102 protein-coding genes, 4 pseudogenes and 2 riboswitches (2 of these 108 cut by a window edge) are annotated in these 112549 nt (G+C 68.4%); of the genes and pseudogenes, 73 read left to right on the forward strand and 33 right to left on the reverse strand.

All coding sequences use genetic code 11. The annotated features are described in order from the left end of the window. The 4 genes from ACYVKI_RS01445 to ACYVKI_RS01460 form a co-directional block, all read left to right on the forward strand. A protein-coding gene (locus tag ACYVKI_RS01445; protein ID WP_460688570.1) for a carbohydrate ABC transporter permease crosses the window boundary here: on the forward strand, positions 1 to 684 show its 3' portion. The gene continues 153 nt to the left of window position 1, outside the view; the window shows 684 of its 837 coding nt (coding positions 154–837); the start codon falls outside the window, past its left edge; the stop codon is at positions 682 to 684. A gap of 179 nt (positions 685 to 863) precedes the next feature. After that, positions 864 to 1526 (forward strand): GntR family transcriptional regulator, encoded by a 663-nt coding sequence (locus tag ACYVKI_RS01450; RefSeq protein ID WP_460688571.1) that lies wholly within the window; start codon positions 864 to 866, stop codon positions 1524 to 1526. 203 nt (positions 1527 to 1729) lie between these two features. Then, on the forward strand, positions 1730 to 2818 hold the full coding sequence (locus tag ACYVKI_RS01455) for a lactonase family protein (protein WP_460689375.1): 1089 nt from the start codon (positions 1730 to 1732) through the stop codon (positions 2816 to 2818). 96 nt (positions 2819 to 2914) lie between these two features. After that, the gene (locus ACYVKI_RS01460) at positions 2915 to 4297 is read left to right on the forward strand and encodes an MmgE/PrpD family protein (RefSeq protein ID WP_460688572.1); all 1383 of its coding nucleotides are present in this window, start codon (positions 2915 to 2917) and stop codon (positions 4295 to 4297) included. 559 nt (positions 4298 to 4856) lie between these two features. Here ACYVKI_RS01460 and ACYVKI_RS01465 read toward each other — a convergent pair. The 3 pseudogenes from ACYVKI_RS01465 to ACYVKI_RS01475 form a co-directional block, all read right to left on the reverse strand. After that, a pseudogene (locus tag ACYVKI_RS01465) lies at positions 4857 to 5201 on the reverse strand (integrase core domain-containing protein); the annotation flags it as partial. A 5-nt stretch (positions 5202 to 5206) separates the two neighbouring features. Then, a pseudogene (locus tag ACYVKI_RS01470) lies at positions 5207 to 6517 on the reverse strand (ISL3 family transposase). 120 nt (positions 6518 to 6637) lie between these two features. Continuing rightward, a pseudogene (locus ACYVKI_RS01475) lies at positions 6638 to 7396 on the reverse strand (helix-turn-helix domain-containing protein); the annotation flags it as partial. A gap of 1347 nt (positions 7397 to 8743) precedes the next feature. On the opposite strand from ACYVKI_RS01475, the gene ACYVKI_RS01480 reads away from it, so the two are divergent. The 13 genes and pseudogenes from ACYVKI_RS01480 (at position 8744) to ACYVKI_RS01540 (ending at position 21622) form a co-directional block, all read left to right on the forward strand. Continuing rightward, a complete protein-coding gene (locus tag ACYVKI_RS01480; protein ID WP_460688573.1) occupies positions 8744 to 9559 on the forward strand; it encodes an enoyl-CoA hydratase/isomerase family protein in 816 nt (271 codons plus the stop codon). Then, positions 9556 to 10944 (forward strand): MmgE/PrpD family protein, encoded by a 1389-nt coding sequence (locus ACYVKI_RS01485; protein ID WP_460688574.1) that lies wholly within the window; start codon positions 9556 to 9558, stop codon positions 10942 to 10944. The genes ACYVKI_RS01480 and ACYVKI_RS01485 overlap by 4 nt, the downstream gene beginning before the upstream one ends. Beyond that, on the forward strand, positions 10941 to 11894 hold the full coding sequence (locus ACYVKI_RS01490) for a CoA transferase (protein ID WP_460688575.1): 954 nt from the start codon (positions 10941 to 10943) through the stop codon (positions 11892 to 11894). The genes ACYVKI_RS01485 and ACYVKI_RS01490 overlap by 4 nt, the downstream gene beginning before the upstream one ends. After that, a complete protein-coding gene (locus ACYVKI_RS01495; RefSeq protein ID WP_460688576.1) occupies positions 11891 to 13144 on the forward strand; it encodes a CaiB/BaiF CoA transferase family protein in 1254 nt (417 codons plus the stop codon). Before ACYVKI_RS01490 ends, ACYVKI_RS01495 begins: the two co-directional genes overlap by 4 nt. 30 nt (positions 13145 to 13174) lie before the next feature. Continuing rightward, a complete protein-coding gene (locus tag ACYVKI_RS01500) occupies positions 13175 to 14332 on the forward strand; it encodes a thiolase family protein (RefSeq protein WP_460688577.1) in 1158 nt (385 codons plus the stop codon). A 19-nt stretch (positions 14333 to 14351) separates the two neighbouring features. Beyond that, positions 14352 to 14498: pseudogene (locus ACYVKI_RS01505) on the forward strand (zinc ribbon domain-containing protein); the annotation flags it as partial. Positions 14499 to 14504: 6 nt separating this feature from the next. Next, a complete protein-coding gene (locus ACYVKI_RS01510) occupies positions 14505 to 14756 on the forward strand; it encodes a Zn-ribbon domain-containing OB-fold protein (RefSeq protein ID WP_460689376.1) in 252 nt (83 codons plus the stop codon). A gap of 163 nt (positions 14757 to 14919) precedes the next feature. After that, entirely contained in the window at positions 14920 to 16356 is a 1437-nt protein-coding gene (locus ACYVKI_RS01515; RefSeq protein ID WP_460688578.1) for an aldehyde dehydrogenase family protein, read from the forward strand. 393 nt (positions 16357 to 16749) lie between these two features. Further along, positions 16750 to 18114, forward strand: a complete 1365-nt coding sequence (locus tag ACYVKI_RS01520) for an MFS transporter (protein WP_460688579.1) — start codon at positions 16750 to 16752, stop codon at positions 18112 to 18114. A 108-nt stretch (positions 18115 to 18222) separates the two neighbouring features. Then, positions 18223 to 19320, forward strand: a complete 1098-nt coding sequence (locus ACYVKI_RS01525) for an ABC transporter substrate-binding protein (RefSeq protein WP_460688580.1) — start codon at positions 18223 to 18225, stop codon at positions 19318 to 19320. A 156-nt stretch (positions 19321 to 19476) separates the two neighbouring features. Then, a complete protein-coding gene (locus tag ACYVKI_RS01530; RefSeq protein WP_460688581.1) occupies positions 19477 to 20421 on the forward strand; it encodes an ABC transporter permease in 945 nt (314 codons plus the stop codon). A gap of 1 nt (position 20422) precedes the next feature. Continuing rightward, positions 20423 to 21214, forward strand: a complete 792-nt coding sequence (locus ACYVKI_RS01535; protein ID WP_460688582.1) for an ABC transporter ATP-binding protein — start codon at positions 20423 to 20425, stop codon at positions 21212 to 21214. 114 nt (positions 21215 to 21328) lie between these two features. Beyond that, on the forward strand, positions 21329 to 21622 hold the full coding sequence (locus tag ACYVKI_RS01540; protein ID WP_460688583.1) for a hypothetical protein: 294 nt from the start codon (positions 21329 to 21331) through the stop codon (positions 21620 to 21622). Between the two features lie 79 nt (positions 21623 to 21701). Here ACYVKI_RS01540 and ACYVKI_RS01545 read toward each other — a convergent pair whose 3' ends face one another. Then, the gene (locus ACYVKI_RS01545; protein ID WP_460689377.1) at positions 21702 to 23018 is read right to left on the reverse strand and encodes a short-chain fatty acid transporter; all 1317 of its coding nucleotides are present in this window, start codon (positions 23016 to 23018) and stop codon (positions 21702 to 21704) included. A 319-nt stretch (positions 23019 to 23337) separates the two neighbouring features. Here ACYVKI_RS01545 and ACYVKI_RS01550 point away from each other — a divergent pair, with 319 nt between their 5' ends. The 4 genes from ACYVKI_RS01550 (at position 23338) to ACYVKI_RS01565 (ending at position 27135) form a co-directional block, all read left to right on the forward strand. Beyond that, positions 23338 to 24540, forward strand: coding sequence for a thiolase family protein (locus tag ACYVKI_RS01550; protein ID WP_460688584.1), 1203 nt, complete (start codon positions 23338 to 23340; stop codon positions 24538 to 24540). A 2-nt stretch (positions 24541 to 24542) separates the two neighbouring features. Next, the gene (locus ACYVKI_RS01555; RefSeq protein ID WP_460688585.1) at positions 24543 to 25427 is read left to right on the forward strand and encodes an enoyl-CoA hydratase/isomerase family protein; all 885 of its coding nucleotides are present in this window, start codon (positions 24543 to 24545) and stop codon (positions 25425 to 25427) included. Continuing rightward, complete coding sequence (locus ACYVKI_RS01560; protein WP_460688586.1) at positions 25424 to 26317, forward strand: 3-hydroxyacyl-CoA dehydrogenase family protein; 894 nt, start codon at positions 25424 to 25426, stop codon at positions 26315 to 26317. Before ACYVKI_RS01555 ends, ACYVKI_RS01560 begins: the two co-directional genes overlap by 4 nt. A 74-nt stretch (positions 26318 to 26391) precedes the next feature. After that, complete coding sequence (locus tag ACYVKI_RS01565; protein WP_460688587.1) at positions 26392 to 27135, forward strand: Pr6Pr family membrane protein; 744 nt, start codon at positions 26392 to 26394, stop codon at positions 27133 to 27135. 320 nt (positions 27136 to 27455) lie between these two features. Here ACYVKI_RS01565 and ACYVKI_RS01570 read toward each other — a convergent pair whose 3' ends face one another. Genes ACYVKI_RS01570 through pdhA form a run of 3 tightly spaced genes read right to left on the reverse strand, consistent with a single transcriptional unit; the run spans position 27456 to position 31505 of the window. Beyond that, the gene (locus tag ACYVKI_RS01570; RefSeq protein WP_460688588.1) at positions 27456 to 29003 is read right to left on the reverse strand and encodes a dihydrolipoamide acetyltransferase family protein; all 1548 of its coding nucleotides are present in this window, start codon (positions 29001 to 29003) and stop codon (positions 27456 to 27458) included. 1 nt (position 29004) lies between these two features. Further along, positions 29005 to 30177, reverse strand: coding sequence for an alpha-ketoacid dehydrogenase subunit beta (locus ACYVKI_RS01575; protein WP_460688589.1), 1173 nt, complete (start codon positions 30175 to 30177; stop codon positions 29005 to 29007). 2 nt (positions 30178 to 30179) lie between these two features. Continuing rightward, entirely contained in the window at positions 30180 to 31505 is a 1326-nt protein-coding gene (pdhA, locus tag ACYVKI_RS01580; protein ID WP_460688590.1) for a pyruvate dehydrogenase (acetyl-transferring) E1 component subunit alpha, read from the reverse strand. Positions 31506 to 31704: 199 nt separating this feature from the next. Here pdhA and ACYVKI_RS01585 point away from each other — a divergent pair, with 199 nt between their 5' ends. From ACYVKI_RS01585 to ACYVKI_RS01600, 4 genes are all read left to right on the forward strand, one after another. Then, positions 31705 to 32196 carry an Lrp/AsnC family transcriptional regulator gene (locus ACYVKI_RS01585; protein WP_460688591.1) on the forward strand — a complete coding sequence of 164 codons (492 nt, stop codon included), beginning with the start codon at positions 31705 to 31707 and terminating at the stop codon, positions 32194 to 32196. A gap of 103 nt (positions 32197 to 32299) precedes the next feature. Beyond that, on the forward strand, positions 32300 to 34417 hold the full coding sequence (gene paaZ, locus ACYVKI_RS01590; RefSeq protein WP_460688592.1) for a phenylacetic acid degradation bifunctional protein PaaZ: 2118 nt from the start codon (positions 32300 to 32302) through the stop codon (positions 34415 to 34417). Positions 34418 to 34702: 285 nt separating this feature from the next. Then, positions 34703 to 34999 (forward strand): hypothetical protein, encoded by a 297-nt coding sequence (locus ACYVKI_RS01595; RefSeq protein WP_460688593.1) that lies wholly within the window; start codon positions 34703 to 34705, stop codon positions 34997 to 34999. Positions 35000 to 35005: 6 nt separating this feature from the next. Next, positions 35006 to 36610 (forward strand): OmpA family protein, encoded by a 1605-nt coding sequence (locus ACYVKI_RS01600; RefSeq protein ID WP_460688594.1) that lies wholly within the window; start codon positions 35006 to 35008, stop codon positions 36608 to 36610. A gap of 10 nt (positions 36611 to 36620) precedes the next feature. Here the strand turns inward: ACYVKI_RS01600 and ACYVKI_RS01605 are convergent, their stop codons facing one another. The 11 genes from ACYVKI_RS01605 to ACYVKI_RS01655 form a co-directional block, all read right to left on the reverse strand. Further along, positions 36621 to 37391, reverse strand: a complete 771-nt coding sequence (locus ACYVKI_RS01605; protein WP_460688595.1) for an enoyl-CoA hydratase/isomerase family protein — start codon at positions 37389 to 37391, stop codon at positions 36621 to 36623. Between the two features lie 30 nt (positions 37392 to 37421). Then, positions 37422 to 38579 carry a 1,2-phenylacetyl-CoA epoxidase subunit PaaE gene (gene paaE / locus ACYVKI_RS01610; RefSeq protein WP_460688596.1) on the reverse strand — a complete coding sequence of 386 codons (1158 nt, stop codon included), beginning with the start codon at positions 38577 to 38579 and terminating at the stop codon, positions 37422 to 37424. Then, positions 38579 to 39181: a 1,2-phenylacetyl-CoA epoxidase subunit PaaD gene (gene paaD, locus ACYVKI_RS01615; protein WP_460688597.1), complete on the reverse strand. Its 603-nt coding sequence runs from the start codon at positions 39179 to 39181 to the stop codon at positions 38579 to 38581. The genes paaE and paaD overlap by 1 nt, the downstream gene beginning before the upstream one ends. 41 nt (positions 39182 to 39222) lie before the next feature. Beyond that, entirely contained in the window at positions 39223 to 40050 is an 828-nt protein-coding gene (gene paaC / locus ACYVKI_RS01620; protein ID WP_460688598.1) for a 1,2-phenylacetyl-CoA epoxidase subunit PaaC, read from the reverse strand. Then, positions 40047 to 40367 (reverse strand): 1,2-phenylacetyl-CoA epoxidase subunit PaaB, encoded by a 321-nt coding sequence (gene paaB, locus ACYVKI_RS01625; RefSeq protein WP_460688599.1) that lies wholly within the window; start codon positions 40365 to 40367, stop codon positions 40047 to 40049. Before paaB ends, paaC begins: the two co-directional genes overlap by 4 nt. 76 nt (positions 40368 to 40443) lie before the next feature. Then, positions 40444 to 41475 (reverse strand): 1,2-phenylacetyl-CoA epoxidase subunit PaaA, encoded by a 1032-nt coding sequence (gene paaA, locus ACYVKI_RS01630; protein WP_460688600.1) that lies wholly within the window; start codon positions 41473 to 41475, stop codon positions 40444 to 40446. A 324-nt stretch (positions 41476 to 41799) separates the two neighbouring features. Then, positions 41800 to 42423, reverse strand: coding sequence for a TetR/AcrR family transcriptional regulator (locus tag ACYVKI_RS01635; RefSeq protein ID WP_460688601.1), 624 nt, complete (start codon positions 42421 to 42423; stop codon positions 41800 to 41802). A gap of 5 nt (positions 42424 to 42428) precedes the next feature. Further along, positions 42429 to 43775, reverse strand: a complete 1347-nt coding sequence (locus tag ACYVKI_RS01640; protein WP_460688602.1) for an AMP-binding protein — start codon at positions 43773 to 43775, stop codon at positions 42429 to 42431. Positions 43776 to 43778: 3 nt separating this feature from the next. Then, positions 43779 to 44237: a hydroxyphenylacetyl-CoA thioesterase PaaI gene (gene paaI / locus ACYVKI_RS01645; protein ID WP_460688603.1), complete on the reverse strand. Its 459-nt coding sequence runs from the start codon at positions 44235 to 44237 to the stop codon at positions 43779 to 43781. A 125-nt stretch (positions 44238 to 44362) separates the two neighbouring features. Continuing rightward, positions 44363 to 45379: an NAD-dependent epimerase/dehydratase family protein gene (locus tag ACYVKI_RS01650; protein WP_460688604.1), complete on the reverse strand. Its 1017-nt coding sequence runs from the start codon at positions 45377 to 45379 to the stop codon at positions 44363 to 44365. Between the two features lie 116 nt (positions 45380 to 45495). After that, a complete protein-coding gene (locus tag ACYVKI_RS01655) occupies positions 45496 to 46245 on the reverse strand; it encodes a M50 family metallopeptidase (protein WP_460688605.1) in 750 nt (249 codons plus the stop codon). A gap of 197 nt (positions 46246 to 46442) precedes the next feature. Between ACYVKI_RS01655 and ACYVKI_RS01660 the strand changes: the two genes are divergently transcribed. Then, complete coding sequence (locus ACYVKI_RS01660; RefSeq protein ID WP_460688606.1) at positions 46443 to 47624, forward strand: acetyl-CoA C-acyltransferase; 1182 nt, start codon at positions 46443 to 46445, stop codon at positions 47622 to 47624. 169 nt (positions 47625 to 47793) lie between these two features. On the opposite strand, the gene ACYVKI_RS01665 is transcribed toward ACYVKI_RS01660, so the two are convergent. Beyond that, entirely contained in the window at positions 47794 to 48669 is an 876-nt protein-coding gene (locus ACYVKI_RS01665; RefSeq protein ID WP_460689378.1) for an alpha/beta fold hydrolase, read from the reverse strand. Positions 48670 to 48878: 209 nt separating this feature from the next. Further along, positions 48879 to 48995: riboswitch (SAM riboswitch) on the forward strand. 139 nt (positions 48996 to 49134) lie between these two features. Between ACYVKI_RS01665 and ACYVKI_RS01670 the strand changes: the two genes are divergently transcribed. Further along, entirely contained in the window at positions 49135 to 50523 is a 1389-nt protein-coding gene (locus tag ACYVKI_RS01670; RefSeq protein ID WP_460688607.1) for an O-acetylhomoserine aminocarboxypropyltransferase/cysteine synthase family protein, read from the forward strand. A 103-nt stretch (positions 50524 to 50626) separates the two neighbouring features. After that, a complete protein-coding gene (gene metX / locus ACYVKI_RS01675; RefSeq protein WP_460688608.1) occupies positions 50627 to 51742 on the forward strand; it encodes a homoserine O-acetyltransferase MetX in 1116 nt (371 codons plus the stop codon). 63 nt (positions 51743 to 51805) lie between these two features. On the opposite strand, the gene ACYVKI_RS01680 is transcribed toward metX, so the two are convergent. Further along, positions 51806 to 52687 carry an SGNH/GDSL hydrolase family protein gene (locus ACYVKI_RS01680; RefSeq protein WP_460688609.1) on the reverse strand — a complete coding sequence of 294 codons (882 nt, stop codon included), beginning with the start codon at positions 52685 to 52687 and terminating at the stop codon, positions 51806 to 51808. Positions 52688 to 52868: 181 nt separating this feature from the next. Between ACYVKI_RS01680 and ACYVKI_RS01685 the strand changes: the two genes are divergently transcribed. Next, positions 52869 to 53540 (forward strand): alpha/beta hydrolase, encoded by a 672-nt coding sequence (locus ACYVKI_RS01685; protein WP_460688610.1) that lies wholly within the window; start codon positions 52869 to 52871, stop codon positions 53538 to 53540. Here the strand turns inward: ACYVKI_RS01685 and ACYVKI_RS01690 are convergent. Then, positions 53524 to 54486, reverse strand: coding sequence for a LacI family DNA-binding transcriptional regulator (locus ACYVKI_RS01690; protein ID WP_460688611.1), 963 nt, complete (start codon positions 54484 to 54486; stop codon positions 53524 to 53526). The two genes, ACYVKI_RS01685 and ACYVKI_RS01690, sit on opposite strands and share 17 nt — an antisense overlap. 167 nt (positions 54487 to 54653) lie before the next feature. On the opposite strand from ACYVKI_RS01690, the gene ACYVKI_RS01695 reads away from it, so the two are divergent. The 5 genes from ACYVKI_RS01695 to ACYVKI_RS01715 all read left to right on the forward strand — a co-directional run bounded on the left by ACYVKI_RS01695 (position 54654) and on the right by ACYVKI_RS01715 (position 59734). Next, a complete protein-coding gene (locus ACYVKI_RS01695) occupies positions 54654 to 55478 on the forward strand; it encodes an ABC transporter permease (RefSeq protein ID WP_460688612.1) in 825 nt (274 codons plus the stop codon). Further along, positions 55475 to 56272, forward strand: coding sequence for an ABC transporter permease (locus ACYVKI_RS01700; protein WP_460688613.1), 798 nt, complete (start codon positions 55475 to 55477; stop codon positions 56270 to 56272). The genes ACYVKI_RS01695 and ACYVKI_RS01700 overlap by 4 nt, the downstream gene beginning before the upstream one ends. A gap of 47 nt (positions 56273 to 56319) precedes the next feature. Beyond that, positions 56320 to 57318: an ABC transporter ATP-binding protein gene (locus tag ACYVKI_RS01705; protein WP_460688614.1), complete on the forward strand. Its 999-nt coding sequence runs from the start codon at positions 56320 to 56322 to the stop codon at positions 57316 to 57318. Between the two features lie 194 nt (positions 57319 to 57512). After that, positions 57513 to 58472, forward strand: coding sequence for an extracellular solute-binding protein (locus ACYVKI_RS01710; RefSeq protein WP_460688615.1), 960 nt, complete (start codon positions 57513 to 57515; stop codon positions 58470 to 58472). Next, a complete protein-coding gene (locus tag ACYVKI_RS01715) occupies positions 58469 to 59734 on the forward strand; it encodes an adenosine deaminase family protein (RefSeq protein WP_460688616.1) in 1266 nt (421 codons plus the stop codon). The genes ACYVKI_RS01710 and ACYVKI_RS01715 overlap by 4 nt, the downstream gene beginning before the upstream one ends. Here the strand turns inward: ACYVKI_RS01715 and ACYVKI_RS01720 are convergent. Next, the gene (locus tag ACYVKI_RS01720) at positions 59665 to 59913 is read right to left on the reverse strand and encodes an RNA-binding S4 domain-containing protein (RefSeq protein ID WP_460688617.1); all 249 of its coding nucleotides are present in this window, start codon (positions 59911 to 59913) and stop codon (positions 59665 to 59667) included. The genes ACYVKI_RS01715 and ACYVKI_RS01720 overlap by 70 nt on opposite strands. 86 nt (positions 59914 to 59999) lie before the next feature. On the opposite strand from ACYVKI_RS01720, the gene ACYVKI_RS01725 reads away from it, so the two are divergent. The 5 genes from ACYVKI_RS01725 (at position 60000) to dusB (ending at position 65768) form a co-directional block, all read left to right on the forward strand. After that, on the forward strand, positions 60000 to 60974 hold the full coding sequence (locus ACYVKI_RS01725; protein WP_460688618.1) for a DMT family transporter: 975 nt from the start codon (positions 60000 to 60002) through the stop codon (positions 60972 to 60974). Positions 60975 to 61513: 539 nt separating this feature from the next. Continuing rightward, on the forward strand, positions 61514 to 61945 hold the full coding sequence (locus ACYVKI_RS01730) for a VOC family protein (RefSeq protein ID WP_460688619.1): 432 nt from the start codon (positions 61514 to 61516) through the stop codon (positions 61943 to 61945). A gap of 139 nt (positions 61946 to 62084) precedes the next feature. Continuing rightward, positions 62085 to 63467 carry a glycine--tRNA ligase gene (locus ACYVKI_RS01735; RefSeq protein ID WP_460688620.1) on the forward strand — a complete coding sequence of 461 codons (1383 nt, stop codon included), beginning with the start codon at positions 62085 to 62087 and terminating at the stop codon, positions 63465 to 63467. A gap of 97 nt (positions 63468 to 63564) precedes the next feature. After that, positions 63565 to 64500: a GNAT family N-acetyltransferase gene (locus ACYVKI_RS01740; protein ID WP_460688621.1), complete on the forward strand. Its 936-nt coding sequence runs from the start codon at positions 63565 to 63567 to the stop codon at positions 64498 to 64500. A 77-nt stretch (positions 64501 to 64577) separates the two neighbouring features. Further along, positions 64578 to 65768, forward strand: coding sequence for a tRNA dihydrouridine synthase DusB (gene dusB, locus ACYVKI_RS01745; protein WP_460689379.1), 1191 nt, complete (start codon positions 64578 to 64580; stop codon positions 65766 to 65768). 35 nt (positions 65769 to 65803) lie between these two features. Here dusB and bioB read toward each other — a convergent pair whose 3' ends face one another. Next, complete coding sequence (gene bioB, locus ACYVKI_RS01750; RefSeq protein ID WP_460689380.1) at positions 65804 to 66856, reverse strand: biotin synthase BioB; 1053 nt, start codon at positions 66854 to 66856, stop codon at positions 65804 to 65806. Positions 66857 to 67079: 223 nt separating this feature from the next. Here bioB and ACYVKI_RS01755 point away from each other — a divergent pair, with 223 nt between their 5' ends. Beyond that, a complete protein-coding gene (locus tag ACYVKI_RS01755) occupies positions 67080 to 68402 on the forward strand; it encodes a deoxyguanosinetriphosphate triphosphohydrolase (protein ID WP_460688622.1) in 1323 nt (440 codons plus the stop codon). Between the two features lie 106 nt (positions 68403 to 68508). Next, the gene (locus ACYVKI_RS01760; RefSeq protein WP_460688623.1) at positions 68509 to 69105 is read left to right on the forward strand and encodes a rhodanese-like domain-containing protein; all 597 of its coding nucleotides are present in this window, start codon (positions 68509 to 68511) and stop codon (positions 69103 to 69105) included. A 103-nt stretch (positions 69106 to 69208) separates the two neighbouring features. On the opposite strand, the gene ACYVKI_RS01765 is transcribed toward ACYVKI_RS01760, so the two are convergent. Both ACYVKI_RS01765 and ACYVKI_RS01770 read right to left on the reverse strand, forming a co-directional pair. Beyond that, positions 69209 to 69856: an aminoacyl-tRNA deacylase gene (locus ACYVKI_RS01765; RefSeq protein ID WP_460688624.1), complete on the reverse strand. Its 648-nt coding sequence runs from the start codon at positions 69854 to 69856 to the stop codon at positions 69209 to 69211. 43 nt (positions 69857 to 69899) lie between these two features. Further along, positions 69900 to 70721 carry an SAM-dependent methyltransferase gene (locus ACYVKI_RS01770; RefSeq protein WP_460688625.1) on the reverse strand — a complete coding sequence of 274 codons (822 nt, stop codon included), beginning with the start codon at positions 70719 to 70721 and terminating at the stop codon, positions 69900 to 69902. A 123-nt stretch (positions 70722 to 70844) separates the two neighbouring features. Here ACYVKI_RS01770 and dnaG point away from each other — a divergent pair, with 123 nt between their 5' ends. The 7 genes from dnaG (at position 70845) to ACYVKI_RS01805 (ending at position 81063) form a co-directional block, all read left to right on the forward strand. Further along, the gene (dnaG, locus tag ACYVKI_RS01775) at positions 70845 to 72902 is read left to right on the forward strand and encodes a DNA primase (RefSeq protein ID WP_460688626.1); all 2058 of its coding nucleotides are present in this window, start codon (positions 70845 to 70847) and stop codon (positions 72900 to 72902) included. 221 nt (positions 72903 to 73123) lie between these two features. Beyond that, positions 73124 to 75802, forward strand: coding sequence for a phosphoenolpyruvate carboxylase (locus ACYVKI_RS01780; RefSeq protein WP_460688627.1), 2679 nt, complete (start codon positions 73124 to 73126; stop codon positions 75800 to 75802). A gap of 151 nt (positions 75803 to 75953) precedes the next feature. After that, positions 75954 to 76214, forward strand: coding sequence for a hypothetical protein (locus tag ACYVKI_RS01785; protein ID WP_460688628.1), 261 nt, complete (start codon positions 75954 to 75956; stop codon positions 76212 to 76214). Between the two features lie 24 nt (positions 76215 to 76238). Beyond that, on the forward strand, positions 76239 to 76805 hold the full coding sequence (locus ACYVKI_RS01790; RefSeq protein ID WP_460688629.1) for a hypothetical protein: 567 nt from the start codon (positions 76239 to 76241) through the stop codon (positions 76803 to 76805). Positions 76806 to 76894: 89 nt separating this feature from the next. Continuing rightward, positions 76895 to 79012, forward strand: a complete 2118-nt coding sequence (locus ACYVKI_RS01795; protein ID WP_460688630.1) for a prolyl oligopeptidase family serine peptidase — start codon at positions 76895 to 76897, stop codon at positions 79010 to 79012. Between the two features lie 132 nt (positions 79013 to 79144). Further along, the gene (locus tag ACYVKI_RS01800; RefSeq protein ID WP_460688631.1) at positions 79145 to 80200 is read left to right on the forward strand and encodes an ATP-binding cassette domain-containing protein; all 1056 of its coding nucleotides are present in this window, start codon (positions 79145 to 79147) and stop codon (positions 80198 to 80200) included. After that, complete coding sequence (locus ACYVKI_RS01805) at positions 80197 to 81063, forward strand: ABC transporter permease (protein ID WP_460688632.1); 867 nt, start codon at positions 80197 to 80199, stop codon at positions 81061 to 81063. The genes ACYVKI_RS01800 and ACYVKI_RS01805 overlap by 4 nt, the downstream gene beginning before the upstream one ends. Positions 81064 to 81089: 26 nt before the next feature. On the opposite strand, the gene ACYVKI_RS01810 is transcribed toward ACYVKI_RS01805, so the two are convergent. After that, entirely contained in the window at positions 81090 to 81539 is a 450-nt protein-coding gene (locus tag ACYVKI_RS01810; protein WP_460688633.1) for a DUF4870 domain-containing protein, read from the reverse strand. Between the two features lie 79 nt (positions 81540 to 81618). Between ACYVKI_RS01810 and ACYVKI_RS01815 the strand changes: the two genes are divergently transcribed. The 4 genes from ACYVKI_RS01815 (at position 81619) to ACYVKI_RS01830 (ending at position 83973) form a co-directional block, all read left to right on the forward strand. Next, the gene (locus ACYVKI_RS01815; RefSeq protein WP_460688634.1) at positions 81619 to 82431 is read left to right on the forward strand and encodes an SIR2 family NAD-dependent protein deacylase; all 813 of its coding nucleotides are present in this window, start codon (positions 81619 to 81621) and stop codon (positions 82429 to 82431) included. Positions 82432 to 82435: 4 nt separating this feature from the next. Further along, the gene (locus tag ACYVKI_RS01820) at positions 82436 to 83383 is read left to right on the forward strand and encodes an undecaprenyl-diphosphate phosphatase (RefSeq protein WP_460688635.1); all 948 of its coding nucleotides are present in this window, start codon (positions 82436 to 82438) and stop codon (positions 83381 to 83383) included. Further along, on the forward strand, positions 83380 to 83724 hold the full coding sequence (locus ACYVKI_RS01825) for a DivIVA domain-containing protein (protein WP_460688636.1): 345 nt from the start codon (positions 83380 to 83382) through the stop codon (positions 83722 to 83724). Before ACYVKI_RS01820 ends, ACYVKI_RS01825 begins: the two co-directional genes overlap by 4 nt. Positions 83725 to 83802: 78 nt before the next feature. Further along, on the forward strand, positions 83803 to 83973 hold the full coding sequence (locus ACYVKI_RS01830; RefSeq protein WP_460688637.1) for a DUF3117 domain-containing protein: 171 nt from the start codon (positions 83803 to 83805) through the stop codon (positions 83971 to 83973). A gap of 23 nt (positions 83974 to 83996) precedes the next feature. Here ACYVKI_RS01830 and ACYVKI_RS01835 read toward each other — a convergent pair whose 3' ends face one another. Then, a complete protein-coding gene (locus ACYVKI_RS01835; RefSeq protein ID WP_460688638.1) occupies positions 83997 to 84647 on the reverse strand; it encodes an O-methyltransferase in 651 nt (216 codons plus the stop codon). A gap of 144 nt (positions 84648 to 84791) precedes the next feature. Between ACYVKI_RS01835 and ACYVKI_RS01840 the strand changes: the two genes are divergently transcribed. The 3 genes from ACYVKI_RS01840 (at position 84792) to ACYVKI_RS01850 (ending at position 87911) form a co-directional block, all read left to right on the forward strand. Further along, entirely contained in the window at positions 84792 to 85628 is an 837-nt protein-coding gene (locus tag ACYVKI_RS01840; protein WP_460688639.1) for a hypothetical protein, read from the forward strand. A 20-nt stretch (positions 85629 to 85648) separates the two neighbouring features. Further along, positions 85649 to 86287 (forward strand): Sec-independent protein translocase family protein, encoded by a 639-nt coding sequence (locus tag ACYVKI_RS01845; RefSeq protein WP_460688640.1) that lies wholly within the window; start codon positions 85649 to 85651, stop codon positions 86285 to 86287. Positions 86288 to 86462: 175 nt separating this feature from the next. After that, positions 86463 to 87911 carry an APC family permease gene (locus tag ACYVKI_RS01850; RefSeq protein WP_460688641.1) on the forward strand — a complete coding sequence of 483 codons (1449 nt, stop codon included), beginning with the start codon at positions 86463 to 86465 and terminating at the stop codon, positions 87909 to 87911. Between the two features lie 9 nt (positions 87912 to 87920). Here the strand turns inward: ACYVKI_RS01850 and ACYVKI_RS01855 are convergent, their stop codons facing one another. From ACYVKI_RS01855 to ACYVKI_RS01870, 4 genes are all read right to left on the reverse strand, one after another. Beyond that, positions 87921 to 90047 (reverse strand): TRAP transporter permease, encoded by a 2127-nt coding sequence (locus ACYVKI_RS01855; protein ID WP_460688642.1) that lies wholly within the window; start codon positions 90045 to 90047, stop codon positions 87921 to 87923. Then, positions 90044 to 90547 (reverse strand): DUF1850 domain-containing protein, encoded by a 504-nt coding sequence (locus ACYVKI_RS01860; protein WP_460688643.1) that lies wholly within the window; start codon positions 90545 to 90547, stop codon positions 90044 to 90046. Before ACYVKI_RS01860 ends, ACYVKI_RS01855 begins: the two co-directional genes overlap by 4 nt. Continuing rightward, on the reverse strand, positions 90528 to 91595 hold the full coding sequence (locus tag ACYVKI_RS01865) for a TAXI family TRAP transporter solute-binding subunit (protein ID WP_460688644.1): 1068 nt from the start codon (positions 91593 to 91595) through the stop codon (positions 90528 to 90530). Before ACYVKI_RS01865 ends, ACYVKI_RS01860 begins: the two co-directional genes overlap by 20 nt. 121 nt (positions 91596 to 91716) lie before the next feature. Beyond that, positions 91717 to 92847: an Mrp/NBP35 family ATP-binding protein gene (locus ACYVKI_RS01870; protein WP_460688645.1), complete on the reverse strand. Its 1131-nt coding sequence runs from the start codon at positions 92845 to 92847 to the stop codon at positions 91717 to 91719. 111 nt (positions 92848 to 92958) lie between these two features. Here ACYVKI_RS01870 and ACYVKI_RS01875 point away from each other — a divergent pair, with 111 nt between their 5' ends. Then, positions 92959 to 93930 (forward strand): YflT domain-containing protein, encoded by a 972-nt coding sequence (locus tag ACYVKI_RS01875; RefSeq protein WP_460688646.1) that lies wholly within the window; start codon positions 92959 to 92961, stop codon positions 93928 to 93930. A 109-nt stretch (positions 93931 to 94039) separates the two neighbouring features. On the opposite strand, the gene ACYVKI_RS01880 is transcribed toward ACYVKI_RS01875, so the two are convergent. Then, on the reverse strand, positions 94040 to 94312 hold the full coding sequence (locus ACYVKI_RS01880) for a GlsB/YeaQ/YmgE family stress response membrane protein (protein ID WP_460688647.1): 273 nt from the start codon (positions 94310 to 94312) through the stop codon (positions 94040 to 94042). Positions 94313 to 94625: 313 nt separating this feature from the next. Continuing rightward, positions 94626 to 96233 (reverse strand): aminopeptidase P family protein, encoded by a 1608-nt coding sequence (locus tag ACYVKI_RS01885; protein WP_460688648.1) that lies wholly within the window; start codon positions 96231 to 96233, stop codon positions 94626 to 94628. 60 nt (positions 96234 to 96293) lie between these two features. On the opposite strand from ACYVKI_RS01885, the gene ACYVKI_RS01890 reads away from it, so the two are divergent. The 17 genes from ACYVKI_RS01890 to cobA all read left to right on the forward strand — a co-directional run. Beyond that, positions 96294 to 97154: a PHP domain-containing protein gene (locus ACYVKI_RS01890; RefSeq protein WP_460688649.1), complete on the forward strand. Its 861-nt coding sequence runs from the start codon at positions 96294 to 96296 to the stop codon at positions 97152 to 97154. A gap of 76 nt (positions 97155 to 97230) precedes the next feature. Beyond that, positions 97231 to 97887: a TetR/AcrR family transcriptional regulator gene (locus ACYVKI_RS01895; protein ID WP_460688650.1), complete on the forward strand. Its 657-nt coding sequence runs from the start codon at positions 97231 to 97233 to the stop codon at positions 97885 to 97887. 44 nt (positions 97888 to 97931) lie between these two features. Next, entirely contained in the window at positions 97932 to 98165 is a 234-nt protein-coding gene (locus ACYVKI_RS01900; RefSeq protein ID WP_070160761.1) for a DUF3107 domain-containing protein, read from the forward strand. A gap of 8 nt (positions 98166 to 98173) precedes the next feature. Further along, positions 98174 to 99778, forward strand: a complete 1605-nt coding sequence (locus ACYVKI_RS01905; protein ID WP_460688651.1) for a DEAD/DEAH box helicase — start codon at positions 98174 to 98176, stop codon at positions 99776 to 99778. 29 nt (positions 99779 to 99807) lie between these two features. Next, positions 99808 to 100728, forward strand: a complete 921-nt coding sequence (locus ACYVKI_RS01910) for a DNA-methyltransferase (RefSeq protein ID WP_460688652.1) — start codon at positions 99808 to 99810, stop codon at positions 100726 to 100728. After that, the gene (locus tag ACYVKI_RS01915) at positions 100725 to 101582 is read left to right on the forward strand and encodes an ABC transporter ATP-binding protein (RefSeq protein ID WP_460688653.1); all 858 of its coding nucleotides are present in this window, start codon (positions 100725 to 100727) and stop codon (positions 101580 to 101582) included. Before ACYVKI_RS01910 ends, ACYVKI_RS01915 begins: the two co-directional genes overlap by 4 nt. Further along, positions 101582 to 102232, forward strand: coding sequence for an ABC transporter permease (locus ACYVKI_RS01920; RefSeq protein WP_460688654.1), 651 nt, complete (start codon positions 101582 to 101584; stop codon positions 102230 to 102232). The genes ACYVKI_RS01915 and ACYVKI_RS01920 overlap by 1 nt, the downstream gene beginning before the upstream one ends. Further along, on the forward strand, positions 102229 to 102891 hold the full coding sequence (locus ACYVKI_RS01925) for an ABC transporter permease (protein WP_460688655.1): 663 nt from the start codon (positions 102229 to 102231) through the stop codon (positions 102889 to 102891). Before ACYVKI_RS01920 ends, ACYVKI_RS01925 begins: the two co-directional genes overlap by 4 nt. A 24-nt stretch (positions 102892 to 102915) precedes the next feature. Continuing rightward, a complete protein-coding gene (locus tag ACYVKI_RS01930; RefSeq protein ID WP_460688656.1) occupies positions 102916 to 103872 on the forward strand; it encodes an ABC transporter substrate-binding protein in 957 nt (318 codons plus the stop codon). A 114-nt stretch (positions 103873 to 103986) separates the two neighbouring features. Further along, positions 103987 to 104073: riboswitch (SAM riboswitch) on the forward strand. Positions 104074 to 104076: 3 nt separating this feature from the next. Next, entirely contained in the window at positions 104077 to 105801 is a 1725-nt protein-coding gene (locus tag ACYVKI_RS01935; protein ID WP_460688657.1) for a nitrite/sulfite reductase, read from the forward strand. Continuing rightward, on the forward strand, positions 105798 to 106532 hold the full coding sequence (locus ACYVKI_RS01940) for a phosphoadenylyl-sulfate reductase (RefSeq protein WP_460688658.1): 735 nt from the start codon (positions 105798 to 105800) through the stop codon (positions 106530 to 106532). The genes ACYVKI_RS01935 and ACYVKI_RS01940 overlap by 4 nt, the downstream gene beginning before the upstream one ends. 1 nt (position 106533) lies before the next feature. Next, positions 106534 to 107490, forward strand: coding sequence for a sulfate adenylyltransferase subunit CysD (cysD, locus tag ACYVKI_RS01945; protein ID WP_460688659.1), 957 nt, complete (start codon positions 106534 to 106536; stop codon positions 107488 to 107490). Then, positions 107490 to 108884, forward strand: coding sequence for a sulfate adenylyltransferase subunit 1 (locus ACYVKI_RS01950; protein WP_460688660.1), 1395 nt, complete (start codon positions 107490 to 107492; stop codon positions 108882 to 108884). The genes cysD and ACYVKI_RS01950 overlap by 1 nt, the downstream gene beginning before the upstream one ends. Before the next feature lie 3 nt (positions 108885 to 108887). Further along, a complete protein-coding gene (locus tag ACYVKI_RS01955; protein ID WP_460688661.1) occupies positions 108888 to 110093 on the forward strand; it encodes an ABC transporter substrate-binding protein in 1206 nt (401 codons plus the stop codon). After that, positions 110093 to 110845 carry an ABC transporter ATP-binding protein gene (locus tag ACYVKI_RS01960; protein WP_460688662.1) on the forward strand — a complete coding sequence of 251 codons (753 nt, stop codon included), beginning with the start codon at positions 110093 to 110095 and terminating at the stop codon, positions 110843 to 110845. Before ACYVKI_RS01955 ends, ACYVKI_RS01960 begins: the two co-directional genes overlap by 1 nt. Next, a complete protein-coding gene (locus tag ACYVKI_RS01965) occupies positions 110826 to 111800 on the forward strand; it encodes an ABC transporter permease (RefSeq protein ID WP_460688663.1) in 975 nt (324 codons plus the stop codon). The genes ACYVKI_RS01960 and ACYVKI_RS01965 overlap by 20 nt, the downstream gene beginning before the upstream one ends. Beyond that, on the forward strand, positions 111797 to 112549 hold the 5' portion of the coding sequence (gene cobA, locus ACYVKI_RS01970) for a uroporphyrinogen-III C-methyltransferase (RefSeq protein WP_460688664.1). It continues 72 nt past the right edge of the window; the window shows 753 of its 825 coding nt (coding positions 1–753); its start codon is at positions 111797 to 111799; its stop codon lies off the right edge, out of view. Before ACYVKI_RS01965 ends, cobA begins: the two co-directional genes overlap by 4 nt.

Below are 112549 nucleotides of genomic sequence, written 5' to 3' on the forward strand. Positions count from 1 at the left end.
CCGACGCTTGATGGCTTCGTCGACGCCCTGGGCCGGGAAGCAAACTCGAACATTCTGGTGGGGCTGCTGAACAGTGTCCTGTTGACCGGCGGGGCCATCGTTGCACTGGTCCTCCTAGGGTCTTTGACCGGATACGTCATCTCACGCTCTACCCGTCGCTGGTCAAGCCATCTGTACTACATGTTCCTCGTCGCCATCGTGCTCCCTACGCAGCTGGGCACAGTGCCGTTGTACGTGGGAGCGCGAGCGATCGGACTGACCGGTTCGATATGGGGTCTGATCGTCCTCTACACGGGGATGTTGTTACCACTGTCCGTTTTCTTGTATGCAGGATTCTTTCGGCAGCTCACAACAGAGTACGAAGAGGCCGCGACCATCGATGGTGCGTCGAGGACGCAGATATTCTTTCGGATCGTATTTCCGCTGATCGCGCCGGCCACGGGTACAGTAGTAATTCTCGCCGGCCTCCTAGTCTGGAACGATTTCTTCACATCGCTGATCTTCCTGGGTGGATCAGATCATCAGACACTACCCGTTACAATGTACTTCTTGGTCGGATCTCTCGTGTCGAAGTGGAATACAATCTTTGCAATTGTCATCATATCGATGATCCCGATCTTGCTCCTCTACGTGTTTGCCCAGAAAAAGTTTATTCAGGGGTTCGCTGGAGGGCTCAAAGGTTGATGGCGTGATGCGCAGTGGGAGGCGCCGGCGCTTGTGCAGTGCGATTCGCGCTTCATGAAGTGGTGAATGAGAGCCCTGGCAGGACGCGGTGAGTCAGTAATGGAGGATTGACCTGCCATACTGTATGACAGTAGCCTGGTAGGACGTAATTTTTTCGGTGGACGACACAGGAACTAGGTGTGACAGAGTTGGAACGCATCACTGTTCAGCGACCGGAAGTGACGCTGCGGGATCGGGTGATCGATGGCATTCGTGACGCGATCACATCGGGTGCCTTGCGGCCGGGTCAACGATTGACAGAGCGAGAGCTCATTGAACAGACGGGTGTGAGCCGAACGTCTGTTCGGGAGGCTCTCACTCACCTGCACGCCATCGGACTTGTCGAGTCGACGCCAGGGCGCGGGTTCAGAGTCCCGACGCTCGACGAGGCGACTGTCAATGAGGTCTATGAGGTTCGAGCCGCGCTCGAGCCAGCCGTTGCGTATCACTTCGTCAACCGGGCCACCGACGAGGAGTTTGCGCGGCTGCTCGAATTCCGAGACAGCAATCTGGATCTGGCAGAGCGTCTGGATGATGCCCGCCTCATGGATGATCTTCTCATCGCCGGGGCGCGGAACAGCATTATGGCGGACATGCTTGATCCGCTTCGCGCACGGATTCAGCTGCTCCGGCACGTCTCGATGGCTGTGCCAGGGAGAAGCGCCGCGGCCGCAGAGGAGATGGACCGCATCTGCGAGGCCGTGGCGCGCAGAGATGCCGAAGGGGCCTGGAAGGCTGTTTACGACCATGTCGAGGCAGCGAGGAAAGTTGCTCTGACGGTTCTTTCTGAGACCGAGGCATAGAGCGTCCGGCTCGACGTCGGACGGGAATCAGCCTCTTGACTTTTCGGCCGGCACGGTTGGTGCGTCGTTGTGCAACGCACATCGACCGCCGGGTTCCGGCCTGACGGCCACGCCCTGCCCTCAACCCTGCCCATACGAAGATCCGCCCATTGGTGGCCTTGGATTCTTGCCATGCCCTATCAGACGAGGAGCAGATTGTCATGATGAGTCGAGATTCGGAGAGTCAATATCTATGTGTTGGGAGCAGGAATACAATCAATCGCGACGCACATGGTAAAGGAATCTCTGTGTTCGTCCGCAATGATCGTGGGAGCTGGGCTCTGGTGCACGAGATGAGGGATCTCGTCAATCCTTCGTATCTTGTGGTCAGCGAGGCGCAGAATATCCTCTACACGGTTCACGGGGATTCACAGGAAGTCTCAGCACTCGAGATCTCCTCCGACGGGTCGTTGGCCGTCATGAATACGGTGTCATCGAACGGATTGAATCCTGTTCATTTGGCCCTTTCGCCAGATGAGAGATATCTATGTGTTGTCAACTATGCTTCGGGTAATGTCGCTTCAATCGCCATCGCGCAGGACGGGTCTTTGGGAGATGTGGTCTGCGTGCGGGAGCTTCGTGGATCCCCCGGTCCCCATCGGGCGGAGCAGCCGTCCTCCAGGCCGCATCAGGTGGTATTCGATGCCTCCGGCGCGTTCGTGCTCGTCCCTGATAAGGGGTTGGATCGCACGTGGGTATTCAGGTTCGACAAGATCACCGGGCAGCTCCTCCCGAATTCGTTCGCGTGGTCAGGGGCGCGGTCAGGTGCGGGCCCCAGGCACTTGGTGGAGCACGATGAGCTCGGCGTGATCTACATCGTCAACGAGCTGGACTGCACCATTTCCGTGTGTGACTGGGACAGCACTGGAGGCCGGCTGGAGGCGCGGCAGATTGTGACGCTGCTTCCGGATGACTATACGGGGAACGGCTCGGCGGCCGGCGTCGTACTGGATGTCGAGCGCCAACGTGTCTACGCGTCCATTCGTCACATGAATGGTGTATGCGCCTATGAAATTATACCTTCATCTGGCCTATTGGCCAACCCTTCTTGGGTAGATTCATGTGGAGTTCAGCCCCGATTCATATCCTTGGACAATTTTACTGGCGAACTGCTTGTTGCCAACGAACTGAGCGGGGAAGTCAGGGCTGTTTCGCTGGCTTCATCTGGCACGCACCCGGCATTCGATCCCTCGGGTGGTGTGGTTCGTGCGCATGTATCGAATCCCGTATGTATCGAAGAGCTGTCCCGTTAGGGATCCGGCGGAGCCGGGCGCACTCAGAGATCATGGGTGGGTGGGGGGCAGGTCCTGGCAGAGCGCGGCGAAGAGTTTTATATCAATGGAGATATTATGGATGAAGTTCTTGAGAGTATCGTGGAGTTTTCGGTCGATCATCGTGTTGAAGACATGCCTGATGATGTGGTCAACCGCGCGCGCGAGATCTGGATCGACAGTTTGGCATGCGCCGCCGGTGGCAGGAAGGCGCGCGGTGCTGCTGTGGCAGAACGATACGCGGTCGGTGCGCCTGAGCGAGATCAAGGGTTCCTGATTGGTCACTCCGAACTGGTCTGCGCCGAGGCTGCTGCCTTCGGAAACACGTCAATGATTCGTGACCTTGATATGAATGATGGACTTGCGGGCGGGCACCCTAGTGACATGATCGGCGCGTTGATGTCGGTGGGGGCCGAGCGAAGCGTGTCGGTCGGTGATCTGTTGGCCTCCATCGCCGTCGCCTATGAGGTCTATGCTCGTATCAGCGATTATGTGTATGGCGAAGGGTTCTTTCCTGAGAACCGACGAGTTCAGCCGTTGTCGGTCGACCAGGGACTGTATGTGTGCGTCGGCGCGACAGCCGGCCTGTGCCGGCTCCTTGGGCTGACGCGTGGCCAGGCAGCCCATGCGTTGTCATTGTCGGTCTCCGCCGGTTTCCCGCTGCGAACCAGCCGTGCTGGAGAGCTCTCTGACCTGAAGGGGATGGCGACGGCGATCAGCAGCCGCAACGCCATGTTCTTCTGTCATCTGGCGAGGGAGGGAATCACTGCGCCGGGGCGACCATTCGAGGGTCGGCACGGTCTTGTCGAGCTGCTGACAGGATCGGAGGGGCCGATGGAGTTGGAACCTCTCGGCGGAGAGTGGGCGATTCGTCGGACTGCACTGAAGTACTTCCAGACCACATCCAACTGTCAGGTGGCGGTGTGGGCTGCATTGCGGCTGCGGGATCAGGTGAATGTCGAGCAGGTGTCGTCGATCGAGGTGTTCGCCCCTCGGTTCCTGGCTCACGAATCGGGCAGTGAGGGCAGCAAGTGGAACCCGGCGACTCGTGAGACGGCTGATCACAGCCTGCCATATGTCTTTTGCAAAGCTCTGCGCGATGGTGTTCTCACGTTTGATGAGTTCGATGCTGACGGCCGAGCGGACGAGGCGGTTGTGGAACTGGCCAGTCGCCTGAGCGTGGAAGTAGATCATGACATCGATGCGTCCTGGCCTGAGACGTTTGCCGTTCGGGTGCGCATCACCGAAGAGGATGGGTCAGTGCGTGAGCACTATGAGCAGGACCCTCGCGGTGTGCCTCAGAATCCCCTGACTCGCTCGGACCTTCGTGACAAGTTCGTCGCGCTGGTTGGTGATTCGCTGGTGGACAACTCGGGATCGAGCCTGTTTGACAGTCTGTGGGGAGCGAGCCAGGGCGTCGCAGTGTCTGATCTGATGGCTGGATTCACGTTCCGTCCTTGATATCCAGGTGGTGTCTCCGGTGGGAGGGTCGCCGACGTCGGGGAGGGACGGTAGGCGCTGACGCCGCTTGTCACCCGTGGAGGTGCGGGGCGCTGCCGACCGCGGGGGATGGACGGAGTGCGGTGGCCAGCAGATTGCCAGTGATGCGACGTCAAAGCCCTGGCATACCTGCCGGAGGAGCAGCCCCGCCGTGCAGCCGCCCCGAGTCTGCAGGTGGGAGGGCGACGCGCGAGTGGGCCCCGGGGCTCGTTCTGCCAGGGCCGCGCGGGCACGGGGCGGTGGGGACACTGACGTCAACGATCGCCGGCGGGGCATCCCTCGTCAGTGCGAGTGCCGCCTGGGTCCGCTCCTGCAGATCGTCCGGTCCGCGTTGTCGGAGCCCAGCTGAAGGAGGCTGAAGGTAGCGATCGAGACTCCGTGCAGCTCGAGAGCACGAGCGTGGTCGAGGTTGAGAAGCACCGCTGTTGCCGTAGCGGCCGTGCCGACCTCCACGTGGCTGTGGTCATCGATGTGACCCCGTCAGTGGTGCCCGAGGTGCTTCTCGGCTGCTGGACGGGGCCTAGATGTAGGAGGGCATGACGTTGTTGATAGTCGCCGGGGCAAGCGCAGCCGGGGGCTGATCGCCGCAGGAAGTATGCGGCCGATGATAGTTGTAATGGTTGACCCAGACCTGCAGCGCCTGTCGGCGAGCCTGTTCGGAGTCGTAGGCCCGGGTGTAGAGGACTTCGTCGACCATCAGCCGGTTGTAGCCTTCTACTTTGCCGTTGTGCTTCGGCGTGTAAGGCCTGATCCGTTGATGTCGATGACCCAGCCCGGTCACCGACTGATGGAACACCGCGGAGCGGTAGTTGTTGCCGTTGTCAGTGATGACCCGATCGATGCTGATGCCGTGGGCGGCGTAAAAGGGGCTCATCGCAGATGAAGGTGTAGCAAGGGTCTGAAGCCTCCAGTGTCCAGCAGCGCTCGGGTGATGTAGTTGCCCAGGTTTCGGAACCCCAGGGCAGTTCCGCGCAGGTGCTCGAGGCGTCCGTTGATGGCCTCGGTGGGGCCGTTGGATGTGCCGGGCCGGTCGAAGTAGGCCAGGACGTCAGCAGCCCTCTTGTTCAGGGTCCGGCCCAGCTTCTTCAGCTCTGCCAGCTTGGCGGGGACGCCGCGGCGCAGCGAAGCAATCACCTCTTGAAGCAGGTACTTGCCGTCCTTCTTCGATGGGTGCCGGTAGGCGGCGACGATCTTCTGATACACACTCTAGGTGGCCTCGACCTCGACATGCTCATCAACGGCGAAGACCTTCCGGAGCTTGCGGTCTTGGGGTTCGGTAAGCAGATCAGCCCCGGTGCGCAGGGTCTTCCGCGCCCCATAGAGGGGGTCCCCTGAACGGCCGCGGTGCCCGGTGGTCTCACGCTGGACCCGTTGCCGGGCCTGATCCAAGGCATCCCCCGCCAAAGCGACCACGTGGAAGGGGTCCATCACCGCCACAGCCTCGGGCAGTTCCTCGGTGGTAACGGTCTTGAACCCGGCGAACCCATCCATGGCCACCACCTCGATCCCCTCCCGGAAGTCCTGTGTCTGGGCATCGAGCCAGGTCTTGAACACCGCCTTAGATCGGCCCGGGACCATGTCCAGCAGCCTCGCCGGGCCAGTTCCCTCGCGCACGGGGGTGAGGTCGATGACCACGGTGACGTAGTGGGAGCCGGGGCCGGAGTGGCGCCAGCAGTGCTCATCGACCCCGATGACCTTCACACCCTCGAACCGGTGAGGATCCTCAATCAGCAGGTCCCGGCCGGCGGCCAACACGGCGTCGTTGACGGTATGCCAGGAAGCCGCCAAGGCTGCGGCGATCCTGGCGATGCTCATCCTGTCGATGACCACTGATTTCAGGGCCCACAGCACCGCATGCCGACTCAGTTTCGCCCGGGGTGCGGCCGCGGCAGAAGTGTCCTGCCGCCACACCCGCTGGCAGTCCGGGCACCGGTAGCGACGGACCCGCACCCACAGGGTGGTGGGCCACCAGCCCAGGGGAAGGTGGGCAAGTTTCCGGACCACCGTGCCGCGGGGGATGCCCTCAGCGCCACAGTTGCGGCACCATGGATCGTCCTGGGCGAGACGGCATTCCAGGATTGCTCGGTCGCGGCGGATCTGCTGACCAGTGACCCTCAGGCCGAGGTCATCGAGCAGGCAGAAGCTATTGAGGTCAGGGGTCGTGAAAGTAGGCTGGGGCATCGTCGAGGTCTTCTGGATGGATTAGGTGTAGGAACCTCCATCATCGGAAGGCCTCGACTTCTATCCATCCACCGCCACGCCGACTCCGCTACTCGTCCCAGCTTCTATCGCCCCTGCTTCTACACCCTCAAACGCGAAGAGCCGTAAAGCCCTGGCCCGGTGGAAGAATCCCGCGGTGGTCGTCTGCCGCTCGTCGGCCAGCGCCTCGGTGTAGGCCAGGCGGGTGTACCCATAGACGGCCGAGTGCAGATACGTATAGCCGACTCTGGCCCCGGTGCCGCGCTTGGAGGCCTTGGCCTTGCTGCTGCCCCGGCCGTGGACCTTGTGTCCGCCTCCGTCGGGGATGGTGCCGACCTTCTTCACATCCAGATGCACCATGGCCCCAGGATGCTCGGCCTCGATCACCGACGGTGTGGTGCGCAGATTCTCCCCGTTCGGGGTGAGGTCCCGGAGCCGGGAGATCCCCAGCCGCGCCAGCCACCGGCCCACGGCGCGCAGGCTGATCCGCACCGGCGGGTGGATCTCGCCGGTGGCCAGCCCATGCTGCTCGGGCAGCGGGTCGATCCCGCCGGTGATCAGGTGCAGATGGATCCGACGAGCCGACCACTTCAGTTCCCGGCGCAGCGCCTCGATGCGCTCGACCACCGATTCCCGGGTCGCAGCCGGCGAGTGGCGCGGAGTGCTGGGGTGATCGACGAGTCCGGCTTCACCGTGGTCGCGGTAGCGAGTGACCCATTTGCTCACCGTGTCCCAGCTGACGCGGAACTCGGCGGCGACATGAGCGATGGGCAGCCCGTCGTTGATGTGGCGCTCGACCATCTTCAGTCGGCCGGTCGGAGTCAGTGTGGAGTTCGGGTGCACCGCGGTAGCGTGGGACATGAACGGGCTCTCCTTCTGCAGCAGACGGTTCTTTGGCGATTACCATCCTGCGGGCGGGAGCCCGTTCGTTCTCTCATCGCCCCGCCGGCTCCGACAACCTCATGCCCCACAACACCTAGAGCCGTTCGAGGCAGGCCGGCAAGGTCTGCGTCGACGCATGGGCTGCGTCCATGGAGCTCTGGTGCATTGGACAGGGTGCCCTTAGATGCTGCCGGAGGCAGTCCACAGTGGGCTGGGCATGCGAGTGCCGGTGAAGTCGCGCCGATGGCCTCCGCTGTGCGGCCCGGAGTACGCTCCGTTCGATCGCTGAGCTGTCTCACCGCGCGTCAGGAGTGACAGTCTCAGGGGGATCTCGGCCTTGGCGCCGGGGACGAGGCTGCCGTGCCCTGGCGGATGTGCCAGACGCTCGTCGCTGCCTGCTGGTGGTCCGCCACGTCTGACGGCGACCTGGCGGTGCGGGGCGCAGCTGCCGGCTTGGGGTCGGGCGAGCCTGACTGCACTGGTGCGAGGGAGACGGCGGAGTCCGATCTGAGCCCCCTGGGTCGCCACGTTCCTGGCCCATGTCCACCGGCCTTGGGCCTCCTGCTTTCCGACTCTGGCGATCTCTGGAGAAGGGGACGGCCGCGCGGCACGGGAGGATTCTCCCGGCGTCTTGGATTCTTGGGAACTGCTTCATTCGGGTCTTGCTGGATGCCGACGAATTCGCTGATCGGTCGCCGTGTGGGCGAGGCAGGTCCTGCAGAGGGAATCGCCGCTGCGTCACCGCGGACATGGTCGTGATCGTGGGGTCTTTTCGCGCCCGGAGCTGCCCCATGAGTCGATGACCCCGAACTCATGATCGCTCCGCGACCCAACGGGCTGTTGGCCCCATAGGCCTGCGATCAGATGGTGCCGCCTGACGGGCCCCTGAGCGGGACACATCGCCGAAGCGGGTGTCGGATTCGTGACGGGACCGTGCGGGTGGGGCCCGCCGTGTGCAGCGGGATGCGCATCGCTGCCGGCCCTGGCCTGGAATCGCAGGAAGATCAGTGGCGAACCTCGCCGTTGACCTCTCGTTTGTATGACGATATGGTTGACACACAAAATAGATCGACGGATGGCGTCGGACGTCCGGTCGCCCAGGCGGCGGCGGGGCACCTGCGCGGTGCTCGTCGGCGAATGTCGTGTGAACTGACTTGTACTAGCCCGTTCTCGCAGCGTGGCTGCGGTCCAGGGGGCGCAAATGCCCTGTTGAAGACAGGCATTCAGCCAGCAATGAGAAGGGGATGAGCAAGGGGTGGCATCTTCTCGCCGAATGCAAGGGAAGGCATGAGAGTGAACGTCCACGATGATTCTGAGGCGCTTGTGTTGACTGAGCGCATCGACAGCGCAAGCGCGCTGATCACCCTCAATCGGGCGCACAAGCGCAATGCGATGAATTCAGCAGCACGTGTATCGCTCGTGAGGGCGCTGGATGCCACACGAGATTGCAAGGTCGTTGTCCTCACGGGTTCGGGGTCGGCCTTCTGCGCGGGGATCGACCTGAAGGAAGCCGCACAGGGCAGTCCTGAGACTGCCGCGGAACCGCGTGAAGACTACGACTGGCTCGATGTCCAGATGGAGATCCGTCGCCATCCGGCCGTGTTCATCGCAGCGGTGAACGGGAGTGCGATGGGGGGCGGGATGACTCTGGTGAATGCAGCGGATCTCGCGGTGTGTGCCGAGGGCGCCGTCTTCGCGATGCCCGAGATCAGCTTCGGGCTCTATCCCTCGATGGCGGGCCCTTCGACACAGCTGAAGCTCGGCTCGAAGCGCGCGTCGTGGATGGTGCTCACGGGCGACAGAATCGATGGACGAACGGCTGAAGCATGGGGCCTCGTCAATCGGGCGGTTCCAGCGGATCGGCTGATGGACGAAGCGCTCGGCATCGCGAAGCGGCTGGCTGAGTACGATGCGGTCGGTCTCCGATACGCCAAAGAGGCGCTGTGGACCATTCCCGGATCCGTGGGGGAATGGTCGGAAGCCCTGCGGTACGGCCAGGACGTCGGCGATCGCATCCGTGAGGAGTCTGACGCGCTGTCGAGAGGCCTCTCTGATTTCGCCGCCGGACGGCGATCCAGCGCTCAGGGCGACGGAGCACCTGCAGCCAGCTCAGTATCACCGGAGCGGAGGCCTGGATCATGACGGGTGTCGGGGCGACGCAGGCCCTTGCCGAGTTCATCTGCCGCATGACGTTCTCGGATCTGTCGGCCGGAGCTGTACGCGCGGCTCGGACGGCGATCATGGATGGAGTGGCCAGCATGTGCGCAGGTGGTCGCGAACCCGTGGCCCAGCCCGCGCGTGAAGTCTTCCTCTCCCAAGGCGGTGTGGAGGAGGCTTCCGTCGCCGGTCTGGGCCAGCGCCTGCCCGCCTCCAACGCGGCATACGTCAATGCTGTGCAACTGCACTGCCTCGACTTCGAAGTGCAGGGATTCCCCCCTGCTCATGGAACCTCATCCATACTCCCCGCGGCCTTGGCGATCGCGGAGCGTGATGGTCTGTCCGGGGCGGACCTTGTCACAGCGTTCGCCGTGGGGTGGGAGATCCAGCAGCGGGTGCGCGCGGCCGGAGACGGCTCGGACATGAGGAGCTTTCACCCTCCCGGAGTCGTCGGGCCTCTGGGGGCGGCTGCCGCGGCGTCGCACCTGGTCGGGTTCACCCCGGAGCAGACTGCCATGGCCCTGGGTCACGCTGCCTCCAATTGCGGCGGCCTGTTCGCGAACAACGGGACGGGGACGAAGGCCACGCATCCCGGACGTGCCGCTCGGGTCGGTGTCGAATCCGCCCTGCTGGTCGGGGCCGGCCTGACCGCGAATCCACACATCCTCGAGGACCGAGCAGGATTCCTGGCCGCCTTCTTCGCCTCAGAGTTCGATGGTGAGGCCCTCACCGGGAGCCTCGGAGAGGCGTTCCGCATCGAGGAGCCCGGATACCTGATCAAGCCGTATCCCGCAGAAGTTTTCATGCAGTTCACGATGCAGGCCCTCGTGGAGCTTCGCGACAGGGAAGGACTGCGGGCCGAGGACATCGCCCGTGTGCAGATCGTGCCGGCCCTGTATCACCCCGAACTCATTCGGCCTGAGCCGGCCAGCGGACTTGAGGGCAAATTCAGCTACGAGTTCTGCGCAGCGGTGGCGCTCACAGAGGAACGAGTCACCATCCAGTCCTTCTCAGACGCAGTGCGCTTGTCGCCTGCGGTTCAGGAACTGCTGCCGCGGGTCGAGGTTCACAGCGGACCGAGGAGACCGCCCGAGCTGGGTGCGGCGCAGTCGACGGTGACTGTGGTGGCCAGGGACGGACGCCAGCTGAGACACACCTGCCGCACGTTCCCGGGAATGCCTCAGCGCCCGCTCTCCGATGACGAGCACCTGACCAAGGTGATGGACTGCCTGGCCCACGCCGGACTCGATGAATCGGCCTGCCTCAGCACGGTCGCCGCTTGGGGGGATCTGGATGCTGTCGAGAATGTGCAAGAGCTCATGCGAGGGCCCCTGGCTGAGGGCCCCCCGAAGGAACGAGGTGAGGGATGAACGTGGCGAAACCGCTCGAGGACCTTGTGGTGCAGGAGACGGGCGAGGACGTAGCTCTCGCGTTCTGCGGAAAGTACTTGGCCAGCTTGGGGGCACGGGTGCATATCGACGACGGGCCGCGATTTCCCGAGGAACGAGAGGCACTGAGCCGTTATCTCGACGTCGACAAGACCGTCGGCCCGCCGTCATCAGACGCCGACGTCGTACTCACCTCGTGGATCGACGAGGAGGTGCGCCGCCCGCGAACCATTCGTGTGGTGGTCACGGATAACGGCCCGATCGGACCCCACGCGCAGTGGGTGGGTGGAGAGCTGCTGGCCCAAGCCTCTTCGGGCCTGATGTGGCTGGTGGGCGCCCCGGAGCGTCCACCGCTGCAGATCGGCGGCCATCAGATGGACTATGCCACGGGATACACGGCCTTCACCGGACTGATGATCGCCCTCACAGCACGTGACCGGCACCCGACCCAGGAGGGGCAGGATGTCCATGTCAGTCGGCTGGAGACGGGCGCGTACATCGAATGGAAGGGTAAGGCCTTCGTACAGGGCGGGCACCATCTGGGCCGAGGCGAGGAGGTCGGGCCTGTCGTTGTGCGGGCGAGCGATGGGTATTTCGGCCTTTACTACAGACAGTCCGACTGGGACAACCTTGTCGAAGTCTTTGACTCGTCACTTCTGCGAGCGGATCGATTCAGCACCGCTGAAGGACGCGCTGTGCATCGCCGCGAACTTGAGCAGATCCTCTCCGATCTCGCCTCGGCCCGAAGCAGCGCAGCTCTGTACAAGAACCTTCAGGCGGCCGGGGTGCCTGCCGGTCCGGTCTATGCGCCGGACACGCTTCAGGAGTCACCCCAGTTGACGCATCGTCGACTCTTTCAGCCCGTCGGCTCCGGGTATGCACCCGGAATGCCGCTGCTGATGAACAACCACCGACCGGGGGAGGCGGCATGACTGAGCCAGGCAGTGCTTTGGAGGGGATCCGAGTGCTCGACCTCGGGATCGTGACCGCGGGAGCCGCCTCGTCGCAGGTTCTCGCTGACTTCGGCGCGGAGGTGATCAAGGTGGAATCTACCACGTATCACGATCCTTTCCGAGACTGGGGACGGATCTCCGGCATGCAGTCAGCGGCCGAGTCGGACAGCGCACCGTTCAACTTCGTCAACCGCGGCAAGCGCGGTGTCGCCATCAACCTGAAGGACTCCACAGGCCGAGCAGTCTTCCTCAAGCTCGTCGCGGTCAGTGACGTGATCGTCGAGAACTTTCGACGGGGAGTTCTGGATCGTCTGGGATTGAGCATCGACGAACTGAAAAAGGCGAACCCCCGGATCGTTGTAGTGTCGCTCAGCTCGCAGGGGGAGCTGGGCCCCGAATCGTCCTACGTCTCGTTCGGCTCCACGTTGGAGGCCTTGGGCGGTCTGACGGCCGTCACCGGCTATGGCGAAGCGGAACCGCCAGTGTGGACGGGCAACAACGTCAACTATCCGGATCAGATCGTCTCGATACTTGCTCCGGGCATCGCCCTTGCGGCGATCCGCGCGCGGGATCGAAGTGGTGAGGCGATCCATGTCGACCTTGCCCAGCGCGAGGTCGTGGCGAGCGTGGTGGGTGAGGCCGTCCTGGATCATACCCTGACCGGTCGGAAGGCTGTGCCCCAGGGGAACCGCCACGAGAGATTCGCTCCCCAGGGAGTCTACGCGGCGGCCGGTGACGATCGGTGGATCGCCATCTCCGTCCAGTCTGATCTGCAGTGGACGCAGTTCTGCGAATTCTTCGACGACGAGGCGCTGTCGGACCCGGAGCACTGTACGGCTGACGGGCGGAGGCGTCACCATGATCGTCTCGATGAGCGCATTGAGCGCATCACGAGCGGATGGGATTCTGAGGACCTGGCTGCGCGGCTGCAAGCTTGCGGGGTGCCGGCATCGCCCGTCCTGCGGCCCGCAGAGGTGATTGAGCATCCACAGCTCTCCGCCCTGGGATTCCCCCGAGTCAACGCTGACACGGGCATCGTCGATCGAGGGTTCGTCGCCTCGCTCTCTGCCACGCCCGGGCGGACTGACCGCCGGGCTCCTCGAATCGGGGAGCACACGGTGGAGGTGCTGCGGGACGTCCTGCACTACGACAGCTCTGAGGTGCAGGAACTGTACGCGGCCGGCGCCGTGTGGTTCGAGCAGCGAACCGCAGATTCCAGTACTCGCTGACAGAGCCCATGAACCCGAAAAGGAAGAATCATGTCACAGGATAGAGAGCCGGTAGTCGTCGGCGTCGGAATGACCGATTTCGCCGATCTGTATCGGAACCCTGACCCCTGGAGGACTGAGTATCAGATGGGCGTGGACGCCCTCAAGTCCGCGCTGGATGATTCCGGTCTGAACAAACAGGAGATAGACGGGCTTCTGCTATGTCGCATACCGAGCTACGAACTGTTCGGAACGATGACTGGGTTGGCGAGTCCACGGGTGGTCAACACGTATGAGGGGACCGGAAGGATGGCCGGGGTCGCGCTCCAGGACGCCTGTGCCCTGATCCGTGCGGGCGCAGCCGACACCATCGCTCTTGTGTATGGGAACAACGGTCGGACCGCGGGCGCCACCTATGGAGGTGCAGATGCCGGGGGTTCTTACGACGCGATGGGCAACGCTGCCCTCTACGACCTGGCGTACGGCATGACGTCGCCGGGCGCATATGTGGGCATGATGTACCGCAACTACGCCGCCACCTACGGTGTCGAAGAGGGGGCGCTGGCGCCCATCGCCCTGAACAGTCGCCGAAACGCACAGATGAATCCTGTGGCGGTGATGACGAAGCCGCTCTCACACGACGAGTATCTCGCATCTCGATACATCACCGACCCTCTCCGGCTCTATGACTACTGCATGATCAATGACGGAGGAGTGGCGATCATCGTCACCACGGCCGAACGGGCGAAGGACCTTCGGAAGCCTCCCGTCGCAGTCCGCGCCTCGGCCTCCCAAGGCGATCTCACGGCTCACTACACGAAGACCGACTACTTCGAGGCCGCGTCGAAGGAGGTGGCCCAGAGGGTGAGGCAGGAGTCCGGCCTGGGGCCAGCAGACGTCGACGCGGTGCAGATCTACGATAACTTCACGCCGATGGTTCTGTTCAGCCTCGAGCATTTCGGTTTCGCCGACCGAGGGGAGGGCTGGCAGTTCATCCGAGATGGCCGGATTGCCATTGAAGGGGCCCTTCCTGTCAACACGTCCGGAGGGCATACCTCCGAAGGCTATATGCAGGGCTGGGCTCTCGAAGTGGAGGCCGTGCGGCAAGCCCGGGGCGAGGCGGGAGACCGGCAGGTGGCCGACGCTCGTACGGTGCAATACATATGCGTTTCCCCAGTGGTGTCGTCCCATATTTTCCAGCGGGCATGAACGAGAGGGAGCTGTCACGATGAATCAACACCCCACGCCCACGATCACTCCTGTGACCCAGCCGCATTACGAAAGGGCGAGCCGCGGTGAATTTACGATCCAGCGATGTCGGCGAGACGGCAGCGTCTGGTACCCCCCGGCTGCCACCTGCCCGTCCTGCTTGGAGGATGACGTGGAATGGCAGGCTGTATCGGGTTCCGCGAACCTGTGGTCCTGGGTGGTCGTCCACCAGCGATATCTTCCTGAGTTCGAGAATGAACTTCCCTACGTGGTGGCATTTGTTCAGCTGGACGAGGGCCCTTTCCTGATGTCGACCGTCGTCGGCGCGTCGCCTGATGAGCTCGATGTCGGCGATGAGCTCGTCCTCGAGCTGGAGAAGTACGGCGAGGACAAGGTGTCCATGCCGGTCTTCCGCGTGGTGTGACTCCGCCGCTGTCGTGCGGTCTTCAGCATCTCGGTATGAACCAGAAATCACCGTCGCCTGCGGGATGCGCTGATGTGCAGACATCGAATCGTCCGCCCATGAGTGACAGGCGCAGGGAAACGCGGTGCCACGTGTGTGATCAACTGTGATAAGGAGTACTTCGATGACCTCTCATCGTTCAGAAGGCGACGCCTTCGCCAAAGCGGGTGATCTGCTCGCCGTGATCCAGCCGGACGAAGGCGGGCGGACGCTGCTCGACCCCGCGACGGGTGAGGTCGTGGGTCGGGCGCCCATCCATACGGTGGATGATCTCAATGCGGCCATTTCGGCGGCGCGGGCCGCGCAGTCTGAGTGGGCTGGCCGCGGGCATGCTGAACGTTCGGCACTCATGGTAGAGGCCGCCGAAGCGGTGGAAGCGTCGGCGGAGGCGCTTGCCGAGCTGCTGTCCAGGGAGCAGGGGAAGCCGCTCAACGGCCCCAATGCGCGCTTCGAGGTCGGCGCCTGTGCGGCCTGGCTGCGGGCGACTGCCGCCCTTGAGCTGGAGCCGGAGGTCCTCGTCGAAGAAGACGGTGCTCGCGCGGAGCTGCACTATCGGCCATTGGGCGTCGTGGGGGCCATCGGACCGTGGAATTGGCCGATGATGATCGCTACATGGCAGATCGCGCCGTCATTGCGCATGGGCAACACCGTCGTCGTGAAACCGTCCGGATATACCCCCTTGTCGGTGCTTGCATTGGTCGAAGTTCTGAATCAGGTCCTGCCGGCGGGGGTCCTGCGCGTCGTGACGGGGGGCCGCGAGATCGGTGAGGGTCTGGTCGCCCATCCGGGGGTCAACAAGATCATGTTCACCGGATCCACCGGGGCGGGCAAAGCCATCATCCGCAGCTCGGCGGACAATGTGACTCGCCTGACCATGGAACTGGGCGGCAACGACGCAGGGATCGTGCTGCCGGACGTGGATCCCGCGGCGATCGCCGAGGACGTGTTCTGGGGGGCGTTCCTCAACACCGGCCAGACATGTGCCGCACTGAAGCGCCTCTACGTGCACGAGAAGGTCTACGACGCCGTGTGCCAGGCTCTGGTCGAGGTAGCCAGGCAGATGCCGATGGGCGTGGGCCTGGATGAGAAGAATGTGCTGGGCCCCCTGCAGAACAGGGCCCAGTTCGATACCGTCGCGGAGCTCGTCGACAAAGCGAAGGCAGGAGGAGGACGAGTGCTGCTCGGGGCCGAGCCCCAGCAGGACCAGCCGGGGTACTTCTACCCCACGACTCTCGTGGCCGACCTCGAGAACGACAATCCCCTGGTGGCCGAGGAGCAGTTCGGTCCGGCGCTGCCGATCATCAAGTACTCCGACATCGATGAGGCGATCTCCATGGCCAACGCATCGGACGTCGGTCTGGGCGCTTCGGTCTGGTCCTCTGACCCGGCCAAGGCTCGGGAGATCGCGTCTCGCATCGAAGCTGGAAGCGTGTGGATCAATAAGCATGGAGCGGTTGACCCCCGCATTCCGTTCGGTGGGACCAAGCAATCAGGGTACGGTCTCGAATTCGGCGTCGAGGGTCTGAAACACGTCGGGGCCCCGCAGGTCATCAGCGGATAGTCGGGGTGCGGAGCCCGGGTCGGGTCGCGTCAGAGGCTGTGGGGGCAGCGGTCCCATCGGAGTCTGAGCCGGGGAGGGCGAGTCGACGAACGGCCCCCATGGGTTGCGCGTGGTGGGAGGTTCGCCCCGGTCCGTGTCGTCGCCTCCCCGTGAGGGTCGATGACGGATGCTCGAGCCGGTGCTGGTGGGAGGGCACGCCTCAGCCTTGTGGTCGTGCGGTGGCGGTGCGGGGCCAAGATTGCGGTGTCCGGAGTCTGTGTGGGTGACTTTTCGAACTGACCAACCGTTCGGTCAATAAATCTGGTACATTCTCTCGCAGAGGGTGAGCTGGATCACATGACCTGCTCCTCGACGCCGGCGGCATGCCCGCACCGACCCGCACCCGGAGACGACATGAGCCAGACGATCTACCTCAGCACCGAAGGCCATGAGATGACCCGCGAGGAGAAGAAGGTCCTCGCCGGAACCCTCGTGGGCACCACCATCGAGTGGTACGACTTCTTCATCTATGCGCAGGCGGCAGGGTTCGTGCTCGCCGTGCTGTACTTCGAGCCGCTCGGTGCGGAGAACCAGGCGCTGGCGCAGATCATCGCCTGGGCGTCGGTGGGCATCTCCTTCCTCTTCCGCCCGTTAGGTGCAGTGCTCGCCGGGTGGCTGGGCGATCAGTTCGGGCGCAAGATCGTCCTGGTGGTCACGCTGATGGGTATGGGCGGGGCCACGGTGCTGATCGGCCTGCTGCCCACCTACGCCACCCTGGGCATCGCCGCCCCGGTGATCCTCATCCTCCTCCGCATCCTGCAGGGCCTCTCCGCCGGCGGAGAGTGGGGCGGTGCGGCGCTGCTGTCGGTGGAGCACGCGCCACGGCATAAGCGTGGCCTGTTCGGCGCCTACCCCCAGATCGGTGTGCCGCTGGGCATGCTGCTGGCCACCGGGTTCATGTTCGGCCTCAACGCACTCACCACCGAGGAGCAGTTCCTGGAGTGGGGCTGGCGTGTGCCGTTCCTGTTCTCCTTCGTGCTGATCATCGTCGGCTACCTGATCCGGATGAAGGTCGATGAGTCCCCGGTCTTCACCGAGATGAAGGAGCGCAAGAAGGAGTCCTCGGCGCCGCTCAAGGAGCTGGTGACCACCCATAAGAAGTACACCTTCCTCGCCGCACTGATCTTCGCGGCGAACAACGCCGCCGGCTACCTGGTGATCGCCTTCTTCGCCGCCTACGGAGTGAACCACCTGGGGATGGAGCGCACCGAGACGCTGATCGCCTCACTCATCGGCGGTGTCGGCTGGTTCATCTTCACGCTCTTCGGCGGATGGGTCTCCGACCGCATCGGCCGCGTGCGGACGTTCCAGATCGGCTACGGCATCATCATCGTCTGGGCCGTGCCGATGTGGTTCCTGCTGGACACCGCCTCGTTGCCGCTGTTCGCCGCCGCGATCTTCCTGCTCACCGTGGGTCTCGGCCCGTCCTACGGCCCACAGTCCGCCCTCTACGCCGAGATGTTCCCGGTCTCGATCCGATTCTCCGGGGTCTCCATCGGCTATGCGCTGGGCTCCATCATCGGAGGAGCCTTCGCCGCCACCATCGCCCAGACCATCCTGGACACCACCGGCAGGTCCTGGCTGATCGGGGTGTACATCGCCGCCCTGGCGGTCATGTCCTTTGTGGCCGTCTCGGTGGTCCCGAAGCACCTGCAGGGAATCGATCTCAACGACGACGCGGAGCGCGAGGAGCTCGCGCTCACCCGTCCGATGCGCTGACACGCCCGCCCAGGGCAGACAACTGACCCCGACGTCGCGCATGATGTCAGTCATGGATCGCTCACCAGCGCTGATGACTGATCCGCACCACAGATGAGGAGAACCCCCATGCGACACCACAGCACCATTCTGAAGCTCTCGGCCGCCACGGCTGCCGCCGCTCTGCTGATCACCGCCTGCGACGGCGGCGAGGGAGAGGACGACGGCGGCGGCGACGGCGACAGCTACTCCATCGGCATCACCCAGATCGTCGCCCACCCGTCCCTGGACGCCGCCCGTGACGGCTTCAAGGCAGCCTTCGAGGACGCCGGAGTGGAGGTGGACTGGGACGAGCAGAACGCCCAGGGCGAGCAGGCCACCGCTTCCAACATCGCCGGCACGTTCGCGACCGCGGGCCACGACCTGGTCCACGCGATCGCCACCCCCACCGCCCAGGCGGCCGCCCAGTCGATCACCGACATCCCCATCGTCTTCTCCGCGGTGACCGAGCCCGAGGAAGCCGGCCTGGTGGACTCCTGGGACGCTCCCGGCGGCAACGTCACCGGCGCCTCGGACATGAACCCGGTGGCCGACCAGCTCGAGCTGCTCACGGAGATCGCCCCGGACGTGGAGTCCGTCGGCATCGTCTACTCCTCCGGGGAGGTCAACTCAGCCGTCCAGGTGGAGCTGGCACACGAGGCCGCCGAGGAGCTGGGCCTGGAGATCCAGGAGGCCACCGTCTCGAACTCCTCCGAGGTCCAGCAGGGCGTCGAGTCGCTGAGTGTGGACGCCATCTACGTGCCCACCGACAACGCCGTCGTCTCCGCCCTGGAATCGGTGCTGCAGTACTCGCACCAGAACGAGATCCCCGTCATCGCGGCAGAGGGCGACTCGGTGCAGCGCGGTGCGCTGGCCACCTACGGCATCAACTACGAGACCCTGGGCCGCCAGGCCGGGGAGATGGCCCTGCGCATCCTGCAGGACGGGGCGGACCCCGCCGAGATGCCCGTGGAGACCGGTGAGGTCCTCGAGCTGGTCGTCAACCCGGAGGCCGCCGAGCTGATGGGCATCGAGCTCGATGACCAGCTGCTCGACCGGGCCGACGGCGTAGTCGGCGAGGACCTCGAGGAGCTGGACCCCGAGGACGACGAGGAGTCTGACGAAGACGACGAGGGTGACGAGGGCGAAAGCGACGACGAGAACGACGACGAGAACGACGACGAGTGACCTGCTCGGGAGCTCTCCCGCGGAGGATCGCACAATACATCTGAGCACCAGGACGGGCACCGGGCCGCCTCACCAGGCTGATCCGGTGCCCGACCCCTGGACGGACGTGGACACGTCGTCGGGCGCGACCCGTCCGATGGCGGCGAATGAGGACACATGATCACAGCATTGGAGCTCGGGCTGATCTACGCGATCATGGCCCTGGGCGTGTACCTGACCTTCCGGATCCTGAACTTCCCGGACCTGACGGTGGACGGCTCGTTCACCTCGGGTGCGGCGACGGCGGCGATCCTGATCACCAACGGAGTCAACCCCTTCCTGGCGACGGCGGCGGCGTTCGTCGTCGGATGCCTGGCCGGCCTGATCACCGGGCTGCTGCACACCAAGGGGAACATCAACGGCCTGCTGGCCGGCATCCTGACGATGATCGGGCTGTATTCGATCAATCTGCGGATCATGGGCGGGGCCAATGTGCCCCTGCTGGGGCAGGACACCATGATCAGCGGCCTGCGCAGCCTCGCCGGCGTCGGCTGGACCTCGGTGCTGGTGCTGGCCGCCGTCGCCGTGATCTTCAAACTCATCATGGATTGGTATCTGCACACGGACAACGGTCTGGCCCTGCAGGCCACCGGTGACAATGAGCAGATGATCCGCTCCTTCGCGGTCTCCACCGACCGGCAGAAGATCACCGGACTGATGCTCTCCAACGGCCTGGTGGGCATCTCCGGTGCCGTGGTCGCCCAGCACCAGGGCTTCGCCGACATCGGCATGGGGATCGGTCTGATCCTCGTCGGTCTGGCTTCGGTCATCGTCGGCCAGGCGATCTTCGGCTCGCGCACCGTCTTCCAGGCGACCCTGGCGGTGGTGTTCGGCGCGGTCATCTACCGGCTGGCCATCCAGCTGGCGCTGAACGTGGGGCTGAACCCGAACGATATGAAGCTGATGTCCGCGGCGCTGGTGGTGGCCGCCCTGCTGCTGCCGCAGTGGAAGGGCTTCGCGACGCTGACTCGACGGCGCAAGGGCCGGTCGTCGCTCGCCGCGGCGGCCGAGACCACGACGACCTCCGACGCCCCGGCCGGCGCCGGCACGAAGGGAGCCTGACATGCTGAGCATCGCATCTGTGGCCAAGACGTTCTTCCCCGGGACCGTCAACGAGCGTCGTGCCCTGGTCGACGTCGACCTGGAGATGGCCGAAGGGGACTTCGTCACCGTGATCGGCTCGAACGGCGCCGGAAAATCCACTCTGCTGAACACTGTGGCCGGACGCATCATCCAGGACTCGGGGGTCGTCTCCCTGGACGGCAAGAACGTCAGCCGACTCAAGGAGCACCAGCGGGCCGCGATGGTGGGCCGGGTGTTCCAGGACCCGATGGCCGGCACCGCACCGAACCTCACCATCGAGGAGAATCTGTCCCTGGCCGACCGTCGCGGCAAGGCCCGTGGGCTGGCCCGGGGTGTGACCAAGGCGAAGCGGGAACGGTTCGCCGAGGCGCTCACGCAGCTGGAGCTGGGACTGGAGAGGCGGCTGAAGACCAAGGTCGGGCTGCTCTCCGGCGGGCAGCGGCAGGCGCTGAGCCTGCTGATGGCCACCTATTCCGATCCCCGGGTGCTGCTGCTGGACGAGCACACCGCCGCCCTGGATCCGCAGCGGGCGGAGCTGGTCACCCGGCTGACCCGCTCCGTGGTGGAGGAGAAGGGCCTGACCACGCTGATGGTCACCCACAACATGGTCCAGGCCCTGGAGGTCGGGAACCGGCTGATCATGATGCACGAGGGCCGGATCATCCTCGACGTGGACGCCGAGCGGAAGTCTCGGATGACCCCGGAGGATCTGCTGGCCGAGTTCGGCAAGCTCAAGGGCGCCGTCGTCGACGACAAGACGATGCTGCAGTAAGTCCCCTCCTCCACCGTTGAGCTGGTGCGTTTTCGCCGGAATCAGGCGCTGTTGAGCGTCATTCGGGCGGAAACGCACCAGCTCAACGCGTTCTGAGGGGGTACCGTGGGGGCCATGACTGCTGACGCGCTGGTGCTCCTGACCGCGAACCCGCTCGTCCCCACTGGGTTCGAAGCCGTCGCGGGCGGGGCAGGCCTCTTCAGCCTCGCCCTGCTCGTCTGGGCGCTGGTCGAGATCTTCCGCTGCCCGGGCCTGGCCTTCGGGTGGAAGCTGGTGCTGGGGCTTCTGGCGTTCACGCTGCCGTTCCTGGGGCCGCTCGTCGCGATCGTCATGGCGCGTTCGCATCGCCGTCGGGTCGAGTCCGGGGAGCTGGCCCTCACCGTGATGGCGCCGCCGCGGAACCGTTGAGCTGGTGCGTTGCCGCCTCAAAGGCGCCCGGGAGGGCCTCATTCGGGCGGAAACGCACCAGCTCAACGGCGGGAGGGAGTTACGACACGATCAGCAGCGTCGCGGCGAAGACGAGGCCGGAGGCGATGAGAACGATCGTGGTATATCCGAGGATGTCGCGCATCTTCAGCCCGGCGATGGCCAGCAGCGGCAGCGCCCAGAACGGCTGGATCATGTTCGTCCACTGGTCGCCGTAGGCCACCGCCATGATCGCCACCGCTGGATCGGTGCCCAGGGACTCGGCCGCCTCCAGCAGGATCGGCGCCTGCACGGCGATCTGACCGCCGCCGGAGGGGACGAAGAAGTTTACGATCCCGGCGGAGAGGAACGCCCACAGGGCGAAGGTCTGGTCCGAGGAGATCGCCACGAACGCTTCGGAGAACACCTGCATCAGCCCGGTGCCGGCCATGATGCCCAGGATCCCGGCGTAGAGCGGGAACTGCAGCAGGATGTCCCCCACATTCGCGGCGGCCTCCTTGGTCAGTGCCAGCAGCTCGAAGGGGCTGCGCACCAGCAGCATGATCAGCGTCAGGAAGCTCCAGTTCACGATGTCCAGGGTCAGTCCGCCGCCACCGGAGAAGTGGATGACCAGGTAGCCGATCAGCATGAGCCCCACCAGCAGCGTGGGGAGGCGGCTGGCGTCCACGCGGTCGGCCGGAGTGACGACGGCGTCGTCGACCTTCGTGTCCTGCAGGCGCGCGTCCACACCCAGCGGGACGACGTCCTGGGGGTTGCGGGGCGCGATGAGCGTCAGTGCGCCGGCGACCATGAGGATCGTCACCGCGGCGGCGATCAGGTTCCAGCCGGTGAACACCGTCTCTGTGATGGACAGCGGCTCGCCGAGGACATCGGCCACGAAGGAGTCCGGCGTGGCGGCGGTCAGCGGTCCGGAGGCGGAATACCCCATGTGCCACACCACGAAGCCGGAGAACCCGGCGGCCACCAGCATCGGGAAGTGCACCGGCATCTCCCGACGGCGGGCCTGCTCGGCGACTTCCCGGGCCATCAGGCCGCCCACCACGAGTCCCAGCCCCCAGGTGATCAGCGAGGCCAGGGCGGCGATCAGGAACACGAACAGGTAGGCCTGCATGGGGGTCCGCGGAACCTGGGCCAGTCGGCGCAGCAGGGCACGGACCGGACGGGTGCTGGCCAGGATGTAGCCCAGGAACAGGATCAGCGCGATCTGCGTCATGAACTCCAGCAGGCCCGCCAGGCCGAGGCCCCATTCCTCGACCACCTGCACCGGGCCGGCGTCGGTGAGCAGCAGGGCGAGTACGGCGACGATGACGGTCAGCCCGATCGCGAAGACCAGGGCTGAGGGGATCAGCTTCTCGACCAACGTGTTCAGCGGTCGCATGACGGGGCCGAGCAGGGCTCCGCCTCCCGCGCTGGGCTTCTGGCCTGAGGGGGCAGCGTTCACGGCATCCTCCTTGATGGTGAGACTGAGGTGTCAGTGACAGGGAAGGGGTGATCCCTGAGTGACGTGGCTCACCTCACCCTAGCCAGTCGGCCGCCTCGCCGGGCGAGCGACCCGCTGGGGGCGACGCAGGCGTCCTCCTGGTGATTGACCTCACAGCCCGAGCGTGGAAGAGTGTTCAGGTGAACGATCGGTCAGTAATTTCGGTCCGGCGACCTGCCGCCGCCCTGCAGCCCTCACCGACAGTCGGAGGAACCCCGTGACCACCCCCGCCTTCCTCGTCTCCGGGACACGCACGCCCGTCGGCCGCTACGGCGGCGCGCTGTCCTCCGTCCGGCCCGACGACCTCGCCGCCCTGGTGGTGCGCACGGTCGTCGAGGATGCCGGCATCGATCCCGCCGCTGTGGACGAGGTCATCCTCGGCAACGCCAACGGCGCGGGCGAGGAGAACCGCAACGTGGCCCGTATGGCCTGGCTGCTGGCTGGGTTCCCCGAGACCGTCCCGGGGATCACCGTCAATCGGCTGTGCGCCTCTGGGATGAGCGCCATCGCTCAGGCGCACCACATGATCGCCGCCGGTGCCGCGGACCTCGTCGTCGCCGGGGGAGTGGAATCCATGTCGCGGGCCCCCTGGGTGATGGCCAAGCCCACCCGCGGCTTCGGCAAGCCCGGGGAGATCGTCGACACCTCCATCGGCTGGCGCTTCGTGAACCCGAAGTTCCTCACCATCGACAAGCGGACCTACTCCATGCCCGAGACCGCCGAGGAGGTCGCCCGCGTGGAGGGTGTGACCCGGGAGGAGGCCGATGCCTTCGCCGTGGAGTCCCAGCGTCGGGCGGTCGCCGCTGTCGACGCCGGCCGGCTGGCCCGCGAGATCACTCCCGTGGAGGTGCCCGGCCGGAAGGGCGCAGTGACCGTCGTCGACACCGATGAGGGGCCGCGCCCCGGCACCAGCATGGAAGACCTGGCCGGCCTGCGACCGGTGGTCGCCGGCGGAGATGTGGTCACCGCCGGCAACTCCTCGTCCCTGAACGACGGCGCCTCCGCCGTCATCGTCGCCTCCGAAGCCGCCGTCGAACGGTACGGGCTCACCCCGCGGGCCAGGATCGCCGGCGGGGCCAACGCCGGGCTGGTGCCCGAGATCATGGGCATGGGGCCCGTGCCGGCCAGCACCAGGGCCCTCGAGCGCGCCGGCTGGAACATCGGCACAGTGGAGGCCGTGGAGCTCAACGAGGCCTTCGCCACCCAGTCCCTGGCCTGCATCCGACGCCTGGGCCTGGACCCCGCACTGGTCAACGCCGACGGCGGCGCGATCGCCCTGGGCCACCCGCTGGGCTCCTCCGGGGCGCGCATCGTGCTCACCCTGGCCCGCCGCATGGAGGATGAAGGCGCCCGCCGCGGCCTGGCCAGCATGTGTGTGGGAGTCGGGCAGGGATCGGCGATGCTGCTGGAGGCGGTGTGACCATGACCGAGACCCCTGCGCCGCACGCCTCCGGCCAGAACGGACCCCGGCTCGACGCCGCCGCCTTCACCACCCTCCGCGTCACCGAGGCCGAGGACCGCCTCCATGCCCGACTGGACCGGCCCGAGGTCCGCAACGCCATCGACGCGACCATGGTCGACGAGCTCCACGCGCTCTGCGCCCACCTGGAGCATCACCCGAAGATCCTCCTCCTCTCCGGCACTGACCCGGAGCCGCAGACCGGTCGGCCCGGAGTCTTCGCCTCCGGAGCCGACATCGGCCAGCTGCGTGCACGCCGCCGCGACGACGCCCTGCGCGGGGTCAACTCCACCGCCTTCGACCGCCTCGCCAAGCTGCCCATGCCGGTCATCGCCGCCCTCGACGGCTACGCCCTCGGCGGCGGGGCCGAGCTCGCCTGGGCCGCCGACTTCCGACTCGGCACGCATGAGCTGAGAATCGGCCAGCCGGAGACCGGACTGGGCATCATCCCCGCCGCCGGGGCCCTATGGCGGCTGCGCGAGCTCGCCGGGGAAGCCATGGCCAAGGAGATCCTGCTGGCCGGGCGCATCCTCGACGCCGAGGAGGCCCTGGCCCATGGGCTCCTCCATGCCGTGCACCCGGCGGGGGAGCTGCTCGAGGCCGCCGATGCGCTCGCCGATCGCATCGCGAGGCAGGACCCGCTGGCGGTACGGATCTCCAAGCAGGTCTTCCACATGCCGCGGGAGGCCCACCCGCAGATCGACAACCTCGCCCAGGCGATCCTCTTCGAGTCCGAGGCGAAGTTCGACCGCATGCAGGCCTTCCTGGATCGGACGCGACGCCAGGCCGAGCAGCAGGCCCAGAAGCCCGCCGACGAGCCCGCCGAGACCACAGGAGACGACGCATGAGCACCCCACAGACCGTTGAGCCCGCCCGAGGCGCCACCCTGCCCGCCGTCGTCGGCGTCCTGGGAGGAGGGCGCATGGGCGGAGGCATCGCCCACGCGTTCCTGATCTCCGGAGCCGAGGAGGTCGTCGTCGTCGACGTCTCTGCGGAGGCGGCCGAGGCCGCCCGCGGACGCATCGAGGCCGACGTCGCCGCCTCCCGGGACCGTGGCAAGATCAGCGGCGAGCTGACCGACTGGACGGCGAAGCTCACCACCACCGACGACGTGACCGCCTTCGCCCGCTGCGGGCTGGTCATCGAGGCGGTGCCGGAGGACATGGAGCTGAAGACCTCCTCACTGCGCCGTGTGGAGCAGCAGCTGTCCCCGGAGGCGTGGCTGGCCACCAACACCAGCTCGCTGTCAGTGACCGGACTGGCCGAGCACCTGCAGCGCCCCGAGCGGTTCTGCGGACTGCACTTCTTCAACCCTGTGCCGGCCTCCAAGCTCGTGGAGGTGGTGCTCGCGGAGACCACCGGCGAGGAGCTCGCAGGTCTCAGTCCGCAGTGGGTGGAGGCACTGGGCAAGACGCCGGTGGTGGTGAACGACGCTCCAGGCTTCGCCTCCTCCCGGTTGGGGGTCGCGATCGGTCTCGAAGCCATCCGGATGGTCGAGGAAGGTGTGGCGAGCCCGCAGGACATCGACAATGCCATGGTGCTGGGCTACAAGTTCCCCATCGGTCCGCTCGCGCTGACCGACATCGTGGGCCTGGACGTGCGGCTCGGGATCGCCGAGTATCTGGCGTCCCAGCTGGGGGAGCGCTTCGCCCCGCCGCAGCTGATGCGGGACATGGTGGCCCGTGGAGAGCTCGGCAGGAAGACCGGCAGGGGCTTCTACGACTACTCTCAGGACTGACCCGCCGGCCCTCCTGATCCGGATGTCCTGAGGTGGAGTCCCTGAGGTGGACCATCTGAGACGGATCCCCTGACGTGGCCGGCGACGAGCACACAGGAGATGCCCTGAGCGCACAGCAGGACGCAGTGGAGCCGCGACCCTTCGGCTCCATTCGGTGGGAGGAGTCGACGACGGCGCGAGGCCTCCACGCCGTCGTCGCGCTGCTGTGTGCCGGAGGCCTGGCGACCTCCGTGTACCTGGGGTGGACCACGGAGACCAGCCTGCCGGCCGGGGTCGGCTACCACGGCGGATTCGCCGCCGGTTGGGAGCACACCCTCAACCAGCCCGCTTACTTCACAGTGCTCTCCGGGTTCCTGGCCTGCCTGACCTCGGCGATGCTGGCGGTCCGGGTGCATCGCACCTCCACGGTCTTCCATGCCCTGCGGCTCTGCGCCGTGGTGAGCGTGATCATCACCGGAGTGGTGTTCAACCTGCTGCTGCGAGGCCCGGACGTGCTCACCGGGGTGCGGTGGGTCAATGACACGGTGCTGCACGTCATCGTGCCGATCCTGGTGCCGGCCGTCTGGCTGCTGATCGGGCCGCGAGGAGTCATCACCGGGAAGGTGATGGCGCTGTCCCTGCTGGTGCCGTTGGGCTGGCTGGCCGTCACCCTCGGACGCGGGCCGCTGATCGACTGGTACCCCTATGACATCCTCGACGTCCCCGGGATGGGGTACCCGGGGGTCGGGGTGTACATCGGGGCCATCCTCGGCGGATACCTGCTGGTGGCGTGCCTGCTGGGGGCGGTGGACCGCCTCCTTGCGCGACTGCTTGGGTGAGGGCTTGCTGGCCCCTGCATCCAGGAGTCATTCTCCCGTCCATCGAAAGCGGCTGACGCGCGTCACCCGGTCTAGGATGTGAGGGACAATGACTCCTCGATGGAGAGGGGCCGGGGTACGGTCCCCGCCGCGTGGCGTCACGCGGAGGCGGGCCGTGCCCCGGCCGTCGTGCAGGGTGCGAGTGATCCTGCGGGCGGTCCGAGGGGCCGGCCCCGTGGATCCGGCCCCGTGGATCCGGCCCCGTGGATCCGGCCCCGTGGATCCGGCCCCGTGGATCCGGCCCGTGGATCCGGCCCGTGGATCCGGCCCGTGGATCCGGGTCAGAGATCTGCCAGCGCCGTGGAGGGGTCCTCCACGCAGCGGGCCACGAAGTCGAGGAACCCTCCGGCGGTGCCGCCGTCGCAGACCCGGTGGTCGAAGGCCAGGGTGAGGGTGGTGATGCTGCGCACCGTCAGCTCCCCGTCCACCGCCCACGGGCGGTCCAGGATGCGCCCGATCCCCAGGATCGCCACCTCCGGGTGGTTGATGATCGGGGTGGCGCCGTCGGAGCCGAAGACCCCGTAGTTGTTCACCGTGAACGTGCCGCCGGTGAGCTCCCTGCCGGAGAGGGAGCCGTCGCGGGCGGCCCCCACGAGCCGGCCGATCTCGCCGTGCAGCTCACGGGCGGAGAGTCGCTCCGCATGCCGGACCACCGGCACCACCAGTCCGGTGTCGGTCTGGGCGGCGAAGCCCAGGTTCACCCCGTCGAAGTGGACGATCTCCTGCTCGCCGTCCTCCCGGGTGTCCACCCGGGTGGCCAGCTCCGGGTGGCGGGACAGCCCAGCCAGCACGAACCGGCCGATGAGCGCCAGCAGCGAGGGCGCGGAGGAGCCTGCGGCCTCCGCCTGACGCTTCAGCCGGGCACGCAGCGCCAGCAGCTCCGTGGCATCCACGTCCTGCCATACGGTGGCCTCGGGGATCTCCCGCCGGGAGCGGGAGAGCGTGGTGGCCACGGCCTTACGGAGGCCGGTCACCGCGACCCGCTCGCGGATCTCGAGTCCACCAGGGGCCGGCAGGGACGGCGACGCCGAGACCGGGGCAGCCGACGTAGAGCCAGTCGACACTGGGCCAGTCGACGCCGGGGCAGTCGACACCGGCGCCTGCTGCGGGGCCTGAGCAGTCTGCTGGCCCTGGGCGGGCGCTGCGCCGCCAGACTCCACGGCGGCCAGCACGTCGGCGCGGACGATCAGCCCGTCCGGGCCCGTGCCCGTCAGGCTGGTCAACGGGATGGAATGCTCTCGGGCCAGTCTGCGGACCAGCGGAGAGGAGACTCGCGGCGCCTTCTGCGCGGGGCGCTCCGCCACGGCGAGAGCAGGCTCAGAGCCCCCGGATCCGGCACCTCCGGGGCGGGGTCCGGTGGGTGACTGGACCGAGCCACCGGCGCGACGCCGGCGACGGCGGGATCCGGCGGAGGTGGAGGTGCCGTAACCGATGAGCACGTTTCCCGATCCCTCGTCGGCCTCCTGGCTGGAGGCGTCGTCGACCGGAAGCGCCGTCCCGGCGCGCTCCTCCTCACGGTAGCTCAGCGCACCGGAGGAGTCGGTGCCGTGCTGGCCCGCATCGGCCGAGCCGGTGTCGTCGAGTCCGCCGCTGCCGTCGGTGTCGACGGTGATCAGCGGCTCATCGACGATCAGGGTCTCGCCGACCCCGCCGTGGAGGCGCACGACGATCCCCGCATACGGAGAGGGGACCTCGATGGAGGACTTCGCGGTCTCCACTTCGGCGATCGGCTGGTCGACCTCGATCATGTCGCCCTCGTCCACCAGCCAGCTCAGCAGTGTGGCCTCGGTGAGTCCTTCGCCCAGATCGGGCAGGTTGAAGGTAGTCATCTCAGTCCTCCCACTGCAGCTCATCGAGGGTGTCCAGGACCCGCTCCACACTGGGCAGGTGGTGAGCCTCGAGCTTCGGCGACGGGTACGGGATGTCGAAGCCGGTCACCCGCTTCACCGGGGAGGCCAATGAGTGGAAGCAACGCTCCTGGACCCGGGCCACGATCTCCCCGGCCACGGAGACGAATCCCTGCGGCTCGGCGATCACCACGGCGCGGCCGGTCTTCTCCACGGTGGCGGCCAGGGCGGCGTCGTCGAAGGGCACGATGCTGCGCAGGTCCAGGACCTCCGCGGAGATTCCCTCCTCCGCCGCGGCCTCGGCGGCCTTCAGCGCCACGGACACTGAGGGCCCGTAGCTGATCAGCGAGACGTCGGTGCCTTCGCGGACGACGACGGCATGGCCCTCAGCGCCCACGCCGACCTCGGAGTCAGCAGTGGCCCCCGCCTCGTACCGCTGCCGCAGGACGGCCAAGTCCACCGGTTCCTTGGTCCAGTAGAGCTTCTTCGGCTCGAAGAAGACCACCGGGTCGGGAGAGTCGATGGCTTCGCGCAGCATCAGGTAGGCGTCGGCGACAGTGGCCGGAGTGAAAACCTTCAGTCCTGGAGTGTGGGCGTAGTAGGCCTCGGAGGAGTCGCAGTGGTGCTCCACTCCGCCCACGCCGCCGCCGTAGGGCACACGGATGACCATCGGTAGGCGCACACGGCCACGGGTGCGATTGGCGAGCTTGGCGATGTGGCTGAAGATCTGCTCCAGGGCCGGATAGGCGAAGGCGTCGAACTGCATCTCGACCACCGGCTTCATACCGTTGATCGCCATGCCGGCCGCCATGCCGGCGATCCCGGACTCCGCCAGCGGCGTGTCGAAGCACCGGTTCTCTCCGAAGCGTTGGGTCAGCCCGTCGGTGATGCGGAAGACACCGCCCAGGGTGCCGACGTCCTCGCCGAAGACGCAGACGGCGTTGTCGTGCTCCATGGCGTCGGACATCGCCGTGTTCAAGGCGGCGGCGAAGGTGGTCGCCTTCGGCGCCGGCCGAGGGGCGGGCGCATCGGCCGGCGCCGCGCTGGCCCCGGGGCTGGTGGCGTCCGCGGTGTTCTCGGTGTTCTCGGTGTTCCCGGTGTTCCCGGTGTTCTCGATGTTCTCGGTGGTGGTGGCTGTGTCGGTGGCGGGGGCCATGGTCAGTCCTCCTGGCTGCGCTCGAGCTCGTCGGCCAGCAGCGCACGCTGTTCGCGCAGCTGGGCGGTGGGGGCGGAGTAGACGTGGTCGAAGATCTCCAGCGGGTCCATGTCCGGCTCGGTGGTCATCGCCTGGCGCAGGGAGGCGGCCACCTCCTCGGCCGTGGCACTGATGCGGGACTCGACGGCGTCGTCGAGCACTCCCTTGCCGGAGAGGAACCGCTTCATCCGCAGCAGCGGGTCGCGTTCCTTCCACAGCGCCACTTCGTCCGCGTCGCGGTAGCGGGTGTCGTCGTCGGCGTTGGTGTGGGCCTGCATCCGGTAGGTGGTGGCCTCCAGCAGCAGCGGCATGGAGTGCTCGCGGGCCAGGTCCACGGCACGGCGCAGGGTGGCCAGCACGGCAACCATGTCATTGCCGTCGACCTGTTCACCGGCCATCCCATAACCGATGGCCTTGTGCGCCAGCGACGGAGCGGCCGTCTGGTGGGACAGCGGCACGGAGATCGCGTAGCCGTTGTTCTGCACGAAGAACACCACCGGCACTTCGAAGACGGCGGCGAAGTTCAGCGCCTCGTGGAAGTCGCCCTCGCTGGTGGCTCCGTCGCCGCACATGGCCAGCACCACGGTGTCTTCGCCGCGGAGCTTCGCGGCATGGGCGACGCCGACAGCGTGCAGCAGCTGGGTGGTCAGCGGGGTGGACTGGGCAGAGATCCGGTACTGGTGCGGGTCGTAGCCGCAGTGCCAGTCGCCGCGGAAAGAGACCATCACCTCCAGCGGGTCGACGCCGCGGGTGATCACCGCGACGGTGTCCCGATAGGTGGGGAACATCCAGTCACCGTCGCCCAGGGCGAGAGCGGCGCCCACCTGGCAGGCCTCTTGGCCGTGCGAGGAGGGGTAGACGGCGAGCCGGCCCTGGCGGACCAGAGCGTAGTTCTGGTCGTTGACGCGGCGGCCGACGACGAGCGCCTCGTAGGCGGCCAGCAGCGCGTCGTCCTCGGGGATGGGGTATTCGTGGCCGGGGCTGGTACCCTGCTCGTCCTCGGGGATCAGGGTGCCCTCGGGGGAGAGCATGCGGATCTGGCGCTGGGCCGGGAGCATGTACTGCTCCGGGGTGATCCCGAAGCGGCGGCTCGTCTCCCAGATGTGGGTGGCCTGCTCGGCCTTCTCATGGCCCGGGACGTCCGGGGCGAAGCGCGGGTCCACGTCGGTGCTCGCGGGACCGGCGCCGGTGCCCTGTCCGGTGTCGGCGGCCTGCTCGGGCTGCTGCGCGTGCGACGAGGCCTGCCCGGTGGGGGTGGTCTCGTCGGCTGGTGCTGTGCCGGGGGTCATGGCTGTCAGCCTCCTCGAAGGTGTCGCCGGCGCGGTGGTCGCGGCATGGGTGCATCACGGGTGATGTATCGAGTGTGACCCAGCTCATGGTGCGGTCTCCAGCTCTGCCGGACATCCAAGACGTCGTCTCACTCGGCGGGCTGTCGGTTGGACGATCTGCTCTCCAGTTGGGCATCTGGCAGTGGTATCGTCCAGCGATATGAGCAGTCTGCCGGACACCACTTCGTCGAGCACGCGGCCGCTGGACGCCGTCGACCATCGCATCCTGGCTGCACTGAGTGCGGATGCGCGGAAATCGGTCACCAGCATCGCCCAGGAGCTCCACCTGTCCCGGGCCAACGCCTATGAGCGCATCGCCCGGCTGCGGGATGCGGGGGTGCTGCGTGGCTATACGGCAGTCATCGATCCCCGCGCCGCAGGTCTCGCGACGGCGGCCTATGTGTTCCTCACGCTGAAGCAGGATGACTGGGAGGTGTTGCGCTCGGCGCTCGCCGATGAGCCGGCGGTGCGCCATCTGGCCCTGGTGGGCGGGCAGTACGACGCCGTACTGCTGGTCCGTACGCGCACGGTCGAGGAGCTGCGCCGGGTGATCTTCGAGCGGATCCAGTCGCTGTCCTGTGTGCAGTCCACGCAGACGGCGCTGATCTTCGACGATCACGCCGAGCATCGGCATGCCGCCCCGGAGGGGTGAGGTGCTCCCGTGGCGTCCGCCCCTCGAAAAGTGGCCGTGATCACGTTAGGATGATCATGATTACCGACCGTTCGGTCAGTTACGCCGCCGTCGAGAGGACGCCATGACTGCCACTGCCCCCACCGCCGAGGCCGCCGTCGTCGACCTGCTGCCCAGCTACATCCAGGACTCCTGGTGGACCCCGGAGGGCCCGCAGAAGGTCGCCGAGGTCCACGACGCCTCCACCGGGGAGCCGGTGTGCCGGATCTCCACCGACGGCCTGAACACCCGTGCCGCCGTCGACCATGCGCGCAGCGCCGGCCAGGCCAGCCTGGGGGAGATGACCATCCATCAGCGAGCCCTGCGGCTGAAGCACATTGCGGCCTACCTGGACGAGCACAAGGAGGAGCTCTACGCGCTGTCCGACCGCACCGGCGCCACCCGTCGGGACCACCTGATCGACGTCGACGGCGGCATCGGCACCCTGCGCGTGTTCTCCTCCAAGGGCCGCAAGGAGCTGCCGAACGCCAACGTCATCCTCGACGGCGCCGTCGAGCAGCTCTCCCGGGACGGCTCCTTCCTCGGTGAGCACATCTACACCCGACTGACCGGCGTCGCGGTTCAGATCAACGCCTTCAACTTCCCGGTCTGGGGTATGTTGGAGAAGCTCGGCCCCAGCTTCATCGCCGGGGTGCCGACCATCGTCAAGCCCGCCAGCCAGACCGCCTACGTCACCCAGGCCTGCGTGCGGCTGATGCTGGAGTCCGGGCTGGTGCCCGACGGCGCGATCCAGCTGATCTCCGGCTCCGCCCGGGATCTGCTCGACCACCTGGACCATCGCGACCACGTGGCCTTCACCGGGTCGGCGGCCACGGCGCAGATGCTCCGCTCCCACCGCAACGTCCAGGAGGGCGGCGTCCGCTTCACCGCCGAGACCGACTCGCTCAATGCGGCCATCCTGGGCCCCGACGCCGGGCCGGGGACCCCCGAGTTCGACGCCTTCATCAAGTCGGTGACCCTGGAGATGACCGCCAAGGCCGGGCAGAAGTGCACCGCCGTGCGGCGGACCATCGTGCCCAGCGAGCACGTCGACGCCGTCGTCGAGGCGCTGCGCAGCCGCCTGGAGTCCCGCGTGGTGCTCGGCGACCCCCGCGATGACTCCACGACCGTCGGCGCCCTGGCCTCGAAGGACCAGCAGGCCGAGGTCGGCCGTGCGGTGCAGACCCTCCTCGGCGCCGGTGGAACCCTGCGACTGGGCGGCCCGGACGCCGAGCTCGACGGGGTCGACGCCGAGACCGGCGCCTTCTTCGCCCCCACGGTGCTCTCCTTCGAGGACTCGCGCACTCCGGAGGTCCACTCGGTGGAGGCCTTCGGGCCCGTGACCTCGGTGCTGGGCTACGCGGACGTGGACGACGCCGTGGAGCTGGCCGCACTGGGCGGCGGCTCCCTGGTGGCCACCGTCTGCACTCACGACCCGGAGACCGCAGCGGTCTTCGCCCGCGGCATCGGCTCCCACCATGGGCGGGTGCTGTTCTTGGACCGCGACGACGCCAAGACCTCCACCGGCCACGGCTCGCCCCTGCCGCACCTGGTCCACGGCGGGCCCGGCCGCGCGGGCGGCGGCGAGGAACTCGGCGGGGTGCGAGCGGTGAAGCACTACATGCAGCGCACCGCCGTCCAGGGCTCTCCGGACCTGCTCACCGGCGTCACCGGAGTGTGGCATCGCGGCGCACGGGCGACCACGGCCACTCCGGAGACGGTGGCCTCCGGCGAGGCAGTCCACCCGTTCCGAAAGTCGCTGGCGGAGCTGCGGATCGGCGACCAGTTCGCCTCGGGGCTGCGGACGGTGAGCCTGGAGGACATCCTGGCCTTCGCCGAGTCCACCGGGGACACCTTCTACGCGCACACGGATGAGGAGGCGGCGACGGCCAACCCGTTCTTCCCGCGCCGGGTGGCCCACGGCTACCTGCTGGTCTCCTGGGCCGCCGGGCTGTTCGTGGAGCCGGCCCCGGGTCCGGTGCTGGCCAACACCGGCCTGGAGAACCTCTCCTTCCAGACTCCGGTGACCTATGACGACTCCATCCGCGTGACGCTGACGGCCAAGCAGATCATCCCGCGGGAGACCGACGACTACGGCGAGGTCCGCTGGGACACCGTGCTCCACAACCAGCACGACGAGGTTGTCGCCACCTATGACGTGCTGACCCGCGTGGCCAAGGAGAAGGCCCCGGACTGGGTGTGAGTCTCTGAGCCGTCGGGCCGTCGGGCCGTCGGGCGGTCGGGCCGCTGAGCCATTGAGCCCATCCTCCTCCTGATGGCGGGACCCCTCCCCGCTGGGAGGGGTCCCGCCATCAGGTCGGGGTGACATGGGGGCGCATCGTCGGCGTTGCGGAGGGGCCTGCACCCCTTGGCACCCCACTGAGCGTATGCAATAGTGAACGCCACGCGCTCCAGGGTGGCGGAAGGGGACGGCATGACCACGGTAGGCAGTCCACGGACCTGATCCGCCCCGACGACGGCATGGGTGATGCTCCTCGTCTCAGGCTGTGTGCCGCTCGGCGAACCGGCGGCCTCCCAGGAGATCCTCGACTCCACCAGCGACGATCCGCCCGTGGACGGGGGAGGAGACGAGGACGGCGCTGAGGACAGCGCCGGCGGTGAGCCCACGGACGAGCCCACGGACGAGCCCACTGTGGAGGCCGAGGGCGAGGTCGTGATCGACTCGGGTGTGGACGAGCTTTCCGACGGCATGGGTGTGACCGCCCGGACCACGCTCTGGGACTTCCTCAACGGCCAGGAGGTCGAGGCGCAGGTCACCGTCTAACCGCTGGTGAGGACCACGTTCGACGGCGAGGACTTCCTGGCCTCACGCATGGACTTCACCCTGCTCAGCGAGGACGGGGCGCTGGATCTGGACCACACGCCGAGATCCCACACCGAGATCCCACACCGAGATCCCACACCGAGATCCCACACCGAGATCCCACACCGAGATCCCACACCGAGATCCCACACCGAGAATTCGGTGGAGGTGCGGCTGGTGGACACGGGCGCCATGGATATCCAGCTCACCACGGTCAGTTCGGACGGCCAGTACGTCTGGGACTTCTTCGCGCTCGACCGTGACCTGGTCCTGCCGGACCAGGGTGCGACCTGGGTGTCCTACTTCGGAGACGCCGGCTTCGAGGAGGCGGCGCTGCTGCTGCCGTACTTCGGGCTGGTGGAGGGCGTGGAGGTCCTGGACCCCGATGACCTCGACGCGGAAGTCCTGGAGGCCTACCCGCTGCTCGAAGACCTGGAGGACCCGGCGGAGCGGATCGAGCCGCGGATCTTCCCGGCCGACATCTATCGGGAGCGCGACGGCGGCGACGTGACCATCCGCGACGACGACGGCCAGGCCACGCTGACCATGGCCTCCGACGTGCTCTTCGACGTCGACGAGCACGAGCTCGATGACGACGCCGACGCCATCCTGCAGACCGCCGCCGAGGAGCTGGAGCGTCTCGACGGCGGCGAGCTGTTCATCATCGGACACACCGATGACGTGCTCGACGAGGACTACAATCAGGCGCTCTCGGAGCGGCGTGCGGCCTCGGTGCATGACCGGTTCGACGACCTCACCGACCTCACCGACCTCTCCGGCTTCGACATCACCGTGGAGGGTCGGAACTTCCAGGAGCCGGTGGCGGACAACGAGACCGAGGAGGGGCGGGCGCAGAACCGACGCGTGGAGCTGCGCTTCGAGCTCCCGGACCTGGAGGACCTCAGCGACCTGGAGCAGATCGGCGAGCCGGCGGAGCCGCAGGGCCCGGTGGGTGCGGCCGACGACGTCCTGGAGGTCACCGCGGAGGACGGCCGATCCGCGGAGGTCGCCGTGGAGGAGGTCTATCAGGTGGACAACCTGCTGGTGGGCCCTCACTCGGTGGAGATCACCCAGAACGCGGACGGCCACGACAGCTCAGGCTCGCTGGCCTGGCCGTTCAGCTTCGGCCCCGGCGGCGAGCGGGACGATCTCGATGCGCTGGCCGACGGGGGACAGGCCGATACGGTGACCCTGCTGATCGGCGACAGCCGGGTCTTCCCGCTGGAGATGAGCGGGCAGGGGTTCGTCTCCGGGGTCGACGAGGACGGCGAGTTCATCATCGATGACCTCCCCTGGTACTCGCCCATGGCGGACCAGTACTTCGGGGGTGACTACGGTGCGGCCGACGGTGTCCGGGGAGTCGTCACCGTGGTCTGGCCTCTGGTCTCCATCGAGCAGGTGACCATCGACGTGCCGGTGGAGTCCGAGTGGGAGGACCGTGAGGGCTTCGACCCGTGGAGGTTCGAGGACGTCCCGGTCCAGGAGTACCGGCAGGACGACGACACTGACACTGACGACGACACTGACGACGACACTGACGACGACGGAGACGAGAGCGACGACGAGGACTGACCCCGGACCGTCACTCGCCGCGGAAGGTGGGCGTGCGCTTCTGCTGGAAGGCGGCGAAACCTTCGGCGTAGTCGGCGGAGTCGCAGAGTCGCCCCTGGGCCCGGTTCTCCTCCTCGAGGGACTCCCACAGCCCGATCCGCTCGTCGCGGACCCGGGCCACCAGCGCCTTGGACTCGCGGAACGCCAGTGTCGCGCCGGAGGCCGCCCGGCGTGCCTTCTCGCGGGTGAAGTCCACCAGCTCCTCGGGCGGCAGGGAGCGGGAGAACAGTCCGGAGGCCACCGCCTCCGCGCCGGAGAGCAGGTCTCCGGTGTAGATCAGGTCCAGGGTGCGGTGGGCTCCCAGCCGCTCGGTGAACAGGGCGTGGCCGCCGGAGTCCAGGGTGGCGCCCAGCGCGGCGAAGGGGGAGCCGATCTTCGCGTCCTGGGAGACATAGACGACGTCGGTGGCGATCGCCAGGCCCAGCCCCACACCCAGGCAGGGGCCCTGCACGGCGGCGAAGGTCGGGGCCGGGAACGCGGCCATCCGGCGCAGCACCGGGGTGACCTTCTCCTGCAGATAGCCCAGGGCGTCGTCGGTGGCGGGGTCCACTCCGGAGATGTCCCGCCCGGCACAGAATCCCTTGCCCTCGCCGCGCAGCAGCACCGCGCGGACTCCGGCCTCCTCGGCCTGCCGGTAGGCATCGTCCAGTGCGGACAGCGCCTCCTCGTCCAGGGAGTTCAGCTTCTTCGGGGCGTCCAGGACGATCTCGGCCAGGCCGTCGTCGAGGTGGGTGCGGATCACAGGGCGGCTCCTCGGGTGGATGGGACGGACTCAGGCGTCATAGGTGACCACGAGCTTGTCGGAGGTGGGCCGGGTCTGGCAGGTCAGCACATAGCCGGCTGCCACCTCATCGGATTCGAGAGCGAAGTTCTCCTCCATATCGAACTCCCCACAGACCACCTTGGCGCGGCAGGTGCCGCAAACGCCGCCGGCGCAGGCGAAGGGCACGTCGGAGCGGGAGCGCAGGGCGGCGTTGAGCACGGTCTCCCCGGAGCCCTTCGGGGAGCTGACCTGCCCGGTCAGCCCGTCGAGGGTGAACTCGATCTCCACGGTCTCGTCGGCGGCGCCGGCCTCCACGGTCCGGCCCTGGTGCCCCTCGGGGCGGTCCGGGCGGCCGGTGGTGAACAGCTCGAAGCGGACCTTCTCCTCGGGCACGCCGCGGGCGGCGAGCTGATCGCGGACCAGCTGCACCAGCTCGAAGGGGCCGCAGAGGAACCACTCATCGGTCTCCGGCACGCGGAGCACCTTGTCCAGCAGGTCGCCGAGCTTCTCGACGTCGATCCGGCCGGTCAGCAGCGGGTTGATGCGCTGCTCGCGGCTGAGCACGTGGTGGATCGCCAGCCGGGAGGGGTGGCGGTCCTTCAGGTCGCCCAGCTCCTCGGCGAACATCACGTCCCCGGCGGAGCGGTTGGCGTAGACCAGGTCGAAGGTCGAGCTGTCCGAGGCGGCGAGCACCGAGCGCGCGATGGCCATGATCGGGGTAATGCCGGAGCCGGCGGCGAAGGCGACCAGGTGCACATCCGGACGCTGCGCCACCGCCTCGGCGGCGAGCTCCTCCGGCCGGTTCATCGAGGTGATGGCGGTCTTGGAGACGAAGGTCCCGGAGGGGTTCATCACCTGCAGAGTGTCGCCGGGGGAGAGGTGCTCATTGGCCCAGGTGGAGAACGCCCCGCCGAGATCCCGCTTGATGGCGATCCGGATCTCGCCGGGCGTGGGCTCCTGGCACAGCGAGTAGGACCGTCGGACCTGCTGACCGTCGATCTCCGCGCGCAGCGCCACGTACTGGCCGGGGGCGTAGTCGAAGTCGTCCTGCAGCTCCTCCGGCACGGCGAAGGTGACCTCTACCGAGTCCGGGGTGAGCCGCCGCACCTCGGAGACGGTCAGCGTGGAGAACTTTGCGCGACGGCGCTTGGTCGTCTTGATCTGCATCAATGCACCTTGAAGTGGTCGAAGGGCTCCAGGCACTCGCGGCACTGGTAGAGAGCCTTGCAGGCGGTGGAGCTGAAACGGGTCATCTCTCGGGTGTTCGGGGAGTCACACTGGGGGCACTTCACGCTCAGCCCGACCGAGACCGGCCCGACGGCGGCACGGCCGGTGGGCGGGGCGATCCCGTAGGCGCGCAGCTTGGCCTTCCCAGCCTCAGTCATCCAGTCGGTGGTCCAGGCCGGCTGCAGCACGGTGTCCACGCGCACCTGCTCATGCCCGGCGGTGCGCAGCGCCTCGCGGACATCGCTGGTGATGGTGTCCATCGCCGGGCAGCCGGAGTAGGTGGGAGTGATCACGACGACGGCGGTGCCGTCCTCCTCCAGGCGGGCGTCGCGCAGGATGCCCAGGTCTTCGATGGACAGTACCGGGATCTCCGGGTCGTTGACCGTGGCGGCGATCTCCCACACGGTGCGTTCCCTGCCGTCGTCGAGGGACGGCGCCGGGTTCTCACTGGTCGGCTCGAGCGACGGGTGGCCGGCCATCATGGTCTCGGCCACGATGCGGGAGGCCTGGCGAGGGTCAGATGTCTTATAGCGTGTGCTCATGTCGTCCTCCGTCCTGCCGGGGCGGGTCCGGACTGCGATGCTCACCAGGCCGCTCCGGGATGCTGGCGGGCGAGGACCTGCATCTCGGCGAGGATGTAGCCCCGCTGCTCGGAGAACCGTCCGGTCCGATCGGAGCCGTAGGCCCCGGACATCTCCGGTGCGGTGAGACCGGCGGCCTCGATCATCTCTTGCAGCTGACGCAGGGTGTCCTCCCGCAGACTGGAGGGCAGGACCGCGACGTCGCCGAGTGCGGGGATCGGGTCGACGTCGAGGAACAGCTCCTCCACATAGGACCACAGCGAGTCCAGCCCGTCCTGGATACGGCGATGGGACTCCTCGGTGCCCAGCCCGAGCCTCAGGGTCCACTGGGCGGCATGGTCCTGGTGATACTGGACCTCCTTGAGCGCCTTGTCCGCGATGGCGGCCAGGGTCGGGTCGGCGGAGTGGACCAGTCGGCTGTAGAGCTGGTGCTGGTAGATGCTGAAGATCAGTTGGCGGGCGATCGTGCGACCGAAGTCGCCGTTCTCCTGCTCCACGAGCCGGCAGGAGCGGAACTCCTCCTCATCGCGGAAATAGGCGAGATCGTCCTCGGTCTTCCCCCAGGCGGTGCCCGCATAGGTGAGCAGGAAGCGGGCATGGCCCAGCAGGTCCAGGGCGATGTTGGCCAGCGCGACATCCTCCTCGAGCTCAGGGGCGCGGGAGATCCAGGAACTGAGTCGTTGCGAGAGCATCAGGGCGTCGTCGCCGAGGACCAGCGCGTAGCGTGCGGTGGACTCGTCGGCGACGGCCTCAGAGGCGGCGATCTCCTCCGGGGTGATCGCCTCGCCCTGGGACTGGCGGGTCGCGGAGTCGTGGGATGCGAAGCTCACAGGTGCTTCACCCCTTCCGACTGTGTGTAGTAGGTGGCGTGACGGTAGCTCTTGCCCTGCGGGGACTCGAAGAATCCGCCCTTGGAGTCGGGGTCGGAGGCCATGATCGCCTCGGCCGGCACCACCCACACCGAGGTGCCCTCATTGCGCCGGGTGTAGAGGTCCCGGGCGTTGCGCAGCGCCATGGTGGCGTCCGGGGCGTGCAGGGACCCGGCGTGGACATGGGAGAGGCCGCGGGAGGAGCGGATGAACACCTCCCACAGGGGCCAGGAGCCGGAGTCTGTGGGGTCGATGGCTGTGGGATCGCTGGAGGTCATGGGCCTCGCCTTTCCTGGGGTGGGCTCGTGTCTGCGGCGCCGAGAGCCGGCTGCGGCACGAGCGTGATCGAAGGGCTCAGGCGCCGATCAGGGCGGCCTGGTCCTGCTGCTGACGGCGGGCGTAGGCGGCGGCCGCCTCGCGGACCCAGGCGCCCTCGTCACGGGCCCGCCGGTAGTGCTCGAGCCTCTGGCGGCTCAGTGGTCCGTTGCCCTTGAGCACCGAGAAGAACTCGTCCCAGTCCAGTTCGCCGAAGTCATAGTGGCCTCGTTCCTCGTTCCACTGCAGGTCGGGATCCGGCAGCGTGAGTCCCAGGGCTTCGGCCTGGGGGACGATCATGTCCACGAAGCGCTGGCGCAGCTCGTCGTTGGAGAAGCGCTTGATGTTCCAGGCCATGGACTGCCCCGAGTTGGGAGAGTCGCTGTCCGGCGGGCCGAACATCTGCAGGGCAGGCCCGTAGAACCGGTCTACGGCGTCCTGGGCCATCTGGTGCTGCTCGTCGGTCCCGTGGGACAGCGTGTAGAGGATCTCCCAGCCCTGGCGCTGGTGGAAGGACTCCTCCTTGCACACGCGGACCATGGCGCGGCCGTAGGGTCCGTAGGAGGCTCGGCACAGTGGGACCTGGTTGGTGATCGCCGCGCCGTCGACGAGCCAGCCGATCGCGCCGACGTCGGCCCAGGTGCGGGCGGGGTAGTTGAAGATCGAGGAGTACTTGGCTGTGCCGGTGTAGAGCTGGGTGAACATCTCGTCGCGCGAGGTGCCCAGCGTCTCGGCGGCTGAATAGAGGTAGAGGCCGTGGCCTGCCTCGTCCTGGACCTTGGCCATCAGGATCGCCTTGCGCTTCAGGCTGGGGGCGCGGGAGATCCAGTTGCCCTCCGGCTGCATGCCGATGATCTCGGAGTGGGCGTGCTGGGAGACCTGGCGGACCAGGGTCTTCCGGTAGGACTCGGGCATCCAGTCAGTGGGTTCGACGCGGGAGTCGGCGGCGATGAGCTCCTCGAACCGCGCCTGTCCGGCCGCAGCGATGTCCGCGGCGGCTGCCGCGTCCGCGTCGTTCGCCAGGCGGAGGGGTGCTCCGTCGGCATGCTGGGGGGTGTGGTGCGCCGTCATGGGGTCCTCGATTCCGTCGCCTTATTTACCGACCGTTCGTTCAGTATAGCAGGGTGCATGTGATGGTCAACACACACGCGCGCGGGTCATGAGCATCGCCAGGGGAGGCAGGGAAGACAGGGGAGGCAGGGAAGACAGGGGAGGCAGGGAAGACAGGGGAGGCAGGGAAGACAGGGGAGGCAGGCGAGGCCGGGGAGCTGAGGAGAAACGGAGGCCGGGGAAGCAGGCAGGGCAGGCGGGGTAGGCGAGGCCGGGGAGCTGAGGTCGGTGCGGAGGCGCGCCGGCACGGGCGGTTCGGGAGCAGAGGCGCGCGGATCTGCCGCGTCAGCGGTGCTGAGCGCGCAGGCCGTCCAGCAGCAGGTGCCTCACCGTATCGGCCAGGGCCTCATCGGGCTGCCCGTCCTGCGCGCGATACCAGTCCACGAGGGAGTTCACCATGCCCATCGTCAGGCGGGAGGCGGTGCGGGCGTCCACGTCGGCGCGCAGATCCCCCTCCTGCTGAGCCTGGCGGATCAGCTCCGCGATGCGCAGAGTGATCTCGCGCCGGCGCTGCAGCGCCTTGACCTCCAGCTCCGAGTTTCCGCGCAGCCGCAGCAGCAGGGTCACATACGGCAGGGAACCGGTCAGCACCTTCACCGATTCTCGGATGATCGTCTCCAGTTCCTCGATGGCCGGAGCATCTGCCGCGGCGGCATCGCTGACCACCCGTTCCAGCTCCGCCAGCGACCGGCTCAGCGCGATGTCCAGGATCTCCTCCTTGGAGGAGACGTGGTGGTAGATCGCGGACTTGGAGATGCCCAGCTCTCGGGAGAGGGTGCCCATCGAGGTGGCGTCATAGCCGTGGCGGTTGAACACCTCCACGCAGACGGTGATGAGCCCTTCCCTGTCATAGCCGGGCCGCCCGCGGCGTGTGCTGCCGGTGGGGGGCGAGGTCGGAGTCGTGGCCATGGCCATCAGACTATCCGGCCGGCGGGCCGCGGCCGCTCGTCGTAGACGCGCCGCAGTTTGCCGGACGAGCGGGCCAGCGTGCCCGGCTCCTCCACGGAGACCTGGCAGCTGGATCCGATGCGGACCTTGATCCGGCGGGCGAGCTCCGCCCCGGCGGACTCGGCGGCGGCGCCGTCGGCCTCTGGGCGGCGCTCGATGTGGACGGTCATCTCGTCCATGGTGCCCGGGCGGGAGAGGCGCAGCTGGAAATGCGGGGAGAGCTCCTCGATCTCCAAGGCGAGCTCTTCGATCTGGGAGGGGAACAGGTTCACCCCGCGCAGGATGATCATGTCATCGCTGCGTCCGGTGATCCGACCCATGCGTCGGTGTCCCGGGCGATCGGTGCCCGGCATCAGCTGGGTCAGATCGTGGGTGCGGTACCGGATCATCGGCAACGCCTCTTTGGTGAGTGTCGTGAAGACCAGCTCGCCGTGACTTCCGGTCTCCAGCGGCTCCTCCGAGATCGGATCGATGATCTCCGGGCGGAAGTGGTCCTCCCAGATGGTCGAGCCGTCCTGCAGTTCCCAGGACTCGCCGGCCACTCCGGGACCCATCACCTCGGAGAGCCCGTAGATGTCGCAGGCCCTGATCGCGAAGGTCTCTTCGATCTCGTGGCGCATCTGTTCGGTCCAGGGCTCGGCTCCGAGCACGCCGATCTCCAAGGAGGTCCGCCGGGGGTCGACGCCGGCCTCGCGGAACGCGTCGGCGAGGGCGAGCAGGTAGGTGGGGGTGCAGAGGATGACCCGGGGGCGGAAGTCCTGGATGAGCTGGACCTGCTTCTCCGTCTGGCCGCCGGACATCGGGATCACGGTGCCGCCGAGCTTCTCGATCCCATAATGGGCGCCCAGGCCGCCGGTGAACAGGCCGTAGCCGTAGGCGTTGTGCACCAGGTCGCCGGGGCGCACCCCGGAGTGGCGCAGGCAGCGGGCCAGCAGGGTGGCCCAGGTGTCGATGTCCCGTGCGGTGTAGCCGACCACTGTGGGACGCCCGGTGGTGCCGGAGGAGGCGTGCACCCGTCGGACCTGCTCCATCGGCACGGCGAAGGCCTTGAACGGGTAGGCCGCGCGCAGGAACTCCTTGTCGGTGAAGGGGAAGCGGGCGAGGTCCTCGAGTGCCTTCAGGTCCGCAGGCTCCACCCCGTGGGAGTCGTAGAGCTCGCGGTAGGCGGGGATGTTCTCGTAGGCGTGCCGCACGGTCTGCTGCAGCCGACTCAGCTGGAGGGACTCGATCTCGGCACGGCTCATCAGCTCTTCGGGGTCGGGCAGGTCGACGTCACCGGAGGGCCTGGTGGACTCGTCGGAGAGGGTGCTCATGGCTCACTGCTTTCCGGGGGAGGGGATGGTGCGGGAGCGCCCGCGGAAGACGGCGACGGTCTCGTCGGCACGGGTCACGGTGACGTCATAGACTCCGCTGCGTCCGGAGCGGGAGACCTCCACGGCCTCGGCGATGAGCTCATCACCGAGCCAGGCGGTCTTCAGGAAGTTGATGTCGGCCCCGGAGGCGACGGTCACGGTGGCGTCGTCGCCGTCGGGGTGGTTGCACGCCATCGCGAAGCAGGTGTCGGCCAGGGCGAAGATCATCCCCCCGTGGACGATGTCGAAGCCGTTGGTCATCTCGCGGCGCACGGTCATGCGCAGGCGGGCGTGCCCAGGGTCGGCCTGGAGCACCTCGGCGCCGAGCCAGCGGGTGCAGCGGTCGGTCTCCAGCATGCGGTGGTGGGGGCCGCCTGCGGGCATGATCACGCCGTCATCGGCAAGCTGGGTGGGCTCGGTCATCGGCACTCCTCGACTATTTCCAGACCGATTGGTCGGTAAGTCAACTCAAGCACCGCTCGGATGTGATGTCAAGCACATGTGGTGATGGCGTCGCCTCAGCCCAGGTCGCCTCAGCCCGTGTCGGGTCAGGCCGGAGAGTCTCCGCCTGTGCCGGCGGCCTCCGTCACCAGGTCCGCATAGCCGGAGCGGAAGTCCGGGTGCTCGAGGCCTCCCAGGAACCGGTGCAGCTGTGTGCCGTCCACGGCCTTTCCATGGGCCGGAGTGTGCCGCCACAGCAGATCCTCCCGGCCGGCGGCCAGTAGGTCGTCCAGAGAGTCTCCAGCAGGCACCAGCTGAGGCCACGGGCGGGGAAGCCCCAGCTGATCGGCCAGCCAATCATGGACGGCACCCACCGGCACGGGAAGCTCGTCGACGCCGAGGAGCACCGAGGGACACTGGGGCGCGGTCGCCATGGCCGCCGCTGCGGCCGCCGCATCCTCGACATGGATCCGGTTGGAGATCCGCCACGGGTCCCCATCGGAGGCGGCCCCGCGTGCGGGGCGATCGCCCTCCCGGGTGCCGGCCCCCAGCTGGCCGCCGAGCACCTGGTCCAGGAGGCGACGTCGTCCTGGCCCGTAGATGCCCGAGAGGCGCAGCACCGCCGCCTCCACCGACTCGTCCGACCGCAGGAGCTGTTCGGTCTCGGCGAGGACTTCGCCGGTGGCCGTCAGCGGGTGCAGGGCGGTCGACTCGTCCACCAGGCCGGTCTCGCCGCCGTGGACGGCCGTGGAGGAGATCAGCAGCATGCGCACAGGTCGTCCGGTCCTGCTGCCCAGCCGGTCGGCCCGTTCCAGCAGCGCCCGCAGCCCGTCACGGTAGACGGCTCGATAGCGCGCCGCCGAGCGTTCCCCGGCGGAGGGGCAGAACACCACCGCAGCGGTGTCCTCCGGAAGCTCAGGGAGTTCGGCCGCTTCGGTGAGGTCTGCCCGGACTCCGGTGACGTCCTCCGGCAACGTGCTGGGGTCGCGCTTCCATCCGTCGACGGCGCGGCCTGTGGTTCGTAGCCGGCTGCCGATCCGCGTGCCGAGATCACCGGCGCCGACGATCACCACGCGCTCAGAGATCGGGCCGGAGCTCGGGGAGGATGCTGTCCGCTCAGTCATGGGTCGAGGCTACCTGCCGGTCGGGCCGTCGCCCCAGGGGACACCGCCCCATGGGTGCCGGGGAGGGAGGCGGGTGAGGGGCGCCGGGTGAGGGGCGCCGGAGCAGAGCCCGGGCCTCACTCCCCGGGCCAGGGCGCGCCATCGAGCAGCTGCCAGCCGCCCAGCACCAGGGCGCCCACGCAGACCAGCCAGAACAGCCCCACCCACAGCGCGGCGGGAGTCCTGCTGAGCCGCGCGAGCTGGTCGGCGTCGCTGGTCCGGCTGCGGAGTCGGCGTCGCTGCCGCTGCATCTCCCGCACCGCCCGCGGGGCGGACAGCAGCAGGGCCCACACCACAAGCTGGGCAGCCGCGGAGAGCACCGGGCCGGAGGCCCACCAGGACAGTGCCGTCACGGCGGCGCCCAGCGTCAGCACCACGGCGAGCCCGTAGAGGTTGCGCACCAGCAGCAGCATCAGAGCACTGGTCAGCACCAGGGCCCACAGCACGCCTGCGGCATGCCCGGCCCCCAACAGCAGAGCGCCGGTCAGGCCAGCGAGAGCAGGGGCCGGGTAGCCCGCCAGCAGAGTGGCGATCATCCCCGGGCCGTCGGGTCGGCCGCGCGAGACCGTCAGCCCCGAGGTGTCGGCGTGCAGCCGCACACCCTGCAGGCGTCGCCCCACCAGGGCGGCGACGACGGCGTGTCCTGCCTCGTGAACCAGAGTCACCAGATGTCTGACGAGCCGGTACCCGGGCGGGCTCCAGATGACCAGCAGCATCGCGACGGCCAGTCCCAGGCTGAGCTCCCATCCCAGCGGCTCCTGTCGGCTGACCATCTGGTCCCAAATCTGGACGGGCCAGCTCATCGCGGGCGGAGGAGGCAGCATCATGAGGGACAGTGTGCCGCCTCGCCCTGAACTCCCGCTGAAGGCGCGGCCGGGGGTGTCCCCGTGGTCCGCCGTGACCGGAGACACCGCGATACGCTGGTCGCAGGTTCTGTGGGACGACGGCGTCCTCGGCAGTGCCGCCGTGACGGTGTCCTGTCCCTCGAGCTCACCCTTGGTCATCCATGCCGCAGAGGAGAGTCATGTCGTCAACTGTCATCGTCGCTGGTGCCCGCACGCCCATGGGGCGGCTGCTGGGCGGCCTGTCGTCCTTCTCGGCCGCCGAGTTGGGCGCTGTGGCCCTGAGGGGCGCGCTCGAGCGGTCCGGAGTCTCTGCCGAGGCGGTCGACTACGTGGTGATGGGGCAGGTCATTCAGGCCGGTGCGGGGCAGAACCCCGCCCGCACCGCGGCGCTCGGGGCAGGGGTCCCGGCCTCGGTGCCCTCGATCACGGTCAACAAGGTCTGCCTCTCGGGGCTCAATGCCGTGGCCACTGCGGATCAGCTCATCCGTGCCGGAGAGTGTGAGATCGTCCTCGCCGGAGGCATGGAGTCGATGTCCAATGCGCCGCACCTGCTGCCCGGTTCGCGCACCGGCACCAAGTACGGAGACACCACGCTGGTGGACTCCATGGCCTATGACGCCCTCTATGACCAGGCCACCTCGCAGGCCATGGGCGCGCTGACGGAGTCCTGCAACACCGGGGAGTCCGAGGTCTCCCGGGCCGAGCAGGACCGGGTGGCCGCCGCCTCGCATCAGCGCGCCGCCGCGGCGCAGGAGAAGGGGCTCTTCGCCGAGGAGATCGTTCCGGTGGAGGTGCCGCAGCGCCGGGGTGAGTCCGTCGTCGTCGACACCGACGAAGGCATCCGTGCTGAGACCACGGCTGAGTCGCTGGGGTCGCTGCGACCGGCCTTCGCGAAGGACGGCACCATCACCGCCGGCACGGCGTCCCAGATCTCCGACGGCGCCGCCGCCCTGGTGGTGATGTCCCGGGCGAAGGCCGAGGAGCTGGGACTGGAATGGATCGCGGAGATCGGTGCCCATGGCATGGTCGCCGGCCCGGACTCCTCGCTGCAGCTGCAGCCGGCCAATGCCATCGCCGCCGCGTGTGCGAAGGAGGGCATCGACGCCGCCGAGCTGGATCTGGTGGAGATCAATGAGGCCTTCGCCGCCGTCGGGGTGGCCTCCGCCCGGAAGCTCGGTGTGGACGAGGGCAGGCTCAACGTCAACGGCGGAGCCATCGCTCTGGGGCACCCGGTCGGGATGTCCGGGGCGCGGCTGCTGCTGCATCTGGCACTGGAGCTCGGCCGCCGCGGTGGGGGAGTGGGGGCCGCTGGTCTCTGCGGCGGTGGCGGCCAGGGGGATGCGCTGATCCTGAGGGCCTGAGGGCCTGAGGGGCCGGGCCCGGGCTGGTCCTCCGGACCTGTCCGGGCCGAGTGCTCGACCCCGCCGAGATTCCGGCACCCCATGCAGATCAGCGGGGTTCCGGAATCTTCACGGGGTCTTCTGCCGTGTCCTGCCGTGTCCTGCCGTGTCCTGCCGTGTCCTTCTGGGCTCAGCGGCGCTGGGCCATCCAGCGGAGGACCTCCTGGGTGATCTCCTCCCGCGTGGTCTCATTGAAGATCTCGTGACGCGCCCCGAGGTGCACGGACAAGGTGACGTCGGTCAGGCCCGCCTCCCGGTAGCGCTGCGCCAGGAGCTCGAGCAGCCGTCCGCCGTCCGCCAGAGGATCGTCCTGCCCCGAGATGATCAGCACCGGCAGTCGTTTCTCGATGCGGGCGAGGCGCTCCGGGTCGGCGAGCGTCGGCCCTCCCGCGAGGATCGCCGGTACCGTGTCCTCCGGCAGGTCGAAGCCGCACAGCGGGTCGGCCACATAGGCGTCCACCTCGGCGTCGTCACGGGAGAGCCACTCGTAGCCGGTGCGATGGTGGAATCCGGAGTTGAACGCCGCCAGCCCCGCCGGCTGGTCATCGTCCGCGGCGGCGCCGCTCATCATCTCTGCGAGGCCATCCACGGCGGTGGACCCGGAGAGCACGACCCCGGCGTACTGGGCAGAACGGCTCAGCAGAACCTCCTGCGCGGCCATGGATCCCATCGAGTGGGCGATCAGGAACAGCGGCAGCTCCGGATGCTCCTGACGGATCGAGGCGCCGAATGCTCCCAGGTCCTCGACCAGTCCGGCAAAGCCCGCCGGCCCGAAATCTCCGAAGCCGTCAGGGTCGGCCGAATGGCCATGTCCGCGGTGGTCGTGGGCGTGGACCAGGTACCCGGCCGCTGTGAGAGCCTGGGCCAGCCGGTCGTAGCGGCCTGCATGCTCGGCGACTCCGTGGGTGATCTGGACGACGCCGATCGGCGGCTCGGTGGGATCCCACAGGTAGGTGGCCAGTGGTGTGCCGTCGGACGGGGAGGCGAAGGTTGAGGTCGGCTGTATGGTGCTCCTGGTGTTCGTAGGGGCCGGTCGGGAGAGTGGCCAGCCTCACGATACGAGAAGTGACTATGAGGTAACAAGATGGTCGGCGCGTGGTGGACTCTCGATCGGCCGGCTGCGACGGCGGACGGCGTTGCCACAGGACGACACAGGACGACACAGGACGACACAGATTTGCCCGGAGCGCAGTCTGCAGGGCAGACTGTGGGGCAGGTCAAGAGTGCCAGCGTCAAACCCCGGTTTGCTGGCCGGCAACCCTCCAGTTCGCGGTGGGGTGCCCCGGGTGACGACCAGGCCCTGCCGCCCATGCGGCGGGGCAAGCGCGGGCCATCACACATCACAGTGCGGCCCAACCATCATGTCCTTCAGGACAGGGCCGCCCCACGGTGCAGCCTCTCGGGTCTCTGTGCCCGGAGTGTCTCCGAAGCCGGTCCTGTCACTATGACCGCATTGAACGGAGACACGTCCATGACGACCACTGAGAGCACCCAGGCTCCTCGTTTCGAGACCCAGCAGATCCACGCCGGGGCCTTCCCGGACCCGGTGACCGGTGCCCGAGCGCTGCCGATCCAGCAGACCACCTCCTTCGTCTTCCCGAGCACCGAAGCCGCGGCCAAGCGGTTCGGACTCGAGGAGCTCGGTCCCATCTACTCGCGTCTGACCAACCCCACCGTCGAGGCGGTGGAGAACAAGATCGCCGCACTGGAGGGCGGCGCCGGCGCCCTGCTGGTCTCCTCCGGCCAGGCCGCAGCGTCCCTGGCGCTGCTCAACATCGTCGAGACCGGCGGGCACATCGTCGCCTCCCCCTCCCTCTACGGCGGCACGCAGAACCTCTTCAAGCACACCCTGCCGAAGCTCGGAGTCGAGGTCACCTTCGTGGAGGACCCCGACGACACCGAGTCCTGGCGAGCCGCCATCCGTGAGAACACCGGGGCCTTCTTCGGCGAAGTCGTGGCCAACCCGCGCGGCGACGTCCTCGACCTCGAGGCCGTGGCGGAGGTCGCCCATGAGCATGGAGCGCCGCTGGTGGTGGACAACACGCTGACCAGCCCCTACCTGATCCGTCCGATCGAGCACGGCGCCGACGTCGTCATCCACTCGGCGACCAAGTTCCTCGGCGGACACGGTACGGCGATCGCGGGCGTCATCGTCGACTCGGGCAACTTCGACTACACCCAGAACCCCGAGCGCTTCCCGGGCTTCAACACCCCGGACGAGAGCTACCACGGCATCGTCTACGGGCGGGACCTCGGCGCCGACGGGATCTTCGGGGTCAACCTCTCCTACATCCTCAAGGCGCGAGTGCAGCTGCTCCGGGACCTCGGACCGGCCCTCTCCCCGCACAACGCCTTCGAGATCAACCTGGGCCTGGAGACCCTCAGCCTGCGCGTGGAGCGCCACGTGCAGAACGCCCAGCGGGTCGCCGAGTTCCTGGAGGCCCACCCGGCGGTCACGCGGGTCAGCTACCCGGGGCTGGTCTCCAGCCCCTGGTACGAGCGGGCGCAGCGCTACCTGCCCAAGGGGGTCGGTTCTGTGCTGGCCTTCGAGGTCGACGGCGGAGCCCCGGCAGGCCAGGCCGTGGTGGATGCGCTCGAGCTCCACTCTCTGGTGGCCAACGTCGGGGACGTCCGCTCCCTGGCGATCCACCCGGCCTCGACCACTCACCGCCAGCTGACCGAGGACGAGCAGCGGGCCGCCGGCGTCGTGCCCGGCCTGGTCCGACTCTCGGTGGGCCTGGAACACGTCGAGGACATCCTCGCCGATCTCGAGCAAGCCCTGCAGAAGGCCGTTCCGGCCGGTGCCCAGGGTCCGCAGAGTGAGAATCAGCCGGTCGCAGAGCCGGCGCCGGTGGGCTGAGGCTAGCCTGAGAGCCGACCGGAGCCGCCCGCTCTTGTGACCCGCTCCTCCGACTGACCGTCCCCGCCCAGCCAACCCGGACTGACTCAGGAGTTCCCGCCTCATGACCGCCCAGGTGCTGACCTCGACCCCCCGTCCCGCTGGCGCGCTCGCCGTCGTCGACGTCGGTGAGCACGTCTTCGAGACGGGAGGCAGGCTGCCTCAGGTGCAGCTGGCCTACGAGACCTGGGGCACGCTCAATGAGGCCCGGGACAACGCGATCCTGGTCGCCCACGCCCTCACCGGTGACACGCATGTCGCCTCCACCGACGTCGACCCGGCGCCGGGCTGGTGGGAGGGTCTGCTGGGGCCGGGGCGACCCATCGACACCACCCGGTGGTTCGTGGTCGCCCCGGCGATGGTCGGCGGATGCTACGGGTCCACGGGTCCGGCCTCACCGGATCCGGACGGCCGCCCCTGGGGCTCGCGCTTCCCCTTCACCACGATCCGCGACTCCGTGGAGCTGGAGGCTCGGTTGGCGGACCACCTGGGGATCGAGCAGTTCCATACGGTCATCGGCGGGTCCATGGGAGGGGCCCGGGTCCTCGAGTGGGCGGTGACCTTTCCGGATCGGGTGCGCGGTGCGGCGGTCTTCGCCTGCGGAGCGGCTTCCACCGCTGAGCAGATCGCCTTCGGCCAGGCCCAGATCAAAGCTATCGAGAACGACCCGCACTTCGCCGGCGGCGACTACTACGGCGGGCCGGACCCGGAGGACGGGCTGGGCCTGGCGCGCCGCATCGCCCACATCACGTACCGCACCGAGCATGAGTTCGGCGCCCGATTCCACCGGGAATCGCAGGACGAGGAGGATCCTTTCGCCTGGAGCGCACGGCGACGCGGTCGCTACCAGGTGGAGTCCTACCTGGACCACCAGGCGAAGAAACTGGTGAGCAGGTTCGACCCGAATGCCTACATCGTGTTGACCGAGGCGCTGATGAGTCACGACGTCGGCCGCGGCCGCGGCGGCGTCGCCCAGGCGCTGTCCCGGGTCACCGCCACCCCGTTCATCGCCGCCGTGGCCTCGGACCGGCTCTATCTGCCGGAGCAGTCCCGTGAGCTGGCGCAGCTGCTGCCCGGCGAGAACCGGGTGCACATGATCGCCTCACCGATCGGCCACGACGGCTTCCTCACCAGCCCCGAGCAGCTCGCCGACCAGATGCGCCAGACGCTCGGACTGTGACGTCCTGCACCGGGACGCCCTGCGCCGGCTTCGGGGCGGCACAGAGGTGGCCCCGGGACCGTGTCAGTCCTCGGCGGCTGAGGTCCCCGGCGGCATCACCCCGCCGAAGAGCGGTTCGAAGGTGGGGCGCTTGGCGGTCACCCCGTCCCCGGAGGAGCGGCCGCGCAGCCGCCGCACGACCCAGGGGAACAGGTGCTGACGAGCCCAGACGACGTCGTCGACCCGCGCTTCCCGCCAGCTGCGCTCCGGCACTGGTCGTGGTGTCGACGGCTCCAACTCGTGCCTCACATTGAGCGTGTCCAGCACCATGGTGGCGATCGTGTGGTGTCCCAGCGGGGAGAAGTGCAGTCGGTCCTCGTCCCACATCTGGGGGTGGGCCAGTTCCCGGAGCGACCACATGTCCGCCACCAGGGCGTCGTGCCGGGCGGCGACAGTGCGGATGTTCTCGTTGTAGATGGCCACCTTGCCGCGGATCGAGCCGACGACCGGGGTCTCCCGCACGTCGGGGCCGTTGAACAGCACCACTGTAGCGCCGGTGGTGGAGAGGATCTGGACCATGGTGTCCAACGTGCGGGCGGTCTCGTCAGGGTCGCCGCCGGGCCGGATGACGTCATTGCCGCCGGCGCAGAGCGTGATGAGATCAGGCTTCAGTTCCAGCGCCGGGGCGATCTGGTCGTCACGGATCTGCCCGATCAGCTTTCCGCGCACCGCCAGGTTGGCGTAGGCGAAATGCCGGCCACCGGGTGCCGGGCCTGCCCCGCCGGCCAGCTCCTCAGCCACCCGGTCGGCCCAGCCGCGGTGGTACCCGGGCCGGGACTCGTCCGGGTCCCCGATGCCCTCGGTGAAGGAGTCACCCAGCGCGACATAGCGGGTCCAGGGATGGTGGGGCCTGGTCGTCGTCCTGTCGGTCTGCGGGGTCTCGGGCTGCTCGTCTGAAAGGTCCACGGACCCATTCTCTCCGAACTCGCCGGTCACTTCCATCACCGGTGGGGAGGGCCTGCCGACGCCGATGCGGCCAGGTCCTGTGCGATGGTCCGGGGGAGAGGCGTCCCGAGATGAGAAGATGGTGCGGCCGTCCAGGGCGCTCTGCGCCCGCCGCCCCGTCGGAACCTGAGGAGCAGCACCGATGAACCCAGCCCAGTCCGAGCCCATCGTCGTGTGGTCCCGCGAGCCCGAGGAGCGTGAGGGTACCCCTCTGGTGGTGATGCTGCACGGCTACGGCTCTCATGAGCAGGATCTGTTCGGCCTCGTCCCCAGCCTGCCCGAGGACTTCACCTATGCCTCGCTGCGCGCCCCGATGCCCATGGGCCAGGGCGGGTACACCTGGTTCGAACTCGACCCCGAGCGGTTGGACTACTCCTCGGCCGCAGCGCGCGACGCCGTCGAGGACCTGTGGCAGTGGATCGCCTCGGTGAAGGATCAGCACACCTCGGTCACGCTGCTCGGCTTCTCCATGGGGATGGCGGTGGCCACCTGCTTGCTGCGCGCGCGGCCGGAGGAGTTCGCCGCCGTCGTCGGGCTCTCCGGCTTCGCGGTGGATCCCGGGGATGCCGAGGAGATGCAGGAGTGGTTCGACGACGAGGCGCTCGCCGCCCACCGGGTGCCGTTCTTCTGGGGTCGGGACCAGGACGACCCGATCATCCCCGAGGAGCACATCGACTACACGCACCGCTGGGCGAACGCCTCGGTGGACCTCACCAAGGTGCTCTACGCGGGCGCGGGCCACGGAGTGGTGCCGCAGGAGATCAAGCACGTGGGCGAGTTCCTCACCTACATGGTGCTCAAGGCGCGGGTCTGATCGGCGGACTGACCGACACGGGGAGCCGAAGCGTCGTCGGTGCGGCGTCTGGGTGTTCGATGTGCCGGTGCAGCTCGTCGGCCGCGGTTCGGCCCAGCTCCTTGCCGTCGACATCGATGGTCGGGATGCCTGTCTTGCCCAAGGCGGCCGCGACGGGTTCCTCCGAACTGACGACAGGAAGGTCTCGCACTCCAGCCAAGAGCAGTGCGTGCTCGATTCCCAGCCCGACGGCCGTTGCATAGGGAATGACAGCCGTGGCGCCGGTCTGGCGCACTTCCGCGGCGATCGATGCGCCGGCAGAGAAAGTCGCTGCACGAGGGCCGATATGCGAGATGGCCGCACCAGCAGCACCTGCGACCTGGCGCACAGCCTCGAGTCGGAGCGGATCCTGCCAGGAGCCCGCTGGCCCACCGACGTAGACCAGATGCTCGTGACCTGCGGCGATCAACAGTTGGGCCACAACACCGAACGCAGCTGGGGTGTCCGCGAGGACGGACGTCATTCCTGGCACTTCCCGGTCCAGAAGCACTGTGGGCTTGCCGCCGGTTGCCGTCTCGATGAGGTCGTTCGAGCCGTGGGGCGTGGCCAGGATGAACCCGTCGACTTGTCGGGACAGTCGTTCGAACGCCGGGAGTTCTTGGGGGGATGCGATCGGATGCACCGCCACAGTCAACCGGAGGTCTAACTGCTCTGCTCGGGCCTGAGCCCCGGCGATGACCGGGGTGAAATAGCTGTTGTCCAGGGTCGGCACGACCAGTGCGATGATTCCGGTTCGACCCTTGGCCAACTGGCGGGCAGCGATGTTAGGGACGAAATGGAGCTTCGCCGCGGCGTCGAATACGCGCTGCGCCGTCGCCGGGGAGACACTGTCGGGCTTTCCGAAGGCCCTCGACGCGGTGGCTTTCGACACCCTCGCCAGTGCCGCGACGTCCGCGAGAGTGGCCATGGTCCTTCTCCTTTCGACGCCATTCATCCTACGTGTCCCAGGATGCGTCGCCGATGAAACCGGGTGCATGACCGTGCACCGAGTATCCTTCTCAACACTATGGCGTGATGCAAGTCTCTCCGGGTAGGGTGTCATGAAACTGGTTTCATCACGCTGGAGGGAGCAGGATGACACGACGCGGCACAGCTCTGATGCTGCTGGTCCCTGGTTTGCTCTTCCTCGCCGTCGGTTTTCTGGCCCCTGCTGCAGGCGTGCTTTTCGCGGCGCCCGGAACCGACACGGGGGAGATCCTCTCTCGGCTGGGCCAGATGTTCGCAGACCCCTACGACCTGCAGATCATCGGGCGTACGGTGGGCCTTGGACTGATCGTGACGGTTCTGTGCTTGGTGCTGGGGTTCCCCATCGCGTATCTGCTGGCCCGCTCCACGTCCCGGTGGGCCGGGGTGCTCCTTGCCCTGGCGATCTTTCCCCTCCTCTTGAGCAATGTCGTCCGGACTTTCGGGTGGCTGGTGGTTCTGGGGTCGAACGGGGCCATAGGTCAGCTCTTGATCTCTCTCGGCATCACTGACGAGCCTCCGCAGCTGCTGTATACGCCGTTCGCAATCGTCATGGGCCTCACGCAGCTTTTCCTCCCACTTGCGATCATCGCGTGCTATTCGGCCGTCTCGCAGGTGGAAGCGGGGCTCGATGACGCCGCTCGGGGTCTGGGTGCCAGTAGGAGCCGGACCTTCTGGGATGTGGTCGTTCCTCTGTCGATGCCAGGGGTCGTCGTTGCCGCGACGCTGGTCTTCGCAGGATCAGTCACCGCGTACACCACGCCGTACTTGCTCGGCGGCTCTCGGCAACGGATGCTCTCCACTGAGTTGTTCTCCTATTCGAGGGTGACCATCGATTGGGCGAGTGCTTCGGCTACCGCCATCGTCATGACCGTCCTGGTCGTCCTGGTCTCCGGGCTTTCAGCCCGTCTGGCGCGTAAGGGGTCAACCGCATGACCACACGCAAACCTGTCGCGGCCTCTTTGGCAGTAGCCGGTTACATCATCATGCTCGTCCCTATCGTGTTCGTCGTCGCCACGGCGTTTACGTCGGGTTCTACGTTGCGTTTCCCCCCTGAGGGGTTCTCGCTGAAGTGGTTCGATGCGGCGGTGAACTACGAGCCGTTCACCGGCGCTCTGCTCAGCAGCATTCAGTTGGCCCTGGTCTCGACGACTCTGGCATTGGCGGTTGGTGTGCCCGCCACCTTGGCGATTCATCGAGGTGCCTTGCCCGGAAAAGGTCTGGTCGAGGGACTGTTCCTCTCGCCGCTGATCATTCCCGAACTCGTCGTGGGACTTGCGCTGTATCAGCAGCTGATCGTCACGTTCCGGATCGACAACTGGCCGGTGCTGATCTTGGGCCACACAGCTCTGCTGCTGCCCTATGCCGTACGGGTGACGGGGGCGGCGCTGGCCGGCTCAGAGCCTTCATTGGAGGAGGCGGCTCGAGGTCTGGGTGCCTCCCCTGTGAGGGCCTTCTTCACGATCACTCTGCCGATTCTTCGCCCTGGTCTGTTCTCGGCGGCGCTGCTGGGTTTCGTGACCTCCTTCAACAACGTGCCGCTTTCGCTGCTGCTGCAGAGCAGAGAGGCGCGCACTCTGCCGGTGACCATGTTGGATTACGTCCAGCAGAGCTACGACCCGATGGTCGCCGCAATTTCGACACTCATTCTGGCGGGCACGGTGGTCATCGCTGTGATCGCAGAACGTACAGTCGGCTTCGCCAAGATCTTCGGAGGGATCAACCGATGAAACCCACGGATGGGATCAGACACACCGCATCGTCGCATGACGTTTCCGTGGCGGCGCTCTTCGATGGCGTCACCCAACAGTTCGGCGACTTCACTGCCGTGGATGACATCACTCTCTCCATTCCCGCAGGAAAGCTGACGACCCTTCTGGGACCCTCCGGGTGCGGCAAGACGACATCGCTGCGTATGTTGGCTGGCTATTCTCGGCCCAGCCGGGGTCGCTTGTTCATCGACGGGGAGGACGCCACCCATGTGCCTCCTGAACGCCGGGGACTGGGGATGGTCTTCCAGTCCTATGCGCTCTTCCCTCATATGAGCGTCGCGGACAATGTCGCCTACGGCCTCAAACTTCGTCGCATGAGTCGCGAAGAGCGTCGTCGACGCGCCGCCGAGAGTCTCGAAATGGTGGGCTTGGACCATCTGGCGGAGCAGAAGCCTCGCAAGTTGTCCGGGGGCCAGCAACAACGTGTAGCCCTGGCCCGTGCGATCGCGATCCGTCCGAAACTGCTGCTGCTTGATGAGCCGTTGTCGAATCTGGACGCCCGATTGAGAGTCCAGATGCGTTCGGAGATTCGTCGTATCCAGTCCGAAACGGGTCTGTCAGTGGTGCTGGTGACTCATGACCAGGATGAGGCTCTGGAAATGAGCGACGAGATGGTCCTCATGCGGGACGGACGAATCATGCAGCAAGGGGACCCTGCGCACGTGTTCGGCTCTCCCGCGAGTCAGTTCGTGGCGGAGTTTCTGGGATACGAGAACTTCTTCACAACCGGAGAGGGCAAGCGACTGACCATCCGGCCTGAGCACCTCTCAGTGCGCACGGTGGACGACTCGAGGGAGACCGATGGGCTACAGGTGTCGGGCACGGTGGTCGACGTGGCCTACCGGGGTGTGGACACTCTCGTCACAGTCAACGCCGTCGATCCCGCGGGTTCGCAGGTGAGCGTGGTCGCGGATCTCCGGGCTGACGTGGCACCTCGTCTCGCACCGGGTGAACGCGTCCTGGTCACCGCTCCGGGGCGGTGTCTGGTGGAGCTGCCCGCGTGACGCCGCACCTGCCGTCCGGTGCACCTGCGCCATATTCGATACGTCATGCTCACGAGGAGAGGAACACGATGGAGAATCAAACATATCCAAGGAGCCGGGCCAAAGTGCTTGCCTGCGGTCTGCTTGCCGGGACCGTGGTACTGGGCGCCTGTGGCGCCGATCCATCCGAGGGGGAAGGCGAGCAGGATGCCCTGGTGGTCAGTACCTTCCCCTTCGGAGTGGAAGAGTTTGAAGAGGCGGTGATCGACCCGTTCGTTGAGGAGACCGGTATCGAGGTCCAGCTGGACACCGGGTCGAACGCAGACCGATTGTCGCAGCTGCAGCTGGCTGGGGGAGACGATCCCGGTGTTGATGTCGTACTCATCAGCGACTACTACGCGGCTCTGGGTCAGCAGGACGAGCTGTTCGAGCCGGTGGAGCCTTCTGCGGTGCCGACGATGGAAGACATCGCCGATTTCGCCGTGGAGGACGAGTACCAGGGTCCCGCCTACAGTTACCAGCTGTATGGGACCCTCTACTCCACTGACGTGCTGAGTGAGTCGGAGGCATCCAGCTGGGAGCTATGGGGGGATGGCTCCCTGTCTGGTCGCCTGGCACTTCCGGACATCGCCGTGACGGCAGGTCAGCTGATGGTCAGCGGGGTGGCAGAGCAGTATGGATCCGGGCCCTACGACATCGACTCCGCGTACGAGGTCATCGGCGGATGGGCCCCGGGCATTCTGCAGTTCTACAGCTCCTCGACGGAGGTCACGAACCTGCTGACTCAAGGCGAAATCGCCGCGGCCGGGACGCTCAATGGATTCGCCACTGACCTCATGGCCGCTGGTGAGCCCATCGCCTGGACTCCCCCGGAGAACAACAGATACATGGCGACGAATCGGGCCATGATCGCCGCAGGAGCGTCTCACGTGGAGGGTGCTGAACAGTTCATCGATCACCTGCTCAGCATCGAGACCCAGTCCCGTTCTGCAGAGCTGGTGGGTGACTTGCCGGTGAACCTGGAGGCCGTCGTCCCGGAGGAACTCACCGACGTCGTCGGTGACATCGCAGAGGGCCCCGTCGAGGCCGGGTACCAGACGTTGGACGCCACTGAGCTCGTCGATACACGTGGCGAATGGGTGGACCGCTTCGCCCGAGAGGTGGCCGGACAGTGACGAGCGAGGATAACACCACGAACCCAGCCGGTACGGTCCCGCAGGGGTGGATCGACCGCCTGCCGAAAGTCGACTTGCACTGTCACCTGACCGGCACGGTGCGAGCGGAGACGTTCGCTGAGCTCGCTCGGCGAGAGAAGTTGGAGCTTCCAGACGAACCGGAGGTGATCTACCGGGACCTCAACTCCCTCCCGCCGGATCCGTCGCTCTACCGGAACACGCGGATTCCGGTGCCGCAAGAGCGATCACCCGGTGAGCCCGCAGTGTCATATTCGTTGTTCGAGGTCAGCGCTTGGGTCAATCAGGTGCTGCGCGATGCGGAGGACCTCACGCGGATCGTCTACGAAGCATTCGAGGATGCGCACCGGAAGTCCAATGTGCGGCATTTGGAGCTCTTCTTCGAGCAGGTCCCGGAGCATCTGGACCACATGGGATATCAGGGTGTCGTCGAGGCCTACGCTGAGGGAATCCGTCAGGCTGAGCGAGACTTCGGCATGAGCGGGTTCATGATCGCCGGGATCGACCGGTCGAAGACCGGGCAGGAGGCACTCGACTGGGTGCGGTCAGTCGTCGAGAACCCACACGATGCCGTCGTGGGCGTGGGGCTGGATAACCTGGAGACGGTCGGCCCGCCGGAACGCTTCATCGAGGCATTTCAGTTGGCCGGAGAGGCCGGTCTCGGTCGCACTGCGCACTCCTCTGAGCATCAGCCCAGTGCTGAGAACACCATCACCTGTCTGGACCAGCTCGGCTGCGACCGGATCGATCACGGATACTACGTGTTGGAGGACGACGACGTGGTCGCCCGGGTCAAGGATGAGGGGACCGTCTTCACAGTGGGGTGCGTGACGTCGCGGCGTTCTTGGCGCCCCTGGCGTCGGGCCTCCATCGCCGGGATGCTAGAGGCGGGACTGTCCGTGATTCCTTGCTCCGACGATCCGGGAATGTTCCCGAACTCGCTGACCAATGAATTTACGATCCTGTCCCGTCAGGTGGGAGCCTCTCACGCTCAGCTCAGTGCGATGGCGCTGCGCGCGGTCGACGCCTGCTGGCTTCCGGCGAATCAGAAGGCGGCGCTACGCGCTGAGGTTGCCGAATCCCTGGACATGCTGGACGACGAGTTCGGACTCACCCCTCGCGACGAGACGGTGCACGGCAGTCAGAGAAGTGCGGGCGCGAACCGGGGTCGGGATCACTCCGCAGCAGGGGTGAGCACGACGTCGGACAGCCCCAGCTGCTCGCCGAAGAGCCGCACCACCTGACCGCGGCGCACCTGCCGTCCGCGGCGGGTCTCGACCTCCTCGTCCACGGTCACGGCGCCGGCGTCGATCACCTCGCGGGCCATCACCCCGTCTTCCACGACACCGGCCAGCTTCAGCAGCTGGCCGAGCCGGATGGACTCGTCACGGATCGGGACCTGCTCCACGTCATCAACGCTCATGGTCTCAGTCTCTCCCAGCCGACGGCGCGCTGGCGAGTCGGGGCGGTCCGCACACCGAGGCACCAGAGGCCGCTAAGGTGAGGCCCATGAGCGCAGTCGGGCAGTCACGGCGGTCGTCGGCCGCATGGGTCGGGTTCCTGCTCATGGCGGTGGCCGCCGGTGCGGCCATCCCCAGCCAGGGACGGGTGAACTCGGAGCTCGCCGCCGAGGTGGACGACCCGTTCCTCGCGGCCCTGATCTCCTTCAGCACGGGGCTGCTCCTCATGCTGGCGATCGCTGGTCTCACCCCGCGGGGGCGCCGCACGATGCGTCAGGTGCGTCCGGCGCTCGTGCGCGGCGAGGTCCGCTGGTGGTATCTGCTCGCCGGCTGCATCGGCGGGTACTTCGTGCTCGCGCAGTCCCTGACGATCGGCGTCGTCGGAGTGGCCGTCTTCACAGTCGCGGTGGTCACCGGTCAGACTCTCGGCGGTCTCCTCTGGGACCGGATCGGACTGGGTCCGGCCGGACGGAAGCGGCTGAACACGGTGCGAGTGCTGGGGGCGATGCTGACCGTGCTGGCTGTGCTGTGGACCGTCTCCCCTCAGCTGGGCGGACAGGCTGACACGTGGGCCTGGCTTCTGCTCGTGATCGTCCCGCTGACCGCCGGCTTCACGAACAGCGCCCAGCAGGCGCTTAACGGTCGGCAGTCGGCCGCCTACGGGAGCCCCATCCCCGCCACGCTCATCAACTTCATGGCGGGCACGGCGGTCCTGCTGCTGGCCTACCTGGTGAAGGTGATGGTCAGCGGGGTGGGGGAGGCGCTGCCCACCGTTCCCTGGTACTACGTCGGTGGGCCGCTGGGCTGCGTGTTCATCGGGCTCGGCGCCGTGCTGGTGACCCGGGTGGGCGTCCTGCTGGCCGCCATGGGGATGATCGCGGGCCAGCTGATCGGATCGCTGCTGCTCGATCTCATCGTCCCGGCCCCCGGGGCCGTGGTCACCACTGCGACCGTCCTCGGCACCCTGCTCACACTGGCCGCCGTCGTCATCGCCTCTCTGCCCGACATCCGCCGCACCCGCTGAGGCGTTCCTGCCGATTCCCCCTGCCGATTCCCCCTGCCGATTCCCCCTGTCGGTTCGAGGCCTCTTCCACCGACCGAAGCCTACGGGCCGTCGGCGCCGCTTCGCGGCGGGCTGGGTGTCCTCCTGGGCAGCATCTGCCCGCACACCCGCGGCGAGTCGGGGCGACGGGAGAGCTGTCAGAGGTGGGTCCTCGAGGGTGCCCTGCCCGCCGGATACGCCGTCGACGACGGGTGCGCGCTGCGCTTCGCCGACGGGCGGCTGACCGACGTCGTCACCGAGCGTGCCGGTCACCAGGCCTTCCACGTCGAGCCGGGGCCCAAGGGCGTCGCTCACGAAGAGCCGCTGACGGCACGGCTCCTCTGACTCGTGCTGTGCCCGGTGCTGTGCCCGGTGCTGTGCCTGGACTCGGCCGGCGGACGGCGGCCGCTGACCTGGCCCTGGTTCCAGCCGTAGACTCGCCATCCCGCACACCCCTGGCCCGACGGGCCGGAGGGATCACTCCGGACGACGGGGAGGGGAGAGTACCGGAGGAGGTCACGATGGAACAGGGCATCCACATCATCACCGTCGCCACGCGGGATCTGGCGGCCGCGCGCCGCTTCTACAGGGGTGGGCTGGGCTGGCGACCGATCTTCGAGGCGGCCGGGGAGATCCAGTTCTACCAAGTGGCGCCCGGGCAGGTCCTCGGGCTCTTCGACGCCGACAGTCTCAGCGAGGACATCGGGGACGGCCGGGACCACAGCACCCCCGGAGGCTTCACCCTGGCTCACAACGTCCATGACGCCGATGCGGTCCACCGCACGGTCGAACGCCTGGAACGTGCCGGAGCCACGGTGCTGAAGCATCCCCAGCCGGCGGCGGTGCCGGGGATGCTGCACGCCTATGTCCAGGACCCGGTCGGGGTGGTCTGGGAGATCGCCTACAATCCAGGCTGGCGAGTGGCCGACGACGGCACCGTCGTCTTCGACTGAGGCGTCCTCCCGCGCTGCAGCCTGAACTGTCCGTGCTGCCGAGCTCCGTCCCCGTCGGGCGAATCGGCGACGTCGGCGTCGGCGCGGTAAGCTTGCCCCCGTCTGTCCCGTCCCCTCCCGACCTGAGGTGTACCGCCCTATGGCCCCCAAGACTGCCCTCGACCATGTGATCACCCTGGCGAAGCGTCGCGGCTTCGTCTTCCAGTCCGGTGAGATCTACGGGGGATCACGGTCGGCCTGGGACTACGGGCCCCTCGGCACGGAGCTGAAGGAGAACATCAAGGCCGAGTGGTGGCAGACCTTCGTGCGCGGCCGCGGCGACATGGTCGGCCTCGACTCCGCGATCATCCTGCCGCAGGCCGTCTGGCACGCCTCCGGCCACGTGAAGACCTTCACCGACCCGCTGGTGGAGTCCCTGCACACCCACAAGCGGTACCGCGCCGACCACCTGCTGGAGGCCTACGAGGCCAAGCACGGCCACCCCCCGGCAAACGGCCTGGCCGACATCAAGGACCCCGAGACGGGCCAGCCCGGCAAGTGGACCGAGCCGCAGCAGTTCTCCGGCCTGATGAAGACCTTCCTGGGCCCCGTGGACAACGAGGAGGGCCTGCACTACATGCGGCCCGAGACCGCCCAGGGCATCTTCGTGAACTTCTCCAACGTGATGACCTCCGCCCGGAAGAAGCCGCCGTTCGGCATCGGTCAGGTCGGCAAGGCCTTCCGCAATGAGATCACCCCCGGCAACTTCATCTTCCGGACCCGCGAGTTCGAGCAGATGGAGATCGAGTACTTCACGCACCCGGACGAGGCCGGCCAGTGGTTCGATCACTGGGTGGACGCCTGCTACGACTGGTTCGTGGACCTGGGGCTGAACCCGGAGAACCTGCGCAAGTTCGACGTCCCCGAGGATGAGCGGGCCCACTACTCGGCGGCCACCATCGACCTGGAGTACCGCTTCGGCTTCCAGGGCTCCGAGTGGGGCGAGCTGATGGGCATCGCCAACCGCACCGACTATGACCTCAGCTCCCACATCGAGGCCTCCGGCGAGAAGCTGCAGTACTTCGACCCCAAGACCGAGGAGCACTACACCCCGTACGTCATCGAGCCGTCCTTCGGCCTGACCCGCGCGATGATGGCCTTCCTGGTGGACTCCTACCACGAGGAGGAGGCCCCGAACGCGAAGGGCGGCGTGGACACCCGCACGGTGCTGAAGCTTCACCCGAGGATCGCCCCGGTCAAGGCCGCGGTGCTGCCGCTGTCCAAGAAGCCGGAGCTGGCCGAGCCCGCGCAGCGGCTGGCCGACGAGCTGCGCCGGAACTGGAACGTCGAGTACGACGAGGCCGGCGCCATCGGACGCCGCTACCGCCGTCAGGACGAGATCGGCACCCCGTTCTGCCTCACCTATGACTTCGACAGCCTCGAGGACCAGGCGGTCACCATCCGCGACCGGGACGAGATGACCCAGGAGCGTGTCAGCCTGGACCAGGTGCAGCGCTACCTGGCCGCCAGGCTGCTCGGCTGAGATCGCCCGTCTTGCCGTGGCACCCCCGCGGGACTAGACTCGCGTGGCTGATCAACCCTGCGCACCCGCGCAGTCGCACGCATCCGAAGGACACGCGATGAGCACCACGCATGACACGGACCGGCTGACCCTGGACTCCGGCCTGACCGTCCGGCCCTGGGCTGAGGGCGATGACCTCGCCCTGCTCGAGGTCTGGGGCGATCCGGAGAACGCGATGCATCACCAGGACCGCGCCCTGCTGCGGCCCTCCTCCAGCGACCCCTGGTCGCGGTGCATCGTCGCCGAGGACCAGGGCGTCCCGGTGGCCGCCGCGACCATCCTGCGCTCCTCTCTGCATCCGGACCGGCTGTCCTTCTATGCGGAGGTCGCTCCGGACCACCGGCGCCGGGGGATCGCCGCGGAGCTGCTCGCGATCCTCGAGGCCGAGGCGAGCAACTGCAGCGCCATCGGCCTGAAGGCCCGCTGCGCGAAGCGCTCCGCGGCCCAGTGCTTCCTCAAGGACAACGGCTTCTCCAAGATCCAGACCACCCGTCGGGTGGTCGTGCAGCCAGGGGCTCTGCGCCTGCCGGACCTCGAGGGATCCGGCCTGGATCTGCAGGAGCTGGCCACCGGTTCGGTCGAGCTCAGCGCCCTGGTGGCGGAGTACTACAACGCCGTCCACGACTGGGACCGTTCCGAGATGACCCTCGGAATGGCTCAGAAGCTGCTGCTCGACGACACCACCGGCGCTTCGGGAGTGGTGGTCCTCAGAGACGTCTCCGACGGCGGCGACGGCGCCATCCGCGCCTTCGCCGTCAGCTACACCCCGGAGCGCACCGAGGACCCCGCCGATGTGCTGGTCGGCTGGAACCCCGCCTCGGACGACGCCGAGGCTGAGGAGCATGTGCGTTCCCTGCTGGCGATGCTCGCCGCCCGCCACCCGGTGGAGCTCGAGGTGGACGACTCCATGGGGCCGCTGAAAACCGTCCTCGGGGAGCTCCTGGCCGCCGGGGATGCGGACGTCGACTTCGAGGCCTTCATCTACGCCCGCTGACCATGCGGAGGTCTTCGCGCCTCCCGAACCCTCATCGACCGGACATCATGACCGCACAGACCACTTCACCCGACGCCCTGACCGTCCCGGAGACGCCGACCGCTCCCCCCGGCCGCCAGTCTCTGCTGCCGCCACTGCAGCTGGGTCCCCTCACGGTGGACACCCCGGTCGTGCTCGCGCCGATGGCCGGCATCACCAACACAGCCTTCCGCCGGCTGTGCCGGGAGCACGGCGGCGGTCTCTACGTCAACGAGATGGTCACCGCACGCGCGCTGGTCGAACGGCGGCCCGAGTCGATGCGGATCATCAAGCACGAGCCGGATGAGGTCCCCCGCTCGATGCAGCTCTACTCGGTGGACCCGGTGACCACCGGGCACGCGGTGCGCATGCTGGTGGAGGAGGACCGGGCGGACCACATCGACCTCAACTTCGGCTGCCCGGTGCCCAAGGTCACCCGCAAGGGCGGCGGCTCGGCCCTGCCCTGGAAGATCCGGCTCTTCGAGTCGATCGTCGCCACCGCCGTGCGGGAGGCCGCGAAGCGGGATATCCCTGTGACGGTGAAGATGCGCAAGGGCATCGACGAGGACCACCTCACCTTCATCGAGGCCGGCAAGGTCGCCCGGGACTCCGGGGTCGCCGCCGTCGCGCTGCACGGCCGGACCGCTCGCCAGCACTATTCGGGCCAGGCCGACTGGTCTGCCATCGCTGCCCTGCGCGAGTCCCTGCCGGACATCCCGGTGCTGGGCAACGGCGACATCTGGTCCGCCGAGGACGCGGTGCGCATGGTCGAGCAGACCGGCGTCGACGGCGTCGTCGTCGGCCGGGGCTGCCAGGGCAGGCCCTGGCTGTTCGGCGACCTGCAGGCCGCCTTCGAGGGCCGGGAGGACCGGCACCGTCCGGATCTGCCCATGGTGATCTCCACCCTGCTGCGGCACGCCCAGATGCTCATCCCGTACTTCGACGGCGACGAGCGCAAGGCCATGCAGGACATCCGCAAACACGTGGCCTGGTACTTCAAGGGTTACCCGATCGGCGGGGCGCTGCGCTCCCAGCTGGTCACCGTCGAATCTCTGGCCCAGCTGGAGGATCTGCTCGGCCAGCTCGACCAGAGCATCGGGTACCCCGGCGCCGACGCCGAGGGGCCCCGCGGTCGGGCCGGCTCGCCGAAGAAGGTCCACCTGCCGGAGGACTGGCTGGGCTCCCAGGAGCTCAACGAGGCTCAGCGTGAGATGATCGCCGCCGCGGAGGTCGACACCTCCGGCGGATGACAGTCTCATGCCGTGGGTCTGGCCCGCGGCCGGGCTCAGGCGTTGGGTGCCTGGTCCGTCCCGGCGCCGCGCCGTCGGAGCGTCGGCGTCGCCGGCGGCGGGAGGGTGTTCTCCTCGCCCACCACGGTGAACCCGGCGTCGCGGATCATCGCCAGGTCGTCGGCAGCGCCCTGGCCTTCGGAGGTGAGGTAGTCGCCCAGGAACAGGGAGTTGGCCACCTCCAGGGCGAGGGGCTGCAGGCTGCGCAGGTGCATCTCGCGGCCGGCGGCGATCCGGATCTCTTTGTCCGGGCACATCATGCGGGCGACGGCGAGGATCCGTAGGCAGGCCAGCGGGGTGAGGTTCCACGTTCCTTCCAGCGGCGTGCCGTCGAAGGGCATCAGGAAGTTGACCGGCACGGAGTCTGCGTCGAGGTCCCGCAGCGCGGCCAGCGCCTCCACGAGCTGCTCGTCGCTCTCGCCCATGCCGACGATCAGCCCGGAGCAGGGGGAGAGACCGGCGTCGACGGCGCGGCCGACGGTCTCCACCCGGTCGTCGTAGGTGTGGGTGCTGCAGATCTCCGGGTAATGCGAGCGGGAGGTGTTCAGATTGTGGTTGTAGGCGTCGACGCCGCAGCTGCCCAGTCGTTCGGCCTGCCCCTCCTTCAGTAGCCCCAGGCAGGCGCACACCTCGACGTCGGGGTGGTCGGACTTCAGCCGGGTGACGATGCGTCCCACCCGGTCCACGTCCCGATCGGTGGGGCCGGTGCCGGAGGCCACCAGGCAGACCCGGCGGGCGCCGGCGGCGATCCCGTGCGAGGCCTGGGCCACGGCCTCCTCGGGCTTGAGCCACGTGTACTTGAGGATCTCCGCGTCGGTGCCGAGCCGCTGGGAGCAGTAGGTGCAGTCTTCGGGGCAGAGCCCCGTCTTGAGGCTGACCAGGTAGTTGACCTTCACCGTGGCACCGAAGTGCCGACGACGCAGGCGGGAGGCGGCGGCCACCAGGCGGAAGGTGGCGTCGTCGGGGGTGCGCATCAGCGCCAGGCACTCGTGGTCGGTGAGGCGGCCTCCGGCCAGGAGGCGATCAGTCAGGGGCTCCGGGTCTGTCATCTGCGGTGCGATGGGAGCTTCAGGGGTCACGTCGTCTCCGTCCTCGATGCCGGCGGGGGCCTCCGTCCAGAGTCCCCGGGGGTTGTCACCCGTCCCTCCTCAGCGAGATTTGAACACTGTTCAAAGGGGTGCAGAAGGAGGTTACCTCATCCGAGGCCGCTCGCGTCGGCGGAGCGCCTGGGCATGGCCTGACCCATGCTGCCCCTGCTCTAAGCTGGGAGACATGTCTGTGCAGAACGTCGAACGGGTCGAGGCGGGCTATGCCGCCCTGCGTCCGGGCTACCTCCCCGCCGATGAGGCGAGGTGGGTCCCGGAGCACGGCAAATCCGTCTATCGGTCCTCCTTCGAGCGGGACCGGGCCCGCCTGCTGCACTCTTCGGCGCTGCGCCGTCTCGGGGCGAAGACCCAGGTGGTCTCGCCCGATGCCGACGACTTCGCGCGCACCCGGCTGACCCACTCCCTGGAGGTCGCCCAGGTGGGGCGTGATCTGGGCAGGATGCTGGGCTGCGACCCCGACGTCGTCGACGCCGCCTGCCTGTCGCACGACCTGGGCCACCCGCCCTTCGGCCACAACGGGGAGAACGTGCTCAACGAGCTCATGGGCGACGCCGGCGGTTTCGAGGGCAACGCCCAGACGCTGCGGCTGCTGACCCGGCTGGAGACCAAGCGGTTCCACCCGGACGGCCGCTCCGCAGGGCTCAACCTGACCCGCGCCTCCTTGGACGCGGCGGTGAAGTACCCGTGGCGCCAGCACGAGGCGCCCCTGAAGCCGGACGGGACCCGCAGTCAGAAGTTCGGCGCCTATGAGGACGACGTCGACGTCTTCCGGTGGATCCGCCAGGGGGTGGAGGGGCGACGACAGTCCATGGAGGCCCAGGTGATGGACGCCGCCGACGACATCGCCTACTCCGTCCACGATGTGGAGGACGGCATCTTCTCCGGCCAGTTCCAGCTGCGCTTCCTGGAGGTGCCGCTGCAGCGCAAACGCGTGGTGCAGGTGACCAAGGAGTGGTACCTGCCGCAGACCGAGGAGGACCGGATCGAGGAAGCCTTCGACCGCCTCGCCGCCACTGACGGATGGGTGCGCGAGTCGGACGGTTCGCGGCGTTCGCTGGCGGCGCTGAAGAACATGACCAGTGAGCTGATCGGCCGGTTCTGCAGCGCCATCTACACCGCCACCCGGCAGGCCCACGGCGACCACGCGCTGGTCCGCCATGAGGCGGACCTGATGGTCCCGGAGGACACCCTGGTGGAGATCTCGGCGATGAAGGGGCTGGCTGCGGCCTACATCATGACCTCGGAGCAGCAGAAGCCGGTCTACCTGCGGCAGCGTGAGGTGCTCGAAGGGCTGGTGGGGCTGCTCTCCGAGACGGAGGACCGCTACCTGGAGCCGATGTTCCGGCAGGACTGGCGGGATGCCGCCGACGACGTCGCCCGCCGGCGGGTGATCATCGACCAGATCGCCTCGCTGACCGACGTCGCCGCCTTGGAGTGGTACTACGCCCTGGTCCAGGGCAGGCCCTTCATCAACCGACTCTTCGGCTGAGCGGCCGCCCCTGCGCCCCGGGCTCCTCGTGGCCGCAGGGGAGGGACACTAGACTGAGGGATCACCGCTCATCCTGTGAGCATCCCCGTCCACTCTGGAGAATCTCATGACATCTGCGGACCCCGCGACCACACTGAGCGCCGAGCAGCTGCGTGACATGCTCGCCCAGGGCCACGACCCGTTGATGCTGGATGTGCGCACCGCCGCCGAGCATCGCGGCGCCCACATCCCCGGCTCGGTGTCGGCCCCGGACGAGCTGATCCGCGACGAGGCCGACACGCTCGCGGCGGCGCTGGACGAGGTGGATCGCCCGGTGGTGCTGCTCTGCCAGGCCGGGCCACGCTCCCGGCAGGCCCGGGAGCTGCTGGCCGCTGCAGGGTTCACTGAGGCTCGGGTCCTCGACGGCGGGCTGAACGGCTTCCGCGCGGCCGCCGGTGACGACGCCGTCGAGATCGGCGAGGGGCCCTGGGCGATGGAGCGTCAGGTGCGCATGGCGGCGGGCTCGCTGGTGGTCGCCGGGCTGGTCGGCGGGCGTCTCCTCAGTCCGAAGGCACGCCTGCTCTCGGGCGCGATCGCTTCCGGGCTCATCTACTCCGCGGCGTCTGACACCTGCGGGATGGCCAAAGTGCTGGCCCGCATGCCCTGGAACCAGGACCACGGTGCCCCGGTCAGCCTGGAGGATGTGCTGGCCCACCTGAGCTGACGCCCGGACAGGCCTGGGCGGGAGTGCCGCCCGGCGCGTGTCGCCTGTTGATCGCTTCGGCTGATCGCTCCTGCTGCTCGCTCCTGCTGCTCGTTCTGGCTGTTCATTCCTGTGGCGTCGCCCTGGTGATGTCGCCGGTGACGACGTCATAGGCCGCGAACAGCGCCGCGGAGTCCACGACCAGGCTCAGCTCTGTCGCCCCGGCACCCATGGCGATGCCTCCTGTGATGTTCTCGTCGGCGTAGATCGGCCAGCGGGTGCCCTCGGAGCTCTCGGCGCCGACGGGAGTGATCGTGCCGGGCCGGTGCCCGGTGGCCTCCACGGTCTCCTCCGGGGCGGTCAGGGACATCTTCTTCATTCCAGCGAGCCGACGCAGCTTGGCCCAGTCGACCTGCCGATCACCGGGGATCAGGGCCAGCACGTAGCTGTGTTCACGGGCGGTCTGGGTGACCTTGGCCCGTGCCACCAGGGTCTTGACGATCCGGCGCGGCTCGACGCCCAGGGCGGCGGCCGCCTCGGCCAGCGAGTTCGCCGGGCCGCGCCGGATGAGCTGCACGGTGACCCCACGGGTCGCGGCGTCGCGGAGCAGCCGCTCCACGCAGGCGCGGTCCTCCTCGGTGAGGCTGACATCGGTCAGGTCGACATCGGTCACGTCGACATCGGTCAGGTCGACGGCGGTGGGGTCAGTGGTGAGGCCAGTGGCGGGGCCAGTGCCGCCGGAGGGCTCGGCCGGTTCAGGGGTCGTCTCCATGCTCGGATCAACCCGGACGCACCACCTCTGATTCCCCGGGCGGTCAGCCCGCGGCCAGCACGAGCGTCGCGAAACCCATGTGGCCATGGTGTCCGCGCAGCCAGGAGCGGCGGCCGTCGTCGAGCCGGCCACGCAGCGCCGGAGCCTCCGGGTGACGCGGGTTCTCCAGGAGCCATTCCTCCTGGTTGCGGGTCATTCCGCACTCGAAGTGGTTCCATTCGTCGGCGGTGGCCTCGTGCAGGTCCAGCAGCCGCCAGCCGGCCTCGGCGGCCGCCTCGACGACGTCGGGCAGCCGGTGGCTGTCGGCGAGGGAGGCGCCGTCCCACATCTGGGCCAGACGTTCCCCGTCCGGCTGCCGCGCCCAGTGGTCCACGCCGAAGAGCAGCCGGCCGCCGGGGGCGGCGAGTCCGCGCAGCCGATGCAGGGCGTCGGCGGGGGATGCTCCCAGTGCGTGCCAGGCCCCGAGGCAGATCAGGGCGTCGGCGCTCCGGACTGCCGCCGCCGGCCCGGTCCCGCCCGATGGTGGCCCGAGCAGGTCTGCGGCGTCCTGCACACGCAGCTCCACACGATCCTGTACGCCCAGCTGTGTCGCGCGTTCTCGGCCGCGGAGGATGTCCACCTCCTCCAGATCGACGCCCACGCCGTGGGCTCCTGGCAGCGCGGCGACGGTGCGCAGCAGCTGCTCCGCCCAGCCGCAGCCGACGTCGATGATCCGTCGCGGCGAGATCTCGGTGAGGTCGCTGATCAGCTGTTCGGAGCGGGCGACGCCCATCGGTGAGCCGAAGGCGAGGTCGAGGCCGTTGATCGGGGGCCCCGAGGGGTCGGTCGTGTCCTGAGAGGTGCTCGGTGTCTCCACGTGAGGCATGGGCGGACCCTACCGGCGGTGTCGGCCGGCCACCACCCCTGCGGGGCCGGCCCCGCAGGGCCGTCGTCGGGAGCCTGTGGAGAACCGGCGCGAGGATTTGCGATGACTGGCTAGAGTTGTCCTGTGGCAGGACTGATCAAGCGTGAAGACATCGATGCCGTGCGCGAGCGTGTCGACCTGCGCGAGGTCGTCGAGCAGTATGTGACGCTCAAAGGAGCCGGCATCGGCTCGTGGAAGGGACTCTGTCCGTTCCACGATGAGCGCACGCCCAGCTTCCACATCCGCCCGCATGTGGGGACCTATCACTGCTTCGGCTGCGGAGAGTCCGGGGATGTGATCGCCTTCCTCATGGCCCTGGAACACACCTCCTTCCAGGAGACGGTGGAGCGGCTGGCCCAGAAGGTCGGGATCACCCTGCGGTATGAGGACGGCGGCACCGGGCCGACCACGCAGGAGATCGGCCGACGGCAGCGGCTGCTCGATGCGCACAAGATCGCCGATGAGTTCTTCCAGGGGCATCTGGAGTCTCCGGAGGCCCAGATCGGCCGGGAATTCCTCACCGGACGCGGCTTCACCCGGGAACATGCCGCCCAGTTCTCCGTGGGCTTCGCTCCCAAGAGCTGGGACGCGCTGCTGAAGCATCTGCGCTCCAAGGGGTTCCACGACGAGGAGGAGCTGCGGCAGACCGGCCTGTTCTCCGAGGGGGGCCGTGGGCTCTACGACCGGTTCCGTGGCCGACTGATCTGGCCCATCCGGGACATGACCGGCAACACCGTGGGCTTCGGCGGGCGCCGGCTCTTCGAGGACGACAAGGGCCCGAAGTATCTGAACTCCCCGGAGACCCAGATCTACAAGAAGTCGCAGGTGCTCTACGGCATCGAACATGCCAAGCGGCAGATCGCCAAGAAGCGGGAGCTGGTCGTGGTCGAGGGCTACACCGATGTCATGGCCTGCCATGTCGCCGGGGTGGACACTGCGGTGGCCACCTGCGGGACCGCCTTCGGCGAGGGACATGTGAAGATCGCGCGTCGGCTGCTCTCCGACGACGGCGGCGGGGGAGAGGTGATCTTCACCTTCGACGGCGACGACGCCGGACAGGCCGCCGCGCTGAAGGCGTTCCAAGAGGACCACATGTTCCTGGCCCGGACGTTCATCGCGGTCGGTCCTGACGGGATGGATCCCTGCGATGTGCGTCAGCATCGGGGCGATGAGGCGGTGGAGGAGATCATCCGCTCCCGCCGCCCGCTCTTCGAGTTCGCCATCCGGGCGGGGATGAAGGACTACGACCTCTCCACGGTAGAGGGCAGGGTCGGGGCCCTGCGCTACGCCGCCCCGGTGGTGGCCAGCATCAAGGACTCTGCCCTGCGTCCGGCCTACACCCGCGAGCTGGCCGGGTGGCTGGGCATGGACATGGAGGAGGTGGCCCGGGCGGTGCACCAGGCCCGCGGGCAGGCCCCGCAGCGTCAGGGTCCGGGATCCGGCCGCGGACCGGACCATGGCGCCCCCGGGGGTGCCTCACGCACCCACCCGGCACAGCCCTCCCCCCACTCCGGACGGTCTGCAGGGCACGACGACGGCGGATCCCCCGGGGGTCGGGGGCACGGCGCGGCGCACCACTCCGGAGCTGGATCCGGGCATGAATCCGGGCATGAATCCGGGCATGGATCCGGGCACGGAACGGGTCCGGGGACCGCCGGCCGGCACTTTCCCCGCCCGGACACCCGGGACCCTGCGGTGATGATGGAGCGCCAGGCTCTCGAAGTGATCCTCCAGCACCCCACCCGGCTGACCGCCGAGCAGTGGGAGGAGATCTTCACCGTGCGTTTCACTGCGCCCGCGCACGCCGCGGTCCATGCGGGGATCCGCAGCGCGGCCGCCTCCGCCACCGATCCGCGCAGCTGGATCAGCGCGGTCAGCGACGAGGTGCCGCAGCCGTTGCGTTCGCTGGTGGGAGAGCTGGCCGTGGCTCAGTTGCCGGCCCGGACCGAGGACGACGTCGAAGTGTATTGTCAGTCGATTCTGAACCGTCTGGTGGAGCTCAAGATCACCCACCAGAAGGCGGATCTGCTGGGTCGCCTGCAGCGGATGGAGCCGTCAGACGATCCGGAGGAGTATCAGCGGCTCAACCGTGAGGTCATGGAGCTCGAGCGGCGCCGTCGTGCGCTGCGCGCCGAGGATTGAGCACGCTCCAGCAGAGCCCCGGGGCTCTGCGGACGGCCCCGGAGGGGCCGCGTCTGAGCACGGATGGATGTCTCGGCATGTGACCCTCCAGGTGCTGTGGATCTCATCGGCGGGGCGACCTTGGTACCGTGGAGGACGTTTCTGCGTGACGACGGGGTCGCGCGGACCTCCACCATGTATCCCTCGCGGAGTCCCTCCGCGACCAGACAGAGGAGATTCGCATGCCCCATCAGTCCCCGACTCCTGCGCGCGCCCGGATCGCCGCCACCCATGAGATCCCCGAGGCCATGCGGCATGATGTCGGCCTGCTCGGCGAGCTGCTCGGGCAGGTCCTCACCGAGTACGGCTCACCGGGTCTGCTGGAGGATGTCGAGGCCCTGCGCGAGCTGACCATCGCCGCGCTGGAGGACCCCGATGGCGCTGTGCTCGCCCGCGCCGAGGAGCTCGTCGAGTCCTTCTCCGCCGATCGGGCCAAGGAGGTCGCCCGCGCCTTCACCTGCTACTTCCTGCTGGCGAACCTGGCTGAGGAGCAGCACCGGATCCGAACCCTGCGTGCCCGAGACGGGGAGATCCCGCTCGAGGAGCAGCAGCCCGCGGACTCCGTCGCGGCCGCCTTCGCTCACCTGCGGGCCGAGGTCGGCCAGGAGGAGGCCGAGCGGCGGTTGAAGGAGCTGCGCTTCCACGCGGTGCTCACGGCGCACCCCACCGAGGCACGCCGCAACGCCATCGCCGCTTCGGTGCGGCGTATCGGCGACCTGTTGGATCGGCGCGACGACCCGCGCATGGGCTCCGGCGCGCTGGCGCAGAACCGTCGGGAGCTGCTCGGCGAGATCGACAATATGTGGCGCACCGCCCAGCTGAGGGTCTCCAGCCCGTCGCCGTTGGACGAGGTACGCACGGCGCTGTCCGTCTTCGACTCCTCCTTCTCGCAGGTCTTCACCCAGGCCTACCGGCGCATGGACGACTGGTTGCAGGGTCAGCTGGGCGGCACGGAGGCGCCGAAGGCTCCGGCCTTCATCCGGCTGGGGTCCTGGATCGGAGGAGACCGGGACGGCAACCCGAACGTCACCGCCTCGATCACCCGTGCCGCCGTCGCCCAGGCCGCCGACCGGATCCTCGGGGATCTGGAATCCCGCGCCCGGGCCGTCGGCCTGGCGCTGACCCTCGACGACCGCTACACCCCGCCCAGCGAGGAGCTCTCAGCCCTGTGGGGCCAGCAGCGTCAGCTCTCCGAGGAACTGACCGACCAGGCCGCTCAGCACTCTCCGCGGGAACCGCATCGTCAGGTGCTGCTGGCCGTGGCGGGCCGCCTGGCCGCCACCCGTTCCCGCGATGCGGACCTGTCCTACGAGTCCCCGGAGGAGCTCCTCGCCGACCTGAGGGTCATCCAGGACTCCCTGGTCGCCGGCGGTGCGAAGCGAGCCGCGTACGGGGATCTGCAGGAGCTGGTGTGGCAGGTGGAGACCTTCGGGTTCCACCTGGCTGAGCTGGAGGTCAGGCAGCACTCCAAGGTACATTCCCAGACCCTCACCTGGCTGGAGGACCCCGAGGGCGTCGGGAAGACCGCGGTCCCGGGGGAGGAGGTCATCGAAACCTTCCGCGCGATCGCGTCCGTGCAGCAGCGGTTCGGCGTCGATGCCTGCCGTCGGTACATCGTCTCCTTCACCCAGTCGGCCCAGAACCTCGCCGATGTCTACACGCTGGCCGAGAAGGCCCTCGGAGGCCCGGAGCAGGCCCCGGTGCTCGACGTCATCCCGCTGTTCGAGACCTACGAGGACCTGCAGAACGCCCCACGGATCCTCGAAGAGACGCTTCAGCACCCGGCGGTCCAGCGTCGGCTGGAACAGACCGGGCGCCGCATGGAGGTCATGCTCGGGTACTCCGACTCAGCCAAGGACGTCGGACCGGTGGCCGCGACCCTGGCGCTGTACGAGGCCCAGGAGAAGATCGCGGCCTGGGCGCTGGAGAACGCCATCACGCTGACCCAGTTCCACGGCCGCGGCGGTGCCCTGGGCCGCGGCGGAGGCCCGGCCAACCGGGCGATCCTCGCCCAGCCGCCGCACTCAGTGGACCTGCGGTTCAAGGTCACCGAGCAGGGGGAGGTCATCTCCGCCCGCTACGGCCACCCGGAGATCGCGCTGCGCCACATCGAACAGGTCGCTGCGGCGACGCTGATGGCTTCGGCACCATCGACGGAGCAGCGCAACGCGGAGGCCGCCCGTCGATTCGCCCCGTTGGCGGCGCACATGGACGCGGTCTCTCGTGAGCGCTTCCACGGCCTGGTCGACGCCGAAGGCTTCGCCCCCTGGTTCGCCCAGGTGACTCCGCAGGATGAGGTCGGTCTGCTGGCCATCGGCTCGCGCCCAGCCAAACGGGGCCTCTCCGTCGAGTCCCTGGAGGACCTGCGGGCCATCCCATGGAACTTCGCCTGGGCGCAGGCCAGGATCAACCTGACCGGCTGGTACGGGCTCGGCTCGGCTCTGGAGGCGGTCGGCGACCTGGAGCAGCTGCGCGAGGCCTATGCCGAGTGGCCGCTGTTCCGTGCGCTGATCGACAACATCGAGATGTCGTTGGCCAAGACCGACCGGCGCATCGCCGAACGGTACCTGCAGCTCGGTGACCGGGCTGATCTCGGGGAGCTGGTGCTGGAGGAGCTGGATCTGACCACCAAGTGGGTGCTGGCGATCACCGACCAGCCCCGCCTGCTGGAGGAGCACCGGGTGCTCGGGCGTGCGGTGGAGCTGCGCAACCCCTACGTGGATGCGCTGTCCCTGCTGCAGCTCAGGGCGCTGCGTGCCTTGCGCACTTCTGAGCTCGACGACGCCGAGGTCGAAGATCCGCGTAACCTGCTGCTCATCACGCTCAAGGGAGTGGCCGCCGGCCTGCAGAACACCGGCTGAGCCGGTGGGCGGTGCCGGACCGGCCGCATCGAGTGAGCCCCGGATGGGAGCGACTCTTGGATGACGGGGCGGCGGGCGTGTCCTGGTCGCGCCTGACCTCCGGGGCCGGAACCTGCGGCACCGTTCGGATCATTCGAGGGGGCGTGGGCGGATGCGGCGGTCCAGCGGAGCGGCGGTGGCAGCGGTGCTGCTGCTGACCGGCTGTGGGATCTCGGAGGGCACTGACATCGCGGAGGTGCTGGCCGACGAGGAGTTCATCGGCGGTGGGGTGAACTGCGGGAACGCCTCGGTGGAGGTCACCACGGCGTTCACGTGCTTCATCGATGATCTGGCGGTGGGGGAGACCGGGGCGAGTCCGGCGCTGGAGGTGGCCTACCTCAGCGATGACGAGATTCTGGTCGAGGGGGTCTGAGATCTTCCCGCAGCGACTGCGCAGATGATCGACGAAGACCGCGAGGAGGAGCGCGCGGTCGCCTCCTTCCCGGCCGAAAGCGAGGAGCTGCTCCTGCTGATCCTGTTCGCGCAGGACTGGGCGTGGCCGGGCGGCGAAGATCTGGAGCAGCCCGCGGTCCTTGGGCTCGAATTCGACGGCCGACGCACCCAGGTGCTGACTCTGGATGATGCCACCGCGACGGTCGGGGGACAGAGCCTGCTGATCTCCGTGCCGGAGGAGGCCCCGGCGGCCGTGGTCCTTGAGTTCGATGGCCATGATCAGCGCGTGGATGCTCGCACCGGGCGGCGTCAGCTGCCGCAGGACGATCCTGCGGCGGGCTGGTACAGCCTGGCCCCGGTGCATCCGCACCAGAGTCTCATCTGGGACCCCGAGGTCATCGCAGGAGACCAGGATGTGGACGGCCTCGAGGACCGGCGGGCGACGGGTGGGCCTCCGAGGTCGTCGTGGCGATCCCTCCCGCGGCGGATGAGATCCTGCTTCGACTCGAGGGTGAGGTGGAGGTCTTCGACCTCGACCGCGACGAGACCACCGGCTCGGGGGAGCTCCTGACCGACGACGAGACGCTCCTGCAATCACGTGCAGCGGAGTCCGGGTGCCGGACGGGCCGCTGATGACACGGCGGGAGTAGGATGGCCCTCATGACAGTTACCTCTGGCAACCGGTCCGTGCCGCCGCTCATCGCTCCCGACGCCGACCCGCACCTGTGGTTGGAGGAGGTTACCGGGGACGACGCCCTGGCCTGGGTGAGACAGCGCAACGCCCGCGCCGAGGAGGAGCTGGTCGACGACGCCTTCGTCGCCCTGCAGTCCGGCATCCGCGAGATGCTCGACGCGAGCGACCGCATCCCCGTGGTCTCCCGCCGCGGGGAGCATCTCTACAACTTTTGGACCGATGCCGCGCATCCGCAGGGGATCTGGCGCCGCACCACGGAAGAGTCCTATCGCACGGACGAGCCCGAATGGGAGGTGCTGATCGACCTCGACGAGCTCTCCGCCGCCGAAGGTGTGACCTGGGTGTGGCACGGTGCCACCGTGCTGCGGCCCCGGCAGGAGGGTGAGCGGTGGCGGCACGCGCTGGTCTCGCTGTCCCGGGGCGGCTCGGACGCCGACGTCACCCGAGAGTTCGACCTTCTCGAACGCCGCTTCGTCGCCCCGGAGGAGGGCGGGTTCGCCAAGCCCGAAGGCAAGGGCTCGGTCAGCTGGATCGACGTCGACACCGTCTACATCAGCACCGACCATGGTGAGGACGCCGTCACCACCTCCGGGTATCCGCGCACCTGCCGCCGGTGGCGCCGCGGCACTCCTCTTGAGGAGGCTGAGACGGTCGTCTCGGTGGAGCCCGACCACATGGTCGCTGCCGCCGGGCACCTCGGCACCCCAGGATTCGAGCGCGACATTGCGGTGCGCGTGCTGGGCTTCTACGACCGGGAGACCCTGCTGATCGACCAGGCCGGCCTGCGTCGTGTGGAGGTCCCCACCGATGTGCGGGTCAGCATCCACCGGGACCTCTTCCTGCTCATGCCCCGCACTGAGACGACCCTGCAGGGCCAGACCTTCCCTGGCGGCTCGCTGGTGGTCGCCGACATCGATGACTTCATGGCCGGCCGTGCCGAGCTGACGGCGCTGTTCACCCCGGACGCCTCCACCTCGCTGCAGGACGTCACCGCCACGCCGCAGTGCCTGGTGCTGACCGTCATGCAGGATGTGGTGCACCGTGTGGAGGCCCATGTCCGGGCCTCGCAGAGCCCTGCCGACTGGCGCCGGGTCCCGGTCTTCGAGGATCTGACCGGCACCCTGTCCGTGGCGGCGGTGGACCCGGAGGAGTCCGAGCAGGTGTGGATCACCTCCGAGGACCACCTGAAGCCCACCACTCTGCACCGGGGGGATCTCTCCGGGCTGCTCGACGGCGGGCGGGAGACTCACGAGGCGCTGAAGTCCGCCCCCGAGCGCTTCGACGCCTCGGGTCTGACTTCGGTGCAGCGCTTCGCCACCAGCGACGACGGCACGCGGGTGCCCTACGTCCTGATCGGCCCGCAGGAGCTGCTCGCCGCAGGCTCCGAGGCGGAGCCGAGGCCCACGGTGCTCTACGGCTACGGCGGCTTCGAGATCTCCATGACCCCGGGCTACCTGGGGGTGGTCGGCAAGGCCTGGCTGGAGTCGGGCGGAGTCTACGTGGTGGCCAACATCCGCGGCGGCGGCGAGTACGGCCCGGACTGGCACCGTGCTGCGCTGCGGGAGAACCGGCACCGCGCCTATGAGGACTTCGCCGCCGTCGCGAAGGCCTTGGTGGCCACCGGCGTCACCACAGTGCCGCAGCTGGCCTGCCGCGGCGGCTCCAACGGCGGTCTGCTCACCGGGAACATGCTCACCCGGTATCCCGAGCTGTTCGGAGCGGTGGTCATCCAGGTGCCGCTGCTGGACATGAAGCGGTTCTCCCATCTGCTGGCGGGTGCCTCCTGGCGCGCTGAGTACGGGGATCCGGACACTGCGGACTGGCAGTTCATCCGGGGCTTCTCTCCCTATCACCTGCTGCAGGAGGGGCGCCGGTATCCGGCGGTCCTGCTGACCACCTCCACGCGGGATGACCGGGTCCACCCCGGGCACGCCCGCAAGATGACGGCAGCTCTGGAGTCCCTGGGGGCCGATGTGAGGTACTGGGAGAACATCGAGGGAGGGCACGGCGGTGCGGCCAGCCCTGAGCAGCAGGCCCGGCTGACCAGCTTCATCTACCGGTTCCTCCAGCAGCAGCTCAGCTGAACTCGTCCCGGGACACCACCGCAGGCGCGGCGTGCGGTGCGCAGGGGAAGACGGAGGCGCTGTGAATCTGAGTACAGCGTACGTTATGCTGTCCGGGTCCTCCTCACCACTCTGCGGGAGAAAGGAGCACGCATGAGCGTGCCGACAGCGGATCCGGCCGTCGAGACCCGCGCCCTGATCAAGAGATTCGGCGACAACACCGCCGTGGACGGCGTCGATCTCTCCATCCCCCGTGGGGGCATCTACGGAGTGCTGGGGCCCAACGGTGCCGGCAAGACCACCGTGATCCGGATGCTCGCCACCCTGCTGCGTCCCGACGGCGGCGAAGCCCGCGTACTGGGCCATGACGTCTTCGCCGAACCGGCGATCATCCGCGACAAGATCGCCCTGACCGGCCAGTTCGCCTCGCTGGACGAAGACCTCACCGGCATCGAGAACCTCGTGCTGCTGGGGCGTCTGCTCGGGTTCCCCGGCCGGACCGCGCGACGTCGGGGCCACGAGCTCCTGGAGGCCTTCGGGCTCGCCGAGGCGGCGGGTCGCCAGGTGAAGAAGTACTCCGGCGGTATGCGTCGCCGGCTGGACATCGCTGGCTCCCTGCTGGTCACCCCGGAGCTGATCTTCTTGGACGAGCCCACCACCGGCATCGACCCGCGATCCCGCAACCAGGTGTGGGACATCATCCGGACGCTGGTCGGCGCCGGGACCACGGTGCTGCTGACCACCCAGTATCTGGAGGAGGCGGATCAGCTGGCGGACCGGCTGGCCGTCATCGACCACGGTCGGGTGATCGCCGAGGGGACCCCCGGCCAGCTCAAGGCCCAGGTCGGCTCCGGAGCCCTGAGCGTGCGGGTGGTCGATCCGGCAGATCGCGAGCAGGCCGCCGAGCTGCTCGCCCGCACGATCGAGGCTGAGGTGACCCGTGAGGCTGATCCGACCGCGCTGACCGCCCGGCTCAACGAGCGCTCCCGGGCCGCAGCGGCCCTGAGCGCCCTGGAGGAGGCGCATATCGAGGTCGAGACCTTCGCGCTCGGTCAGCCCAGCCTGGACGAGGTGTTCCTGGCGCTGACCGGGCACCGCGCCGACCATGAGGGAGAGCACGCCGAGGCCGCCGCCGCGGACCAGGACGGGGCCGCCGCCGATGAGACCGACGGTGGTCGGGACGACCAGGAGGAGGCGAGCATCCGATGAGCACCCATGGGACCACCACGCTGCACGAGTCCGAACGGATCCGCCACATCTTGGTCAGCCCGGAGGACCGCCCCGCACGGGCCGGGGCCTTCAGCGCCTCGATGACCTACGGCTGGCGCGCGCTGCTGAAGATCAAGCACGTCCCTGAGCAACTCTTCGACGTCACGATCTTCCCCATCATGATGACGGTCATGATGACCTACGTCTTCGGCGGGGCCATCGGTGAGGCGATGGCAGGAGGCGACTCGCAGTCCGCCGTCGACGCCTACGTGCAGTTCCTCATCCCCGGGGTCTTCGTTCAGACGCTGGTGATGATCACCATGTACACGGGACTGACCCTGAACCGGGACATCTCCAAGGGCGTCTTCGACCGCTTCCGCTCCCTGCCCACCTGGCGGCCCGCGCAGCTGGTCGGAGCCCTGCTCGGCGACCAGGTGCGCTACACCATCGCCGGGGTGATCATCCTGGTGGTGGGCGTCATCATGGGCTTCCGCCCCGGCGGTGGGATCACCGGTGCCGTGGCGGCCTTCGCGCTGCTGCTGATCTTCAGCTTCTGCCTGTCCTGGGTCTGGACCACGGTGGCGCTGCTGATGCGCACCGAACAGGCCGCTATGGGGGTGTCCATGTTCATCCTGATGCCGCTGACCTTCGTGTCGAACATCTTCGCGGACCCGCAGACGATGCCGGGGCCCGTGCGGGCCTTCGCGGAGGTCAACCCGGTCTCCACCGTGGTCGCCGCGGTGCGCGACCTCATGGACGGCACCTACGACGTCGGCGGCCTCACCATGGTGCTGGTCTATTGCGCAGTGCTGGTGGTGATCTTCGGGCCGCTGTCCATGGTCATCTACAACCGTAAGAGCTGATCGGCCTCCGGTCCGTCAGCTGAGGCTCACTTGATGAAGCGGATGCTGATCGGGTAGCGGTATGGGCGGCGGTTGTAGGCGGCGATGGAGGCCATGATCCCGAAGATGATGGCGCAGATCCACAGGGCGATCCAGAGCAGGATCCCGATGAAGACGAACATCAGCACGATCGAGACCATATACCCGATGAACAGGGTGATCTGGAAGTTCAGCGCCTCCTTGCCATGATCGTCGATCAGCCGGCTGCGCTCCCGGAAGACCAGCCAGACCACCAGCGGCACGAGCCAGGAGAGGAACACGCCGCCGAGGTGCACCGCCACTCCCCACCCCTGCTCCTCAGCGGGGGAGAGTGCCTGCACGGGCGGTGCGGGGTCGCCGGCAGGCGGCTGCGGGCCTCCTGCAGGCTGCTGCGGAGAGTTCTGCGGGTTGTTCGGGTCGAAGGGTTCAGGCCCCTGACCTGTCGGCTGCTGCGTCATGGCTCCTCCTGCAAGTGAGAGTGTGTCCAGGCCCTTCTCAGCTTAGTGCGCCGGGGCGTCAGTGGATACGGTGGTCAGCATGCGAGAGCTGTCTGTGACCGAATCGGTGCCGGAGGATGTGGTGGCTCTGGTCCGCGGGGCGCGCCGGGTGGTGGTGCTCAGCGGGGCCGGAATCTCCGCGGAGTCGGGGGTGCCCACCTTCCGCGAAGTCCAGCGCGGGCTCTGGGAGCGGTTCTCCGCCGAGGAACTGGCCACTGTCGACGCCTTCGAGAACGACCCCGCCCTGGTGTGGACCTGGTATCGCTGGCGGCAGTCGCTGGTCGCCGCCGTGCGGCCCAACGCGGGGCACCGGGCGCTGGCCGGCTGGCAGGAGCACCTCGGCGCTCACCAGGGCTGGCTCGCAGTGGTGACTCAGAACGTGGATGACCTCCACGAACGGGCCGGCTCCGAGGTGCTGGGGCACCTGCACGGCAGCCTCGCGGCGCACCGCTGCACTGACTGCGGCGAGCCGGCCGAGCTGCCCGCCCCCGCCTATGATGGCTTCACCGAGCCTCCGGAGCCCGAGGACCCGCCCGCCTGTGACTCCTGCGCTGACGGTGTGCTGCGTCCGGATGTGGTCTGGTTCGGCGAGGCCCTCCCCGGGGAGGCGTTCGACGCCGCCACCGCCGCCATTCGGGCGGCAGATCTGGTGCTCGTCGTCGGAACCTCGGGGATCGTGCAGCCGGCCGCCTCGCTGCCGCTGCTGGCCCTGGAGCGCGGGGTGCCGCTGATCGAGATCAATCCGGAGGAGACCGGGCTGACCGAGGTCATGGACTTCGCGATCCGTGGCCGTTCCGGTGACGTGCTGCCCCGGCTGCTCGCTGCCGCCGGCATCCCGACTGACAGAAGGTGACCCCGTGACCGTGTGGGAATCTGTGCTCCTGGGCGTGGTCCAGGGGCTGTTCATGTTCATCCCGGTGAGTTCGTCCTCCCATCTGGTGCTGACCCAGCACTGGATGGCGGCCACGGGGTCCCCGCTGCCCTCTCCGGACACCCCAGAGATGATCCTGTTCAACCTGGTCGTCCATCTGGGCACCATGGTTTCGGTCGTGCTGGTCATGCACCGGCCTCTGGCCCGGCTGCTCAGCGGCACTGTGCGAGAGCTGCGGCTCTGGGCGCGCCGCCGGACCCTGCGCCACATGATCCACCTGAAGCTGATGCTCTTCGGGGTGGTCACCACCGGGGTCACCGGTGTGCTGGGCCTGGTGGTCCGCGAGTACGGCACCGGTGTGTTCGCCACCCCCTGGGCGGTCTCGCTGATGCTGCTGGTCACCGGGGCGATCCTCTGGTGGACCGACACGGTCCGGGACACCTGGCGGGGCGCGGCGCAGATGACGATCTGGGTGGCGCTGCTGATCGGGCTGGCGCAGGCCGCCGCGCTGTTCCCGGGGCTGAGCCGGTCCGGGCTCACCATCGCGATGGCGCTGGCCCTGGGCATGCACCGCAAGATCGCCGCGCAGTACAGCTTCTTCGTGGCCATCCCGACCATCGTCGCCGCCACGGGGATGCAGTCGCTGAGCCTGCTGGACCATCGCGGGCCGTTGATGATCGGCGTCGATGCCTATGTGGTGGCCTTCCTGGTCTCCGCAGTGGTGGGCGCCGCCGCCCTGTGGATGGTGCTGCGCATGCTCTACCGGGGCCACTTCCGGGTCTTCGCGGTCTATGTGGTGATCCTCGCTGTGGTCACCCTGATCGTGCAGCCCGAGACCGAGCCGGAGGAGCTCGCCGAGGCCGCCGGTCCTCCCGGCGTCGCACAGGTCGGCCAGGTGGCAGACGGGACCCTCGCTGAGGGGCTCTGGCGATGATCTGGCTCTATCTGCTCTCCGTGGCCCTGCTCGGCGCCGTCGTGGTGCTGCTGGTGGGCCGTGCCGAGGGAGTCCAGGCTCCCGCGGAGGAGGCCCCGGCGGACGAGGTCGCCGATCTGCTCGCCGCCCGCGAGGGGGCCCCGATCACCGCGGCCGATCTGCGCCAGGTCCGCCTGCAGCCGGCGCTGCGGGGCTACCGCATGGAGCAGGTCGATCGGCTGCTCGACGCGCTCGCCGAGCAGCTCGATGACCGCCGGGACCCCGCCCCTCAGGGTGGTCGGGAGGGCCCCGAATCGGGCCCAGACGGGGCTGATCAGGACATACACGGGTCTTCCGGGTGACATTCGCCCCCTGTGGGGGATAATGGAGAGGGATGTGCGACACATCTGCACAGAGGAACACCAGAAGGGATGCACTCGATGGCTGCAATGAAACCGCGTACCGGCGACGGTCCTATGGAGGTAGCTCAGGAAGGCCGCAGCCTCATCATGCGGGTGCCCATCGATGGTGGGGGTCGCCTGGTGCTGGAGATCAACCAGGAGGAGGCGCAGGCGCTGAAGCAGTGCCTCGTCGAGGCCGTGGGGGAGTGAGGCCCCACTGAGGTCCGCTGTGTTCAGCGCTTGACGGCGACGAGCAGCCCGGTGCCGGTGCCGAGCATCGTGCTCACCAGGCGCTCGTCGTCGCGCACGGCACGTTCCACCGCGCGCTTGACGCCGGTGGACTCCTCCCGCACCGCGGGCCGCGGCACGCGGTCATGGTCCAGCGCATCGTTGACGATCAGCAGACCTCCCGACCGCAGGAGCCGGACCCCCTGGCCGACGAACTCCTCCAGCCCGGGACTGTCCGCGTCGAGATGGACCACACAGTAGCCGCCGCTGGTGAGGCGGGGCAGGACCTCTTCGGCCCGACCGGTGATCAGCCGGGTGCGCCCCGGGGACACCCCACCCTCCCGGAAGGTGGCCCGTGCCGCATGCAGGTGGTCGGCATTCGGGTCGATGCTGGTGAGCACCGCCTCGGGTGCGGCGCCGCGCAGCAGGGCCAGTCCTGAGACGCCGACACCGGTGCCCACCTCGACGATCCCGCGCGCCCGGGCGGCCGCGGCCAGCACGGTCAGCGTGGATGCAGTCCCCTCGCTCACCGGGGTCAGGCCCAGATCCTTCGCGCGCAGCCGCGCGGCTTCCGGCGGGTGATCCTCCGCGCCGTGGTGTTCGGCGTACTCCCAGCTGGCATGCTTGGCGGACTGCGGACTGTTGACGAATCTCATGGGGCCTTCCTGCGCGGACCTCGGGCTCGGTGCTGGAGCCGGGGCGTCGCTCGCCGACGCGTTCGGCCACCATCCTATAGAGCCTCTTCGTGACTCAGGCGATTCCCAGCTTGCTCTCAGCATCACCTCGCACAATGGTGCCCGATGTCCACGCCCTCCCTGCGTCGCCCACCGGCCGATGATCGTGCCGCCGCGCCCCGTGCCGGCTGGCTCGTCGTGCTGTGTCTGATGGCCACGGTGACGGTCGGAACAGTCGTCTTCGCGGCCGCCTGGATCGCTGGAGGCCGCAGCGCGGCCCCGCCGGAGTCTGTGGCCTCCCTCATCCCCGCCGACGCCCAGTCCACCGGCTCTCCGGCCGTCTCCGCGCTCGCGGGGGGCTCCGGGCCACAGGAGCAGGCTGCGGATGCTGCGGATGCCGCACACGACGCCATGCACCTGCCGGGCGCCGTGGAGCAGACCCGTGTCCATGAGGTCGATGTGGCCCGCCTCGACCAGCTCAAGCCGCTGGGCTGGACCGTCGGCCATCTGGTCGACTTCGGATTCGGCTTCGACCCGGAGTCCCTCGAGACCGCGGCGGTCGACGGCGTGCGCACTGTGGAGCTGCACCTGGCCGAGGCCGATCACCATATCAGCGTCGCCGAGACCCGTCCGGAGAGTGGGACGGCGGAGCTCGCTCCGCTGGAGGAGACGCTGACGGAGATCCTCGAGGAGGACCGGTTCGAGCATCAGGAGGTCAGGCTGGGCGGCGGGGAGGACTGCGACCTCTATGTCGCCCTGGAGGGGGAGCGGTGGATCGCCGCGGTCGCCTCGGCCGAGGTCCAGTACGTGATCACCTCGAACCTGCCGGAGTCTGCGGCCCCTGGGGTGGCGGACTGGGTCCTGGCGTCGGATCGCGCGCGGGTGCAGATCCTGCCCGGCGTGCCCACCGGAGCGGACCGCCTGGAACGGGGACTTGACGAGCTGTTCAGGTGGATCGACTGAGTTCACGGTAGATTTGGTCTGTGCTTGGTATCAACGGTTATGAGCTCATCATCCTGGTGGTGCTCGCTCTGGTCATCCTCGGCCCCGAACGACTGCCGCAGTATGCCCAGACGCTCGCCGAGTGGGTGCGCAAGGCCCGCGGCATGGCCGAGGACGCCAAGAAGCAGTTCAAGGAGGAGACCGGGACAGACTTCGACGACGTCGACTGGAAGAGATACGATCCCCGCCAGTATGACCCCCGTCGGATCATCCGTGAGGCTCTGGCCGAGGAGTACGAGACCACACGTCGCGCCGTGGACGACGTGCGCGATGCGGCCCGCATCGAGGCACCGCGTCGGCCGCGGAACGGAGCCGGAGCCCCCCGTTCGGCCGGCGGACGTGCCGGGGCGGGGCCGCGCCCCGGCTCGCGAGCCAGCAGCGCCGGTGCCGCCGGTGCCGCCGGTGCGGCCGGTGCGGCGGGTGCGGACCGTGGGTCCGCGACTCCTGACCCCCGCGAAGTCTTCGGCTCGGGCGTGAGAGACACGACCTCCGGCGCCCTCGCGGCGGGCCTGGCCGGTGCCGCGGTCACCAGTGCCGAGGACACCGACGCGGACGATCGTGCCCAGGGCGAGCAGCCCCCTGAGCTGCCGCCCGCTCCCTTCGACGTCGACGCCACCTGACCCCGGGCGGCTCATGTGCTGAGTCCGAGCTGACCTCGGACGACTCTCCTTCGGGTGACTCTCCTCCCCGTCGAACGCAGCGGTGACACCGGGACGAAACATGTCTATGGTGTGATCCACACCTGACATCGGTGTTCCGCAGCACTGCTCGACGAGGAGAGACACGGAGGCCATCATGGGCGAGGCACAGACATCCCGACGGTTCATCCCCTCACTGGGGCGGCTGGAGACGTTCTTCCTCGGGTTCGGCGCGATGATCGGCTTCGGCTGGATCGTGCTCACCGGGGACTGGCTGAACAGCGCCGGAACTCTCGGAGCCGCTGCAGCCTTCATCATCGGCGCGATCATCATGGCGCTGGTCGGGCTGGTCTACTCCGAGCTGGTCTCGGCGATGCCGCTGGCCGGCGGGGAGCACAACTACCTGCTGCGCGGCTTCGGCCCCCGGCTGGCCATGCTGGGCTCCTGGGGCATCGTGGGCGGCTATGTCACAGTGGTCGCCTTCGAAGCGGTGGCCATCCCCCGCACCGTGGCCTACATCTTTCCGCAGGTCCATCAGATCCCGCTGTGGACCGTCGCGGACTCCCCGGTGCACCTGACCTGGGCGCTCATCGGTTCCGGCACAGCGGTGCTGCTCACCTGGCTGAACATCCGCGGGATCAAGCCGGCCAGCCTGTTCCAGACCTCGGTGATCCTGTTCGTGGTCGTCGTCGCCGTGGTGATGCTCGCCGCCGCACTCTTCGGCGGGGAGCCCTCCCATGCCGAACCCCTGTTCACCGGAGGCACCGCCGGGATCATCGCGGTGCTGGTGATGGTGCCCTTCCTCTTCGTGGGATTCGACGTCATCCCGCAGTCCGCCGAGGAGGTCAAGCTGTCGCCGCAGAAGATCGGCCGGCTGGTGGTCGTCTCGGTGCTGGCCGCAGCCGCCTTCTACATCCTCATCGTGCTGACCACCTCGGTCGCGCTGCCCGCGGCGGAAATGGGCGAATTCGACCTCGCCACCGCGGATGCGATGGCGGTGCTGATGGACTCGCAGGTCTGGGGCAACCTGGTCGTGGCCGGGGGCCTGGCGGGCCTGCTGACCTCGTGGAACGCGTTCCTCATCGGTGCCTCGCGACTCATCTGGGCCATGGCGAACGCCGGCATGCTGCCGGCCTGGTTCGCGAAGCTGCACCCGCGCAACGGGACCCCGGTCAACGCGCTGCTCTTCATCGGTGGGCTCTCGGTCATCGCCCCGTTCTTCGGAGAGGCGATGCTGGTCTGGCTGGTGGACTCCGGCTCGCCGAGCATCGTCATCACCTACCTGCTGGTCGCGGTGGTGTTCCTGGTGCTGCGTCGGCGGGAGCCGCAGATGCCCCGCCCCATGCGTGTCGGTGGGCGCTCGGAGCTCGGCGGACTCGCCGTCGGGCTCAGCGCTGCGGTCGCCTCCGCCGCGATGCTGGTGCTCTACCTGCCCGGCATGCCGGCGTTCCTCGAGCCCCAGCCGTGGCTCATGTTCGGCCTGTGGTGGCTGCTGGGGATCATCTTTGTGCTGCGCCTGCCCGGCGGGGTCAAGCCCGGTCCTGGTGCCGAGGAGGATCTGCAGGCCGCGATCGCCGCCCGCCGGGAGCGGCGCAGCGCCCACTGATCTGGCCGCTCAGATCGCCCGGATGCTCAGCGTCCCGGCGCGTCGGGCCGCGATCACCTGCACGAGCAGCACCACCGCCACTAACGCAGCGCCGATGAGGTCGTAGAGGACGTCCGCCGAGAGCATCATCACCGCGCCCACGGCCAGCACGATCCGCAGGTACCAGGGCACCGGCACCATGAAGTGGCCCTCCAGCGCCACACCCAGGAGCAGCACCGCTAGCAGGGCGGAGGCGACGACGGCGACGCCGGTGAGGAAGTCGACGTCGCGCAGCAGCAGGTCCGGGTTGTAGACGAACATGTAGGGGATGACGAAGCCCGCGGAGGCGAGCTTGAACGCCGCGCCTCCGGTCGCCATCGGCTTGCCGCCGCTGATGCCTGAGGCCGCGAAGGCTGCCAGAGCCACCGGCGGAGTGATGTTGGCGAACAGGCCGAAGTAGAACACGAACAGGTGGGCCACCAGGGGCTCCACTCCGAGAGTGGTCAGCGCTGGGGCGGCCATGGTGGCGGTGACGATGTAGGCGGGGATCGAGGGGAGCCCCATGCCGAGGACCAGACAGGCGAGCATGGTCATCACCAGTGTCCAGAACAGGACCCCGCCGGAGAGCTGCACGATCGCCGAGGCGAGGGTGACGCCGAATCCGGAGATGGTCACCACCCCGACGATCACGCCCACCGAGGCGCAGGCCACTGCCACGCCCAGGGCGGAACGGGTGCCGTCTTCCAGGGCCTGCAGGATGTCGCGGAGGCTCATCCGACTGGTGCGGCGCAGCATCGCCACCGCGACGGTGACCAGGATGGTCAGGAACGCCGAGTAGAGGATGGTCCGGCCGGAGAAGAACAGCATGTAGAGCAGGAACACCAGCGGGAGGAGCAGATGTCCCCGGTCCTTGAGGACGTCGAGCACATCGGGCAGGTTCTCCTTGGCGATGCCCTTCAGCCCCATGCGGGTGGCCCGCAGGTGGATCTGGGCGATCAGGCTGACGTAGTAGAGCAGGGCCGGGACGATGGCGGCCAGGGCGACGGTGGTGTAGGGGACGCCGACGGTCTCGGCCATGATGAACGCCGCAGCTCCCATGATCGGTGGGAGCACCTGGCCGCCCACAGAGGCGCTGGACTCCACGGCGCCGGCGAAGTTGCGGCTGTAGCCGATCTTCTTCATCAGCGGGATGGTGAACGCTCCGGTGGAGACCACGTTGGCGATGGCCGAGCCGTTGATCGAGCCCATGAACCCTGACGCCAGAGTGGCGACCTTCGCCGGGCCGCCCCGCCCCTGACCGGCGATCGCCAGGGCGAGATCGTTGAACATCTGGCTCATCCCGGACTTGGCCAGGAAGGCGCCGAAGAGGATGAACAGGAAGATGTAGGTCGACGAGACGCCGATGGCGGTGCCGAAGATCCCCTCTGTGGTGGTGAAGAACTGATCGGCCAGGGTGTTCCAGTCATAGCCGCGGTGGCGGAACAGCCCGGGCAGCTCGCGTCCGTAGAGTCCGAAGAGGACGAACAGCACGGCCAGGATCGGCAGCGCCCAGCCGGTGACGCGACGGGCCGCCTCGAGGACCAGTACCACCAGGAGGCTGGCGACGATGATGTCGCTGGTGGTGAATCGTCCTGCCTGCGTGACGATCTGCTCGTAGTTGCTCCACATGTACCAGACCGGGATCAGCGAGAGCAGCGCCAGGGCAGCGTCCGGGATCCTCCACCAGGCTGCCCGGGCACGCCGTGCCGGCGGGTAGAGCATGAAGACCAGGAACAGGATCAGGCTGACATGCAGTGAACGGTGGATCAGTGTCGGCGGGGAGCCGAAATAGGCGGTGTAGAGGTGATAGACCGCGGTGAAGATCGCCACGGCGCTGATCAGCAGGGCCAACGGACGCCAGTGCGCCTGCCGGATGCGGGACTCCGCGTCGTACTTCGACGCCGCCTCGGCGGCCTCCTGCTCCCTGGACCGACGCTCCTCCTCAGACTCGGGGAGGACTGCCACGGTCCTCTCCGCGGTGAGGGGAAGGTCGGCGTCCTGTCCGGGGGTGCGGGTGTCCCGGGGATCCTGGGGGTCCCTGGGGTCCCTGGGGTCCCTGGGGTCCCTGGGGTCCCTGGGGTCGTCGACGTCGTCGGCGGGATTCTTCTCCCTGGTCATCCTGGCCTCAGTTCTAGGGGTTCACTGTCGGGAAGCTCTCGGGCGTCGAGGCGGCCGGTGTCGCCGTCGACGCCGATGCGGTAGTCCACCCGGTGGGAGTGGATCCAGCGGATCGCCTCGAAGGGGCGGTCGATGTCCTCGATGACCACCAGGCCGTCCTGGACGCTGACGGTGCCCTCGTCCAGGGGCATGCCGGCGCCGTACTCCGCGAACTCGGTGCGTACCAGCAGGAGCCCATCGTCGGTGAAGCGATAGCTGTCGGTCCAGCGGGATCGTTCGATGGAGTGGACCCAGGAATGGGTGATCACCGACCCGATCTCCACTTCCAGAGAGGCGTAGACCTCCTCGGTGCGCTGGTGACGGCAGATCAGGTGGTGCCGGGTGTCGCAGCCGCTGAGCAGCAGCCCGGAGGAGAGCGCGACGGCGGCTGCGGCACCGCTGCGGGTGAGCAGCCGCCGTCGCGTCAGCTCCGAGGGGAGGTCACTCGTCGTCGGCCTCATCCTCGTCGGCATCCTCGGTGTCCTCGGCTCCGGTGTCCTCGGCTCCGGTGTCCAGGCCCTGTTCCTCCAGGTACTGCTGGGCGCCGGGATGCAGCGGCACGACCATGCCCTCGGTGGCGGTCTCGAGCGTGATGTTCTCCGCCTCGGCGTGTGAGGCGTGCAGACGATCGATGTTGTCGAACAGGGCCGCGGTGATGTCGTAGACGGCCTCCTCGCTGATCTCCGGGGAGACCAGCAGGTGGTTGGTCACGCTGACCGTCTCCACGTCCTCCTCGTCCTGGTAGGTGCCGGCCGGGATGACGTTCTCGCCGAAGAACTCATACTCGGCGAGCAGGTTCTCTCGCCCCTGCCCATCGATCGGCACGGTGACGAAGTCCGTGCTGGTGGCGAGCTCGGTCAGCGACGGGTTCGGCAGTCCTGAGGTGGCGAAGAGCGCGTCGATGTGTCCGTTGGCCATCTGGTCGGTGGCCTCCGCGTAGGAGAGGTAGTCCTCGTTGATGTCGTCATAGGTGAGGTCGTAGGCACCCAGGACCATCTGGGCGTTGAGCTCCACACCGGAGCCGACGTCGCCGACGGCGACGTTCGCACCCTCGAGGTCCTCCACCGACTCGATGCCCGCACCCTCGCGGGCGATCAGCTGCACAGTGTTGGGGTACATGGTCATGATGGCCAGCAGCCCGTCCCGGGGGTCGTCCTCGAAGGGCCCGGTGCCCTCCAGGGCCTGGACGGTCGCGTCGCCCATCGTGAAGGCGATCTCGGCATTGCCGTCGCTGAGCAGGTTGATGTTCTCCGCGGAGGCGCCGGTGGCCTGCACCGAGGTGTCGGCGCCGAGCTCGTCGGCGAGCAGGTCCGCCATCGTGGCGCCGATCTGGTAATAGACCCCGGAGGAGCCGCCGGTGGCGATGGTGAGGAAGTCGGCGTCCTGGCTGCCGACCTCGTCGCCGCCCCCAGCCGCAGAGTCGCCGTCGTCGCCGCAGGCGGTCAGCAGCAGGGCTGAGGCCGCCAGGGCGGCTGCGGCCGTGCGAGCGCGTGCATGGGTATGGATCATAGGGATCTCCCTCGTCATTCTGTGGTGCTGATGGGTGTCGGGCACGACGTGCCGTGACGCACAGCACCATCCTAGGTGAGAGACATCACTGCCTGTGGCAGATCCGACGCGCCGGGGCGGGTCAGGCGGGCCCGAAGGGCAGTCGACGGTCGGTGAGACGGCGCGGACGCCGGGCCAGCTGGTCGGCCACCTCCCGCAGGGCGGCACCGGAGGGGGAGTCCGGCGCGGAGAGGACCGCAGGCGCGCCGTCGTCCCCTGCCTGTCGCAGTCGCGTGTCCAGCGGGACGCTGCCCAGCAGTGGGACGTCGGTCCCGAGCTGCTCGGTGAGGCGGTCGGCGACGATCTGCCCGCCGCCGGAGCCGAACAGGTCCAGCGTGGTGCCGTCTTCCAGGGTCAGCGGGCCCATGTTCTCCACCACGCCGGTGACTTTCTGGTCGGTCTGGGTGCTGAGCGCGCCGGCGCGCTCAGCGATGGAGGAGGCGGCGGCCTGCGGCGTGGTCACCACCAGCAGCTCCGAGCCGGGCAGCAGCTGCGCGACGGAGATCGCGATGTCCCCGGTGCCCGGGGGCAGGTCGAGCAGCAGCACGTCGAGGTCTCCGAAATGGACATCGGTGAGGAACTGCTCCACCGCACGGTGCAGCATCGGTCCGCGCCAGGCGACGGCCTGATTGCCCTCGAGGAACATGCCGATGGAGATCGTCTTCACCCCGTGCGCCACCGGGGGCAGGATCATCTCGTCCAGACGGGTGGGCTTGTCGACGATGCCCATCAGATCCGGCACGGAGAAGCCGTGGATGTCGGCGTCGATGAGTCCGACCTTCAGCCCCTCGGCGGCCAGGGCGCAGGCGAGATTGACCGTGACCGTGGATTTGCCGACCCCGCCCTTGCCGGAGGCGACCGCATAGACACGGGTCAGGGAGTCCGGCTGGGCGAAGCGGTTGATCCGTCCGGACTCTCCGCCGCGCAGCTGGTCCTTCAGCTCCGCACGCTCCTCGGGAGTCATCACGCCCAGATCGACCGTGGCGGTGGTGACTCCTTCGGCGCGGACCGCAGCTGCCGTGACGTCGTCGATGATCCGGCTGCGCATCGGACAGCCCTCGATCGTGAGTTTGATGTGGACGTGGGCGGCACCGGTCTCGTCCACTGTGATGTCTCCGACCATGCCCAGTTCGGTGATGGGCAGCCGGATCTCCGGGTCGAGCACCTCGGAGAGTCGGGTGCGGATGCGCTCGATGACGGGGGAATCAGACACCCGCCCAGTCTAGGGGTCGGAGGCGGCCGCCGGACTGACGATCGAGTGCGCCGTGTGCGAACGTCGGGCAGTTCCGCCGTCGGAGCTGAGGCGACGGGGCAGAATGGTGTCATGTCGACCAATGCTCCGATGATGTCTCCGCAGCACAGCGGGCTGCCCCGGGGTGAGCTCCTGGGCCGCTACCGCTCCTATGAGGACGCCCAGAAGATCGTGGATCATCTGGCCGCCGCAGAGGACTTCGACATCAAGACGCTCTCCATCGTGGGCAATGACCTGCGGACGGTGGAGCACATCCGCAGTCGGCTCTCCTACCCTCGGGTGGCCGGGGCCGGGGCCGCGCAGGGGGCGATGTTCGGCGCGTTCATCGGTCTGCTGATCGTGCTGTTCAGCCCGGAGGCCGGCATCCCGGACCTGCTCATGGCGGTCCTGCTGGGCATGGCGATCTGGATGATCGTGGGGGTGATCAGCTACGCCATCCGTCGAGGACGGCGCGACTTCGCCTCCTCGTCCCAGCTGGTGGCGACCACGTTCGACGTCGTCTGCGACTTCTCCGTCGCACACCGGGCACGGCAGCTGGTGGCCGGAGCCGGTGTGCGCGGCGTGACGGCCGCTGACGACCCCACATCCCAACCGTTGGCTCCGATGCCTCCGTCCTCGGGGGCGGCTGCCCCGTCAGCGGACGGTCAGCGCGCTGGGTCGGACCCCGTGGGCGCCTCCGCCGGGCCTGCTGGGGACGGCTCCGGTCCGCCACGGGACGGTGCGGATTCCGAGGTGCAGCCGCGGACCGGGTATCAGGATCTTCCGGACGGCCGCCCTCGGTTCGGAGTGCGCGTCACCGACCAGTCGAGCGGGGACCAGTCGAGCGGGGATCAGGTGCGTGGGGACGAGCTGAGCGGGGACGAGCCGAGTGGGGACGAGCCCGGTGAGACCCAGGCCAGTGAGACTCAGGCCGTGCCTCCGGAGAGCGGCCCTCGGGCGACTTCTCGGCATGCTTCGGAGAGCGCCAGACCCGGGACGAGCAGCGCGGACAGCGGCGCCGTCAGGGATGCGGCGCGGCCGCCCCACGACGACCGGGGAGACTGACGGGTCCTGAGACTGACGGGCCCTGAGGCTGCGGCGCCGGGACGCCACCGCATTCGGGGTGCCCGCGTGCCGGGCTGCGGTGCTGCGGGGTCTGCCGCGGGGCCTGTTCTCAGGCCGCAGGTGCGCGGCGTCCGGCGATCGCCTGCCAGATGAACGCGACGATCACACCGCCACCGATGGCGAACAGCCAGGTGCCCAGGTCGAAGAAGGCGTCGTTGACGTTGACTCCGAAGATGGCGGAGGCGATGAATCCGCCGAGCAGGGCACCGAGCACACCGGTGAGCAGCGCTGCGATCCAGCCGCCGGGCTGTGTGCCGGGAAGGATGGCGCGGGCGATGGCGCCTGCGATGAGACCGAGGATCAGCCAACCGATGATGCTCATATGAGCCTCCTCTGTACCGTGTTCGGACCTTTCTGGTCCGTGTCGTCAGCATAGGGCCGCCTGCGGGTGGATGAACAGCTATGATGCGCCCGCCGCTCGGTCCTGTCTCACAGCGCTTCGGCCCTGCTCACGGGCATGTCGTGCCGGTGGGACCGCGCTGTCGATCGAGGAGTCATCTTCCGGCGCACCTGGGTCCGCGGGACGCGCGTCAGCATGGTGAGACGTGCCGGAGAGTGACCTCTGGATGGATCAGACGGGCGCCACCGGGTGGTGGCGCCCCAGAAGGGGCTCAGCCCTCCCCGATCGAAGGGGCTCAGCCCTCCCAGATCCCGCGCATCCAGGATTCGACGTCGTCGGCGGTCCGGGGGAGCGCGGCGGAGAGGTTCTCCGCGCCCTCGGCGGTGACCAGGACGTCGTCCTCGATCCGCACACCGATGCCGCGGTACTCCTCCGGCACGGCGAGGTCCTCCGCCTTGAAGTACAGGCCGGGCTCGATGGTGAACACCATGCCCTCCTCAAGCACGCCGTCCAGGTAGAGCTCCCGCTTGGCCTGGGCGCAGTCATGGACGTCCAGGCCCAGGTGGTGGGAGGTGCCGTGCGGCATCCACCGCCGGTGGTGCTGGCCGTCGTCCGAGAGCGCCTCCTCGAGGCCGACCGGCAGAAGTCCCCAGGAGTCCAGATGCTCGGCGAGCACCCGCACGGCGGCCTGGTGGATCTCCCGGAAGCGGATACCGGGCCTGACCACGTCGAAGGCGGCGTCAGCGGCGGCAAGGACCGCCTCGTAGACCCGGCGCTGCACGTCGCTGAAGCTGCCGCTGACCGGCAGAGTGCGGGTGATGTCGGCGGTGTAGAGGGAGTCGGCCTCGACGCCGGCATCCAGCAGCAGCAGATCGCCCTCACGGACGTCGCCGGTGTTGCGGATCCAGTGCAGCACGGTGGCGTTGTTCCCGCTGGCTGCGATGGTGTCGTACCCCAGGTCATTGCCTTCGAGGCGGGCTCGGGCGAAGAACGCCCCCTCGACCACCCGTTCGCCGCGGGAGTGGCCCACCGCGCGGGGCAGAGCCGCGACGACGTCGTGGAATCCGGCGATGGTGGAGGCCACGGAGGTGCGCAGCTGCTCCACCTCCCAGCCGTCCTTGACCAGGCGCAGCGCGGAGAGCGTCTCGGCCAGCTCGGCATCGAGCGAGTCTGAGGCCTCCAGGTCCACTCCCGTGTTGATGCGGGAGGTGTCCACCAGGGCGTCCACGTTGAGGTCCACCTCGCGCAGCAGACGGATCCGGGTGCCGCCGATCTCGACGGCGCCGGCGTTCTTGGTCACCCCGACCTCCAGCTCCGCGAGGTCCGCGGTGCGGATCCCCAGCCGCTGGCGGAACTCCTCCAGTCCGGGGCGAGGGCCGATCCAGAACTCCCCATGGCGGGCGTCGGCGTAGAACTCTTCGGTGTCCCGGCCGGCCATGGGCTTGAAGTAGAGGGTGCACTCATGGTGGCCGCCGTCGTCGCCGGTCCCTTCGTCCACCGGCTCGAAGACCAGGGTGGCGTCCGGCTCATGGTCGACGCCCAAGCCGGTCAGGTGGGCGAAGGCCGAATGGGGACGGAATCGATAGTCGGTGTCGTTGGAGCGGACCTTCAGCGGGCCCGCCGGCACGACCAGGCGTTCGCCGGGGAAGGCCTCGGAGGCCTGCCTGCGGCGTCGGGCCGCATGGTCGGCCACGTCGTCGCGGGGGTGCTCCACCGTCTCGGCGGGGGCCCAGGAGGAGGCCATGAACTGCCGGAACGCGTCAGAGGTGGGGCGCTGGGATCGGTTCGATCCGCGGTCCTGGAGCGGCTGGGCGTCGGTGTCGCCCGCCGCCGTCGACACGTCCTCGGCTGTGGTCTCGGACGTGATCTCGGATGAGGAGGGATGATTCTGCGAACTGAGCATGGGCACCAGTCTTGCACTTTCGGGAGGCGGCTCCCAGGGAATGACGGTTACAGTGAGTCCATGGGCGTCGATCTCCACACGCATTCGTACTGCTCCGACGGGACGCAGTCGCCGGCGGACGTCGTGGCCACCGCCAAGCGGGCAGGTCTCGACGGCCTGGCCCTGACCGACCACGACACCACCACCGGCTGGTCGGAGGCGATGCGCGCGGCCCAGGACCATGAGATCCTGCTGATCCCCGGCATGGAGATCACCACGCTGACCGACGACCGCGTCAGCGTCCACATGCTCAGCTACCTCCATGACCCCCACCATGAGGGCCTGGCCCGCGCCATCCGCGAAGCCCGCTCAGGGCGCGTGGTCCGGGCCCGGCGCATGGCCGAGAGGCTGAGCTGCGACTTCCCGCTGACCTGGGATGACGTGGTGGAGCGGGTTGCTGACGGTGCCACTGTGGGGCGGCCGCACCTCGCTGACGCGCTGGTCGCCGTCGGTGCCGTGGCGAACCGGCAGGAGGCCTTCGACCGGCTGCTCTACCGAGGGTCTCCCTACTACGTCAGCCAGGAGAACATGCACCCGACGACGGCGATCCGGCTGGTCCGCGACGCCGGCGGGGTCCCGGTGATCGCCCACTCCATGGCGGCCAGCCGCGGACGGACCGTCTCCATGGAGCAGATGGAGGAGATGATCGACGCCGGGCTCGGGGGAGTGGAGGTCTGGCATCGGGACAACCCGGAGTCCGGGCGACGGACCCTGCTGCGGCTGGCTCGCCGCCACGATCTGCTGACCACCGGATCCTCGGACTACCACGGTGCCGGCAAGCCGAACCTCATCGGTGAGAACACGACCTCCCTGGACACGGTCGCCGAGCTGCTCGACCGAGCCAGCGGCTCGCCGGCCTATGGGCGGATGCCCGGGCTCTGACGCGGAGGAAGTCTCAGTGGCGGACATGGCGGCGCCTGCAGGCCGTGGTCGGTGCGGTTCCGTACACTGGGTGTCCATGACACAGGACGAGACCATCTCCGGGCCGGCGGCCTCCCCGCGCGCCAAGCGGATGCCGCGCGAGCAGCGGCGGCGGCAGCTGCTGGACTGTGCGTTGCAGGTTTTCGTGGCCAAGGGCTATCACGCCGCCTCGATGGATGACATCGCCGATGTGGCCCAGGTCTCCAAACCGGTGCTCTACCAGCATTTCCCGGGCAAGCATGAGCTGTTCCTGGACCTGCTGGACACCCATCTGGGACAGCTGGAGCAGATGGTCACGCTGGCGCTGGCCTCCACGGAGGACAACAAGGAACGGGTCTCGGCCACGACCACCGCCTTCTACGAGTTCATCTCCCGGAAAGACGAGGCCTATCGGCTGCTCTTCACCTCAGGGATGGACAATGACGAGGCGGTGGAATCACGCATGGAGAGGTTCTACGAGAACGTGGCCCACGCCATCGCCGAGGTCATCGCCGATGACACCGGACAGCCGATGGCCGAGTCCACGTTGCTGGGGCACGGGCTCCTGGGACTGATCACCTCGGCGGCCCGCCATTGGAGCAGGCTCTCGGAGCGCCCGGATCTGGACGTCTCGGCCCAGCTGACCTCTCGTTTGGCTTGGCGCGGAATCTCCGGCTTCCCCAAGGAGACCGACGCCGGCACGTCGGCACAGTAGGTAGTATCGGATCGGCACAGATCGCGCCGAGCCGAAGGAGTGGCATGGAAGTTCGAATCGGAGTCCAGAACGTCTCCCGCGAGATCGTCATCGAGACCGACGCCTCAGCGGAGGACGTCGAGAAGACGGTGGCTGACGCGGTGGAGAACGCCAAGCCGCTGCTGACCCTCACGGATCGTCGTGAGAAGAAGATCGTGGTGCCGGTCGCCAGCATCGGATATGTGGAGATCGGCTCCGACACCAAACAGACTGTGGGCTTCGCCGCAGTCGCCGAATGAAAGAACCTATGACTGAACAGACTGCTGAATCGGCCGAGGGTCACGAGCAGGGCACCGGCGGCGAGTCCGCCGAGCCCACGGTGACCTTCGCCGACTTCGACGTCCGCCCGGAGATCGTCGAGGCGCTGGCCCAGAAGGGGATCATCACACCGTTCCCCATCCAGGCCGAGACTCTGCCGATCGCCCTCGGCGGCTACGACATCATCGGGCAGGCCAAGACCGGAACGGGCAAGACCCTCGGCTTCGGCATCCCGGCCCTGCAGCGGGTGACCGTGCCGCAGGATCCCGGGTTCGACGAGCTGCCCGCCCCGGGTGCGCCGCAGGCGCTGATCGTCGCCCCCACCCGCGAGCTGGCCGTGCAGGTCGCCTCTGACATCACGGTCGCCGGTGCCCGACGTGGCGCCCGGGTGGCCACCATCTACGGCGGTCGGGCCTACGAGCCGCAGATCGAGGAGCTCGAGCGGGGCGTCGAGATCGTCGTCGGCACGCCGGGCCGGCTCATCGACCTCCACCGCCAGCGGCACCTGAAGCTGAAGAACGTCAGGATCGTGGTGCTCGACGAGGCCGATGAGATGCTGGACCTGGGCTTCCTGCCTGACGTCGAGACGATCCTCGGTGCTCTGCCCGAGGTGCGTCAGACCATGCTCTTCTCGGCCACGATGCCGGGGCCGGTCGTCAGCATGGCCCGCCGTTACATGACCAAGCCGACGCACATCAGTGCCGCCGACCCCACGGACGAAGGCGTCACCAAGAAGGACATCCGGCAGGTCGTCTACCGCGCCCACCATCTGGACAAGGACGAGGTCGTCGCGCGCATCCTGCAGGCCGAGGGCCGGGGACGGACCATCATCTTCACCCGGACCAAGCGGCAGGCCGACAAGCTCTCCACGGAGATGATCTCCCGCGGATTCGCCGCCGGCGCCATCCACGGCGACCTCGGCCAGGGGGCCCGTGAGCAGGCGCTGCGGGCGTTCCGCAACGAGAAGATCGACGTGCTGGTCGCCACTGACGTCGCCGCCCGCGGCATCGACGTCACCGACGTCACCCATGTCATCAACCTCAACGCTCCCGATGACGAGAAGACCTACCTGCACCGAATCGGCCGCACCGGCCGTGCCGGGCAGAAGGGCACCGCGGTGACCTTCGTGGACTGGGAGGACGTCCCGCGCTGGAAGCTGATCAACCGCGCGCTGGACCTCGGGATCGATGAGCCGGTGGAGACGTACTCCTCCTCGCCGCATCTGTTCACCGACCTGGACATTCCCAAGGGCACCAAGGGGCGGCTGCCGCGGCACAAGCGCTCCAAGACGAATCTGGACGACGAGACGCTCGAGGACCTCGGCGGCACGTCGTCGGGCACGGGCCGTGGAGGTTCTCGGGAGGCAGGGTCCCGCGAGGGTCGAGGCTCCCGCGACAGCGGGTCCCGAGGCGGTTCTCGCGGGGGACGCGGCCGCACCCGTCGGTCGTCCTCCGACGGGGAGCGCCAGCAGTCCGGGGAGAAGCAGAGCGGCTCGTCCTCCTCGGCCCAGGGTGAGGGCGGATCCGGCGGTCAGCGTAAGCGTCGGCGCCGTCGGCGCACCGGCTCCGGCTCAAACTCGTCCTCCGGCGACTGAGCCTCACCCGGACCCGCGAGGACCCGAGGATGACCGTCTTCGACGTGGAGGGGCCGTCGCTGGTGCTTCAGGGGGAGAACCTCGAGCACCTGCGGCGGTTCCCCGACGGGGCCTTCGCGATGATCTACCTGGACCCGCCGTTCAACACCGGCCGGGCCCAGCAGTCGGTCCGCACCACCACCGTCCGTCGGCAGGACGGCGCCGGCGGGCGGGTCGGCTTCGCCGGACGCAGCTATGACACCTTCCGGGAGCTGCTCGCCCAGTATGACGACTCCTTCCCGGACTATTGGGAGTTCCTCGAGCCACGCCTCCTCGAGGCCTGGCGGCTCCTGGACGAGACCGGCACCCTCTACCTGCACCTGGACTATCGCGAGGTCCACTACGCGAAGGTCATGTGCGATGCGATCTTCGGACGGGACTGCTTCCTCAACGAGATCGTCTGGGCCTATGACTATGGAGCCCGCACGCGGAAGCGCTGGCCGACTAAGCACGAGACGATCCTGGTCTATGTGAAGGACCCCGCGAAGTACCACTTCGACTCTGCCGAGGTCGACCGGGAACCCTACATGGCCCCTGGGCTCGTGACCCCGGAGAAGGCCGCCCGGGGCAAGCTGCCCACCGACGTCTGGTGGCACACCATCGTCTCACCCACCGGCCGGGAGAAGACCGGCTACCCCACCCAGAAGCCGGTCGGGCTCGTCCGTCGCATGGTGCAGGCGTCCTCCCGCCCCGGGGACTGGGTGCTGGACTTCTTCGCCGGCTCCGGCACCCTGGGGGCCGCCGCCGTGGAGACCGGCCGCAGGTTCGTCTGCATCGACTCCTCGGCCGGGGCCGTGGACGTGATGACCGCTCGGCTCGGTGAACACGCTCAGGTGCATCGGCCGGGCCCGGAGCCGACAGCCTCCGACTGCGTCCGGGTCCCGGGCGAGCGGACGGGCCACACCGGATGATCGAGTTCGACCAGGTCACCAAGACCTACCCGGACGGCACCACGGCGGTGCGTGACGTCACCCTGACGGTGCCCTCCCGCACCACGTCCGTGCTGCTGGGCTCCTCCGGATGTGGGAAGACGACATTGCTGCGCATGGTCAACCGGATGGTCGAGCCCTCCTCCGGTGCCGTGCGGATCGACGGGGCGGACATCGCCTCGCGTCGGCCGGTGCAGCTGCGTCGCAGCATCGGCTATGTCATGCAGCACTCCGGGCTGATGCCGCACCGTCGGGTGCTCGACAACATCACCACTGTGCCGCGTCTCAACGGTGTCTCCCGGTCTGAGGCGCAGGGCCGGGCGCGGTCCCTCATGGAGATGGTGGATCTCTCGCCGGAGCTGGGGACCCGTTATCCGGCCCAGCTCTCCGGCGGCCAGCAGCAGCGGGTCGGTGTGGCCCGGGCGTTGGCCGACGATCCGAACATCCTGCTCATGGACGAACCTTTCGGAGCCGTGGACCCGCTGGTCCGGCTGGAGCTGCAGGTCCAGCTGAAGAAGCTGCAGGGGGAGCTGCGCAAGACCATCATCTTCGTCACCCACGACATCGAGGAGGCGCTCACCCTGGGGGACCAGATCGTGGTGCTCCGGGCCGGAGGAGAGGTGGCCCAGGCCGGCACGCCCCGCGAGCTGGTCGAGAACCCCGCTGACGACTTCGTCTCACGCTTCCTGGGCCTCCAGGAGGGACGGCGCCGACTGCAGATCTCCCCACGGGTCGGTGGGGGCTGGACCGTCATCGACAGCTCCGGGCGGCCGATCGGACTGATTGAAGGAGCTGCGGGGGCAGAGGGCCGGGAGCGCGGGCCCGGGGACTTCTGATGGAGTGGATCCTGGCGAATCTGCCTCGCATCCTGAGTCTGACGGCAGATCACCTGCTGCTCGGCCTCCCGGCCGTGGCGGCGGCCTTCCTGGTCGCGCTGCCGGTGGGCCGACTCGCTGACCGGCTCGGTCGCCTGCGTGAACCCGTGCTGGGTTCGGTCGGTCTGCTCTATGCGATCCCGTCGCTTCCCCTGTTCATCGTGCTGCCGATCCTGATCGGCACCGGAGTCCGGGACACGCTGAACGTGGTCGTCGCCCTGACCCTCTTCGGCCTGGCGCTGATGGTCCGATCAGCTGCGGACGCCTTCGCCGCCGTCTCGGATGATGTCCGACTGGCCGCCACTGCGGTCGGACATTCCCGGATGGGCGCGTTCCTCACCGTCGAGCTGCCGCTGGCCGGCCCGGCCCTGCTCGCCGGGCTGCGAGTCGTCTCGGTGAGCACGCTGAGCATGGTCAGCGTCTCCGCGGTGCTGGGGGTCACCAGCCTCGGCTCGCTGTTCACCGACGGCTTCCAGCGCGGCATCGTGCCCTCGATCGTGGCGGGCATCGTGATGACGGTGGTGCTCGCCGTCGTGGTGGACCTGCTGCTGGTGGCGCTGGGTCGGCTGGCCATGCCCTGGCAGCACCGGCGGGCCGGGGCGACGGGATGACTCCGCTCGTCGACGCCCTCCAGTGGGTGCTCAGCATAGAGAACTGGGCCGGTCCGGGAGGGCTCGGAGTGCGCATCGCCGAGCACCTCTGGTACACGGTGCTGGCGGTCGGGATTTCGGTGCTGGTGGCCCTGCCGATCGGGCTGATCATCGGGCACACGGGGCGAGGCCGTGCGGTGGCGGTGCTGTCCACCGGTGCCGCTCGGGCGCTGCCCACGCTGGGGCTGATCACCCTGACCGCCTTGGCGGTGGGCATCGGGCTCACCGCGCCGATGATCGCCTTCGTGGTGCTGGCTGTGCCGTCGATCATCGCCGGCGCGTACGCGGGAGTGGAGGCGGTGGACCGCCGGGTGGTGGACGCGGCCCGTGCCCAGGGGCTGAGCCCGTGGCAGGTGCTGACCACAGTGGAGGTGCCGCTGGGACTGCGACTGATCCTCGGCGGCATCCGCCTGGCGACGCTCCAGGTCATCGCCACGGCCACGCTGGCAGCCTATGTGGGTGCCGGGGGACTGGGTCGGCCGCTGTTCCTGGGCCTGCGCAACCATGACTATGCCATGATGCTGGGAGCGTCGTTCATGGTCATCACCGTGGCAGTCCTGGCCGACGCCGTGTTCGTCATCGCCCAGCGGATGCTCAGGAGGATCCCCGGGATCGTCTGAGCCTCAGGAGAGGATGTGAGCCCCGTGCCCCACCCCGTCAAGAGATCCGTCAGCCGTCTCGCCGTGCGCGGGCGCGGGCCTGTCACGCTGCTCGGTCTGGCCGCGCTCGGGCTGACCGCCTGCGGCGCCGAGGATCCGCTGGCCGAGGGCGGGGGTGACGGTGAGGGCGGCGAGGGCGGTGCGATCGTCGTCGGATCCCAGCAGTACTACTCCAACACAATCATCGCCGAGCTCTATGCCCAGCGTCTGGAGGCGGCCGGCCACGAGGTGGACCGGCAGTTCGACATTGGTCAGCGTGAGGTCTACATGCCGGAGCTGGAGTCCGGGGAGATCGACGTCTTTCCGGAGTATGCCGGGAACCTGCTGCAGTATGTGGACCCGGAGTCTGAGGCGTCGGACCTCGAGAGCGTCCTCGCCGGACTGGAGGACAGCCTGCCGGAGGGCATCTCCGCGTTGTCACCGGCTGAGGCCACCGATCAGGACAGCTTCGTGGTCACCGGGGAGTTCGCCCAGGAGCGCGGGCTGAGCAGCGTGGGCGACCTCGCCGACGTCGACGAGGAGCTCAGCATCGCGGCGAACTCCGAGTTCGAGACCCGTCCGTATGGGCCGCAGGGGCTGCAGGAGGTCTACGGGGTGGAGATCACCCTGGTGCCGGTGGAGGACTCCGGCGGGCCGCTGACGGTGCGCGCGCTGCTGGACGGTGACGTGCAGGTCGCCGACATCTACAGCGCCGACCCTGCTATCGAGGCCCATGACCTGGTGAGGTTGGAGGACCCGGAGGAGCTGGTCCTGCCGCAGAACATCGTCCCGCTCGTCTCCGAGTCCGTGGACGCGGAGGCGTCGGCACTGATCGAGGCGGTCACCGCGGAGCTGAGCCAGGAGGAGCTCAATGGGCTCAACGCGGCCAGCGTGGATGACCAGGCTCCTGCTGCGGAGGTCGCCGCCGACTGGCTGAAGGAGAAAGGGCTCGACGACACCTGAGCACCCGCTTGCGAGCACTGCGCATGCGGGGTGAACACATGAACATAGATGACGGCATGTGACGTCGAATCTTCGTCTGTGCGGCGACGTGCAGTAGCGTGGTGCTCACACCACCGACCATCCAGAGCGGCCGAGAGATCTGGCTCCACGACGCCGCAGCAACCCGGGAGAGCCGGGTGCTCACGCCAGAAGCGATGGAGGAGCATGAGCACTGACGTGTCTGCCGCGCCCACCCGACGGCCCGCGAAGCGCCCGAACGGACAGTGGAAGATCGACGGCACCGATCCGCTGAACCACAACGAAGAGTTCAAACAGGCGGACAACGGTCTGAACGTCCGCGAGCGGATCGAGCAGATCTATTCGAAGCAGGGCTTCGACTCCATCGACCCCGATGACCTGCGCGGCCGATTCCGCTGGTGGGGCCTCTACACCCAGCGGCGGCCCGGAGTGCCGGCAGGGGCCCACAACTCCCTGCCGCCCGAGGAGGTCGACGACAAGTACTTCATGCTGCGGGTCCGGATCGACGGCGGGGCCCTCACCACCGAGCAGCTGCGCGTCATCGGCGAGATCTCCCGGGACTTCGCCCGGGACACCGCGGACGTCACCGACCGGCAGAACGTCCAGCTGCACTGGGTGGCCGTGGAGGACGTCCCGGAGATCTGGCGCCGCCTCGAGGCGGTCGGTCTGGGCACCACTGAGGCCTGTGGAGACACCCCCCGCGTGATCCTGGGCTCGCCGGTGGCCGGCATCGCCGCGGACGAGATCATCGACCCCACTCCGGTGATCGCCGAGATCGTCCGGCGCTACATCGGTGACCCGGAGCTGGCGAACCTGCCGCGGAAATACAAGTCCGCGATCACCGGGCATCCCTCTCAGGACGTGGTCCATGAGATCAACGACTTCTCCCTGGTCGGGGTGCTCCACCCGGAGCACGGCCCCGGCTATGACCTGTGGGTCGGCGGAGGGCTCTCCACCAATGCGCGGCTGGCCGAACGGCTGGGGGTCTTCGTCCGCGAGGAGGAGGCCGCTGAGGTCTGGCACGCGGTGACCCAGACGTTCCGTGACTACGGCTTCCGGCGTCTGCGCAACAAGGCCCGGCTGAAGTTCCTGCTGGCCGAATGGGGGCCGTCGAAGTTCCGTCAGATCCTCGAGGACGAGTACCTCGGACGGCGGCTCACCGACGGTCCGCCGCCCGCCGCACCGGACACCCCCGGGGACCATGTGGGCGTCCACCGGCAGAAGGACGGCCGGTACTACATCGGCGTCACCCCCACCGTGGGACGGGTCTCCGGCACGCTGCTCATCGAGCTGGCCGACCTGCTGGAACGTCACGGCTCCCACCGGCTGCGCACCACCCCGCACCAGAAGCTGGTGGTCCTCGACATCGCCGAACAGGAGATCGAGGCCGTCTCCGCCGGTCTGGCGGAGCTGGGGCTGGATCCGCGGCCCAGCGTCTTCCGCCGCTCCACCATCGCCTGCACCGGCATCGAGTTCTGCAAGCTGGCCATCGTGGAGACCAAGACCACGGCGGCACGGACCATCGATGCGCTGGAGGAGCGCCTGGCCGACGTCGCCGATCAGATGCCGGTCCGGCTGAGCCTGCACATCAACGGCTGCCCCAACTCCTGCGCCCGGATCCAGACGGCGGACATCGGACTCAAAGGCCAGCTGCTGCCGGACGGCGACGGCGGCAAGAGCCCCGGCTTCCAGGTCCACCTCGGCGGGGGGCTCACCTTCGTCGACCGTGACGAGGCCGGTCTCGGGCGCACTGTGCGCGGGCTGAAGGTCACTGCTGAGGAGCTCGTCGACTATGTGGAGCTGCTCGTGCGCCGCTACCTGGCCGGACGCCAGTCCGGCGAGACCTTCGCCCAGTGGAGCCACCGCGTCGACGAGTCCGAGCTACAGAAGAAGGAGGTCGAGCCGGCATGACGACCACCACAGACTTCACCACAGCGGACCGGTTGCGGTCCCTGGCGGCCGCCGGGGCCGAGGAGCTCGGCTGGGAGGCCTCCGCCGATCAGGTCATCGGCTGGGTGGCGCGGAACGTGGACACCGCCGACGTCGCGGTGGCCTGCTCCATGGCGGACGCCGTGCTGCCTGCCCTGGTGGCTGAGCAGCTGCCCGGCGTGGACGTGCTGTTCCTGGAGACCGGCTACCACTTCACCGAGACGCTCGCCGCCCGTGACGAGGTCGCCCGCCAGCTGGACGTGACCGTCGTCGACGTCACCCCGAAGCTGACCGTGGCGGAGCAGGACGCCGAGTACGGCAAGGACCTGTTCGGCCGGGACCCCGCCGCCTGCTGCCGGATGCGAAAGATGGAGCCGCTCGCCGAGGCGCTGAGCGGCTACAAGCTCTGGTTCACCGGAGTGCGTCGGGACGAGGCTCCCACGCGGGTGGACACCCCGCTGGTCACCTTCGACGAGCTGCACGGGCTGATCAAGGTCAACCCGGTCGCCTCCTGGAGCTTCGACGACCTCGTCGACTACTCGAACCGCCACGCTCTGCCGGTGAATCTGCTGCTGCAGAACGGCTACCCCTCCATCGGCTGTCGCCCCTGCACCCGCCCCGTCGCCGAGGGCGAGGACCCCCGCGCCGGCCGCTGGTCCGGCAGCGGGAAGGTCGAATGCGGCATCCACACCACCACTGCCACAGGAGCCTGAGATGACCACCGCCACCGCCGCGCCCGCCCCGCGGGCCGCCGACGTCGCCGCCGCCGTGGACCTCGCCGGCCAGTCAGCACTGGCCCGACTGGAGGCCGAGTCCATCCACATCATCCGCGAGGTCGTCGCCGAGTTCGACCGCCCGGCCATGCTGTTCTCCGGAGGCAAGGACTCGGTGGTGATGCTGCACCTGGCCGCGAAGGCCTTCTGGCCGGGGAGGATCCCGTTCCCGGTGGTGCACATCGACACCGGGCACAACTTCGAGGAGGTCATCGACTTCCGGGACCGCACCGTGGAGCGCCTCGGTCTGGAGCTGGTGGTCGGCAGCGTCCAAGAGCTCATCGACTCCGGTGAGCTGACCGAACGTGCCGACGGAACCCGCAATCCGCTGCAGACCGTCCCGCTGCTGCGCACCATTGCGCAGCGCCGCTTCGACGCTGTCTTCGGCGGCGCCCGGCGGGACGAGGACCGGGCCCGCGCCAAGGAGCGGATCCTCTCGTTGCGCGACGAGTTCGGCCAGTGGGACCCGCGCAGCCAGCGCCCCGAGCTGTGGAATCTCTACAACGGGCGTCACCGCCCGGGCCAGCATGTGCGGGCCTTCCCGATCAGCAACTGGACCGAGCTGGACGTGTGGCGCTACATCGCCGCTGAGGACATCGAGCTGCCCCCGCTGTACTACGCCCACGAGCGCGAGGTCTTCCAGCGCGACGGCATGATCCGCGCGGTCGGGCCGCACAGCCGGCCCACCGGTGACGAGCCGACCGAGCAGCTGCGGGTGCGTTACCGGACGGTGGGGGACATGTCCTGCACCGGGGCCGTGCTCTCGGAGGCTGCGGACAACGCTGCGGTGCTGCGCGAGGTCGCCGCCGCCACCATCACCGAGCGCGGGGCGACCCGTGCTGACGACCGGCTCTCCGAAGCTGCCATGGAGGACCGCAAGAAGGACGGATACTTCTGATGACCGCCACATTGTTCCGGCTGGCCACCGCCGGCAGCGTCGACGACGGCAAGTCCACCCTGGTGGGACGCCTCCTCCACGACGCCCAGGCCATCCTCTCCGACCAGCTCGACGCCGTCGTCCGCTCCTCCAAGGACCGTGGTTTCGGCACCGACGGCGCGGAGCTCGACCTCGCCCTGCTCACCGATGGCCTGCGTGCCGAACGCGAGCAGGGGATCACCATCGACGTCGCCTACCGCTACTTCGCCACGGACCGGCGCAGCTTCGTGCTCGCCGACTGCCCCGGGCATGTCCAGTACACCCGCAACACGGTCACCGGCACCTCCACCGCGGATGCGGTGGTGCTGCTGGTCGACGTCCGCCACGGCGTGGTGGAGCAGACCCGCCGCCACCTGGCGGTGGCGCATCTGCTGCGGGTGGAGCATGTCATCATCGCGGTCAACAAGATCGACGCGGTCGACTACCGGGAGGAGCCCTTCCGGCAGGTCGAGGCGGACCTCGCTGCCATCGTCGCCGAACTCGGGTCCGACTCCCACGGGAGCTCCGGAGCGTCCGACCCGATCGTGGTGCCGGTCTCCGCGCTGCGCGGGGACAACGTGGTGGCCCCCTCGGCGAACACCCCCTGGTACGAGGGCGAGGCGCTGCTGCCGATCCTGGAGCAGCTGCCCGACGCCGACCATGCCCGGCGGCGCACGGAGCCGCTGCGCCTGCCGGTGCAGACCGTCATCCGTCCGCACTCGGATTTCCGCGGCTACGCCGGACAGATCGTCTCCGGCGCGTTGGAGGCCGGGGACGAGGTGCTCATCCAGCCCGGTGGCCACCGCACCTCGGTGACCGCCGTGCACCGGACCCAGCTGCAGGCCCGGGCAGCCGCCCAGGAGACCGGCCAGGAGACCGGCCAGCAGACCGGCCAGGAGACCGACGGCGCCGGCCGGGCCGAGGCTCCGGAATCGGTGGTGGTGGAGCTTCAGGGACAGTTCGACGTCGCTCGCGGCCACTTGCTGACCTCCTCGGAGTCACCGGCGACCGAGCTCGACGAGCTGACCCTCTCCCTGGCCTGGCTGGGGGACGGCGCCCTGACCGACGGCGCCCGAGTGCTGGTCAAGCACGGCACCGCGACGGTCAAGGGACTGGTCAGCGAGGTGACCGACCGGCTCGACCTGGCCAGTCTGACCGCCCAGCCCACGGACCAGCTGGTGCTCAACGACATCGGCACCGTCACCCTGCGGCTGGCACGCGCCCTGCCGGTGGACGACTACGCCACCGCCAAGCGCACCGGTGCGGTGCTGCTCATCGACCCGGACAGCGGCGACACGCTGGCCGCCGGCATGGTGCGGCTGCCGGTCCCCGCAGAGGCCGAGGACCAGGACGACGACGCCTGGCTGGCGGAGTGAGCCATGGGCCGGGTCCGCATCACCTCTGAGCAGACCACTGCTCCCGACGGACGGGTCGTCTCCCGTGCCGCCGGGCCGCGGCGGGCGCTCGCCGTCGGCGTCGCGACCGGGACTGCGCTGCTGGTGGGCAGCACGGCGGTGTTGGGTGCGACCTGGCAGGAGGAGCCGCAGCTCGAGGACACCCTCTCCGCTGAGGAACTCTATGCCGGTGACCAGCGGGCAGACTCCGTGCGACTGGGATACTTCCCCAACGTCACCCATGCCCCTGCCCTGGTAGGTCTGCAGGAGGGTCTCTTCACCGAGCACCTGCACGGCACGGCCTTCCAGGCGGAGACCTTCAACGCAGGTCCCGCCGCGGTGGAGGCGCTCACCGCCGGAGCGGTGGACGCCGCGTTCATCGGCCCCACCCCGGCGATCCACTCCTACGCCCAGTCGGAGGGGGAGAGCCTCTACGTGGCCTCCGGGGCCGCATCCGGCGGCGTCCAGCTGGTCGTCCGTGACGGCATCGACAGCCCGCAGGACCTGGTCGGCTCAGACCTGGCCACCCCGCAGCTGGGAGGCACCCAGGACGTCGCCGCCCGGGTGTGGCTGGCTGAGCAGGGGCTGACCGACGACGTCGGGATCACCCCGACGGACAACCCGCAGGTGCTGCGGCTCTTCGAACAGGGACGGATCGACGCCGCCTGGGTCCCTGAGCCCTGGGCCTCCCGACTCGTGGAGGAGGCCGGAGGGCAGGTGCTCGTCGACGAACGGGAGCTCTGGGACGGCGGGGAGTTCCCCACCACGGTGCTGGCGGTGAACCAGGAGTTCGCCCAGGCGCACCCGCAGACCGTCAAGGACCTGGCGACGGCCACTGCCGCCGCGGTGACCTGGCTCCAGGACACTGAGGAGGCAGAGGTGCACCGCACGCTCAACGCACAGCTGGTCGAGGACCTGGGTCTGGAGCTGCCGGCTCCGGTGATGACCCGCTCGCTGGAGCAGCTGAGTTTCACCACCGACCCGCTGCAGGAGGCCTTCCCCCAGCTGGTGGAGGACTCCGAGACCGCCGGCACCGGAGGCCCCGTCGACGTCGGCGGCCTGGTGCTGCCGGCACCGGTGGAGTCCGACGGCACACCGAGCGGCGGATCGAACGGCGCACCGAGCGGGGAACCCCGTGACGCACTCCCTGACGCATCGAGCGGCGCCGCGCGCGCCGAGGAGGAGGACTGATGAACGAGGCCGTGGTCTTCGACGCCGTGGACAAGTCCTTCGCCGAGGGGCCGGAGGTGCTCTCCCAGGTGAGCTTCGACATCGCTGAGGGGGAGTTCGTCTGCCTGCTGGGCGCCTCCGGGTGCGGGAAGTCGACCCTGCTGAGCATGATCGCCCAGCTCGAGCGACCCTCCGGCGGAGCCATCGAAGTCACCGAGGGCGGGGCCGCGTTCATGTTCCAGGACGCCTCCCTGTTCCCCTGGCTGACCGCCGAGCAGAACATCATGCTCGCCCTGCGCCTGGCCGAGGGCCGCTGCCAGATCCGGCAGCGCAAGGTGCGCAGGCAGCGCGCGGCCGAGCTGCTGGACCTCGTCCGGCTCTCCGACCATGCCGGACGGCGCCCCCATGAGCTCTCCGGGGGCATGCGCCAGCGGGTGGCCCTGGCCCGCGCACTCGCGCAGGAGCGGCCGGTGCTGCTGATGGACGAGCCCTTCGGCGCCCTGGACGCCATCACCCGCTCCCTGCTCCACGAGGAGCTGCTGCGCATCTGGCGCGCCACCGGGCGCACCATCGTCTTCGTCACCCACTCGGTGGACGAAGCGGTGCACCTGGGCCAGCGGGTGCTGCTGCTGTCCTCCCGTCCGGGCCGGATCATCGGCGAATGGGAGGTCTCCGAGCAGGATCGTGACGGTGCCCGTCGGGCCGGGCTGGTCGACGAGATCACCGAGCGGCTGAGAAGCGAGGTGGGGCGCCATGGTGGTCACGCGAACTGAGCAGCACGCCCACCACGGCCCCGCACGAGGAGACTCGGAGAGCTCTGCGGTCGACCCGGACGGGACCGGTGCGAGCGATCGGCCGGAGATCCACCAGGGCAGGGGAGGGTCCGACGTCGTCGAGGTGTCCCGTGGCCTGGACGCGCTGGAGACCAGCAGCCCGGCGGCCCGACGGCGGCTGGATCCGCAGTCGGTGCTGCTGCCGGTGGCCGCCCTCGCGGTGGTCATCGTCGCCTGGCAGCTCTACGTGATGACCGGGCATCGCCGCGCCGACCTGGTCCCCGGACCGGTCGACGTCGCCGCCACTGCCTGGGAGCTGTGGCGCAGCGGAGCGTTCTGGGACGCCGTGAGCACCTCACTGGGGCGCGGGCTGACCGGCTTCGTGCTCAGCATCCTCATCGCGACTCCGGTCGGTCTGATCATCGCCCAGGTGCGGCTGCTCCGGCAGGCGTTCGGGCCGCTGATCTCCGGGCTGCAGGTGCTGCCCTCGGTGGCCTGGGTGCCGGCGGCGGTCATCTGGTTCGGCCTCACCGACGCCACCGTGTACTTCGTGATCTTCATGGGGGCCATCCCCTCGGTGGTCAACGGCCTCATCGCCGGTGTCCGGCAGGTTCCCCCGCAGCACCACCGGGTGGGACGGGTGCTGGGGGCGAACCGCTGGCAGATGACGACCCGCATCCTGCTGCCCGCCATCCTGCCCTCCTACGTGGGCGGACTGCGGCAAGGCTGGGCCTTCTCCTGGCGGTCTCTGATGGCCGCCGAGATCATCGCCACCGGAGGCTCCATGGGCTTCGGGCTGGGCACGCTGCTGGACCAGGGACGAGCGCTCGCCGACATGTCGGTGGTGCTGACCGCGGTGCTGATCATCCTGCTGGTCGGGGTGGTCGTGGAGCTGCTGGTCTTCGCCCCGATCGAACGCCGTCTGCTGACGACGAGAGGACTGCTGGAACGATGAACCACACCACGCACACCCCTGACGGGGCGTCTCGGGCCCCGGCTCTCGCCTGGACCGGGCACGTCGCCCTGATCGGCGGCGGCCCGGCCCAGGCGGACCTGATCACCCAGCGCGGCCATGAGCTGCTGCTCGCCGCCGACGTCGTGATCGCCGACCGGCTCGGCCCCCGGGCGCTGCTTCACCAGCTGGCCGAGGGCGTCGAGGTCATCGACGTCGGCAAGGCTCCGGGCTGCCACACCGCCACCCAGGACGAGATCAACGACCTGCTGGTGGACCGGGCGAGCCGCGGACTGCGGGTGGCCCGGCTCAAGGGTGGCGACCCCTATGTGCTGGGCCGCGGCTCCGAGGAGCGCGAGCACTGCCGACGCTACGGGATCGAGGTGGAGGTGGTCCCGGGGATCACCTCGGCGGTCGGAGTCCCGGCGGAGGCCGGCATCCCGCTGACCCACCGCGGACTCTCCCGCGGCTTCACCGTGATCACCGGTCATGACGACCTCGACGTGGTCCCGCGTTCCGCGCAGCACACCCTGGTGATCCTCATGGGGGTCTCCACTCTGCGGCGCACCGCCACGCATCTGATGGTCAACGGCCATGACGCTTCCACTCCGGTGGCGATCATCGAGTCCGGCGGCACCGACGAGCAGCGGGTGACGCTGTCCCGGCTGCACGCGGTGGCCGACGTCGCCGCCCGCCGGCAGGTGGCCAATCCGGCGGTGATCGTCGTCGGCGCAGTGGTGACCCTGGCCGAC

This window comes from Nesterenkonia suensis, from assembly GCF_054782935.1.

What these genes read in the sequence shown, in the direction of transcription:
- ACYVKI_RS01660 (WP_460688606.1), top strand. Translation starts at nt 46,443, where the DNA reads ATGTCGTCAACTGTCATCGTCGCTGGTGCCCGCACGCCCATGGGGCGG.
- ACYVKI_RS01925 (WP_460688655.1), top strand. Translation starts at nt 102,229, where the DNA reads ATGACTCCGCTCGTCGACGCCCTCCAGTGGGTGCTCAGCATAGAGAAC.
- ACYVKI_RS01595 (WP_460688593.1), top strand. Translation starts at nt 34,703, where the DNA reads ATGCTCCTCGTCTCAGGCTGTGTGCCGCTCGGCGAACCGGCGGCCTCC.
- ACYVKI_RS01895 (WP_460688650.1), top strand. Translation starts at nt 97,231, where the DNA reads ATGACACAGGACGAGACCATCTCCGGGCCGGCGGCCTCCCCGCGCGCC.
- ACYVKI_RS01875 (WP_460688646.1), top strand. Translation starts at nt 92,959, where the DNA reads ATGTCGACCAATGCTCCGATGATGTCTCCGCAGCACAGCGGGCTGCCC.
- ACYVKI_RS01755 (WP_460688622.1), top strand. Translation starts at nt 67,080, where the DNA reads ATGTCTGTGCAGAACGTCGAACGGGTCGAGGCGGGCTATGCCGCCCTG.
- ACYVKI_RS01960 (WP_460688662.1), top strand. Translation starts at nt 110,093, where the DNA reads ATGAACGAGGCCGTGGTCTTCGACGCCGTGGACAAGTCCTTCGCCGAG.
- ACYVKI_RS01900 (WP_070160761.1), top strand. Translation starts at nt 97,932, where the DNA reads ATGGAAGTTCGAATCGGAGTCCAGAACGTCTCCCGCGAGATCGTCATC.
- ACYVKI_RS01460 (WP_460688572.1), top strand. Translation starts at nt 2,915, where the DNA reads ATGGATGAAGTTCTTGAGAGTATCGTGGAGTTTTCGGTCGATCATCGT.
- ACYVKI_RS01520 (WP_460688579.1), top strand. Translation starts at nt 16,750, where the DNA reads ATGAGCCAGACGATCTACCTCAGCACCGAAGGCCATGAGATGACCCGC.
- ACYVKI_RS01885 (WP_460688648.1), bottom strand. Translation starts at nt 96,233, where the DNA reads ATGCTCAGTTCGCAGAATCATCCCTCCTCATCCGAGATCACGTCCGAG.
- ACYVKI_RS01825 (WP_460688636.1), top strand. Translation starts at nt 83,380, where the DNA reads ATGATCTGGCTCTATCTGCTCTCCGTGGCCCTGCTCGGCGCCGTCGTG.
- ACYVKI_RS01575 (WP_460688589.1), bottom strand. Translation starts at nt 30,177, where the DNA reads ATGGCCCCCGCCACCGACACAGCCACCACCACCGAGAACATCGAGAAC.
- ACYVKI_RS01720 (WP_460688617.1), bottom strand. Translation starts at nt 59,913, where the DNA reads ATGAGCGTTGATGACGTGGAGCAGGTCCCGATCCGTGACGAGTCCATC.
- paaI (WP_460688603.1), bottom strand. Translation starts at nt 44,237, where the DNA reads ATGACCGAGCCCACCCAGCTTGCCGATGACGGCGTGATCATGCCCGCA.
- cysD (WP_460688659.1), top strand. Translation starts at nt 106,534, where the DNA reads ATGACCACCGCCACCGCCGCGCCCGCCCCGCGGGCCGCCGACGTCGCC.
- ACYVKI_RS01780 (WP_460688627.1), top strand. Translation starts at nt 73,124, where the DNA reads ATGCCCCATCAGTCCCCGACTCCTGCGCGCGCCCGGATCGCCGCCACC.
- ACYVKI_RS01650 (WP_460688604.1), bottom strand. Translation starts at nt 45,379, where the DNA reads ATGACTGAGCGGACAGCATCCTCCCCGAGCTCCGGCCCGATCTCTGAG.
- ACYVKI_RS01850 (WP_460688641.1), top strand. Translation starts at nt 86,463, where the DNA reads ATGGGCGAGGCACAGACATCCCGACGGTTCATCCCCTCACTGGGGCGG.
- ACYVKI_RS01515 (WP_460688578.1), top strand. Translation starts at nt 14,920, where the DNA reads ATGACCTCTCATCGTTCAGAAGGCGACGCCTTCGCCAAAGCGGGTGAT.
- paaB (WP_460688599.1), bottom strand. Translation starts at nt 40,367, where the DNA reads ATGACCTCCAGCGATCCCACAGCCATCGACCCCACAGACTCCGGCTCC.
- ACYVKI_RS01940 (WP_460688658.1), top strand. Translation starts at nt 105,798, where the DNA reads ATGACGACCACCACAGACTTCACCACAGCGGACCGGTTGCGGTCCCTG.
- ACYVKI_RS01740 (WP_460688621.1), top strand. Translation starts at nt 63,565, where the DNA reads ATGAGCACCACGCATGACACGGACCGGCTGACCCTGGACTCCGGCCTG.
- ACYVKI_RS01525 (WP_460688580.1), top strand. Translation starts at nt 18,223, where the DNA reads ATGCGACACCACAGCACCATTCTGAAGCTCTCGGCCGCCACGGCTGCC.
- ACYVKI_RS01765 (WP_460688624.1), bottom strand. Translation starts at nt 69,856, where the DNA reads ATGGAGACGACCCCTGAACCGGCCGAGCCCTCCGGCGGCACTGGCCCC.
- metX (WP_460688608.1), top strand. Translation starts at nt 50,627, where the DNA reads ATGACCGCCCAGGTGCTGACCTCGACCCCCCGTCCCGCTGGCGCGCTC.
- ACYVKI_RS01730 (WP_460688619.1), top strand. Translation starts at nt 61,514, where the DNA reads ATGGAACAGGGCATCCACATCATCACCGTCGCCACGCGGGATCTGGCG.
- ACYVKI_RS01855 (WP_460688642.1), bottom strand. Translation starts at nt 90,047, where the DNA reads ATGACCAGGGAGAAGAATCCCGCCGACGACGTCGACGACCCCAGGGAC.
- ACYVKI_RS01810 (WP_460688633.1), bottom strand. Translation starts at nt 81,539, where the DNA reads ATGACGCAGCAGCCGACAGGTCAGGGGCCTGAACCCTTCGACCCGAAC.
- ACYVKI_RS01690 (WP_460688611.1), bottom strand. Translation starts at nt 54,486, where the DNA reads ATGGCCACTCTCGCGGACGTCGCGGCACTGGCGAGGGTGTCGAAAGCC.
- ACYVKI_RS01540 (WP_460688583.1), top strand. Translation starts at nt 21,329, where the DNA reads ATGACTGCTGACGCGCTGGTGCTCCTGACCGCGAACCCGCTCGTCCCC.
- ACYVKI_RS01640 (WP_460688602.1), bottom strand. Translation starts at nt 43,775, where the DNA reads ATGAGCACCCTCTCCGACGAGTCCACCAGGCCCTCCGGTGACGTCGAC.
- ACYVKI_RS01530 (WP_460688581.1), top strand. Translation starts at nt 19,477, where the DNA reads ATGATCACAGCATTGGAGCTCGGGCTGATCTACGCGATCATGGCCCTG.
- ACYVKI_RS01890 (WP_460688649.1), top strand. Translation starts at nt 96,294, where the DNA reads ATGGGCGTCGATCTCCACACGCATTCGTACTGCTCCGACGGGACGCAG.
- paaE (WP_460688596.1), bottom strand. Translation starts at nt 38,579, where the DNA reads ATGCAGATCAAGACGACCAAGCGCCGTCGCGCAAAGTTCTCCACGCTG.
- ACYVKI_RS01485 (WP_460688574.1), top strand. Translation starts at nt 9,556, where the DNA reads ATGACGGGTGTCGGGGCGACGCAGGCCCTTGCCGAGTTCATCTGCCGC.
- ACYVKI_RS01920 (WP_460688654.1), top strand. Translation starts at nt 101,582, where the DNA reads ATGGAGTGGATCCTGGCGAATCTGCCTCGCATCCTGAGTCTGACGGCA.
- ACYVKI_RS01490 (WP_460688575.1), top strand. Translation starts at nt 10,941, where the DNA reads ATGAACGTGGCGAAACCGCTCGAGGACCTTGTGGTGCAGGAGACGGGC.
- ACYVKI_RS01910 (WP_460688652.1), top strand. Translation starts at nt 99,808, where the DNA reads ATGACCGTCTTCGACGTGGAGGGGCCGTCGCTGGTGCTTCAGGGGGAG.
- ACYVKI_RS01950 (WP_460688660.1), top strand. Translation starts at nt 107,490, where the DNA reads ATGACCGCCACATTGTTCCGGCTGGCCACCGCCGGCAGCGTCGACGAC.
- ACYVKI_RS01725 (WP_460688618.1), top strand. Translation starts at nt 60,000, where the DNA reads ATGAGCGCAGTCGGGCAGTCACGGCGGTCGTCGGCCGCATGGGTCGGG.
- ACYVKI_RS01860 (WP_460688643.1), bottom strand. Translation starts at nt 90,547, where the DNA reads ATGAGGCCGACGACGAGTGACCTCCCCTCGGAGCTGACGCGACGGCGG.
- ACYVKI_RS01655 (WP_460688605.1), bottom strand. Translation starts at nt 46,245, where the DNA reads ATGATGCTGCCTCCTCCGCCCGCGATGAGCTGGCCCGTCCAGATTTGG.
- pdhA (WP_460688590.1), bottom strand. Translation starts at nt 31,505, where the DNA reads ATGACCCCCGGCACAGCACCAGCCGACGAGACCACCCCCACCGGGCAG.
- ACYVKI_RS01700 (WP_460688613.1), top strand. Translation starts at nt 55,475, where the DNA reads ATGACCACACGCAAACCTGTCGCGGCCTCTTTGGCAGTAGCCGGTTAC.
- ACYVKI_RS01670 (WP_460688607.1), top strand. Translation starts at nt 49,135, where the DNA reads ATGACGACCACTGAGAGCACCCAGGCTCCTCGTTTCGAGACCCAGCAG.
- ACYVKI_RS01535 (WP_460688582.1), top strand. Translation starts at nt 20,423, where the DNA reads ATGCTGAGCATCGCATCTGTGGCCAAGACGTTCTTCCCCGGGACCGTC.
- ACYVKI_RS01500 (WP_460688577.1), top strand. Translation starts at nt 13,175, where the DNA reads ATGTCACAGGATAGAGAGCCGGTAGTCGTCGGCGTCGGAATGACCGAT.
- ACYVKI_RS01585 (WP_460688591.1), top strand. Translation starts at nt 31,705, where the DNA reads ATGAGCAGTCTGCCGGACACCACTTCGTCGAGCACGCGGCCGCTGGAC.
- ACYVKI_RS01685 (WP_460688610.1), top strand. Translation starts at nt 52,869, where the DNA reads ATGAACCCAGCCCAGTCCGAGCCCATCGTCGTGTGGTCCCGCGAGCCC.
- ACYVKI_RS01735 (WP_460688620.1), top strand. Translation starts at nt 62,085, where the DNA reads ATGGCCCCCAAGACTGCCCTCGACCATGTGATCACCCTGGCGAAGCGT.
- paaD (WP_460688597.1), bottom strand. Translation starts at nt 39,181, where the DNA reads ATGAGCACACGCTATAAGACATCTGACCCTCGCCAGGCCTCCCGCATC.
- ACYVKI_RS01915 (WP_460688653.1), top strand. Translation starts at nt 100,725, where the DNA reads ATGATCGAGTTCGACCAGGTCACCAAGACCTACCCGGACGGCACCACG.
- ACYVKI_RS01560 (WP_460688586.1), top strand. Translation starts at nt 25,424, where the DNA reads ATGAGCACCCCACAGACCGTTGAGCCCGCCCGAGGCGCCACCCTGCCC.
- ACYVKI_RS01495 (WP_460688576.1), top strand. Translation starts at nt 11,891, where the DNA reads ATGACTGAGCCAGGCAGTGCTTTGGAGGGGATCCGAGTGCTCGACCTC.
- ACYVKI_RS01815 (WP_460688634.1), top strand. Translation starts at nt 81,619, where the DNA reads ATGCGAGAGCTGTCTGTGACCGAATCGGTGCCGGAGGATGTGGTGGCT.
- ACYVKI_RS01570 (WP_460688588.1), bottom strand. Translation starts at nt 29,003, where the DNA reads ATGACTACCTTCAACCTGCCCGATCTGGGCGAAGGACTCACCGAGGCC.
- ACYVKI_RS01795 (WP_460688630.1), top strand. Translation starts at nt 76,895, where the DNA reads ATGACAGTTACCTCTGGCAACCGGTCCGTGCCGCCGCTCATCGCTCCC.
- ACYVKI_RS01830 (WP_460688637.1), top strand. Translation starts at nt 83,803, where the DNA reads ATGGCTGCAATGAAACCGCGTACCGGCGACGGTCCTATGGAGGTAGCT.
- ACYVKI_RS01840 (WP_460688639.1), top strand. Translation starts at nt 84,792, where the DNA reads ATGTCCACGCCCTCCCTGCGTCGCCCACCGGCCGATGATCGTGCCGCC.
- ACYVKI_RS01835 (WP_460688638.1), bottom strand. Translation starts at nt 84,647, where the DNA reads ATGAGATTCGTCAACAGTCCGCAGTCCGCCAAGCATGCCAGCTGGGAG.
- ACYVKI_RS01905 (WP_460688651.1), top strand. Translation starts at nt 98,174, where the DNA reads ATGACTGAACAGACTGCTGAATCGGCCGAGGGTCACGAGCAGGGCACC.
- ACYVKI_RS01880 (WP_460688647.1), bottom strand. Translation starts at nt 94,312, where the DNA reads ATGAGCATCATCGGTTGGCTGATCCTCGGTCTCATCGCAGGCGCCATC.
- paaA (WP_460688600.1), bottom strand. Translation starts at nt 41,475, where the DNA reads ATGACGGCGCACCACACCCCCCAGCATGCCGACGGAGCACCCCTCCGC.
- bioB (WP_460689380.1), bottom strand. Translation starts at nt 66,856, where the DNA reads ATGACAGACCCGGAGCCCCTGACTGATCGCCTCCTGGCCGGAGGCCGC.
- ACYVKI_RS01545 (WP_460689377.1), bottom strand. Translation starts at nt 23,018, where the DNA reads ATGCGACCGCTGAACACGTTGGTCGAGAAGCTGATCCCCTCAGCCCTG.
- paaZ (WP_460688592.1), top strand. Translation starts at nt 32,300, where the DNA reads ATGACTGCCACTGCCCCCACCGCCGAGGCCGCCGTCGTCGACCTGCTG.
- ACYVKI_RS01805 (WP_460688632.1), top strand. Translation starts at nt 80,197, where the DNA reads ATGAGCACCCATGGGACCACCACGCTGCACGAGTCCGAACGGATCCGC.
- ACYVKI_RS01555 (WP_460688585.1), top strand. Translation starts at nt 24,543, where the DNA reads ATGACCGAGACCCCTGCGCCGCACGCCTCCGGCCAGAACGGACCCCGG.
- ACYVKI_RS01635 (WP_460688601.1), bottom strand. Translation starts at nt 42,423, where the DNA reads ATGGCCACGACTCCGACCTCGCCCCCCACCGGCAGCACACGCCGCGGG.
- ACYVKI_RS01865 (WP_460688644.1), bottom strand. Translation starts at nt 91,595, where the DNA reads ATGATCCATACCCATGCACGCGCTCGCACGGCCGCAGCCGCCCTGGCG.
- ACYVKI_RS01935 (WP_460688657.1), top strand. Translation starts at nt 104,077, where the DNA reads ATGAGCACTGACGTGTCTGCCGCGCCCACCCGACGGCCCGCGAAGCGC.
- ACYVKI_RS01695 (WP_460688612.1), top strand. Translation starts at nt 54,654, where the DNA reads ATGACACGACGCGGCACAGCTCTGATGCTGCTGGTCCCTGGTTTGCTC.
- ACYVKI_RS01965 (WP_460688663.1), top strand. Translation starts at nt 110,826, where the DNA reads ATGGTGGTCACGCGAACTGAGCAGCACGCCCACCACGGCCCCGCACGA.
- ACYVKI_RS01785 (WP_460688628.1), top strand. Translation starts at nt 75,954, where the DNA reads ATGCGGCGGTCCAGCGGAGCGGCGGTGGCAGCGGTGCTGCTGCTGACC.
- ACYVKI_RS01760 (WP_460688623.1), top strand. Translation starts at nt 68,509, where the DNA reads ATGACATCTGCGGACCCCGCGACCACACTGAGCGCCGAGCAGCTGCGT.
- ACYVKI_RS01770 (WP_460688625.1), bottom strand. Translation starts at nt 70,721, where the DNA reads ATGCCTCACGTGGAGACACCGAGCACCTCTCAGGACACGACCGACCCC.
- ACYVKI_RS01955 (WP_460688661.1), top strand. Translation starts at nt 108,888, where the DNA reads ATGGGCCGGGTCCGCATCACCTCTGAGCAGACCACTGCTCCCGACGGA.
- ACYVKI_RS01455 (WP_460689375.1), top strand. Translation starts at nt 1,730, where the DNA reads ATGAGTCGAGATTCGGAGAGTCAATATCTATGTGTTGGGAGCAGGAAT.
- ACYVKI_RS01800 (WP_460688631.1), top strand. Translation starts at nt 79,145, where the DNA reads ATGAGCGTGCCGACAGCGGATCCGGCCGTCGAGACCCGCGCCCTGATC.
- ACYVKI_RS01790 (WP_460688629.1), top strand. Translation starts at nt 76,239, where the DNA reads ATGATCGACGAAGACCGCGAGGAGGAGCGCGCGGTCGCCTCCTTCCCG.